Annotated in this window: 123 protein-coding genes, 1 tRNA gene and 1 pseudogene; 97 read left to right on the forward strand and 28 right to left on the reverse strand. The window is 70.8% G+C overall.

All coding sequences use genetic code 11. From position 1 onward, the window contains the following. Positions 1-208 precede the first annotated feature (208 nt). The 25 genes from ACFSC0_RS14250 to ACFSC0_RS14370 all read left to right on the forward strand — a co-directional run bounded on the left by ACFSC0_RS14250 (position 209) and on the right by ACFSC0_RS14370 (position 15,297). On the forward strand, positions 209-2,251 hold the full coding sequence (locus ACFSC0_RS14250) for a DUF3857 domain-containing transglutaminase family protein (protein ID WP_377280709.1): 2,043 nt from the start codon (positions 209-211) through the stop codon (positions 2,249-2,251). Between the two features lie 90 nt (positions 2,252-2,341). After that, entirely contained in the window at positions 2,342-3,175 is an 834-nt protein-coding gene (locus tag ACFSC0_RS14255) for a GIN domain-containing protein (protein WP_377280710.1), read from the forward strand. A gap of 472 nt (positions 3,176-3,647) precedes the next feature. Then, the gene (gene rpsJ, locus ACFSC0_RS14260; RefSeq protein ID WP_012521787.1) at positions 3,648-3,956 is read left to right on the forward strand and encodes a 30S ribosomal protein S10; all 309 of its coding nucleotides are present in this window, start codon (positions 3,648-3,650) and stop codon (positions 3,954-3,956) included. 12 nt (positions 3,957-3,968) lie between these two features. Next, complete coding sequence (rplC, locus tag ACFSC0_RS14265) at positions 3,969-4,739, forward strand: 50S ribosomal protein L3 (RefSeq protein WP_377280711.1); 771 nt, start codon at positions 3,969-3,971, stop codon at positions 4,737-4,739. Further along, the gene (gene rplD, locus ACFSC0_RS14270) at positions 4,736-5,374 is read left to right on the forward strand and encodes a 50S ribosomal protein L4 (protein WP_377280712.1); all 639 of its coding nucleotides are present in this window, start codon (positions 4,736-4,738) and stop codon (positions 5,372-5,374) included. Before rplC ends, rplD begins: the two co-directional genes overlap by 4 nt. Further along, on the forward strand, positions 5,374-5,673 hold the full coding sequence (locus ACFSC0_RS14275) for a 50S ribosomal protein L23 (protein WP_329634367.1): 300 nt from the start codon (positions 5,374-5,376) through the stop codon (positions 5,671-5,673). The genes rplD and ACFSC0_RS14275 overlap by 1 nt, the downstream gene beginning before the upstream one ends. 4 nt (positions 5,674-5,677) lie before the next feature. Continuing rightward, a complete protein-coding gene (rplB, locus tag ACFSC0_RS14280) occupies positions 5,678-6,514 on the forward strand; it encodes a 50S ribosomal protein L2 (RefSeq protein WP_377280713.1) in 837 nt (278 codons plus the stop codon). Continuing rightward, the gene (gene rpsS, locus ACFSC0_RS14285) at positions 6,514-6,792 is read left to right on the forward strand and encodes a 30S ribosomal protein S19 (RefSeq protein WP_377280714.1); all 279 of its coding nucleotides are present in this window, start codon (positions 6,514-6,516) and stop codon (positions 6,790-6,792) included. Before rplB ends, rpsS begins: the two co-directional genes overlap by 1 nt. Before the next feature lie 4 nt (positions 6,793-6,796). Beyond that, positions 6,797-7,177, forward strand: coding sequence for a 50S ribosomal protein L22 (gene rplV / locus ACFSC0_RS14290; RefSeq protein WP_377280715.1), 381 nt, complete (start codon positions 6,797-6,799; stop codon positions 7,175-7,177). After that, the gene (gene rpsC, locus ACFSC0_RS14295) at positions 7,177-7,935 is read left to right on the forward strand and encodes a 30S ribosomal protein S3 (RefSeq protein ID WP_377280716.1); all 759 of its coding nucleotides are present in this window, start codon (positions 7,177-7,179) and stop codon (positions 7,933-7,935) included. The genes rplV and rpsC overlap by 1 nt, the downstream gene beginning before the upstream one ends. A gap of 11 nt (positions 7,936-7,946) precedes the next feature. Next, the gene (gene rplP, locus ACFSC0_RS14300) at positions 7,947-8,378 is read left to right on the forward strand and encodes a 50S ribosomal protein L16 (protein ID WP_377280717.1); all 432 of its coding nucleotides are present in this window, start codon (positions 7,947-7,949) and stop codon (positions 8,376-8,378) included. Beyond that, on the forward strand, positions 8,378-8,572 hold the full coding sequence (gene rpmC / locus ACFSC0_RS14305) for a 50S ribosomal protein L29 (RefSeq protein ID WP_377280718.1): 195 nt from the start codon (positions 8,378-8,380) through the stop codon (positions 8,570-8,572). Before rplP ends, rpmC begins: the two co-directional genes overlap by 1 nt. 13 nt (positions 8,573-8,585) lie before the next feature. Further along, on the forward strand, positions 8,586-8,834 hold the full coding sequence (rpsQ, locus tag ACFSC0_RS14310) for a 30S ribosomal protein S17 (RefSeq protein WP_377280719.1): 249 nt from the start codon (positions 8,586-8,588) through the stop codon (positions 8,832-8,834). Positions 8,835-8,848: 14 nt separating this feature from the next. After that, positions 8,849-9,217 carry a 50S ribosomal protein L14 gene (rplN, locus tag ACFSC0_RS14315; RefSeq protein ID WP_320356027.1) on the forward strand — a complete coding sequence of 123 codons (369 nt, stop codon included), beginning with the start codon at positions 8,849-8,851 and terminating at the stop codon, positions 9,215-9,217. Between the two features lie 2 nt (positions 9,218-9,219). Beyond that, positions 9,220-9,534, forward strand: coding sequence for a 50S ribosomal protein L24 (rplX, locus tag ACFSC0_RS14320; RefSeq protein WP_377280720.1), 315 nt, complete (start codon positions 9,220-9,222; stop codon positions 9,532-9,534). Further along, positions 9,527-10,084, forward strand: coding sequence for a 50S ribosomal protein L5 (rplE, locus tag ACFSC0_RS14325; protein WP_377280721.1), 558 nt, complete (start codon positions 9,527-9,529; stop codon positions 10,082-10,084). Before rplX ends, rplE begins: the two co-directional genes overlap by 8 nt. Positions 10,085-10,103: 19 nt before the next feature. Further along, a complete protein-coding gene (gene rpsN, locus ACFSC0_RS14330; RefSeq protein WP_377280722.1) occupies positions 10,104-10,409 on the forward strand; it encodes a 30S ribosomal protein S14 in 306 nt (101 codons plus the stop codon). 10 nt (positions 10,410-10,419) lie between these two features. Next, positions 10,420-10,815 (forward strand): 30S ribosomal protein S8, encoded by a 396-nt coding sequence (gene rpsH / locus ACFSC0_RS14335; protein WP_377280723.1) that lies wholly within the window; start codon positions 10,420-10,422, stop codon positions 10,813-10,815. 1 nt (position 10,816) lies between these two features. Then, positions 10,817-11,350: a 50S ribosomal protein L6 gene (gene rplF / locus ACFSC0_RS14340; protein ID WP_377280724.1), complete on the forward strand. Its 534-nt coding sequence runs from the start codon at positions 10,817-10,819 to the stop codon at positions 11,348-11,350. Positions 11,351-11,353: 3 nt separating this feature from the next. Further along, positions 11,354-11,707, forward strand: a complete 354-nt coding sequence (gene rplR, locus ACFSC0_RS14345; RefSeq protein WP_377280725.1) for a 50S ribosomal protein L18 — start codon at positions 11,354-11,356, stop codon at positions 11,705-11,707. Between the two features lie 10 nt (positions 11,708-11,717). Then, positions 11,718-12,329, forward strand: coding sequence for a 30S ribosomal protein S5 (gene rpsE / locus ACFSC0_RS14350; RefSeq protein ID WP_377280726.1), 612 nt, complete (start codon positions 11,718-11,720; stop codon positions 12,327-12,329). Positions 12,330-12,335: 6 nt separating this feature from the next. Then, positions 12,336-12,512, forward strand: a complete 177-nt coding sequence (rpmD, locus tag ACFSC0_RS14355) for a 50S ribosomal protein L30 (RefSeq protein ID WP_377280727.1) — start codon at positions 12,336-12,338, stop codon at positions 12,510-12,512. A 184-nt stretch (positions 12,513-12,696) separates the two neighbouring features. Continuing rightward, positions 12,697-13,182, forward strand: a complete 486-nt coding sequence (gene rplO / locus ACFSC0_RS14360; protein WP_377280728.1) for a 50S ribosomal protein L15 — start codon at positions 12,697-12,699, stop codon at positions 13,180-13,182. Positions 13,183-13,322: 140 nt separating this feature from the next. Further along, the gene (secY, locus tag ACFSC0_RS14365; RefSeq protein ID WP_377280729.1) at positions 13,323-14,672 is read left to right on the forward strand and encodes a preprotein translocase subunit SecY; all 1,350 of its coding nucleotides are present in this window, start codon (positions 13,323-13,325) and stop codon (positions 14,670-14,672) included. 52 nt (positions 14,673-14,724) lie between these two features. Next, positions 14,725-15,297 carry an adenylate kinase gene (locus ACFSC0_RS14370; RefSeq protein WP_377280730.1) on the forward strand — a complete coding sequence of 191 codons (573 nt, stop codon included), beginning with the start codon at positions 14,725-14,727 and terminating at the stop codon, positions 15,295-15,297. Positions 15,298-15,506: 209 nt separating this feature from the next. Here ACFSC0_RS14370 and ACFSC0_RS14375 read toward each other — a convergent pair whose 3' ends face one another. Then, positions 15,507-16,730, reverse strand: coding sequence for a calcium-binding protein (locus ACFSC0_RS14375; RefSeq protein WP_377280731.1), 1,224 nt, complete (start codon positions 16,728-16,730; stop codon positions 15,507-15,509). 278 nt (positions 16,731-17,008) lie between these two features. Between ACFSC0_RS14375 and rpsM the strand changes: the two genes are divergently transcribed. The 21 genes from rpsM (at position 17,009) to ACFSC0_RS14480 (ending at position 32,327) form a co-directional block, all read left to right on the forward strand. Next, positions 17,009-17,377, forward strand: a complete 369-nt coding sequence (gene rpsM / locus ACFSC0_RS14380; protein ID WP_377280732.1) for a 30S ribosomal protein S13 — start codon at positions 17,009-17,011, stop codon at positions 17,375-17,377. 19 nt (positions 17,378-17,396) lie between these two features. After that, positions 17,397-17,786, forward strand: a complete 390-nt coding sequence (rpsK, locus tag ACFSC0_RS14385) for a 30S ribosomal protein S11 (RefSeq protein ID WP_332043479.1) — start codon at positions 17,397-17,399, stop codon at positions 17,784-17,786. A 79-nt stretch (positions 17,787-17,865) separates the two neighbouring features. After that, positions 17,866-18,882, forward strand: a complete 1,017-nt coding sequence (locus ACFSC0_RS14390) for a DNA-directed RNA polymerase subunit alpha (RefSeq protein ID WP_377280733.1) — start codon at positions 17,866-17,868, stop codon at positions 18,880-18,882. Positions 18,883-19,059: 177 nt separating this feature from the next. Further along, positions 19,060-19,476: a 50S ribosomal protein L17 gene (gene rplQ / locus ACFSC0_RS14395; protein WP_377280734.1), complete on the forward strand. Its 417-nt coding sequence runs from the start codon at positions 19,060-19,062 to the stop codon at positions 19,474-19,476. A gap of 120 nt (positions 19,477-19,596) precedes the next feature. After that, positions 19,597-20,814 (forward strand): alkaline phosphatase family protein, encoded by a 1,218-nt coding sequence (locus ACFSC0_RS14400; protein WP_377280735.1) that lies wholly within the window; start codon positions 19,597-19,599, stop codon positions 20,812-20,814. Positions 20,815-20,914: 100 nt separating this feature from the next. Further along, positions 20,915-21,415, forward strand: a complete 501-nt coding sequence (locus ACFSC0_RS14405; protein ID WP_377280736.1) for a VOC family protein — start codon at positions 20,915-20,917, stop codon at positions 21,413-21,415. Between the two features lie 5 nt (positions 21,416-21,420). Beyond that, positions 21,421-21,882, forward strand: coding sequence for a VOC family protein (locus ACFSC0_RS14410; RefSeq protein ID WP_377280737.1), 462 nt, complete (start codon positions 21,421-21,423; stop codon positions 21,880-21,882). 3 nt (positions 21,883-21,885) lie between these two features. Continuing rightward, a complete protein-coding gene (locus tag ACFSC0_RS14415; protein ID WP_377280738.1) occupies positions 21,886-22,266 on the forward strand; it encodes a cupin domain-containing protein in 381 nt (126 codons plus the stop codon). Next, the gene (locus ACFSC0_RS14420) at positions 22,266-22,604 is read left to right on the forward strand and encodes an ArsR/SmtB family transcription factor (protein WP_377280739.1); all 339 of its coding nucleotides are present in this window, start codon (positions 22,266-22,268) and stop codon (positions 22,602-22,604) included. Before ACFSC0_RS14415 ends, ACFSC0_RS14420 begins: the two co-directional genes overlap by 1 nt. Further along, complete coding sequence (locus tag ACFSC0_RS14425; RefSeq protein ID WP_377280740.1) at positions 22,601-23,068, forward strand: SRPBCC family protein; 468 nt, start codon at positions 22,601-22,603, stop codon at positions 23,066-23,068. The genes ACFSC0_RS14420 and ACFSC0_RS14425 overlap by 4 nt, the downstream gene beginning before the upstream one ends. 122 nt (positions 23,069-23,190) lie before the next feature. Beyond that, positions 23,191-24,453, forward strand: a complete 1,263-nt coding sequence (locus ACFSC0_RS14430; protein WP_377280741.1) for a TCR/Tet family MFS transporter — start codon at positions 23,191-23,193, stop codon at positions 24,451-24,453. Further along, positions 24,450-25,064 (forward strand): glutathione S-transferase family protein, encoded by a 615-nt coding sequence (locus ACFSC0_RS14435; RefSeq protein WP_377280742.1) that lies wholly within the window; start codon positions 24,450-24,452, stop codon positions 25,062-25,064. The genes ACFSC0_RS14430 and ACFSC0_RS14435 overlap by 4 nt, the downstream gene beginning before the upstream one ends. 100 nt (positions 25,065-25,164) lie before the next feature. Continuing rightward, positions 25,165-25,524: an argininosuccinate lyase gene (locus tag ACFSC0_RS14440; protein ID WP_377280743.1), complete on the forward strand. Its 360-nt coding sequence runs from the start codon at positions 25,165-25,167 to the stop codon at positions 25,522-25,524. A gap of 63 nt (positions 25,525-25,587) precedes the next feature. Continuing rightward, a complete protein-coding gene (locus tag ACFSC0_RS14445) occupies positions 25,588-25,839 on the forward strand; it encodes a hypothetical protein (RefSeq protein WP_377355191.1) in 252 nt (83 codons plus the stop codon). 148 nt (positions 25,840-25,987) lie between these two features. After that, complete coding sequence (locus ACFSC0_RS14450; RefSeq protein ID WP_377280745.1) at positions 25,988-27,394, forward strand: Do family serine endopeptidase; 1,407 nt, start codon at positions 25,988-25,990, stop codon at positions 27,392-27,394. 19 nt (positions 27,395-27,413) lie between these two features. Further along, the gene (locus ACFSC0_RS14455; RefSeq protein ID WP_377280746.1) at positions 27,414-28,721 is read left to right on the forward strand and encodes a replication-associated recombination protein A; all 1,308 of its coding nucleotides are present in this window, start codon (positions 27,414-27,416) and stop codon (positions 28,719-28,721) included. Between the two features lie 20 nt (positions 28,722-28,741). After that, positions 28,742-29,503, forward strand: a complete 762-nt coding sequence (locus tag ACFSC0_RS14460; RefSeq protein ID WP_377355192.1) for an RluA family pseudouridine synthase — start codon at positions 28,742-28,744, stop codon at positions 29,501-29,503. A 48-nt stretch (positions 29,504-29,551) separates the two neighbouring features. Then, complete coding sequence (locus ACFSC0_RS14465) at positions 29,552-30,040, forward strand: CC0125/CC1285 family lipoprotein (protein ID WP_377355193.1); 489 nt, start codon at positions 29,552-29,554, stop codon at positions 30,038-30,040. A 180-nt stretch (positions 30,041-30,220) separates the two neighbouring features. Further along, entirely contained in the window at positions 30,221-30,604 is a 384-nt protein-coding gene (crcB, locus tag ACFSC0_RS14470; protein ID WP_377280749.1) for a fluoride efflux transporter CrcB, read from the forward strand. Further along, the gene (locus ACFSC0_RS14475; RefSeq protein WP_377280750.1) at positions 30,601-31,584 is read left to right on the forward strand and encodes an RluA family pseudouridine synthase; all 984 of its coding nucleotides are present in this window, start codon (positions 30,601-30,603) and stop codon (positions 31,582-31,584) included. Before crcB ends, ACFSC0_RS14475 begins: the two co-directional genes overlap by 4 nt. A gap of 8 nt (positions 31,585-31,592) precedes the next feature. After that, positions 31,593-32,327 carry an ATP12 family chaperone protein gene (locus ACFSC0_RS14480; protein ID WP_377280751.1) on the forward strand — a complete coding sequence of 245 codons (735 nt, stop codon included), beginning with the start codon at positions 31,593-31,595 and terminating at the stop codon, positions 32,325-32,327. A gap of 39 nt (positions 32,328-32,366) precedes the next feature. Here ACFSC0_RS14480 and ACFSC0_RS14485 read toward each other — a convergent pair whose 3' ends face one another. Further along, entirely contained in the window at positions 32,367-33,311 is a 945-nt protein-coding gene (locus ACFSC0_RS14485) for a retroviral-like aspartic protease family protein (RefSeq protein ID WP_377280752.1), read from the reverse strand. A gap of 161 nt (positions 33,312-33,472) precedes the next feature. Here ACFSC0_RS14485 and ACFSC0_RS14490 point away from each other — a divergent pair, with 161 nt between their 5' ends. Further along, entirely contained in the window at positions 33,473-35,005 is a 1,533-nt protein-coding gene (locus ACFSC0_RS14490; protein WP_377280929.1) for an acyl-CoA carboxylase subunit beta, read from the forward strand. Positions 35,006-35,261: 256 nt separating this feature from the next. Further along, positions 35,262-36,803 carry a BON domain-containing protein gene (locus tag ACFSC0_RS14495; protein ID WP_377280753.1) on the forward strand — a complete coding sequence of 514 codons (1,542 nt, stop codon included), beginning with the start codon at positions 35,262-35,264 and terminating at the stop codon, positions 36,801-36,803. Positions 36,804-36,921: 118 nt separating this feature from the next. Here the strand turns inward: ACFSC0_RS14495 and ACFSC0_RS14500 are convergent, their stop codons facing one another. After that, on the reverse strand, positions 36,922-37,719 hold the full coding sequence (locus ACFSC0_RS14500) for a phytanoyl-CoA dioxygenase family protein (RefSeq protein WP_377280754.1): 798 nt from the start codon (positions 37,717-37,719) through the stop codon (positions 36,922-36,924). 110 nt (positions 37,720-37,829) lie between these two features. Here ACFSC0_RS14500 and ACFSC0_RS14505 point away from each other — a divergent pair, with 110 nt between their 5' ends. After that, entirely contained in the window at positions 37,830-38,627 is a 798-nt protein-coding gene (locus tag ACFSC0_RS14505) for an aminoglycoside phosphotransferase family protein (RefSeq protein WP_377280755.1), read from the forward strand. Between the two features lie 135 nt (positions 38,628-38,762). On the opposite strand, the gene msrB is transcribed toward ACFSC0_RS14505, so the two are convergent. Beyond that, positions 38,763-39,251, reverse strand: a complete 489-nt coding sequence (gene msrB, locus ACFSC0_RS14510) for a peptide-methionine (R)-S-oxide reductase MsrB (RefSeq protein WP_377280756.1) — start codon at positions 39,249-39,251, stop codon at positions 38,763-38,765. A gap of 57 nt (positions 39,252-39,308) precedes the next feature. Between msrB and ACFSC0_RS14515 the strand changes: the two genes are divergently transcribed. From ACFSC0_RS14515 to ACFSC0_RS14530, 4 genes are read left to right on the forward strand one after another with little or no spacing between them, the layout of a single operon-like run. Then, positions 39,309-39,629, forward strand: coding sequence for a YbjQ family protein (locus tag ACFSC0_RS14515; RefSeq protein ID WP_377280757.1), 321 nt, complete (start codon positions 39,309-39,311; stop codon positions 39,627-39,629). A gap of 10 nt (positions 39,630-39,639) precedes the next feature. Next, positions 39,640-41,622 (forward strand): acetyl-CoA carboxylase biotin carboxylase subunit, encoded by a 1,983-nt coding sequence (locus ACFSC0_RS14520; protein WP_377280758.1) that lies wholly within the window; start codon positions 39,640-39,642, stop codon positions 41,620-41,622. Positions 41,623-41,627: 5 nt separating this feature from the next. Beyond that, positions 41,628-41,861 (forward strand): hypothetical protein, encoded by a 234-nt coding sequence (locus ACFSC0_RS14525; RefSeq protein WP_377355194.1) that lies wholly within the window; start codon positions 41,628-41,630, stop codon positions 41,859-41,861. 16 nt (positions 41,862-41,877) lie between these two features. Beyond that, positions 41,878-42,270 (forward strand): DUF805 domain-containing protein, encoded by a 393-nt coding sequence (locus ACFSC0_RS14530; protein WP_377280760.1) that lies wholly within the window; start codon positions 41,878-41,880, stop codon positions 42,268-42,270. A 114-nt stretch (positions 42,271-42,384) separates the two neighbouring features. Here ACFSC0_RS14530 and ACFSC0_RS14535 read toward each other — a convergent pair whose 3' ends face one another. From ACFSC0_RS14535 to lipB, 3 genes are all read right to left on the reverse strand, one after another. Next, the gene (locus ACFSC0_RS14535) at positions 42,385-42,990 is read right to left on the reverse strand and encodes a hemerythrin domain-containing protein (protein ID WP_377280761.1); all 606 of its coding nucleotides are present in this window, start codon (positions 42,988-42,990) and stop codon (positions 42,385-42,387) included. Between the two features lie 13 nt (positions 42,991-43,003). Beyond that, positions 43,004-44,263, reverse strand: a complete 1,260-nt coding sequence (locus tag ACFSC0_RS14540; protein WP_377280762.1) for a hypothetical protein — start codon at positions 44,261-44,263, stop codon at positions 43,004-43,006. A gap of 80 nt (positions 44,264-44,343) precedes the next feature. Then, the gene (lipB, locus tag ACFSC0_RS14545; RefSeq protein WP_377280763.1) at positions 44,344-45,069 is read right to left on the reverse strand and encodes a lipoyl(octanoyl) transferase LipB; all 726 of its coding nucleotides are present in this window, start codon (positions 45,067-45,069) and stop codon (positions 44,344-44,346) included. Between the two features lie 68 nt (positions 45,070-45,137). On the opposite strand from lipB, the gene ACFSC0_RS14550 reads away from it, so the two are divergent. From ACFSC0_RS14550 to ACFSC0_RS14580, 7 genes are all read left to right on the forward strand, one after another. Next, positions 45,138-45,389, forward strand: a complete 252-nt coding sequence (locus tag ACFSC0_RS14550; protein ID WP_377280764.1) for a FliM/FliN family flagellar motor switch protein — start codon at positions 45,138-45,140, stop codon at positions 45,387-45,389. 445 nt (positions 45,390-45,834) lie between these two features. Continuing rightward, positions 45,835-45,919 (forward strand) — tRNA-Leu (locus tag ACFSC0_RS14555). A gap of 60 nt (positions 45,920-45,979) precedes the next feature. Then, positions 45,980-47,443: a magnesium transporter gene (mgtE, locus tag ACFSC0_RS14560; RefSeq protein WP_377280765.1), complete on the forward strand. Its 1,464-nt coding sequence runs from the start codon at positions 45,980-45,982 to the stop codon at positions 47,441-47,443. Between the two features lie 68 nt (positions 47,444-47,511). Continuing rightward, a complete protein-coding gene (locus ACFSC0_RS14565) occupies positions 47,512-48,690 on the forward strand; it encodes a lysozyme (RefSeq protein ID WP_377280766.1) in 1,179 nt (392 codons plus the stop codon). A gap of 53 nt (positions 48,691-48,743) precedes the next feature. Continuing rightward, positions 48,744-49,910, forward strand: coding sequence for an isovaleryl-CoA dehydrogenase (locus tag ACFSC0_RS14570; protein WP_377280767.1), 1,167 nt, complete (start codon positions 48,744-48,746; stop codon positions 49,908-49,910). Beyond that, a complete protein-coding gene (locus tag ACFSC0_RS14575) occupies positions 49,907-50,329 on the forward strand; it encodes a DUF3574 domain-containing protein (RefSeq protein WP_377280768.1) in 423 nt (140 codons plus the stop codon). Before ACFSC0_RS14570 ends, ACFSC0_RS14575 begins: the two co-directional genes overlap by 4 nt. 75 nt (positions 50,330-50,404) lie before the next feature. Then, complete coding sequence (locus ACFSC0_RS14580; RefSeq protein WP_377280769.1) at positions 50,405-50,608, forward strand: hypothetical protein; 204 nt, start codon at positions 50,405-50,407, stop codon at positions 50,606-50,608. A 130-nt stretch (positions 50,609-50,738) separates the two neighbouring features. On the opposite strand, the gene ACFSC0_RS14585 is transcribed toward ACFSC0_RS14580, so the two are convergent. Both ACFSC0_RS14585 and ACFSC0_RS14590 read right to left on the reverse strand, forming a co-directional pair. Then, positions 50,739-51,170 carry a hypothetical protein gene (locus tag ACFSC0_RS14585; RefSeq protein WP_377280770.1) on the reverse strand — a complete coding sequence of 144 codons (432 nt, stop codon included), beginning with the start codon at positions 51,168-51,170 and terminating at the stop codon, positions 50,739-50,741. Positions 51,171-51,268: 98 nt separating this feature from the next. Further along, positions 51,269-52,672 (reverse strand): S8 family serine peptidase, encoded by a 1,404-nt coding sequence (locus ACFSC0_RS14590; protein WP_377280771.1) that lies wholly within the window; start codon positions 52,670-52,672, stop codon positions 51,269-51,271. An 83-nt stretch (positions 52,673-52,755) separates the two neighbouring features. Here ACFSC0_RS14590 and ACFSC0_RS14595 point away from each other — a divergent pair, with 83 nt between their 5' ends. Together ACFSC0_RS14595 and ACFSC0_RS14600 are read left to right on the forward strand one after the other, a co-directional pair. Further along, complete coding sequence (locus ACFSC0_RS14595) at positions 52,756-53,256, forward strand: RNA polymerase sigma factor (protein WP_377280772.1); 501 nt, start codon at positions 52,756-52,758, stop codon at positions 53,254-53,256. Continuing rightward, positions 53,253-53,996 carry an anti-sigma factor family protein gene (locus ACFSC0_RS14600; protein WP_377280773.1) on the forward strand — a complete coding sequence of 248 codons (744 nt, stop codon included), beginning with the start codon at positions 53,253-53,255 and terminating at the stop codon, positions 53,994-53,996. Before ACFSC0_RS14595 ends, ACFSC0_RS14600 begins: the two co-directional genes overlap by 4 nt. Positions 53,997-54,000: 4 nt before the next feature. On the opposite strand, the gene ACFSC0_RS14605 is transcribed toward ACFSC0_RS14600, so the two are convergent. Beyond that, positions 54,001-54,285, reverse strand: coding sequence for a hypothetical protein (locus ACFSC0_RS14605; protein WP_377280774.1), 285 nt, complete (start codon positions 54,283-54,285; stop codon positions 54,001-54,003). Between the two features lie 105 nt (positions 54,286-54,390). On the opposite strand from ACFSC0_RS14605, the gene ACFSC0_RS14610 reads away from it, so the two are divergent. Continuing rightward, complete coding sequence (locus ACFSC0_RS14610; protein WP_377280775.1) at positions 54,391-54,882, forward strand: DUF2231 domain-containing protein; 492 nt, start codon at positions 54,391-54,393, stop codon at positions 54,880-54,882. A 496-nt stretch (positions 54,883-55,378) separates the two neighbouring features. Here the strand turns inward: ACFSC0_RS14610 and ACFSC0_RS14615 are convergent, their stop codons facing one another. Beyond that, positions 55,379-57,121, reverse strand: coding sequence for a patatin-like phospholipase family protein (locus ACFSC0_RS14615; protein ID WP_377280930.1), 1,743 nt, complete (start codon positions 57,119-57,121; stop codon positions 55,379-55,381). 101 nt (positions 57,122-57,222) lie between these two features. On the opposite strand from ACFSC0_RS14615, the gene ACFSC0_RS14620 reads away from it, so the two are divergent. From ACFSC0_RS14620 to ACFSC0_RS14635, 4 genes are read left to right on the forward strand one after another with little or no spacing between them, the layout of a single operon-like run. Further along, positions 57,223-58,830 (forward strand): carboxyl transferase domain-containing protein, encoded by a 1,608-nt coding sequence (locus ACFSC0_RS14620; RefSeq protein ID WP_377280776.1) that lies wholly within the window; start codon positions 57,223-57,225, stop codon positions 58,828-58,830. A gap of 53 nt (positions 58,831-58,883) precedes the next feature. Then, the gene (locus tag ACFSC0_RS14625) at positions 58,884-59,726 is read left to right on the forward strand and encodes an enoyl-CoA hydratase-related protein (protein WP_377280777.1); all 843 of its coding nucleotides are present in this window, start codon (positions 58,884-58,886) and stop codon (positions 59,724-59,726) included. Then, positions 59,723-61,615: an ATP-binding protein gene (locus ACFSC0_RS14630; RefSeq protein ID WP_377280778.1), complete on the forward strand. Its 1,893-nt coding sequence runs from the start codon at positions 59,723-59,725 to the stop codon at positions 61,613-61,615. The genes ACFSC0_RS14625 and ACFSC0_RS14630 overlap by 4 nt, the downstream gene beginning before the upstream one ends. A gap of 10 nt (positions 61,616-61,625) precedes the next feature. Then, positions 61,626-62,036 carry a DUF1489 family protein gene (locus ACFSC0_RS14635; protein ID WP_377280779.1) on the forward strand — a complete coding sequence of 137 codons (411 nt, stop codon included), beginning with the start codon at positions 61,626-61,628 and terminating at the stop codon, positions 62,034-62,036. A gap of 130 nt (positions 62,037-62,166) precedes the next feature. On the opposite strand, the gene panC is transcribed toward ACFSC0_RS14635, so the two are convergent. Continuing rightward, positions 62,167-63,021 (reverse strand): pantoate--beta-alanine ligase, encoded by an 855-nt coding sequence (panC, locus tag ACFSC0_RS14640; RefSeq protein WP_377280780.1) that lies wholly within the window; start codon positions 63,019-63,021, stop codon positions 62,167-62,169. Positions 63,022-63,168: 147 nt separating this feature from the next. Between panC and ACFSC0_RS14645 the strand changes: the two genes are divergently transcribed. Together ACFSC0_RS14645 and ACFSC0_RS14650 are read left to right on the forward strand one after the other, a co-directional pair. After that, positions 63,169-64,002, forward strand: a complete 834-nt coding sequence (locus tag ACFSC0_RS14645) for a division plane positioning ATPase MipZ (protein ID WP_377280781.1) — start codon at positions 63,169-63,171, stop codon at positions 64,000-64,002. Further along, complete coding sequence (locus ACFSC0_RS14650; RefSeq protein ID WP_377280782.1) at positions 63,999-64,424, forward strand: J domain-containing protein; 426 nt, start codon at positions 63,999-64,001, stop codon at positions 64,422-64,424. Before ACFSC0_RS14645 ends, ACFSC0_RS14650 begins: the two co-directional genes overlap by 4 nt. A gap of 124 nt (positions 64,425-64,548) precedes the next feature. On the opposite strand, the gene ACFSC0_RS14655 is transcribed toward ACFSC0_RS14650, so the two are convergent. Further along, complete coding sequence (locus tag ACFSC0_RS14655) at positions 64,549-65,832, reverse strand: D-alanyl-D-alanine carboxypeptidase (protein WP_377280783.1); 1,284 nt, start codon at positions 65,830-65,832, stop codon at positions 64,549-64,551. Positions 65,833-66,141: 309 nt separating this feature from the next. On the opposite strand from ACFSC0_RS14655, the gene phaP reads away from it, so the two are divergent. From phaP to ACFSC0_RS14675, 4 genes are all read left to right on the forward strand, one after another. Then, the gene (phaP, locus tag ACFSC0_RS14660) at positions 66,142-66,576 is read left to right on the forward strand and encodes a TIGR01841 family phasin (RefSeq protein WP_377280784.1); all 435 of its coding nucleotides are present in this window, start codon (positions 66,142-66,144) and stop codon (positions 66,574-66,576) included. A gap of 132 nt (positions 66,577-66,708) precedes the next feature. Further along, on the forward strand, positions 66,709-67,170 hold the full coding sequence (locus ACFSC0_RS14665; RefSeq protein WP_377280785.1) for a RidA family protein: 462 nt from the start codon (positions 66,709-66,711) through the stop codon (positions 67,168-67,170). After that, the gene (locus ACFSC0_RS14670; RefSeq protein ID WP_377280786.1) at positions 67,167-67,913 is read left to right on the forward strand and encodes a glycerophosphodiester phosphodiesterase; all 747 of its coding nucleotides are present in this window, start codon (positions 67,167-67,169) and stop codon (positions 67,911-67,913) included. Before ACFSC0_RS14665 ends, ACFSC0_RS14670 begins: the two co-directional genes overlap by 4 nt. Then, positions 67,910-69,079 (forward strand): GNAT family N-acetyltransferase, encoded by a 1,170-nt coding sequence (locus ACFSC0_RS14675; protein WP_377280787.1) that lies wholly within the window; start codon positions 67,910-67,912, stop codon positions 69,077-69,079. Before ACFSC0_RS14670 ends, ACFSC0_RS14675 begins: the two co-directional genes overlap by 4 nt. Positions 69,080-69,203: 124 nt before the next feature. On the opposite strand, the gene ACFSC0_RS14680 is transcribed toward ACFSC0_RS14675, so the two are convergent. After that, positions 69,204-69,779, reverse strand: coding sequence for a DUF4287 domain-containing protein (locus ACFSC0_RS14680; protein WP_377280788.1), 576 nt, complete (start codon positions 69,777-69,779; stop codon positions 69,204-69,206). Positions 69,780-69,838: 59 nt separating this feature from the next. On the opposite strand from ACFSC0_RS14680, the gene ACFSC0_RS14685 reads away from it, so the two are divergent. Further along, on the forward strand, positions 69,839-70,276 hold the full coding sequence (locus ACFSC0_RS14685) for an HIT family protein (protein WP_377280789.1): 438 nt from the start codon (positions 69,839-69,841) through the stop codon (positions 70,274-70,276). On the opposite strand, the gene ACFSC0_RS14690 is transcribed toward ACFSC0_RS14685, so the two are convergent. Further along, positions 70,273-70,593 (reverse strand): DMT family transporter, encoded by a 321-nt coding sequence (locus tag ACFSC0_RS14690; protein WP_377280790.1) that lies wholly within the window; start codon positions 70,591-70,593, stop codon positions 70,273-70,275. The two genes, ACFSC0_RS14685 and ACFSC0_RS14690, sit on opposite strands and share 4 nt — an antisense overlap. Before the next feature lie 118 nt (positions 70,594-70,711). On the opposite strand from ACFSC0_RS14690, the gene ACFSC0_RS14695 reads away from it, so the two are divergent. After that, positions 70,712-71,143, forward strand: coding sequence for an SAM-dependent methyltransferase (locus tag ACFSC0_RS14695; protein WP_377280791.1), 432 nt, complete (start codon positions 70,712-70,714; stop codon positions 71,141-71,143). Between the two features lie 4 nt (positions 71,144-71,147). Here the strand turns inward: ACFSC0_RS14695 and ACFSC0_RS14700 are convergent, their stop codons facing one another. Then, entirely contained in the window at positions 71,148-71,771 is a 624-nt protein-coding gene (locus ACFSC0_RS14700; RefSeq protein WP_377280792.1) for an NUDIX hydrolase, read from the reverse strand. Next, entirely contained in the window at positions 71,768-72,379 is a 612-nt protein-coding gene (locus tag ACFSC0_RS14705) for a TetR/AcrR family transcriptional regulator (protein WP_377280793.1), read from the reverse strand. The genes ACFSC0_RS14700 and ACFSC0_RS14705 overlap by 4 nt, the downstream gene beginning before the upstream one ends. An 89-nt stretch (positions 72,380-72,468) precedes the next feature. Between ACFSC0_RS14705 and ACFSC0_RS14710 the strand changes: the two genes are divergently transcribed. Together ACFSC0_RS14710 and ACFSC0_RS14715 are read left to right on the forward strand one after the other, a co-directional pair. Beyond that, a complete protein-coding gene (locus ACFSC0_RS14710) occupies positions 72,469-73,554 on the forward strand; it encodes an efflux RND transporter periplasmic adaptor subunit (RefSeq protein ID WP_377280794.1) in 1,086 nt (361 codons plus the stop codon). Then, entirely contained in the window at positions 73,551-76,634 is a 3,084-nt protein-coding gene (locus ACFSC0_RS14715; RefSeq protein ID WP_377280795.1) for an efflux RND transporter permease subunit, read from the forward strand. The genes ACFSC0_RS14710 and ACFSC0_RS14715 overlap by 4 nt, the downstream gene beginning before the upstream one ends. Positions 76,635-76,638: 4 nt before the next feature. On the opposite strand, the gene ACFSC0_RS14720 is transcribed toward ACFSC0_RS14715, so the two are convergent. Together ACFSC0_RS14720 and ACFSC0_RS14725 are read right to left on the reverse strand one after the other, a co-directional pair. Then, positions 76,639-77,886 (reverse strand): mechanosensitive ion channel family protein, encoded by a 1,248-nt coding sequence (locus ACFSC0_RS14720; protein ID WP_377280796.1) that lies wholly within the window; start codon positions 77,884-77,886, stop codon positions 76,639-76,641. A 134-nt stretch (positions 77,887-78,020) separates the two neighbouring features. Next, the gene (locus ACFSC0_RS14725) at positions 78,021-78,512 is read right to left on the reverse strand and encodes a MarR family winged helix-turn-helix transcriptional regulator (RefSeq protein WP_377280797.1); all 492 of its coding nucleotides are present in this window, start codon (positions 78,510-78,512) and stop codon (positions 78,021-78,023) included. A gap of 232 nt (positions 78,513-78,744) precedes the next feature. Here ACFSC0_RS14725 and ectA point away from each other — a divergent pair, with 232 nt between their 5' ends. The 8 genes from ectA (at position 78,745) to ACFSC0_RS14765 (ending at position 86,406) form a co-directional block, all read left to right on the forward strand. After that, complete coding sequence (gene ectA, locus ACFSC0_RS14730; RefSeq protein WP_377280798.1) at positions 78,745-79,296, forward strand: diaminobutyrate acetyltransferase; 552 nt, start codon at positions 78,745-78,747, stop codon at positions 79,294-79,296. A 22-nt stretch (positions 79,297-79,318) separates the two neighbouring features. Next, entirely contained in the window at positions 79,319-80,632 is a 1,314-nt protein-coding gene (gene ectB, locus ACFSC0_RS14735; RefSeq protein WP_377280799.1) for a diaminobutyrate--2-oxoglutarate transaminase, read from the forward strand. A gap of 15 nt (positions 80,633-80,647) precedes the next feature. After that, a complete protein-coding gene (locus tag ACFSC0_RS14740) occupies positions 80,648-81,040 on the forward strand; it encodes an ectoine synthase (protein ID WP_377280800.1) in 393 nt (130 codons plus the stop codon). Positions 81,041-81,055: 15 nt separating this feature from the next. Next, positions 81,056-81,979 carry an ectoine hydroxylase gene (thpD, locus tag ACFSC0_RS14745; protein WP_377280801.1) on the forward strand — a complete coding sequence of 308 codons (924 nt, stop codon included), beginning with the start codon at positions 81,056-81,058 and terminating at the stop codon, positions 81,977-81,979. Further along, positions 81,979-83,424: an aspartate kinase gene (locus ACFSC0_RS14750; RefSeq protein WP_377280802.1), complete on the forward strand. Its 1,446-nt coding sequence runs from the start codon at positions 81,979-81,981 to the stop codon at positions 83,422-83,424. Before thpD ends, ACFSC0_RS14750 begins: the two co-directional genes overlap by 1 nt. Then, positions 83,421-84,791 (forward strand): MFS transporter, encoded by a 1,371-nt coding sequence (locus ACFSC0_RS14755; RefSeq protein ID WP_377280803.1) that lies wholly within the window; start codon positions 83,421-83,423, stop codon positions 84,789-84,791. The genes ACFSC0_RS14750 and ACFSC0_RS14755 overlap by 4 nt, the downstream gene beginning before the upstream one ends. Before the next feature lie 420 nt (positions 84,792-85,211). Continuing rightward, on the forward strand, positions 85,212-86,093 hold the full coding sequence (locus ACFSC0_RS14760; protein ID WP_377280804.1) for an alpha/beta hydrolase: 882 nt from the start codon (positions 85,212-85,214) through the stop codon (positions 86,091-86,093). After that, complete coding sequence (locus ACFSC0_RS14765; RefSeq protein ID WP_377355196.1) at positions 86,086-86,406, forward strand: hypothetical protein; 321 nt, start codon at positions 86,086-86,088, stop codon at positions 86,404-86,406. Before ACFSC0_RS14760 ends, ACFSC0_RS14765 begins: the two co-directional genes overlap by 8 nt. 176 nt (positions 86,407-86,582) lie before the next feature. Here ACFSC0_RS14765 and clpA read toward each other — a convergent pair. From clpA to ACFSC0_RS14785, 4 genes and pseudogenes are all read right to left on the reverse strand, one after another. After that, a pseudogene (clpA, locus tag ACFSC0_RS14770) lies at positions 86,583-88,888 on the reverse strand (ATP-dependent Clp protease ATP-binding subunit ClpA); the annotation flags it as partial. Between the two features lie 9 nt (positions 88,889-88,897). After that, a complete protein-coding gene (clpS, locus tag ACFSC0_RS14775) occupies positions 88,898-89,227 on the reverse strand; it encodes an ATP-dependent Clp protease adapter ClpS (RefSeq protein ID WP_320358402.1) in 330 nt (109 codons plus the stop codon). A gap of 163 nt (positions 89,228-89,390) precedes the next feature. Then, positions 89,391-90,662 (reverse strand): DNA polymerase IV, encoded by a 1,272-nt coding sequence (locus ACFSC0_RS14780; RefSeq protein ID WP_377280931.1) that lies wholly within the window; start codon positions 90,660-90,662, stop codon positions 89,391-89,393. Further along, positions 90,659-91,552, reverse strand: coding sequence for an ROK family protein (locus tag ACFSC0_RS14785; protein ID WP_377280806.1), 894 nt, complete (start codon positions 91,550-91,552; stop codon positions 90,659-90,661). The genes ACFSC0_RS14780 and ACFSC0_RS14785 overlap by 4 nt, the downstream gene beginning before the upstream one ends. A 112-nt stretch (positions 91,553-91,664) precedes the next feature. On the opposite strand from ACFSC0_RS14785, the gene ACFSC0_RS14790 reads away from it, so the two are divergent. Further along, a complete protein-coding gene (locus ACFSC0_RS14790) occupies positions 91,665-92,264 on the forward strand; it encodes a glutathione S-transferase family protein (protein WP_377280807.1) in 600 nt (199 codons plus the stop codon). A 99-nt stretch (positions 92,265-92,363) separates the two neighbouring features. Here the strand turns inward: ACFSC0_RS14790 and ACFSC0_RS14795 are convergent, their stop codons facing one another. Continuing rightward, positions 92,364-92,930, reverse strand: coding sequence for a hypothetical protein (locus ACFSC0_RS14795; RefSeq protein ID WP_377280808.1), 567 nt, complete (start codon positions 92,928-92,930; stop codon positions 92,364-92,366). Between the two features lie 211 nt (positions 92,931-93,141). On the opposite strand from ACFSC0_RS14795, the gene ACFSC0_RS14800 reads away from it, so the two are divergent. Together ACFSC0_RS14800 and ACFSC0_RS14805 are read left to right on the forward strand one after the other, a co-directional pair. After that, a complete protein-coding gene (locus ACFSC0_RS14800) occupies positions 93,142-93,507 on the forward strand; it encodes a response regulator (RefSeq protein ID WP_320358393.1) in 366 nt (121 codons plus the stop codon). 4 nt (positions 93,508-93,511) lie between these two features. After that, positions 93,512-94,876 carry a PleD family two-component system response regulator gene (locus ACFSC0_RS14805; protein WP_377280809.1) on the forward strand — a complete coding sequence of 455 codons (1,365 nt, stop codon included), beginning with the start codon at positions 93,512-93,514 and terminating at the stop codon, positions 94,874-94,876. A gap of 96 nt (positions 94,877-94,972) precedes the next feature. Here ACFSC0_RS14805 and rpmG read toward each other — a convergent pair whose 3' ends face one another. After that, positions 94,973-95,140, reverse strand: a complete 168-nt coding sequence (gene rpmG, locus ACFSC0_RS14810) for a 50S ribosomal protein L33 (RefSeq protein WP_377280810.1) — start codon at positions 95,138-95,140, stop codon at positions 94,973-94,975. A 182-nt stretch (positions 95,141-95,322) separates the two neighbouring features. On the opposite strand from rpmG, the gene ACFSC0_RS14815 reads away from it, so the two are divergent. From ACFSC0_RS14815 to ACFSC0_RS14825, 3 genes are all read left to right on the forward strand, one after another. Further along, positions 95,323-95,931, forward strand: a complete 609-nt coding sequence (locus ACFSC0_RS14815; protein WP_377280811.1) for a helix-turn-helix domain-containing protein — start codon at positions 95,323-95,325, stop codon at positions 95,929-95,931. Next, positions 95,922-96,755, forward strand: a complete 834-nt coding sequence (locus ACFSC0_RS14820; RefSeq protein WP_377280812.1) for an SRPBCC family protein — start codon at positions 95,922-95,924, stop codon at positions 96,753-96,755. Before ACFSC0_RS14815 ends, ACFSC0_RS14820 begins: the two co-directional genes overlap by 10 nt. A gap of 70 nt (positions 96,756-96,825) precedes the next feature. Next, positions 96,826-97,368: a methylated-DNA--[protein]-cysteine S-methyltransferase gene (locus tag ACFSC0_RS14825; RefSeq protein ID WP_377280813.1), complete on the forward strand. Its 543-nt coding sequence runs from the start codon at positions 96,826-96,828 to the stop codon at positions 97,366-97,368. Here ACFSC0_RS14825 and ACFSC0_RS14830 read toward each other — a convergent pair. Beyond that, on the reverse strand, positions 97,365-97,709 hold the full coding sequence (locus tag ACFSC0_RS14830; protein WP_377280814.1) for a winged helix-turn-helix transcriptional regulator: 345 nt from the start codon (positions 97,707-97,709) through the stop codon (positions 97,365-97,367). The two genes, ACFSC0_RS14825 and ACFSC0_RS14830, sit on opposite strands and share 4 nt — an antisense overlap. Positions 97,710-97,848: 139 nt before the next feature. Between ACFSC0_RS14830 and ACFSC0_RS14835 the strand changes: the two genes are divergently transcribed. Together ACFSC0_RS14835 and ACFSC0_RS14840 are read left to right on the forward strand one after the other, a co-directional pair. Further along, a complete protein-coding gene (locus ACFSC0_RS14835; RefSeq protein ID WP_377280815.1) occupies positions 97,849-98,754 on the forward strand; it encodes an NAD(P)-dependent oxidoreductase in 906 nt (301 codons plus the stop codon). Beyond that, positions 98,747-99,151 carry a GFA family protein gene (locus tag ACFSC0_RS14840; protein ID WP_377280816.1) on the forward strand — a complete coding sequence of 135 codons (405 nt, stop codon included), beginning with the start codon at positions 98,747-98,749 and terminating at the stop codon, positions 99,149-99,151. The genes ACFSC0_RS14835 and ACFSC0_RS14840 overlap by 8 nt, the downstream gene beginning before the upstream one ends. A gap of 26 nt (positions 99,152-99,177) precedes the next feature. On the opposite strand, the gene ACFSC0_RS14845 is transcribed toward ACFSC0_RS14840, so the two are convergent. Then, a complete protein-coding gene (locus tag ACFSC0_RS14845) occupies positions 99,178-99,888 on the reverse strand; it encodes an NUDIX hydrolase (protein WP_377280817.1) in 711 nt (236 codons plus the stop codon). A gap of 158 nt (positions 99,889-100,046) precedes the next feature. On the opposite strand from ACFSC0_RS14845, the gene ACFSC0_RS14850 reads away from it, so the two are divergent. Then, on the forward strand, positions 100,047-102,149 hold the full coding sequence (locus tag ACFSC0_RS14850; RefSeq protein WP_377280818.1) for a TonB-dependent receptor family protein: 2,103 nt from the start codon (positions 100,047-100,049) through the stop codon (positions 102,147-102,149). 27 nt (positions 102,150-102,176) lie between these two features. Here the strand turns inward: ACFSC0_RS14850 and rnr are convergent, their stop codons facing one another. Next, on the reverse strand, positions 102,177-104,444 hold the full coding sequence (gene rnr, locus ACFSC0_RS14855; RefSeq protein WP_377280819.1) for a ribonuclease R: 2,268 nt from the start codon (positions 104,442-104,444) through the stop codon (positions 102,177-102,179). A gap of 109 nt (positions 104,445-104,553) precedes the next feature. Between rnr and ACFSC0_RS14860 the strand changes: the two genes are divergently transcribed. From ACFSC0_RS14860 to ACFSC0_RS14870, 3 genes are all read left to right on the forward strand, one after another. Further along, complete coding sequence (locus tag ACFSC0_RS14860) at positions 104,554-105,438, forward strand: AraC family transcriptional regulator (protein WP_377280820.1); 885 nt, start codon at positions 104,554-104,556, stop codon at positions 105,436-105,438. Positions 105,439-105,511: 73 nt separating this feature from the next. Next, positions 105,512-105,898, forward strand: coding sequence for an NADH dehydrogenase ubiquinone Fe-S protein 4 (locus ACFSC0_RS14865; RefSeq protein ID WP_377280821.1), 387 nt, complete (start codon positions 105,512-105,514; stop codon positions 105,896-105,898). Between the two features lie 188 nt (positions 105,899-106,086). Next, a complete protein-coding gene (locus tag ACFSC0_RS14870; RefSeq protein ID WP_377280822.1) occupies positions 106,087-106,608 on the forward strand; it encodes an Hsp20/alpha crystallin family protein in 522 nt (173 codons plus the stop codon). Positions 106,609-106,683: the final 75 nt, after the last annotated feature.

Below are 106,683 nucleotides of genomic sequence, written 5' to 3' on the forward strand. Positions count from 1 at the left end.
GCACGGTCGGCGCGGGCGTCGTCTCGAAGATCATCGAATAGCCCACAGCGTCAGCTGAGAGCTGGAAGGGCCGCCGGAGCGATCCGGCGGCCTTTTTCTTCGTCCCGGCCTCCCGCCGCTTCGCAGGGGGAGTGGGGGCGAGCCGGCGCGGGATTTTCCTCGCCGCGATCCCGGGCGCCGTGCTTCCATGCGGGCGGAGGGGGCGCCGGTGTACGACGAGAGAGCAGGGACGGGGACCGCCCCGCAGCAGGTCGCGTACGGCCCTGCGCCGGATTGGATCGACGCCCCGGCCTTCGTTCCGCGGGGCCGGCCCGCCGAGCACGACGCCCACGAGGGCCGCTGGCATCTGTTCGCCGACGCCCAGTTCCGCCTAGATCCGGAGCTCTGCCAGTACTTCCGCCGCGTCTCGCAGGTGGTGAGCCCCGACGGGCTGCACGAGGCGGCGCAGCTCGACGTCAGTTTCGATCCGGGGTTCGAACGGCTCCGGATCCACCATGTGCGGGTGATCCGCGACGGCGTCGTCCGCGAGGTGGACCCGACGGCGGGGCTGGAGGTCTTCCGGCGCGAGCCGAACCTGGAGCGGGCGGTCTACGACGGCCGGCTGACCGCCCATTACGTCGTGCCCGACGTGCGGGTCGGCGACATCGTGGACACCGCCTACAGCATCGAGGGCGGCCATCCCACGCTGCGCGGCCGGTTCGGCGCCGAGTTCAGCTTCAACTGGTCCTGCTGGGTCGGCGAGACGCGCGTGCGCCTGCTCGCCTCGCCGGCGCGGCCGATCACCTGGAAGACGTTCAACGCCCCGCCCCCGGTCGAGGAGCGGCGGCTCGAAGACGGCCTCGTGGAACGGGTCTGGCGCAGCCGCGACACCGGGCCCGCGCCCTGGGAGCCGGACGTCCCGCCCTGGATCCGCCGTTTCGACACCGTGCTGCTGTCGGACGTACAGAGCTGGTCCGAGGCGGCCGACCTGTTCCGCGGCGCCTACGGGACCGACGAGCCGCCGCCCGAGGACCTGGCCGCCGAAATCGACAGGTTGGCGGCCGAGCATCCGGACCCAGCCGACCAGGCGGTCGCCGCGCTGCGGCTCGTGCAGTCGGGCCTGCGCTACCAGTCCGTCTCCATCGGCGAGGGGGGCTATGCGCCGCGTCCCGTCAGCCAGATCTGGGCGCGCCGGACCGGCGACTGCAAGGACGCCTCCCGGCTGCTCGTGGCGATGCTGCGCCGCCTGGGCCTGGAGGCCGACCCGGCTCTGGTGAACACCTGGCGCGGCCAGGCCCTCGCCGACGAGCCGCCCTCGGCGACCGCCTTCGACCACTGCCTCGTGCGGCTGAAGCTGGGCGGGCGCGTCTACTGGCTCGACCCGACCCGGTTCCCGCAGGGCGGCCGGCTGGAGGTGCTGCACCAGCCGCGCTTCGGCTGGGCGCTGCCCCTCGTCCCCGCCGCCGAGCTCGAGGCCATGGGCGAGGAGCCCGTGCGGAAGGTCGTCGAGATGCAGGAGGTCTTCACCATCGGCGCCGGTCCGGGCGACCCGGCGGACCTGAGAATCGAGACCACCTACCGGAGCTGGCGCGCCGACGAGATGCGCCGGCGGGTGAGCGGCGGCCGCGCGGCCCTGAGCCGCGACTTCCTCGGCTATTACCGGAGGATGTTCGGCGAGGCCCAGGAGGCGGCGCCGCTGGAGGCCGAGGACGACCTGGCCAACAACGAGCTGCGCACCCGTGAACGCTACCGGCTCGACCGGCCGTTCGAGGTGCGGGACGGCGGGGAGACGCTGCGATTCCTGACGCCGGACGACCTGTTCGCCACCGTGCTGGCGCCCGCCCGCACGGCCGCCCGGCGCTGGCCGGTGCATCTGGGCCCTCCGCGCAAGCACTCGTGCATCACCGACATCGTCCTGCCGCGCGAGATGCCGTTCGAGACCTGGGACCGCGTCTTCGAGATGGAGGGCCTCGTCGCGCGCTCGCGCCTGGAGGTGCTCGACGGGCCAGCGATGGCCGCGCGGCTGACCCGCAGCGTCGAGATCACCCGCCCGGTGATCCCCGCGGAGGAGGCCGAGCGCTATTTCGCCCTGAGAGAGGCGGCCATCGAGTACGCCGGAGTGATGGTCCCACTGACGACCAAGGGCGGCCGGTTCGTCCGTGCAGACGGCTCCGACGACAGCGGCTCGAACATCGCACGCTGGATCTTCATCGCATTGGTCATGGCCTTCATCGGGGCGATGTTCCGGCTCGCCGGGGCGGTGGCCCCATAGATGACCCCGGCGTCATGACCTCGAATTAAGCTGTGGCGGGGCAGGGGGTCGGATAGCTTCAGCTGGACATCCAGGTCGGAGACACAGCCCATGCGCCGCCTCATCGTCAGCTTCGCCGCCTTGGCGGCCACGGCCGCCGCGACGGGCGCCCAGGCCGCTTCGGTGGAGATCCGGGACGCGGTCGCGCGGGTGGTGGTCTCGCCGGAGTCGCGGGCCGACGTGGTCGTCGAGGTGCTGACCCGCAACGGCCGGCTGCCCCTGGAGGTGCGCCAGGCCGGCGACCGGGTGGTGGTCGACGGCGGCCTGTCGCGCCGCATCATGAACTGCTCCAGCCGGGGCGGACGCACCCGCGTGCACGTGCGCGGGGTCGGCGAGGTCGCCTACGCCGACATGCCGCAGATCCTGATCCGCACGCCGCGCCAAGTTGAGGTCGCCGCCGACGGGGCGGTGTTCGGCGAGGTCGGGCGGGCGGCCAGCGTGGACCTCTCCAACGCCGGTTGCGGCGACTGGCTGCTGGCCAACGTCGCGGGCCGGATGTCGATCCGCCAGGTGGGCTCGGGCGACACCCGGGCCGGGGCGGCGGGGGAGGCGGACCTGCAGGTCGCCGGCTCCGGGGACATCGTCACCCGGGCGATCGACGGGCGGCTGGCGATCAAGGTCGCCGGCAGCGGCGATGTGCTGGTCGAGCGGGTCACCGGCCCGATGACCGTGCAGGTGGCCGGCTCGGGCGACGTGAAGGTGCTGAGCGGCCAGGCGAGCGCCATGGACGTGACCATCGCCGGCTCCGGCGACGTGGACTTCGGCGGCGATGCGGCGAGCCTCTCGGCCAAGGTGATGGGCTCGGGCGACGTCCGGGCCCGGGCGGTGCGCGGCCAGGTGACCAAGACGGTGATGGGCTCCGGCGACGTGATCGTCGGGCGGTGACTTCCTCTCCCCCGAGGCGAAGCCCGAGGGGAGAGGATTAAGGAGAGGGGTGGAGCGGCCTCGCCGCGAGCTCCGCGGAAGGCCAATGGCCCGGCGCGGCTGGGCGCGCGAATGGCGCGACCATCCGGTGGAGCGGAGACATCGGCGTCGCCCCTCTCCTCAATCCTCCTTCCTCGCCCTTCGGGTCGGGGGGAGGAGGTTGAGCCCCGCTTGACGGCGGCCGAGTCAGAGGGTAATGACGCGCCTCCTGTTGGACCGGCTGTGCGCCCGACGGCGCAGACGCGGTTCGCGGAACGACCTGAGACTAGAGTATAAAAGCTAGCGTTTCGGGGTGGGCCCTCGCACATCGCGCGGGCTCAAGTCGTTTGTGCGGACTTCGCGTATCGGGCGCTCACAAGGCGTTCGGGCCGGTCTTTGAAATGGTCAAGATCACGCGGGCGGACCGCCGTCTGTAGGGAAACGAAAGAGCGATATGGATCGTCAGAACATCCGCATCAGGCTCAAGGCCTTCGATCACCGCGTGCTGGACCATTCCACCCGCGAGATCGTGAACACGGCCAAGCGCACTGGCGCGACCGTCCGGGGGCCGATCCCCCTGCCGACGCGGATCGAAAAATTCACCGTCAACCGTTCGCCGCACATCGACAAGAAGTCGCGCGAGCAGTTCGAAATCCGCACGCACAAGCGCGTGCTCGACATCGTCGATCCCACCCCGCAGACCGTCGACGCTCTGATGAAGCTCGACCTGTCCGCCGGCGTGGACGTCGAGATCAAGCTCTAAGGGGACCCGTCGATGCGTACCGGCGTGATCGCCAAGAAACTGGGCATGGCGCGCTTCTTCGACGAAGCCGGCGTCCACGTGCCCGTGACCGTGCTGTCGCTCGACGGCTGCCAGGTCGTCGGCCAGCGCACCGCTGACAAGGACGGCTATGTGGCCCTCCAGCTCGGCGCGGGCGCCAAGAAGGCCAAGAACACCTCCAAGGCCATGCGCGGCCACTTCGCCAAGGCGGAAGTGGAGCCCAAGCGGACCCTGGCCGAGTTCCGGGTGTCCGAGGACAACCTCATCGACGTGGGCGCGGAGCTTACCGCCGACCACTTCGTGCCGGGTCAGAAGATCGACGTCACCGGCACCACGGTGGGTAAGGGCTTCGCCGGCGCCATCAAGCGCTGGAACTTCGGCGGCCTTCGCGCCACCCACGGCGTCTCGGTCTCTCACCGTTCCCACGGCTCCACCGGCCAGCGGCAGGACCCTGGCAAGGTGTTCAAGAACAAGAAGATGGCCGGCCACCTCGGCCAGGAAACCGTCACCACCCTCAACCTCACCGTCTGGCGCGTCGATCCCGAGCGCAACCTCATCCTGGTGAAGGGCGCCGTCCCCGGCTCCGAGGGCTCCTACGTCAAGATCCGCGACGCCGTGAAGGCCGCCCTGCCGGCCGACGCTCCCAAGCCGGGCGCGTTCCGCAAGGCCGGCGGCGCTGCGCAACAACAAGCCGCTGCTGAAGAGCCGGCGGTGACCGAAGCCGCCCCCGAGGCGCCCGCGGCCGGAGGCGAAGAGCAGCAATGAAACTCGACGTCATCAAACTCGACGGCGGCAAGGGCGGCTCGATCGACCTGCCCGACGACATCTTCGGCATCGAAGAGATCCGCGGCGACATCCTGCAGCGCTGCGTCACCTGGCAGCTGGCCAAGCGCCGCGCCGGCACGCACAAGATCCAGGTCCGCAACGAGGTCTCTCGTACGGGCAAGAAGATGTACCGCCAGAAGGGCACCGGCGGCGCCCGCCACGGCTCGCGCCGGGCGGCCCAGTTCGTCGGCGGCGCCAAGGCCCACGGCCCGGTCGTGCGCAGCCATGCGTTCGACCTGCCCAAGAAGGTCCGCGCCCTGGCCCTGAAGCACGCGCTGTCCTCGAAGGCCAAGGCCGGTTCGCTGGTCGTGCTGGACCAGGCCGTGCTGCCGGAAGCCAAGACCGCCGCGCTGCGCGAAAGCTTCGGCAAGCTGGGGCTGACCAACGCCCTGGTGATCGGCGGCGCCCAACTGGACACCAACTTCCAGCTGGCGGCCCGCAACATCCCCAACGTGGACGTCCTGCCGAGCGCCGGCCTGAACGTCTATGACGTCCTGCGCCGGCAGACGCTGGTCCTGACCAAGGACGCGGTGGAAGCCATCCAGGCGCGGTTCGCTTCGAAGGAGGCCGCGTGATGGCCGAGCCCACCGCCCGCCACTACGACACCATCCTCTCGCCGGTGATCACCGAAAAGGCGACCCTGCTCTCGGAGCAGAACAAGGTCGTCTTCCGGGTCGCCGAGGATGCGTCCAAGGACGAGATCGCCGCCGCGGTCGAAGCGCTGTTCAAGGTCAATGTGACCAAGGTCAACACCCTCAACGTGAAGGGCAAGACCAAGCGCTTCCGCGGCCGTATCGGGCGTCGTTCGGACGTCAAGAAAGCCATCGTGACGCTGGCCGAAGGCCAGTCGATCGACATCACCACGGGGCTCTAGTTCGATGGCCTTGAAGACCTTCAATCCGACCTCGCCCGGCCGTCGTCAGCTGGTCCTGGTCGACAAGCGCGAGCTCCACAAGGGCAAGCCGGAAAAGTCCCTCGTCGAGGGCCTGACCAAGTCGGGCGGGCGGGGCGGCAACGGCCGCGTGGCCGTCCGCTTCCGCGGCGGCGGCGCCAAGCGCCTCTACCGCGTCATCGACTTCAAGCGCCGCAAGTTCGACGTCCCCGCGACGGTCGAGCGCCTGGAGTACGACCCCAACCGTTCGGCCTTCATCGCCCTGGTGAAGTACCAGGACGGCGAGCTGGCCTACATCTTGGCCCCGCAGCGCCTGCGGGCCGGCGACCAGATCCTGGCCGCCGAGAAGACCGACGTGAAGCCCGGCAACGCCATGCCGCTGCGCTCCATGCCGATCGGCACCATCATCCACAACGTGGAGATGAAGCCGATGAAGGGCGGCCAGATCGCCCGCGCCGCCGGCGGCTACGCCCAGCTGGTCGGCCGCGACGCCGGCTACGCCCAGATCCGCCTGAACTCGGGCGAGCTGCGCATGGTGCCGGACGGCTGCATGGCCACGGTCGGCGCGGTGTCGAACCCGGACCACATGAACGAGGTCCTGGGCAAGGCCGGCCGCTCGCGCCACAAGGGCCGCCGCCCGCACGTCCGCGGCGTGGCCATGAACCCGATCGACCACCCGCATGGCGGCGGTGAAGGCCGCACCTCGGGCGGCCGTCACCCGGTCACCCCCTGGGGCAAGCCCACCAAGGGCCGCAAGACCCGCACCAACAAGGCGACGCAGAAGTTCATCCTGCGTTCGCGCCACGCCAGGAAGTCCCGCTAATGACGCGCTCTGTCTGGAAAGGTCCGTTCGTCGACGGCTACCTGCTCAAGAAGGCCGAAACCGCTCAGGCTTCGGGCCGCAAGGACGTGATCAAGACCTGGTCGCGCCGCTCGACCATCATGCCCCAGTTCGTGGGCCTGACCTTCGGCGTCCACAACGGCCACAAGCATGTGCCCGTGCTGATCAGCGAAGACATGGTCGGCATGAAGCTCGGCGAGTTCGCCCCGACCCGGTACTTCCCCGGCCACGCGGCCGACAAGAAGGCCAAGAGGAAGTAGCCCGATGTCGAAGCCCAAGACCCAACGCCGGATCGGTCAGGCCGAAGCGATGGCCAAGGTGCGCACCCTGCGCACCAGCCCGCGCAAGCTCAACCTGGTGGCCGCCTCGATCCGCGGCCTGAAGGTGCAGCGCGCCCTCAACGAGCTGGAGTTCAGCCACAAGCGCATCGCCCGCGATGTGCGCAAGGCGCTCTACTCGGCGATCTCCAACGCCGAGAACAACCACAACCTCGACATCGACTCCCTGGTCGTGGCCGAGGCTTTCGTGGGCAAGAACCTGGTGATGAAGCGTTTCGCGGCGAGAGCCCGCGGCCGCGCGTCCCGCATCGAGAAGCCGTTCAGCGAGATCACGATCGTGGTCCGCGAGCTGGGTGAGGCCGCCTGATGGGTCAGAAAGTCAATCCGATCGGTCTGCGCCTCGGCGTCAACCGCACCTGGGACAGCCGCTGGTTCGCCGACGGCCAGGACTACGGGCGGCTGCTGCACGAGGACATCAAGGTCCGCCGCGAGCTGAAGAAGCGCCTCTACCAGGCCGGCGTGTCGCGGATCATCATCGAGCGTCCGCACAAGAAGTGCCGCATCACCATCTATGCCGCGCGCCCTGGCGTGATCATCGGCAAGAAGGGTGCGGACATCGACAAGCTGCGCCGCGACCTGTCGGTCCTGACCGACGGCGAAGTGCACCTGAACATCGTCGAGATCCGCAAGCCGGAGACCGACGCCCAGCTGGTGGCCGAGAACATCGCCCAGCAGCTCGAGCGCCGGGTCGCCTTCCGCCGGGCCATGAAGCGCGCCATGCAGAGCGCCATGCGCCTGGGCGCCAAGGGCGTGCGGATCAACGTTTCCGGCCGTCTGGGCGGCGCCGAGATCGCGCGGATGGAGTGGTATCGCGAAGGCCGCGTGCCGCTGCACACCCTGCGCGCCGACGTCGACTACGGCTTCACCGAGGCCAAGACGACCTACGGCGTCATCGGCGTGAAGGTGTGGGTCTTCAAGGGCGAAGTGCTCGAGCACGACCCGATGGCCCAGGACAAGCGGCTGGCCGGCGAGTCCGGTCCGGCAGGTGAGGGCGGCGGCCGCGAGCGCGGCGACCGTCCCGATCGCGGCCCGCGCCGCGACCGGCGTCAGAACGCCGAGGCGTAAGGTAACGAGCCATGCTTCAGCCGAAGAAGACCAAGTACCGCAAGCAGTTCAAGGGCCGCATCCACGGGATGACGAAGGGCGGCGCGACGCTGAACTTCGGCTCCTACGGGCTGAAGTCCGTCGAGCCTGAGCGGATCACCGCCCGCCAGATCGAGGCCGCCCGCCGGGCCATCACCCGCCAGATGAAGCGTCAGGGCCGGGTGTGGATCCGGATCTTCCCGGACGTGCCGGTGACCGACAAGCCGGCGGAAGTGCGGATGGGCAAGGGCAAGGGCTCGGTCGAGTACTGGGCCGCCCGCGTCGCCCCGGGCCGCATCATGTTCGAAATCGACGGCGTGTCCGACGAGGTCGCCCGCGAGGCGCTGCGCCTGGGCGCGGCCAAGCTGCCGGTGAAGACCCGCATCGTGACCCGCATCGACGCTGCGGCGACGGAGCACGCGTGATGAAGATCGACGAAGTCCGGGGCATGACGCCCGACCAGCTGACCGAGGCCCTCGTGAACCTGAAGAAGGAGCAGTTCAACCTGCGCTTCCAACAGGCGACGGGCCAGGTCGAGAAGACCCACCGGTTCGACGAGGTCCGCAAGGACATCGCCCGGATCAAGACCGTCCTGCGCACCAAGCAGGCGACGGCCTAAGGAGACCTGACGGATGCCCAAGCGAATTCTCGAAGGCGTTGTCGTCTCCGACAAGGGCGACAAGACCGTGGTTGTGAAGGTCGAGCGGACCTTCCTGCACCCGCTGCTGAAGAAGACCGTGCGCCGGTCCAAGAAGTACCACGCGCACGACGAGGCCAACGCCTACAAGACCGGCGAGCTGGCCCGCATCGTTGAGTGCGCGCCGCGCTCGAAGCTCAAGACCTGGGAAGTGCTGCCTAAGGGCGGCGCCCAGGAAGCCTAAGGAGGGGACGTCTCATGATCCAGATGCAGACCAACCTCGATGTGGCTGACAACTCCGGCGCGCGCCGGGTGATGTGCATCAAGGTGCTGGGCGGGGCCAAGCGGCGCTACGCCGGCGTCGGCGACAAGATCGTCGTGTCGGTGAAGGAAGCCATCCCGCGCGGCCGCGTGAAGAAGGGTGACGTGCTGCAGGCGATCGTCGTGCGCACCTCCTCGCCCATCAAGCGCAAGGACGGCTCGCTGATCCGCTTCGATAAGAACGCGGCCGTCATCGTCAACAAGCAGAGCGAGCCGATCGGCACGCGGATCTTCGGCCCGGTTCCCCGCGAACTGCGCGCCAAGAACCACATGAAGATCATCTCTCTGGCGCCTGAGGTTCTGTAGAGATGGCCGCGAAGATCAAGAAGGGCGACCGGGTGGTCGTCCTCACCGGCAAGGACAAGGGCAAGACCGGCTCTGTCCTGAAGGTGTTCCCGAAAGAGCAGCGCGTGCTGGTCGAGGGCCTCAACATGGTCCAGCGCCACACGCGTCCGTCGCAAGGCGATCCCCAGGGCGGGATCAAGAACAAGGAAGCGCCGCTGCACGTCTCGAACGTCGCCGTCGCCGATTCCAAGGGCAAGCCGACCCGCGTCGGCTTCCGCGAGGAGGGCGGCAAGAAGGTGCGTTTCGCCAAGACGACCGGCGAGGTGATCAATGGCTGAGCAAGCTTACGAGCCCCGGCTGAAGTCCGAATACCGCGAGCGGATCCGCGCGCGGATGAAGGAGCAGTTCGGCTACACCAACGAGATGCAGATCCCCAAGTTGGACAAGATCGTCATCAACATGGGGGTGGGCGAGGCCGTCGCGGACTCCAAGAAGATCCAGTCGGCGCTGGCTGACCTGGCGCGCATCGCCGGCCAGAAGCCGGTGGCGACCAAGGCCCGCAAGTCGGTCGCCAACTTCAAGCTGCGCGAGGGCATGGCCATCGGCGCGAAGGTCACGCTTCGCAAAGACCGCATGTACGAGTTCCTCGACCGGCTGATCACCATCGCCCTGCCGCGGGTGAAGGACTTCCGGGGCCTGAAGCCGACCTCGTTCGACGGCCGCGGCAACTACGCCATGGGTCTGAAGGAGCACATCGTGTTCCCGGAGATCAACTACGACCAGATCGACCAGATCTGGGGCATGGACATCGTCGTCACCACCACCGCGAAGACCGACGAGGAAGCGCGCGCGCTCCTCAAGGAATTCCAGTTCCCGTTCAACGCGTAAGGGCGGGAGAGGACAAGCAATGGCCAAGAAGAGCGCCGTCAACCGCAACGAGATGGTCAAGAAGCTCGCCAAGCAGTACGCCGCCAAGCGCGCGTCGCTGAAGGCGATCGCCAACGACGAGAGCCTGCCGCTCGAGGACCGTTTCGAAGCCCGCCTGAAGCTGGCCGAGCTGCCCCGCAACTCGGCTCCGAACCGCATCCGCAACCGGTGTGAAGTCACCGGCCGGCCGCGCGCCTATTACCGCAAGCTCAAGATGAGCCGGATCACGCTGCGGGACCTCGGGTCCCACGGCCAGATCCCCGGCCTCGTCAAGTCGAGCTGGTAGGGAGGGTCTCATGGTCAACGACCCCATCGGCGACATGATCGCCCGCATCAAGAACGCCGCCACCCGTGGCCGCGCCAAGGTCTCCACCCCCGCTTCGAAGATGCGGGCCCGGGTCCTCGACGTGCTGCTGGAGGAGGGCTACATCCGCGGCTACCACCTCGTCGAGAAGCCGGGCGCGTTCCCGGAATTCGAGATCGAGCTGAAGTACTTCGACAACCAGCCGGTGATCGTCGAGATCAGCCGCGTGTCGAAGCCGGGCCGCCGGGTCTATTCGTCGATCAGCGACCTGAAGCCGGTGAAGAACGGCCTCGGGATCTCGATCCTGTCGACGCCCAAGGGCGTCATGTCCGACACCGCCGCCCGCGAAGCCAACGTCGGCGGCGAAGTTCTCTGCCGGGTCTACTAAGATGTCGCGGATCGGAAAGAAGCCGGTGGCCATCCCCTCTGGGGTGACGGTCACCATCGACGGCCAGACCGTCACGGTGAAGGGGCCCAAGGGCCAGCTCGCCTGGACGCTCGCCGAAGAGATCGAGCCGCGCCTGGAAGGCTCGGAGCTCACCCTGGCCAAGCGCAACGAGACCACCCGGGCGCAAGCCATGTGGGGCCTCTCGCGCACCCTGGTGAACAACATGGTCGTGGGCGTCACCACCGGCTACGAGCGTTCGCTCGAGCTGGTCGGCGTCGGCTACCGGGCCGCGATGAAGGGCAACGCGCTCTCCATGCAGCTCGGTTTCTCGCACGAGGTAGACATCAAGCCGCCGGCGGGGATCACCTTCGCCACGCCCAAGCAGACCGAGATCAAGATCAGCGGGATCGACAAGCAGGCGGTCGGCGAGATCGCCGCCCAGATCCGCCGTATCCGTCCGCCGGAGCCCTACAAGGGCAAGGGCGTGCGCTACGCCGGCGAGAAGGTCCGCCGCAAGGAAGGCAAGAAGAAGTAGGCCATGTCGCTCTCTGCTCGTGATTCCACCCAGCGGCGCGCTCAGCGCAACCGGACCCGCCTGCGCAAGCTGGCGAACGGCCGTCTGCGCCTGTCGGTGTTCCGCTCGTCCAAGAACATCTACGCCCAGATCATCGACGATGAGCGCGGCGTGACCGTCGCGGCCGCTTCCTCGCTCGAAGGCGAGCAGAAGAAGGGTTCGGACAAGGACGCCGCCGCCAAGGTCGGCGCCCTGGTCGCCCAGCGCGCCATCGAGAAGGGCGTCAAGGACGTCGTCTTCGACCGTGGCGGCTATCTCTATCACGGCCGGGTCAAGGCCCTGGCCGACGCCGCGCGCGAAGCCGGCCTGAATTTCTGAGGAACCCAAGATGGCTCGTGGAAGCGAACAAGGCGGCGGCCGCGATCGTCGCGATCGGCGGGGCGGTCCCCAGCAGGACGACCGCGCCGATTCCGACATCGTCGAGAAGCTGGTTCACATCAACCGCGTCGCGGCGACCGTGAAGGGCGGCCGGCGCTTCTCGTTCGCCGCCCTGATGGTGGTGGGCGACCAGAAGGGCCGCGTCGGCTTCGGCCATGGCAAGGCGCGTGAAGTGCCGGAAGCCATCCGCAAGGCGACCGAGGAAGCCAAGAAGTCGATGATCCGCGTGCCGCTGCGCGAGAGCCGCACCCTGCACCACGACGGCGCCGGCCGTTGGGGCGCGGGCAAGGTGATGGTCCGCGCCGCCGCCCCCGGCACCGGCGTGATCGCCGGCGGCCCGATGCGCGCCGTGCTCGAAACGCTGGGCGTGCAGGACGTCGTGGGCAAGTCGATCGGCTCGTCCAACCCCTACAACATGGTGCGCGCGACCTTCGAGGCGCTGAAGGCCCAGTCTTCGCCCCGCCAGGTCGCCGCCAAGCGCGGCAAGAAGGTGGCTGACGTGGTCGGCCGCCGGTCCGACGCGGCCTCCGGGACCGCGGCCGCCGCCGACGCCGAAGGATAAGCTTCGATGGCTCAGATCAAAGTCCGTCAGACCGGCAGCCCGATCCGCCGCAAGAGTGACCAGCGCGCCACCCTGGTCGGCCTGGGCCTGAACCGCGTCGGCCGTGTCTCGACCCTGGAAGACACTCCCGCGGTGCGCGGGATGATCGCCAAGGTCCGGCACATGGTCGAAGTGATCGACTAGGCCTGATGCTCCCCCCCTAGGGGGAGCTCCCGGCGAAGCCGGGTGAGGGGGGCTTCATCCACCGACCCGGTGGGCCCGAACCCCCTCCACCGCTTCGCGGTCCCCCTCCCCCTGTGGGGGAGGATCCTTTCAAAGCCGAGTCGGGGCCGTCGGTCCCGGCGACAGATCTCCAAGGAGAGGCGAGATGACCAAGCTGAACGAACTGGCCCCGCGTGAGGGCTCCACCAAGGGCCGCATGCGCGTCGGCCGCGGCCCGGGCTCGGGCAAGGGCAAGACCTCCGGCCGCGGCGTGAAGGGCCAGAAGTCCCGGACCGGCGTCGCCATCGCCGGGTTCGAGGGCGGCCAGATGCCGCTGCACATGCGCATGCCCAAGCGCGGCTTCAACAACCCGTTCGCCAAGGACTTCGCCGAGGTGAACCTGTGGCGCATCGAGCAGGCGATCGCCGCCGGCAAGCTCGACGCCAAGGCGCCGATCGACGCCGAGGCCCTGGTCAAGGCCGGCGTGCTGCGCCGGGCCAAGGACGGCGTGAAGCTGCTCGGCAAGGGCGAGCTGAAGTCCAAGCTGAACCTGACCGTCTATTCCGCCTCCGCCTCGGCCCGCCGGGCCGTGGAGGCCGCCGGCGGCCAGCTGACCGTGACCCGTCCGGAGCCGGCCGCTCAGGAAGGCTGATCGCTCTGCGCCATCCCGCTCGCCGGGACCCCGTGTCGCGCACAAGACCCTGGGTCCCGGCGACGGCCGATGCTACGGCCGGGGTGACGAACGCCAGAGCGGCGCCTATGTGTGAGCACGCACCAGTCGTGGGGATCTAAATGGCTTCGGCCGCCGAACAGCTCGCAGCCAACATGAACATCGGCGCCTTCGCCAAGGCGACCGAGCTTCACAAGCGCATCTGGTTCACCCTGGGGGCGCTGATCGTCTATCGGATCGGCACCTTCATCCCGATCCCGGGCATCGACCCGGCCGCCTTCGCCCAGGCCTTCGAAGGCCAGAGCCAGGGCATCCTGGGCATGTTCAACATGTTCTCGGGCGGCGCCGTCGAGCGGATGGCCATCTTCGCCCTGAACGTGATGCCCTACATCTCGGCGTCGATCATCGTCCAGCTGCTGGGCACCATCTATCCGCCCTGGGAGAAGCTCAGGAAGGAAGGCGGCGAGGCGGGGCGCAAGACGCTCAACCAGTACACCCGCTACCTGACGGTCATCCTGGCCATTTTCCAGTCGTTCGGGATCGCCACGGCGCTGGCCTCGCAACCGGGCCTGGTCACCAGCTCGGGGCCTTTCTTCATCATCTCGACGGTCGTCACCCTGACCGGCGGGACCATGTTCCTGATGTGGCTGGGCGAGCAGGTGACGAGCCGCGGCGTCGGCAACGGCGTCAGCCTGATCATCTTCGCCGGCATCGTCGCCGGCCTGCCCGGCGGCATCCTGCGGCTGTTCAACCTGGGCGCCACCGGCGGCATCCCGACGATTGCGGTGCTGCTGATCGCCGCCATCGCGGTGGGCGTCGTCGTGGCCATCGTGTTCATGGAACGCTCGCAGCGCCGGCTGCTGGTCCAGTACCCCAAGCGCCAGCAGGGGAACCGGATGTTCGGCGGCGAGACCTCGTTCCTGCCGCTGAAGATCAACACCGCGGGCGTCATCCCGCCGATCTTCGCCTCCAGCCTGCTGCTGCTGCCGACGACGGTGATGGGCTTCCTGGCCACCGCCGACCTGCCGAGCTGGGCCCAGTGGCTGCCCACCGTGGTGGCCCAGCTGTCCCACGGCCAGCCGCTGTTCATGGTCTTCTACGGCGCCCTGATCGTCTTCTTCTGCTTCTTCTACACCTCGGTCGTGTTCAATCCGGAGGACACGGCGGAGAACCTTCGCAAGTACGGCGGCTTCCTGCCGGGCATCCGCCCCGGCAAGCGGACGGCCGAGTACCTGGACTTCGTGCTCACCCGCCTGACGGTGATCGGCGCGGCCTACATCACGGCCGTCTGCCTGCTGCCCGAGGCGCTGATCAGCTTCTACAACGTGCCCTTCTACCTGGGCGGGACGTCGATCCTGATCGTGGTCAGCGTGACGATGGACACCGTCACCCAGATCCAGTCGCACCTTTTGGCGCACCAGTACGAGGGCCTCATCAAACGGTCCAAGCTGCGCGGCTCGCGCCGAACCTAAGAAGCGTAAGCGCCGGGCCGAGGAGGGTCCGGCCGGGGGAGGGGTCCTTCAGATGAACTTGATCCTCTTTGGCCCGCCGGCGGCGGGCAAGGGAACGCAGGCCAAGCGGCTGGTCGACGGCCGCGGCATGGTCCAGCTCTCCACCGGCGACATGCTGCGCGCGGCGATCGCCTCGAAGTCCGAGCTCGGCCAGAAGGTGGAGGGCATCCTCCAGCGCGGCGAGCTGGTCAGCGACGAAATCGTCGTCGCCCTGATCGAGGAGCGGCTGCCGGAGACGGAAGCCGCCGCCGGGGCCATCTTCGACGGCTTTCCCCGCACCGTGGCCCAGGCCCAGGCGCTGGACGCCATGCTGGCCGGCCGCGGCAAGCAGATCGACCTGGTCATCCGGCTGAAGGTGGACGATGCGGAGCTGATGAAGCGCATCGCAGGCCGGTTCGCCGAGAGCGGCCGCCCGGACGACAACCCCGAGAGCTTCAAGGTCCGCCTCGACGCCTACAACTCCCAGACCGCGCCGCTGCTGCCCTACTACCGGGACCAGGGCAAGCTGGTGGAGGTCGACGGCATGGCGTCCGTCGAGGAGGTCGCGGCCCAGATCGACAAGGCGCTGGGCGCCGCGGTCAGCTGAGCCGAAGGCGGGGCAGGGTGACAGGTAGGGCTTTGCCCAACCCGTCACCGATGTGCGCCGGCGACTGGTTGCGTCGGCCAGGCGCTACCTGTCACCCACCGCTTCCGAATGGTGGCCGGCTTGAAGCCGGCCATGACGAACGCGGTTGGGCGAGGGCAGCGCCTGGGTCCCGGATCGGCAGTGCGCGCCGTCCGGGATGACGGCGAAGGTCACGAGATCACGAAGTCGCCCGCGCTGAGCTGCCCGGGCGCGATGCCCACGAAGGTGATGGTCGCCCCCTGGAAGTAGGTGAGGGTGGTGTTCCCGCCGGCGTAGACCGCGGTGGCCATCAGGCTCTGGAAGTCCAGCGGATCCGAGACCGTGATGTAGACCTGGTCCTGGCCGCGCTGGAAATTCAGGATCCGGTCGTTCCCGTCGAAGTCCTGCAGGTGGAAATCGTCGGCCCCGCCGCCGCCGCGCAGGGTGTCGTCGCCGCGGCCGCCGAAGATGACGTCGTCGCCGCCGCCGCCCTCGATGCTGTCGTTCCCGTCGCCGCCGGCGATGAAGTCCTCTCCGATCCCGCCGTTCAGGGTGTCGCGTCCGCCGTTGCCTTCCAGCAGGTCGCCGCCGTCGCCCCCGGTGACGATGTCGTCGCCGGCCCCGGCGATGACGATATCGTCGTCACGGCCGGCGTTGATGGTGTCGTTGCCGAGGCCGCCCTTGATCAGGTCCTGGCCTTCTCCGCCGTCGATCTTGTCGTTCCCCCATCCGCCGAACAGGTGGTCGGCGTCGTCGGCCCCCTTGATGGTGTCGTTGCCGGTCCCGCCCCAGGCCCAGCCGTCCTCGCCGTTGCGGACGGTCAGCTTGTCGTCGCCGCCGAGGCCGTAGAGGAAGTTCCAGTCCTCGCCGCCCTTGAGGTTGTCGGCGCCGGCTCCGCCGACCTGGACGTCGACCTTCACGTTCTCGGGCATCCAGACGCCGTAGGCCTCGGCCATGGCGTTGTCGTCGTCATCGAAGCGGATGTAGCGGTCGCCGACAGTGATGCCGGCGCCGTCCTCGTTCTGGTAAAGCCAGAAGTGGAGCTGCGCCAACGGGTCGCGCAGGTTGTTCGGCAGCGCGATCAGGAACGACGTGTTCTCCGGATCGGTATGGACGAACAGATTGTCTTCGGTCAGCCCGAACAGGGGCGGGCCCATCCGCGGCATCTGCAGGAAAAGCGAGAGCCCGCCTTCTTCGAGGGGAATCTCCGTCGCGGTCAGCGGCGGTTGGGGATAGCTGTTGCTCAGCGTCTCGTAGGCCGCGCCTGAGAAGACGAGCTCGCCGGTGATCGGGGCGCCCTCGGTAAATCCGAACGCCGCCGCTCCGTACTCAGCGCCGCTGAGATCGCCGCCGCTGAGTTGGTGGACGCCTTCGACGCCGCCGTAGAAGACGTAACGTGTGGGAACTGACGCCATGCCGACACTCCTTCTGAGCTCGAGGTTGGGTACAGACCGGGGCGTCAAACCTCAAAATGGGCCGAAAGTTGCCCCATTGAGGCGAAAGTTTGTCGGCTCGTTCGCCCGGGACTTGCGAAGCGGCCGGGCCGTCACGATTTGGGGCATTCCGCATTGACTGAGGCGCTTCGATCCCTATAAGGGAGCGCTTCCGCGAAAGGGCGCGAAGGACGTGCCGGCCCGGTTTGCAAGGGCCGGGGCGCCGTTCGCGCTTTTGGCGTGACCAGGAGATTACCCGCGTGGCCCGCATCGCAGGCGTCAACATTCCCACGAACAAGCGCGTCATCATCGCGCTTCAGTACATCCATGGCATCGGCGCGGCGAAGGCCCGCGAGATCGTCAGCAAGGTCGGCATCGAAGATGCCCGGCGCGTCAATCAGCTGACGGATCAGGAGGTGCTCCAGATCCGTGAGGCTATCGACCGTGACTACACGGTCGAAGGCGACCTGCGTCGCGAGACGGCGGTCAACATCAAGCGGCTGATGGACCTGGCCTGCTACCGCGGCCTGCGCCACCGGAAAGGCCTGCCGGTCCGCGGCCAGCGCACGCATACGAACGCCCGCACCCGCAAGGGTCCGGCCAAGCCGATCGCCGGCAAGAAGAAGTAAGCAAAGAGAGCCCTAGCCGATGGCCAAGGAACCGGCGCGCGTCAAACGTCGCGAGCGCAAGAACATCACCTCGGGCGTGGCGCATGTGAACGCCTCGTTCAACAACACGATGATCACCATCACCGACGCCCAGGGGAACACCATCTCCTGGTCCAGCGCCGGCATGATGGGCTTCAAGGGTTCGCGCAAATCGACGCCCTACGCCGCCCAGATGGCCGCCGAGGACGCGGGCCGCAAGGCCGCCGAGCACGGCGTGCGGACGCTGGAAGTGAACGTCTCCGGTCCCGGTTCGGGCCGTGAAAGCGCGCTTCGGGCCCTGCAGGCGGTCGGGATGACCATCACCACCATTCGTGACGTGACCCCGATTCCGCATAACGGCTGCCGGCCGCCCAAGCGCCGGCGCGTCTGAGTACGAACTAACGGCACTTCCCTACGCCGGACAGCAACCTCGCCGTCCGGCGACACGGCGTTTCAAGGGACCCCCATCCGTGATCGAAAGAAACTGGAACGAGCTCATCCGTCCCGAGAAGCCGCAGATCGAGCTCGGCGCCGACGCCTCCCGCAAGGCGCGCCTGGTGGCCGAGCCTCTCGAACGCGGCTTCGGCGTGACGCTGGGCAACAGCCTGCGCCGCGTGCTGCTGTCCTCGCTGCAGGGCGCGGCCGTGACCGCCGTCCAGATCGACGGCGTGGTCCACGAGTTCTCCTCGCTGGAAGGCGTGCGTGAGGACGTCGTCGACATCGTCCTGAACATCAAGCAACTGGCCGTCCGGATGCACTCCGAAGGGCCGAAGCGCATGACCCTGCGGGCCAACGGCCCGGGCGCGGTGACCGCCGGCCAGATCGAAGTCCCCGGCGACATCGAGATCCTGAACCCCGACCACGTGCTCTGCACGCTCGACGAGGGCGCCCAGGTGCGCATGGAGTTCACGGTCCAGAACGGCAAGGGCTACGTCCCGGCCGAGATGAATCGCCCCGAAGACGCCCCGATCGGCCTGATCGCCGTTGACGCCCTCTACTCGCCGGTCAAGCGCGTCGCCTACCGCGTCGAGCCGACCCGCCAGGGCCAGAGCCTCGACTACGACAAGCTGATCATGGAGGTGGAGACCAACGGCGCGGTCACGCCCGTCGACGCGGTGGCCTACGCCGCCCGCATCCTCCAGGACCAGCTGCAGATCTTCATCACCTTCGAAGAGCCGAAGAAGAAGGTCGAGAGCGAGGCCAAGCCCGAGCTGCCGTTCAACCCGGCGCTGCTGAAGAAGGTCGACGAGCTGGAGCTGTCGGTCCGTTCGGCCAACTGCCTGAAGAACGACAACATCGTCTACATCGGCGACCTGATCCAGAAGACCGAGGCGGAGATGCTCCGCACCCCGAACTTCGGGCGCAAGTCGCTGAACGAGATCAAGGAAGTCCTCGCCGGGATGGGCCTGCACCTGGGCATGGACGTGCCCAACTGGCCGCCCGAGAACATCGACGACCTGGCCAAGAAGTTCGAAGACCAGATGTAAGGCGTTTCGCGCCGACTCCGGGCCGCCTCGGCGGCCTGGGCCCGACGAGGCCGCGACCGCGGCGGAGGGCTCCAGCGCTTCGTGTTGACCCGGCCGGGAGCGCGCCGGGATTGTTCAGGCAGACGTCCGCCAAAGGATCGGCGGCGTCCAGTGGGCACGCCGCCCAGGAGATACGAGATGCGTCACGGTAAAGCCCACCGCAAACTGGGCCGCACGACCGCCCACCGGACCGCCATGTTCGCCAACATGGCCGCCAGCCTGATCAAGCACGAGCAGATCGTGACCACCCTGCCGAAGGCGAAGGAGCTGCGCCCCTTCGTCGAGAAGCTGGTGACCCTGGCCAAGAGGGGCGACCTGCACGCCCGCCGTCAGGCCATCAGCCACGTCCGCGACGTGGACCAGGTCGGCAAGCTGTTCGCCACCATCGGTCCGCGCTACGCCGGCCGCAACGGCGGCTACATCCGGGTGCTGAAGGCCGGCTACCGCTACGGCGACAACGCCCCGATGGCGGTGATCGAATTCGTCGACCGCGACCCGGCCGCCAAGGGCCAGGACTCGGGCCCGACCCAGGAGCGCGTGTTCGCCGAGGACTAAGGCGCGCCGCCTCTACGAGATATCGAAAGCCCCGGAGCCAAGCTCCGGGGCTTTTTCATTCCGCTCGGCTTCCACCTCCCGCCGCTTCGCGGGGGAGGTAGAGGAGGGTTAGGGTTGCTCATGGCCAATCCCCTCGCTCGCCTCCTTGCGCTGACGCTCGCCCTGCTGCTCTCCGCCTGCGCCACGACGCCGGCCCGCGAGCCTCGCGCCCCGGTCATCCTCATCTCCATCGACGGCTTCCGGCCCGACTACCTGGAGCGGGGGGCCACGCCGACGCTGCAGCGGTTGGCGGGGGAGGGGGCGAGCGCGGTCATGCGGCCGTCGTTTCCGTCCAACACCTTCCCCAACCACTACACGCTGGTCACCGGCCTCAGGCCCGACCAGCACGGGATCGTCGACAACACCATGACCGACCCGCAGATCCCCGGCGTGCGGTTCGCCATGTCGAACAAGGCGGCGGTGACGGACGCGCGCTGGTGGGACGGCGGGGTTCCGATCTGGGTCAGCGCCGAGCGGGGCGGGGTGCGCTCGGGCACGATGTTCTGGCCGGGCTCGGAGGCGGCGATCCGGGGCGTGCGGCCGAGCTACTGGCGTCCCTTCGACCAGAAGGTGTCGGCCAACGACCGGGTGGACCAGGTGCTGGCCTGGCTGGACGAGCCGGCGGACCGCTGGCCGAGGTTCCTGACGCTCTACTTCGACGAGGTGGACACCGCCGGTCACATGGTCGGGCCCGACTCGCCGCTAATGGCCAAGTCGCTGGCCAGCACCGATGCGGCGATCGCCCGTTTGCTGGAGGGGCTGAAGGGGCGGGGCGTGGACGCCAACCTGGTGATCGTCGCCGACCACGGCATGGCGCCGATCTCGCCGCAGCGGGTCGTGTGGCTGGAGGATGTACTGCCGGCCGGGGCGGCCGAGGCGGTCACCACCGGATCGAGCGCCGGCCTCGTTCCGACGCCCGGTCGCGAGGCGGAGGCGGAGAGGGCGCTGCTGGCGGCGCATCCGAACATGACCTGCTGGCGCAAGGGCGAGATCCCCGCCGCGCTGGCCTATGGGCGCCATCGGCGCGTTCCGCCGATCTTCTGCCTGGCCCGAACGGGCTGGCTGATCATGAGCCGCAGCCGGGCGGGCGCGATCGGTTCGGGCGCGCACGGGTACGATCCGGCCGACCCGCTGATGGCGGCGCTGTTCATCGCCCACGGTCCGGACATCCGGCCGGGGCGTCTGGAGAGCTTCGACAACGTGGAGGTCTACGGCCTGGTGATGGACCTGCTTGGGCTGACGCCGGAGCCCGGGACGGCGCCGGCGGCCGTGGCGCTACGCGCTGCGGCCGGCGACTAGCGTCTCCGCCCACAACGGCAGGGGGAGAGCGTCGTTATCCGGCCTTGCAGATACTTGCGTAATTCGGTAAATATTGCGCCAGAACGAAAGGAGCGTCGATATGGCCGAAACAGCGACCCCTGTCGAGTTCAAGTCGCCGCTGACGCCGACCGCCTTCTACCGCGATCCCAAGGCGGCGCTCGAGTGGCTGGAGCGGGCCTTCGGATTCGAGGTCAGCCTGCTGCTCACCGACGCGGACGGGAACATCGCCCACGCCGAGATGGCCTACCGCGGCGCCAACATCGGCGTGGCCGGGGAGTGGACGGTCGGCCGGACCGATGTCCCGGCCCGGGCCATGTCGCCCAGCAGCATCGGCGACGTCATCACCCAGTTCGTGTGGGTGGAGGTCGACGGCGACATCGACGCCCACTGCGCCCGCGCCAAGGCCGCCGGCGCGCGGATCATCGAGGAGCCGAAGGACCAGTTCTACGGCGCACGAACCTATCGCGCCCTCGACCCGGAGGGGCACGTCTGGAACTTCCGCCAGGAGGTTCGGCGGGTCTCCCTCGAGGAGATGGAGGCGGCCACCGGCCTGAAGTTCCAGAACACCGGAAGGAGCTGAGCGTCATGGCTGAGGACCAGGAACGCCCGCCGGTGTCGACCAGCGTCTGCTATCGCGACCCGATCGCCGCGCTCAAGTGGCTGGAGAGCGCCTTCGGCTTCGAGCCGCGGATCGTCGTGCTCGCCCCGGACGAGACGCTGGTGCACGCCGAGCTCGGCTACCACGAGGGGGTCATCGGGGTCGGAAGCGTCTGGTCGCCCAACCACGCCTCTCCGGCGGACCTCGGCGGCAAGAACACCCAGTCGGTGCACATCCAGCTTCGTGAGGACGTGGACGCCCACTATGCGCGGGCCAAGGCCGCCGGCGCCGAGATCCTGATGGCGCCGGCCGACCAGACCTATGGCGACCGCAACTACGTCGCCCGCGACCCGGAGGGCCATGTCTGGTCGTTCGGCCAGACCAAGAAGCGCTACGACCGCGAGGAGTTCGACCGCACCTACGGCACGACGACCCGGGATCGGATCTGAGCGATGCCCGCCTTCGACCTGGAGACCACCTACCTGAGCCTCGACGGCCGCGGCGGCGTCGCGGTCCACCCGGTGGACGCGGACTTCTGGCGGACGATCGACGCCAATCCCGCGCTGAAGGAGAACCTCGTCGGCGTCTACGCCGGCGACGCCGATTGGACGAGCTGGGAGATGCACCCGGCCGGCGACGAGGTGCTGGTGCTGCTCGAGGGGCGGATGAGCATGCTGTTCGAGCATCCGGACGGACGCCAGGACCGGCACGAGATGCGGGCGGGCTCGACCCTGGTCGTGCCGGCCGGCGTCTGGCATCGGGCGCTGGTTCCGGAGCCGACGCGGCTGCTGGCCATCACCTACGGCGCCGGCACCCGGCACAGGCCGGCGTGATGGCGCAGGCGCACACCGCAGCCGTCGACCGGACGCTCTCGGCCCTGGCTGATCCGCACCGGCGCCGGGTGGTCGAGCTGCTGCGCGAACGGCCCCGGCCGGCCGGCGAGCTGGCGCGGGAAGTGGGCCTAGCCCCGCCCGCCATGAGCCGCCACCTGCGCACGCTGCGCGAAAGCGGCCTGGTGGAGGAGAGCCACCCCGAGTTCGACGCCCGCGTGCGCGTCTACGCCCTGAGGCCCGAGCCCATGGTCCACCTGATACGCTGGCTCGAGGAGACCGAGCGGATGTGGAGCGAGCAGCTCCTGGCGTTCAAGCGGCACGTCGAAGGCGACGCATGACCTCCAAGGTCTATGTGGCCCTGCGGGTGCGCGCCACGCCCGAGCGCGCCTTCCAGGTGTTCGTCGAGGAGATCGGCTCCTGGTGGCGGGCGAGCCCGCTGTTCCAGACGACGCCGCGGGCCCCGGGCGAGCTGGCCTTCGAGCCGGGGGAGGGCGGGCGCCTCACCGAGACGCTGGCGGGCGGCAAGGTGTTCGAGATCGGCCGCATCACCGCCTGGGAGCCGCCGCGGCGGCTGCAGTTCACCTGGCGCCAGGCCAACTTCCCCCTCGACCTGCACACCGAGGTGGAGGTCCGCTTCGAGGCCGTCGGCGAGGAGACGCGGGTCAGCGTCGAGCACCGGGGCTACCATCAGGTGCCCGCCGAGAGCGCCGCCCGCCACCGCTTCCCCGACGCGGTGCTGCTGGCCCGGCTGGGGGACTATTGGCGCGCTCAGCTCGCGTCTTTGAGGACCGCAGTCGCCTGAGGCTTGCTAGAGTTCGTGTTTTGTTCCAGAGTGGCCGGGAGGGAGCCTGATGCACGTTTTCGGACTGGTCCGGGGCCGCTGTCGCGTGGGACATTCGGATCGCGCGGCCAGGGAGGAGCGTCATGGCTGAGCAGACCGCCGCCGCCCCGCCTGCGCGCCGGGCCGCCTTCGGCTTCATCTTCGCCGTCGCGCTGATCAACTCGATCTCGTTCGGGCTGATGATCCCGATCCTGCCGAACCTGGTGAAGAGCTTCACCGGGGGCGACACGGCCGCAGCCTCCGAGTGGAACGTGGTGTTCGCCGTCACCTGGGGGCTGCTGCAGTTCTTCTTCGCCCCGTTCCTGGGGGTGCTGTCGGACCGGGTGGGCCGCCGGCCGGTGCTGCTGGTTTCGCTGTTCGGTCTGGCGATCGACTTCCTGGTGATGGCCCTGGCGCCCAACCTGATGTGGCTGTGGATCGGCCGCTTCATCAACGGCCTGACCGCCGCCTCCATGCCCACCGCCAACGCCTATGTCGCCGACGTGACGCCGCCGGCCGAACGGGCCAAGGCGTTCGGCTGGATCGGCTCGGCGATGAGCTTCGGCTTCGTCGGCGGGCCGGCGATCGGCGGCTGGCTGGGCGACATCGACCTTCGGCTGCCGTTCTACGTCGCGGCGGCGCTGACGTCGCTGAACTGGCTCTACGGCCTCCTGATCCTTCCGGAGTCGCATCCGCCCGAGAAGCGGCTGAAGAAGTTCGACTGGAGCCGCGCCAACCCGCTGGGCTCGCTCAGGCTGCTGCGCTCGCACCACGAGCTGGTGAGCCTGGCCGCCATCTGGTTCCTCTACCAGCTGGCCCACATGGTCTACCCGGCCATCTTCGTCCTCTACATGGGCCATCGCTACGGCTGGTCGCCGGCCCTGATCGGCCTTTCGATGATGGTTTCGGGCGTGCTCGGGGTGCTGGTGCAGAGCTTCCTGGTCGGGCCCACCGTTCAGCGGCTGGGCGAGCGCGGAGCGCTGCTGCTGGGCGCCGCCGCCGGCGCGACCGGCATGGCCATCTACGGCTGGGCGCCCGCCCCCTGGGCCTATTTCGCCGCCATGCCGTTCGCCGCCCTGATGGCGCTGGTGATCCCGGGGCTGCAGGGGATGATGACCCGCCGTGTGGGCCCGCACGAGCAGGGCCAGCTGCAGGGCGCCAACCAGGGCCTGACCGGCATCGCCGCGCTGGCGGGGCCGATCCTGTTCGGCCTGACCTTCGCCTGGTCGCTGCGCAACGAGGCCGTGCTGCAGGCGCCGGGCCTGGCCATCTACATCGCCGCCGGCCTGATGGTGCTGGCGTTCGTCATCGCGCTGCGGACCGCCAAGGCGCCGCGGCCGGAGCTTTCCAAGGAGGCAGTCGGATGAGCGAAGAGATCGTCTTCTACCACAATCCGCAGTCCCGGGCCGCGATGGTCCACTTCATGCTGGAGGAGTGCGGAGCCGATTACCGGGTCGTGCCCATCGATTTCAGCAAGGGCGAGCACAAGGCGCCGGAGTTCCTGAAGCTCAACCCCATGGGCAAGCTGCCGACCATCGTCCACCGCGGAACGGTGGTGACCGAGACGCCGGCTATCATCGCCTACCTGGCGGACATCTTCCCGCAGGCGGGCCTGGCCCCGCCGATCGGCGATCCGGCGCGGGGGACCTACTACCGCTGGCTGTTCTTCGGCGGCAGCTGCTTCGAGCCGGCGATCCTCGACACCGCGACCAAGCGGCCCGCGCCGGACCCCGGCATGGCCGGCTACGGCAGCTACCAGGACGTGCTGACGGCGCTGAAGACGGCGCTCACTCCCGGGCCATGGTTGCTGGGCGAGCGCTACAGCGCCGCCGACGTCTATGTCGGCTCCGAGCTCAACTGGGCGATGATGTTCGGCGCACCGGGCCTGAAGGGCGAGAAGGTCTTCGACGACTACGTCGCCCGGCTGACCGCGCGGGAGGCCTACAAGAAGGTCTCGGGCGAGGCGGCGCCGGCCTGAGGCCTGCGAACACGACGCGGTTCGGCGACCCCGCCTACGCGCCGCATGGACGGCGGCCTGCGGCCAAGCTAGTCCTGCGGCGAGCTGGAGGGGGATTCCAATGCTTCGTCACTTCGCCGCCGCGATGGCGGCCGCGCTCGTGCTCGCCGGTCCGGCGCTCGCGGGCGATCAGGACTTCACGCTGATCAACAACACCGGCCACGTCGTCAATGAGGTCTACGTCTCGCCCTCGGCGGTGGACGACTGGGAGGAGGACGTGCTCGGCCAGGACGTGCTGGCCGACGGCGCGCGCACCGCGATCCGCTTCGACCGGGACACCGAGGCCTGCCTTTGGGACCTGCGGGTGGTCTACACAGGCGGCGAGACGGCCGACTGGGGCGGCCTGAACCTGTGCGAGATCTCGGTCATCGCCATCGAGTACGACGCGCGCACCGGCGAGACCACCGCCCAGTATGAGTAACGGGCGGGGCGGGCGAGCTGGGCTTTAAGAGCCTCTTCACCGACGCACGATTCAACTCGGGCCATGAAGCCCGCCCGTAACAGTCCCGCGTTCGACCATGGCGCCGCGTTGCGCGTCCCCCCGGCCCACGACTCCCGCAGCTGGGGCAAGCTGTGGCAGTGGCTGGGCGAGGACGGCCAGGCCCTGGACGAGCCGGGGACGGTGCGCGTGGCGACGCCCGACGGCTGGACCGTCGCGCTTCCAGGCGACTGGATCGTGCTGTCGGTCAGCGGCCGCTTCCATGTCGCCCACACGCGCCGGACGCTGGACGCCTGAGCCGCCACTTGCGCGGCCGGCGCAACGACCCGATCTAGACCGGAGCGGAGCTGAAGCCCGAAGCGCGCGCGCCTCGTTCAGCTCGCCTTCATGGCGCCCGAAATATCGAGACAGTTCCGCCCGCTAGATCGGCATCCTAGGAGACCTTATGCGCGCGCGACGTGTCCTGATCCCGCTTCTCGCCGCCGCCGCCGCGACCGCGCCGGCCGCTGGCTTCGCCCAGGCCGACATGGCCGCGCCGACCCGCTCGGTTCCGACCAGCGCGGCGGCCCTGAAGGCGAGCTTCGCCCCCGTCGTGCAGAAGGCCGCCCCGGCGGTGGTCAACATCTCGGCCAAGCGGCTGGTGCGCCAGACGGACCCGTTCTGGGAGCTGTTCGGGCTGGGCGCGCCGCGCGGGCGGATCGAAGGCTCGCTGGGCTCCGGCGTCATCGTCCGCGCCGACGGCGTGGTGGTGACCAACAACCACGTCGTCCAGGGCGGTCAGGAGATCACCGTCGCCCTGGCCGACCGGCGCGAGTTCCCGGCCCGCATCCTGCTGGCCGATCCGCGCACCGACCTGGCCGTGCTGAAGATCGACACCGGGGGCCAGCGGCTGCCGACGCTGGCCATCGACGACACCGGCGATGCGCAAGTGGGCGACCTGGTGCTGGCCATCGGCAACCCGTTCGGGGTCGGCCAGACGGTGACCAACGGCATCATCTCGGCCCTGAACCGCACCGCCGACCCGACCGGCGACGCCGGGTCGGCCTACATCCAGACCGACGCGGCGATCAATCCGGGCAACTCGGGCGGGGCGCTGGTCGACATGGACGGCGACCTGATCGGCATCAACAGCTTCATCCTCTCGCGCTCGGGCACCTCGTCGGGCGTCGGCTTCGCGGTGCCGGCGGTGATGATCCGCCGGGTCGTGGAGACCGCCGTCGGCGGCGGACGGGCCGTGGTGCGCCCCTGGCTGGGGGCGCGGACCCAGCCGATCACCGCCGAGATCGCCCGCACCCTGGGCCTGGCGACCCCGCAGGGGGCGCTGATCACCGACCTGTGGAGCGGCGGCCCGGCCGACCGGGCGGGCCTGGAGCAGGGCGACGTCGTGGTCTCGGTGGACGGCTCTCCCGTGGTCGACCCCGCGGCCCTGAACTACGCCATCGGCGCCCGCCGGCCGGGCGAGACCCTGACCCTCGGCGTCCTCGGCGCCGACGGCGCCCGGCGCGAGGTGCGGCTGAGGGCCGATGCGCCGCCGGCCACGCCCGCCCGCGACGAGCGCACCCTGACCGGCCGCAACCCGTTCGACGGGATGACGGTGGTCAACCTCTCGCCGGCCGTGGCCGACGAGCTGGGCGTCGACCCCTTCTCGGGCCCCGGCGTGCTGGTCACCGCGATCCGCGGGGGCCTGTCCCGCAATACCGGCATCCGCCCGGGCGACTTCATCCGGGCGGTGAACGGGCGGCCGATCGGCAGCGTCCGCGACCTGGCCGCCGCCGCCGCCTCCGGCGCGCGGGTCTGGGAAGTGGTGGTGCGCCGGGGCGGGCAGGAGGCGACGCTCTCCTTCCGCCTCTGAGGCTGATAGCTTAGGGCCCATGGCCGACCTTTTCGAAGCCGCGGGCCTGACGCCGCACGCTCCGTCCCCGCTCGCCGATCGGCTGCGGCCGACGACGCTCGACGAGGTCGTGGGCCAGGACCACCTGCTGGGGCCGGAGGGGCCGATCCGGCGGATGGCGGACGCCCGGCGCCTCGCCTCGATGATCCTCTGGGGCCCGCCGGGCACGGGCAAGACCACCATCGCCCGGCTGCTCGCCAAGGCGGCCGGCTACGAGTTCCAGCAGCTGTCGGCGGTGTTCTCCGGCGTCGCGGACCTCAAGAAGGCCTTCGAGGCCGCCCGGGCGCGCCGCGCCGCCGGCCAGTCCACCCTGCTGTTCGTCGACGAGATCCACCGCTTCAACCGCGCCCAGCAGGACGGCTTCCTGCCGTTCGTGGAGGAGGGGGTGGTCACCCTGGTGGGGGCGACGACCGAGAACCCCTCGTTCGAGCTGAACGGGGCGCTGCTCTCCCGCTGCCAGGTGTTCGTGCTGAAGCGCCTGGACGAGGCGGCGCTGGAGAGCCTGCTCGCCAAGGCCGAGGCCTTCGAGAACCGGCCGCTGCCGCTGGAGCCGGAGGCTCGCGGCGCGCTGGTCGCCCTGGCGGACGGCGACGGCCGCTATCTGCTGACGCTGGCCGAGACCCTGTTCAACATCGGCTCGGACCGGGCGCTGAGCACCAAGGAGCTGGGCCAGGTGCTGCAGAAGCGCAGCCCGGCCTACGACAAGGACCGCGAGGAGCACTACAACCTCGTCAGCGCGCTGCATAAGTCGATCCGCGGCTCGGACCCGGACGCGGCGCTCTACTGGCTGGCGCGCATGCTGGCCGGCGGCGAGGACCCGCTGTTCATCGCAAGGCGGCTGATCCGGGCGGCGGCCGAGGACATCGGCGAGGCCGACCCCATGTCGCTGGTGCTCGCCAACGCCGCCAAGGACACCTACGACTTCCTGGGCTCGCCCGAGGGCGAGATCGCCCTGGCCCAGGTGGTGGTGCATCTAGCGGCCGCGCCCAAGTCCAACGCCGTCTACACCGCCTTCAAGGCGGCCCAGGCGGCGGCCCGCGAGACCGGCTCGCTGATGCCGCCCAAGCACATCCTGAACGCGCCCACCCGGATGATGAAGGACCTCGGCTACGGCAAGGGCTACGCCTACGACCACGACGCCGAGGAAGGCTTCTCCGGCCAGGACTACTTCCCCGAGGAGATGGAGCGGCGGGTCTTCTACAAGCCGCGCGGGGAGGGGGTCGAGGCCCGCATCAAGGACCGCCTCGACCGCTGGGCGGCGATGCGGAAAGAGCGAGGCGGGCGGTGAGTCCGCGCCCGCCCCGAAAGGTGCGCGCCATCGACCGGCCCATCGAGCTCTCGGAGGCGGAGATCGCCTTCGTGCGCGGGCTGGTGATCTACGAGGACGCCGAGGTGCTGGCGCTGAACAAGCCGGCGGGGCTGTCGAGCCAGGGCGGGCGGGCGCAGGTCCATACGCTGGACGAGATGCTCTGGGCCTTCGCCAGGCCCGGGAAGGCGCGGCCCAGGCTGATCCACCGGCTGGACCGGGACACCTCAGGGGTGATCCTGACGGCCAGGACCCAGCCGGCGGCGGGCTTCCTCGGCAAGGCGATGATGGCCCGCCGGTTCCGCAAGACCTACCAGGCGGTGGTCGCGCCGGGCGTGCCGGAGCCTCGGGCCGGGACCATCGAGGTCCCGCTGCGGCGGGAGATGCTCGGCCGCGAGGCCTACATGCGGGTCTGCGCGCCCGACCATCCCGACGCCGAGACCGCCAAGACCCGCTACCGCACGCTGGCGGGCGGCCCCGAGGCGGCGCTGGTGGAGCTCTCGCCGGAGACGGGCCGGATGCACCAGCTTCGGGTCCACCTGGCGCACCTGGGACGGCCGATCGCCGGAGACGCCCGCTACGGCGGGGCGTTGACGCTCGGCGGCGAGGCCGTGCCGCGGCTGATGCTGCATGCCGCGGCGCTGGAGTTCCCGCACCCGGCCGGCGGGACGAAGCGGATCGAAGCGCCGGTCCCGGTTGACATGGCCGCCTTGCTGGAGCGGCTGGGCCTGGCGGGGAACGGCGGCGAGCAGCTGGCCGTTTGATCAGCTAAGATGCGGAAGCCCAACGGCTTTCGCCGTGGAGTTCATGCGATGGCCCGCCTCGTCGTCCCCGCCCTGGCCGCCCTGACGCTGGCGGCCTGCGCCACGGCCCCCACGGTCTACCAGCCGGCCCTCGGCCCGGCGGCCGTCGGCTATTCGGAGTACCGGATCGAGCCCGGCCGCTACCGGATCACCTTCCGCGGCGGACCCGGCGCGCCGGTGCAGCAGGTGGCCGACTACGCCCTGCTGCGCGCCGCCGACCTGGCCCTCGCCGAAGGCTACGACTGGTTCCGTGTGGCGGACCGCATCGTCCAGCAGGAGGGCTACGGCAGCGGCCCCCGGGTGTCGGTGGGAGCCGGCGGCGCCGACTTCGGCCGCCGCTCCAGCGTCGGCGTCGGCGTCGGCACCAGCTTCAACCTCGGCGGCGGCCCGGCGTTCTCGCAGACGCTGGAAGTGGTGATGGGCAAGGGCCCGCCGCCCCGCACCGCCGACGTCTACGACGCCCGGGCCATCCGCGACGCCATCGGCGCGCGGGCGTAGCGCCCCCTCCGTCTCGTCGCTTCGCGCCGATCCACCTCCCCCGTCCTCTCCGGGACGGGGGAGGAGCTGATGCGTACAGATCCTCCCCCGCAGCGCAGACTGCGGGGGAGGGGGACCGCCGGGGGCGGTGGAGGGGGCGCAGCGTTTGCCCTTGAGCGAGCGCCCGGCCATAAGGGCGGCATGGAAAAACTCCTGCTGGTGGGGCTCGGCGGCGGCGCGGGCGCTGTGCTGCGCTACCTGACCGGCGTGGCGGCGCACAGGGTGCTGGGCGGCGGCTGGCCCTGGGGCACCTTGGCGGTGAACGTGATCGGGGGCCTGGCCATGGGCCTGCTCGTCGACGTGCTGGCGCTGCGCGGCGGGGAGGGGCAGGAGAGACTTCGGCTGCTGCTGGGCGTCGGCCTGCTGGGCGGCTTCACCACCTTCTCGGCCTTCTCGCTGGAGCTTGGGTTGATGCTGCGGCGGCAGGAGATGGGGCAGGCGGCGATCTACGCCGCGGCCTCGGTCGTTCTATCGGTGGCCGCGCTGTTCGCCGGCATGGCGCTGGCCCGGAGGATTTTCGCTTGAGAGAGGTGCGCACCATTCCCGTGGCGCCCGGCGAGGACGGCGTGCGGCTGGACCGCTGGTTCCGCCGCCGCTGGCCGCACCTGACCCACGTGCAGCTGAACAAGCTGATCCGCTCGGGCCAGGTGCGGGTGGACGGCGGACGGGCCAAGCCGGACACCCGGCTGGAGGCGGGCAACCAGATCCGCGTGCCGCCGCTGCCGGATGCGCCGCCGAAGGGCGAGCGGGAGGGGCTCTCCGACCGCGACGTGGCCTTCGCCCGCTCCCTGGTGCTCTACGAGGACGAGGAGGTGCTGGTCCTCAACAAGCCCTCGGGCCTGGCGGTGCAGGGCGGCACCAAGACCACCCGGCACGTCGACCGGCTGCTGACCGCCTGGGGCGAGGGGCTGGAGCGGCCGAGGCTGGTCCACCGGCTGGACCGGGACACCTCCGGCGTGCTGGTGCTCGGCAAGAGCCCGGGCGCGGCGGCCAAGCTCTCCGGCGCGTTCGCCCGCCGCCGTGCGCAGAAGACCTACTGGGCGCTGGTGGCCGGCTTCCCCAAGCCGGGCGAGGGCATCCTGGAGCTGCCGCTGGTCAAGACCGGCGTCGGCGACCGCGAGCTGGTCCGCCCGGCCGATCCCAAGGAGTTCGGCGCCGAGCCGGCGGAGACCGAGTTCGTGACCATCTCCCGGGCCGGCAACAGGGTCGCCTGGATGGCGCTGCGGCCGCACACCGGCCGGACGCACCAGCTGCGGGCCCACATGCTGGCCATGGGCCACCCGATCCTGGGCGATCCGAAATATGGGAACGAGGCCTCGGCGGAACTCTCCGAGGGGCTGAAGCTGCAGCTGCACGCCCGCCGGCTGACCCTGCCGCACCCCTCGCGCGGGACGCTGATCCTGGAGGCGCCGCTGTCTCCCGAGATGAAGGCCGGCTTCGCGCGTTTCGGGTTCGACGAGCACGAGGCCGATCCGGAGCCGTTCGGGCCGCAACGCCGGCGCTGAGAGGGACGATGCCAGTTCAACGCGGATTCCACGAGCCGGCGGACAAACCCCGGCGCTTCTACAAGGCCGTCTCTGTGGAGCCGTCGCCGGACGGCTTCGAGGTGCGGCTCGACGCGCGCACCGTGCGCACGCCCAAAGGGGCCAAGCTGGCCCTGCCGACGCGGGCCCTGGCCGACCAGGTGGCGGAGGAATGGGCCGCCCAGGGCGAGACGATCGAGGTCGCCACCATGCACGTCATGCGGCTGGCCAACACCGCCCTCGAGGCGATCCCTGCGGCGCGGTCGGAGACCGCCGAGCAGGTGGCCCAGTACGCCGGCTCCGACCTGCTCTGCTACTTCGCCGAGGGGCCCGGCGCCCTGGTCGAGCGGCAGGCGGCCGGCTGGGGACCGATCCTCGACTGGGCCGAAGCCGAGCTGGGCCTGAGGTTCGTGCGGGTCTCGGGGATCATCCACCAGGACCAGCCGCAGGCGACGCTGGAAACGGTCAAGGCGCTCGCTCTGTCGCTCGACGACTTCCGGCTGGCCGGCCTGGCGTTCGGCTCGGCCCTGTTCGGCTCGACGCTGCTGGCGATCGCGGTGCTGAAGGGACGGCTGAGCGGCGAGGCGGCCTTCGACCTCTCGCGCGTCGACGAGGCCTTCCAGGAGGAGAAGTGGGGGATCGACGCCGAAGCGGCCGAGCGCACCGAGCGCCTGCGGGCCGAGGCGGCTATGCTCGAGCGGTGGTTCCGGGCGCTGGAGGGGTAAGCGCTCCCCCCTTTCCCGTGAACGGGAAAGGAATGAGGGCTAGGTCTTCATCTCGATCGCGTCGAAGCGGACGTTGGAGCGGCCGAAGTCGAGGGCGACGGCGTCGAACTGGCGCAGGATGTCCATGCCCAGGATGAGCGCCGGCGAGCGCTCCAGCTCCCAGAGCCGGAACACGTGGCTGTCGGCGTAGACCACCGGGACGGCGCCCATCTGCAGCCCGCCCAGTCGGACCCAGGGCAGGAAGCCCGCTTCGCCTTCGAACCGCTCGCCGGCGACGGAGATCAGCCCCACCGGCGCGCCCGGCTTGAAGGTCTTGTCCTTGCGCCGGGCGAGCTCGCGCAGGGCGAAGTTGCCGAGCGAGACCTCCGAGCCCGAGTCGACGATGGCGCTGATCCGCTCGCCGGACAGATCGGCGTCGACGATGGTCAGCTGGCCGGACTTTCGCCTGGCCGGCACGATGACGCTCTTCTCGGAGGGCTTGTCGGCCTTGGAGCGGGTGATCTCCAGCTTGTCCTCCGCAAAGCCCAGAACCAGCCGCTGGCCCTTCAGCCAGTCGACGCCGAGGACGCCGTCGGCCTTCAGGCCGGTGACCGGCAGGACGGGGGCGCGGACGCGTCGGTGGGTGCGCGCGCCGACCTGCAGCCGGTCGACCAGCACGCTCTGGCGCCGGCGCGAGCCGGCCACGGTGTTGACCTTGACCAGCGGCCCCGGAGGCAGGCCGAGCTGTTCGGCCAGGGCGGTGGCGATGCAGGAGATGTTGGCGCCGGTGTCGACCAGGAACTGGAACGGGCCCTGGCCGTCCACGAAGATCGGCGCTGTGACCTGCAGGGCGGGCGTGTCGAGGGTCGGGACCGAGGTGTCCTCGTGGACCTCGTCGGCGGAAGGCGCCGAGGGGGCGGCCTGGGCGCGGACCAGCGAGGGCGCGAAGGCGGCCGCAGCCGCCAGCAGCCCGATCGCCTCTCGCCTGTTCGCCCGCCCGGGCATGGCGTTTCCCCACGCTCCTTTCACGGACGATACGCCCATCCGGATAACGCCGCAATTTGAGATCGATCGGGTTCCGTGGCGGGAACTTGTCACAAGTCCTTGCGCCATCTACGCCTTCTCTCACGTCGGGGAGCGTGAGCGCGTAGGGAAGGAAGGCCTTGGTGAAGCACATCCTGGAGGAGCTCGAGCGGCGCAGGGACGTGGCGCGGCTGGGCGGGGGCGCGCGGCGCATCGAGAACCAGCACGCCAAGGGCAAGCTGACCGCCCGCGAGCGGCTGGACCTCCTCCTCGACGAGGGCAGCTTCGAAGAGTTCGACATGTTCGTCGAGCACCGGGCCACCGACTTCGGCATGGCCGACCAGCGCATCCCGGGGGACGGGGTGATCACCGGCTGGGGCACCATCAACGGCCGGACGGTGTTCGTCTTCTCCAAGGATTTCACGGTCTTCGGCGGCTCTCTTTCGAGCGCGCATGCGCAGAAGATCGTCAAGGTCCAGCGCCAGGCGATGAAGGTGGGCGCGCCGATCATCGGCCTGTTCGACGCCGGCGGGGCGCGCATCCAGGAGGGGGTCGATTCGCTGGCCGGCTACGCCGACATCTTCCTGGAGAACACCCTGGCCTCGGGCGTCATCCCGCAGATCAGCGTGATCATGGGCCCCTGCGCCGGGGGCGACGTCTATTCGCCGGCCATCACCGACTTCATCTTCATGGTGAAGGACACGAGCTACATGTACGTGACCGGCCCGGACGTGGTGCGCACGGTCACCCACGAGGACGTCAGCCACGAGGAGCTCGGCGGCTACCGGGTGCACGCGCTGAAGAGCGGCGTCGCCGACGGGGCTTTCGAGAACGACCTGGAGGCGCTGACCCAGGTGCGCCGGCTGGTGGACTTCCTGCCGCTTTCGAACCGCGAGAAGCCGCCGGTCCGCCAGAGCTTCGACGAGCCGGAGCGGGTGGAGGCGAGCCTCGACACCCTGGTGCCGGCCAACCCCAACAAGCCCTACGACATGAAGGAGCTGATCCTGAAGGTCGTGGACGAGGCCGACTTCTTCGAGATCAGCCCCGACTACGCCAAGAACATCGTCGTCGGCTTCGCGCGGATGGACGGCGCGCCGGTGGGCATCGTCGCCAACCAGCCGCAGGTGCTGGCGGGGGTGCTGGACATCGACGCCTCGCGCAAGGCGGCCCGCTTCGTGCGCTTCTGCGACGCCTTCGAGATCCCCATCGTCACCTTCGTGGACGTGCCCGGCTTCATGCCCGGCACCCGCCAGGAGCAGGGCGGCCTGATCCGCCACGGCGCCAAGCTGCTGTTCGCCTACGCCGAGGCGACGGTGCCCAAGGTGACGGTGATCACCCGCAAGGCCTACGGCGGCGCCTACGATGTGATGAGCTCCAAGCACATCCGCGGCGACGTGAACTACGCCTGGCCGACCGCCGAGATCGCGGTGATGGGTCCGAAAGGGGCGGTGGAGATCATCTTCCGCTCCGAGATCGGCGACCCCGACGCCATCGCCGCCCGCGAGGCCGAGTACAAGGCCCACTTCGCCAACCCGTTCGTCGCCGCCCAGCGCGGCTATATCGACGACGTGATCATGCCCCACTCGACGCGCCGCCGGATCGTCAGGGCGCTGAAGCACCTGAAGGGCAAGGTGCTCGAGAACCCCTGGAAGAAGCACGACAACATTCCGTTGTGATCCCTTCCTCCCTTGCGAAGCGGGGGAGGGGGCGAGCCCGCGCTGAACATTGGGGTGGGCATCGGAGCGGTCCACTGCGCCGCGCCCGTGGCCTGCCCTCTCCACCATGCGCTCTTCGCTGCGCTCGGCGCATGGTCGTCCTCTCCCATGAATGGGAGAGGAAGGAACGCCCCGGAACAACCTCCGCCATCCCCTTGTTACGCCGGCAGGGCGATCCCCCGCCCACGGTTTTCAACGAACAAGGGAGACCCTCGTCATGGCCGACAGGTGGACTGACGAACGCGACCGCGACTGGCGCGACCGGGATTGGCAGCGCTCGGAGCGGTTCGGGCGCGGACGGGACCGCGACCAGGACTATGGACAGCAGGGCTTCGAAGGCGGCCGCGAACGTGAGGGCCGCACCTTCGATCCGCGCGGCGGATACGACGACGACCGCGGCTACGACATGGACCGCACCTACGGCGGCGGCGCCGAGGACCGCGGCTATGGCGAAGGCGGCTTCGGCGGCCGGGGCTACGCCGGCGGCGCCCAGGGCGGCGGCTACGGCGAAGGGCGCGACTGGAACGAGGAGCGCTACGGCGGCCGCTATCAGAGCGGATTCCAGGGCGGGGGTTACGAAGGCGGCGGCTACCGCGGCGGCCGCAGCTGGGAAGGCCAGCGGCGCGGCGGCCAGGACGAGGACCAGCGGCGCGAGACCGCCGCGCGGTTCGCAGGCCCCGACCGCGACCGGGTGTTCGGCGAGCGCGAGACCGGGGCCAGCTACCGGCCCGGCGCGACGGGCTCGCAGGGCGCGGGCTATGGCGCGACGTCGGGGCGTGAGCGGGGCGGGGGACGCTACGACACCTACGGCAGCCAGACCGAGGGCTACGGCCCGACCGGCTATGGCGGCCGGCGCGAGTACGGCCACGGCGGCGAGCACTTCGGCCAGCCGTACGGCGACGAGGAGCGCCGGCGCCCGCAGGACTACCGCGCCGGCGGCCGCTTCTACGGCGACGACGCCCGCGAGCCGATCTACCGCGAGGAGTACGGCCAGGGCGGGCGCGAATATGGCGCGGTGCCGGCCGGCTACGATTCGCCCCGCTGGCAGGGCGGCTACGGCGGCGGCTCGCAAGCCTGGCGCGGCCGCGACCGCGACGACCACAACCCGCCCAACGTCCGCGAAGGCCGCGGCGAGGGCGGGCGCAGCTGGTGGGACCGGGCGAAGAACCAGGTCGCCTCCTTCTTCGGCGACGAGGACGCCGAGCGCCGCAGCCAGTGGGACCGCCAGACCCAGGGCGCCGGCGCCCAGGGGCACCGTGGGCGCGGCCCCAAGGGCTACAAGCGCTCCGACGAGCGGATCAGCGAGGAGGTCCACCAACGGCTGACGGACGATCCCTGGGTCGACGCCACCCACATCAACGTGGAGGTGAAGGACTGCGAGGTGACCCTGTCCGGCACGGTCTCCGACCGCGAGGAGCGGCGCCGGGCCGAACGCTGCGTCGAGGACATCTGGGGCGTGAACCACGTGCAGAACAACCTGCGCGTCCAGCAGTCCCAGGGGACCGGCGGCGACAACCCGCGCGAAGGCGCCGGCTCGATGATGGGGCGCGGCTCGTCCGACACCTCCAGCACCAACCCGGTCACCGGGACCGGCCACGGGTTCGGCGACAACATGCTGGCGGCGGGCGATCCCGCCGCGGCGGGCGCCGCCTCGCTCACCGACGCCGGCAACACCGGTCAGGCCGGCCAGAGCGGCACGACGACCGCCGGCTCGACGACCACGTCCACCGGCGCGCCGTCGACCCGGGACCGCAAGTAGATCGCAGGCGCCCTCCCCGGGGCCGGGGAGGGCGTCGCGGAAGGAGGCTCTGCGCCCGCTCCTCGGGCGTCGGCGCAGCGCCTCACCGAGCCCTCTCCCACCGGGAGAGGGCTTTTCTTCAGTAGGCGAACGCCCGGTAGCTCTCTTCGCGCTTCACCGCCTCGGCCAGGTTCTCGAACACCGGGTTGAAGCGCAGCCAGCGCTTCGCCCGCTCGGGCATGCGCGCCAGGGTGTCGGCGGGCACGCGGATCTGCACCTCGGGCCGGAACAGCCAGCGGCGGGAATAGCCGATCACCACCATCGGCCGGGGCGTCGCCGTCCGGTTGGGCGTGCCGCGGTGGATGTGCCGCACGTCGCGGATCAGCACGTCGCCGCGCCTCATGAACACCTTCTGCAGCGGCGCCTCGCCGGCCTCGATGCGGCGCATGCCCTCGGCCTTGGGCGTCATGTGGGTGCCGGCGGCGAACTCCATCGGGCCGTTCTCCTCGGTGACGTCGACCAGCGGGAAGTTGACCGCCAGCTGGTAGGGCGGGGTTTCGGCGCCGCTCTCGGGGAACAGCAGCTGGGTGTCGCGGTGCAGGTCCTGGTAGTCGGAGCCCAGCAGCGGCGTGTCGGTGGCCAGCTGGCACATGACGCCGTCCGCGCCCACCAGCTCCTCGACCACCGACATGACGACGTCGTTGTCGACGATCTGCGGGTCGGCCCACAGGTCGGTGAAGGGCAGGGTGACGTAGTGGCGGTTGGCGCCGCGATTGGGGTCGTCCCCCTCGCGCTCGATGGCGTCGAGCAGCAGGGGCTGGAAGGCCTCGTTCCAGGCGTCGATGACGCTGACGGGGAAGAGGCCGCGGATGATGGTGCAGCTCGTCTCGCGCACCTCGTCGGCGCGCGCCTTGGCTTCGGCGGTGGTGAGTTTCATGGCAGGCGTATCCCGGCTTGGCGGAGACGACGATAACGCCGGTGTTCCAGCCAAGCTTGGACGGCGGATGGTCGCAGGACGCCGTCCCGGCGGGTGGGGAGGAGGGGATGATGCACCGGTTCGAGCCATGGCTCGCGAAGTGGGGCCTGACGGCCGACGGCGCGCCCTTCGAGTCGCTGGCCGGCGCGCTGCTGCCGGTGCGGCGGGGGGACGCGCCGGCGATGCTGAAGCTGGCCGAGGCCGAGGAGGAACGCCGCGGGGCGGCGCTGCTCGCCTGGTATGGCGGCGAGGGGGCGGTGCGGGTGCTGGAGCGCGAGGCCGAGGCGCTGCTGATGGAGCGGGCGGTGGGGACGCGCGCGTTGGCCGAGATGGCCCGAAGCGGCGAGGACGATGAGGCCACGCGCATCCTCTGCAAGGTCGCGGGCGAGTTGCACGAGCCGCGGGACGCCGATCCGCCGGAGAGCCTCATCCCGCTGCCCCTCTGGTTCCGCGAGCTGGCGGTGGCCGCCAACCGCCATGGCGGCCCCTACGCCCTGGCCGCGTCGATCGCCGAGGAGCTGCTCGAGGCGCCGCAGGACATCGTCGTGCTGCACGGCGACATCCATCACCGCAACGTGCTGCACGACGCGACCCGCGGCTGGCTGGCGATCGATCCGAAGGGCGTGATCGGCGAGCGCGGCTACGACCACGCCAACATGCTCTGCAACCCGGATGTGGAGACGGCGACCGCGCCGGGGCGGCTGGTCCGGCAGCTGGAGGTGATCTGCGACGCGGCGGGCCTGGAGCGCGAGCGGCAGCTGATGTGGACGGTGGCCTACTGCGGCCTGTCGGCCAGCTGGACGCTCAGCGACGGGAACGATCCGTGGCGGGCGCTGAGGATACTGGAGATCGCGGCGGAGGAGCTTTGACCTCTCCCCCTGCCAAGCGGGGGGAGAGGGTAGGGTGAGGGGGGCGTCTGGGCGGGCGACAACCTTGGCGGATGACCCCCGCCGCCGGGCCTCCCTCACCCAACCCTCTCCCTCCGCAGGCGGAGGGAGAGGCCTTTAGGCGCTCACCTTCGCCGCGTTGTCGCCGCGGCCCAGCGGGTCGCGGAGCGGCTGGCCGTTCGGGACGAACTCCAGCGAGACCGAGTTGATGCAGTAGCGCAGGCGGGTCGGGGGCGGGCCGTCGGGGAAGACGTGGCCCTGGTGGGAATCGCAGCGGGCGCAGCGGGTCTCGATGCGGACCATGCCGTAGCTGACGTCGCGCACGCCGATCACGTGGGCCTCGTCGATAGGCGCGAAGAAGCTGGGCCAGCCGGTGCCGCTCTCGAACTTGGTCCGGGCCTGGAACAGCGGCAGGCCGCAGAGGCGGCAGCAGTAGACGCCGTCCTCCTTGTTATCGAGGAGACCGCCGCAGAACGGCGCCTCGGTGCCGTGGTGGAGGAGGACGTCGGCCTCCTCGGGCGAAAGGTCGGCTTCGAGGCGCTTGCGTTCCTCCGCGGAAGGCGGCGACAGGTCGAAACCGGAGGGGGAGACCGCTGGCGTGCTCATGCCCGTCAATCTAAGGTCCCGCCCACCACGGACCAAGGCCGGAGGACGCTTTAGACCATGCTGACGTCGACGACGCCGGGAATACCCGGCCGCGAGGTGGCCGAGACCCTCGGCGTGGTGTCCGGCGAGGCGATCATCGGCGCCCACATTTTCCGCGACTTCTTCGCCGGCATCACCAACATCATCGGCGGCCGCGCCGGCGGCTACGAGAAGGCCCTGCGCCAGGCCCGCGACATCGCCCTGCAGGAGATGTGCGACGAGGCCGCCGGCCGCGGCGCCACCGCGGTGATCGGCATCGACCTGGATTACGAAAGCCTCGGCGCCGACAACGGCATGCTGATGGTCACCGCCGCGGGCACGGCGGTCCGGCTGCGTTAGGCGAGGGGACGTGTTCGGTAAGATCCTCATCGCCAACCGGGGCGAGATCGCGGTCCGGATCATCAAGACCTGCCGCCGGATGGGCATTTCCACGGTGGTCGTCTACTCCGAAGCCGACGCCGACAGCCTGGCCGTCGAGTTGGCCGACGAGGCCGTGTTCATCGGCCCGCCGCCGGCGGCCCAGTCCTACCTCGTCATGGACAAGATCGTGGACGCCTGCCGCCAGACCGGCGCCGAGGCGGTCCACCCGGGCTTTGGCTTCCTCTCGGAGAACCCGGCCTTCGCCAAGCGGTTGGCGGAGGAGGGGATCGTCTTCATCGGGCCCAACCCCGAGGCCATCGCCGCCATGGGCGACAAGATCGCCTCCAAGCGCGCGGCCCAGGCGGCCGGCGTCTCCACCGTGCCGGGGCATGTCGGCGAGATCGCGGACGTGGCAGAAGCGGTGCGGATCAGCCGCGACATCGGCTATCCGGTGATGATCAAGGCCTCGGCCGGCGGGGGCGGCAAGGGCATCCGCGTCGCCCGCTCCGACCAGGACGTGGAGGAGGGCTTCCCCGCCGTGCGCGCGGAAGCCGCCGCCAGCTTCGGCGACGACCGCATCTTCATCGAGAAGTTCATCGAAAGCCCGCGCCACATCGAGGTGCAGGTGCTGGGCGACAAGCACGGCAATATCGTCCACCTGTTCGAGCGCGAGTGCTCCATCCAGCGGCGCAACCAGAAGGTCGTCGAGGAGGCGCCAAGCCCGCTGCTGGACGCGGCGACCCGCGAGGCAATGGGCGCCCAGGCGATCGCCCTGGCCCGGGCCGTCGGCTACGACTCGGCCGGCACCGTCGAGTTCGTGGCGGGGCAGGATCGCAGCTTCTTCTTCCTGGAGATGAACACCCGCCTGCAGGTGGAGCATCCGGTGACGGAGCTGATCACCGGGATCGACCTCGTCGAGCAGATGATCCGGGTGGCGGCGGGCGAGAAGCTGGGCTTCACCCAGGCCGACCTGAAGATCGACGGCTGGGCCATCGAGAGCCGCATCTACGCCGAGGACCCGTACCGCGGATTCCTGCCCTCGATCGGGCGGCTGGTGCGCTACGACCCGCCGGCCGAGGGCGAGCAGGGCGCAGGCCTGGTGCGCAACGACGCCGGGGTGCGGGAGGGCGACGAGATCTCGATGTTCTACGACCCGATGATCTCCAAACTCGCCGCCTGGGGGCCGGACCGGATCACCGCCGTGGACACCATGGCCGCGGCCCTGGAGGACTTCCACATCGAGGGGCCGGGCCACAACCTGCCCTTCCTTTCGGCGGTCATGGACGAGCAGCGGTTCCGCGAGGGGCGGCTGTCCACCAGCTACATCGCCGACGTCTTCCCGGAGGGCTTCCACGGCGTCGCGCCGACGGACGCCGACCGCGACATCGTCACGGCCGCGGCCTGCGCCATGCACCTGATCCTCGTCTCGCGGGCCAACGCCGGGCGGCGGCCGCGGGAGGACTGGGTGGTGCTAGCCGGTGAGGCCCGCCGGCCGGTGCGCCTGTCCTGGCCGGGCGATACCTTGCAGGTGGAGCTCACCGAGGAGGGACGGGCCCTGCTCCTGACCGACATCGCCTGGCGTCCGGGCCAGCCGGTGTTCCGCGGCGCGCTGGGCGGCCGCGGCTTCGCATTGCAGGTGCGTCCGGCGGCGGAAGGCTTTACCATTCGCCGGCGGGCCTGCAGCCTTCACGTGCTGGTGCTGACGCCGCGATCGGCCGAGCTGCACGAGAAGCTGCCGCCCAAGAAGGCGGCCGACACCTCCAAGCTGGTGGTCTCGCCGATGCCGGGGCTCGTCGTCTCGGTGGACGTGGCGCCCGGGCAGGAGGTGAAGGCCGGCGAGCAGTTGGCCATCGTCGAGGCGATGAAGATGCAGAACATCATCCGCGCCGAGCGGGACGGGGTGGTGAAGACCGTCGGGCCCAGGCCCGGCGACAGCGTCTCGGCCGACGAAGTGCTAGTGGAGTTTGCGTGAGCGACATGGCCCGGAAGCCCAACGGCCACGACCATCGACCCGAAGTCGTCGACCTGCGCCGCTACCGGCAGGCCGCGGCCAAGCGCAAGCCGCAGGCGGCCCCGCCGCCGCCGCCGAACCGCGGCCGCCGCCCGGGCCAGCGCGAGCCCTTCCTCGGTCCGCGCAAGAACGCCGGCGTGATCCTGCTGATCGTGCTGGCGGTGATGCTGGCGCTGTGGCTGCTGCCGGCGCTGCTGTAGCGGGGCGGGAGGGGCCATGAACTGGGCCGAGCTCTTCTTCAGCGCCGGGGGCCGGGCCTCGCGCGGGCCGTCGCTGATCGCGGCGGCGGTGCTGGTGACGCTGGCGGCGCTCTACGAGGCGGCCATGGGGCCGACGCTGCACTGGATCACCGGCTGGTTCGTCTATCCGGCGCTGATCTATTCCGGGGCCTGCGTGCTCTCCAAGCGGCTGCACGACCGCGGCCGCTCCGGCTGGTGGGCGGTGCTGGTGCTGCTGGCGGTGGTGGCGGTGTGGCCCAGGCCCGAGAGCTTCTTCGACTTCCTGTTCGTGCTGGTGCTGCTCTGGGCGCTCGTCGAGCTCGGCGTCATGGGCGGCGAGCCGGGGACCAACCGGTATGGCCCGAACCCGCTGCGGCTGGCGGCGGCTTAGCCCATGACCTCTCCCCGCGCAGCGGGGAGAGGGTAGGGTGAGGGGCCGCTGACTCACCGGGAGCGAAGGCGCCGGGCCTCCCTCTCCCTCCGCAAGCGGAGGGAAAGGTCTAGTTCAGTGCAGCGTCCGCGCCGGCATCGGGCCCGTGGCGGTGAGCTCCTGGAGGAGCTCGGTGCGGCGGGCGGCGAGGCGTTCGCCCAACTCGTAGAGGTCGAGGTCGGTCTGGCGGACCTTGGGGAAGAAGTCCGACTCCTCCTCGGCCACGTGGGCCTGGATGGCGGCCGAGAGGGTGAGGACCAGGTCCTCCTCCTCGGAGCTGGCCGCGCCCGCCTCGACGATGCGGTCGATGAGCTCCTTGGCCTCGTCGTGCTCGCGCTCGGCCTCGTCCACCAAGCCCTTGTCGGCGAAGGCCTTGCGGGCGGCGGGATAGAGGATCTCTTCCTCCGCCTGCATGTGGGCGACGAGGGCGGTGCAGATGCGCACCGCCCAGGCCTCCTTGTACGAAGGGTCGGTCTCGAACCGGTAGGCGTCGAACCAGCCCATCACCACCCGGTGGTCCTCCTCCAGGAGGCGGGTGACGTCGGGGGCGACCTTCTGGCCGGCCTTGGCGTACTCGGTCGGGGTCGTGGGGTCGCCGCGCATGCGGTTCATCATGTCCTTGGCGGGGGACTTCAGGTCCCCGGACATGTGGCTCATCGCGGCCTTGAGGCGCTCGAACATCGGATCGCCTCCCTTACGCCTGCAGGCCAGGATGCTGGTCGGAGTAGCCGCGGGTGCGGCCGTCGCCGCCCTGGCGGAGACCTTCGACCGGGTTGTCGCCCTCGGTCTCCAGGCGGTAGTCGCGCCCGTTGGCCTGGCGGTTCATCTCGATGACCTGTTCGCTGGGCGTACCCCCCTGGTTCACCCGGCTGTTGTAGGCGAAGTAGCGGTCCTCCTGGCCCAGGCTGCCGACCGGCACGAAGTCGCTCTCCTTGGAGGTCAGGTGGACCTGGGCGTCGAGGATGCCGCGGACCCACTGCTTGTTCTCCTCGAACGTCAGCACGTGATCGAGCGACTTGGGCAGCAGGGCCTCGGGATCGCGCCGCTCCACTTCGCGCATCAGCTCGGCGGCGATGTGCAGATGCTCGATCTCCATGGCCAGATGGGTCTCGTAGACCTGCTTCACGCGCGGATCCGGCTCGGTCTGCATGAACGAGTAGTAGATCCAGCACTCGTTGAGCTCGTGGAACAGGAGGTTCTCGATCCACGTCGCCGACGGGTCGAGGATGCTCTCGTAGTGGCTGACGTGCTGTTCCTCGATCATGCCGATCTCGGCGTAGAGGCCCCGGGCCAGCGGCTCGATGAACCGGTTCCCGATGGTCATGTAGTAGTTCATCGTCTGCTGCTCGGCGGACATCACCGTCAGCGCGTTGAGGATCGACTGCGGGTCGGAGGCGACCGCGGTCATCGGTCGGCGGATCTCGTCGAACGGGTGGCGGTGCTCGAAGATGGTCGGCCGCCCGGGGGTGATCTCGGTCAGCTCGCCGACGATCCAGTTGGCGTGCTTGCCCTCCATCAGCTCGTAGAGGTTCGAGTACCGGTAGAGGTGGTCGAAGTCCTCGAGCACTCCGAACTCGTAGACCTGGCGCAGGTAGGGATCGGTCTCGTGGCGGGCGATCCAGGCGGTGAGGTCGACGGCCACCTGTTCATAGCCGATGGTGACCTCCAGCGTGGTCTCCTCGCCGGGGATCAGCCAGTTGATCGCCTTCTGCTGCTGGGCCTCGACGCGGCGGACCATGGCCAGCCGCCGCTTGATGTCGGGGTCGAGGGTGTGACGGGCCATGTTGTGCGAGAACATGACGGCCTCGACCTCGATGCCGTTGGCGACGATCCCGCGGCAGCGGCTGAAGGGGTGGACGTCCTCCTTGCGGTAGGGCGTGACATTGAGTTCCGACCAGTTGCGCAGCTGGCGGTCGAGCGGGATTCCCCGCTCCTGCAGGGGGTTGAAGGACATGACGGCTCCGATGAAACGACGTCCTGTCCAACCGGCCGCCGGAAATTCGTGTTCCAGGCGAGCGGCCGATACCCTCAAAATTATATGGGCGGCTGGGATTCCACAGTCGGGCCAAACACTTCTGTGAAGCTGGCCCGCAGCGCCGCGTCGGCCTCGTCGAGGGTCACCGGCAGGCCGAGGTCCACCAGGCTGGTGACCCCGTGTTCGGTGACGCCGCAGGGGACGATCCCGGAGAAGTGGGCGAGGTCCGGCTCCACATTCAGCGCGACGCCGTGGAACGAGACCCACCGGCGCAGCTTGACCCCGATGGCGGCGATCTTGTCCTCGCGCGGCGGCGCGCTGGGCGTGCGGCGCTCGACCCAGACTCCGACCCGGCCGTCGCGAATCTGGCCCTCGACGTTGAACCGGGCCAGGGCGCCGATCAGCCAGGCTTCGAGGGCCGCGACGAAGGCGCGCACGTCCTTCTTCCGCGCCCCCAGGTCCAGCATCACATAGGCCACCCGCTGCCCCGGGCCGTGGTAGGTGAACTGGCCGCCGCGGCCGGTCTGGAAGACCGGGAAGCGGTCGGGGTCGATCAGGTCGGAGGGCTTGGCCGAGACGCCGGCGGTGTAGAGCGGCGGGTGCTCCAGCAGCCAGACGCATTCGCCGGCCCGGCCCTCGGCGATGGCCGCGGCGCGGGCCTCCATCGCCTGGACGGCGGCGGGGTAGGGGACCTGCCCTGGCGAGACCGCCCAGCCGGCCGGGCGGCCGTCGGCGCGCGCGAACGGGGGCGCGGTCAGGCCGGGGTTTAACGAGCGGTCAAGCATGTTGTCGGCAATGTGGCCCCTCGAAGCGGCGGCTCCAAGGTCGCCGCCAGTTCCAGGGTGAAGTTCGCGTGAGCCAGGTCAACGCCGTCAACGTCGAGATCTCCGTCCTCCTGGGGCGCTCGACCCTGCCGATGCAGCAGCTGCTGCGCATGGGCCGGGGCGCGGTGATTCCGCTGGACGCCAAGGTCACCGAGGAAGTCTGGATCCTGGCCAACAACCACCCGGTGGCCCGCGGCGAGATCCAGATCAGCGACGACAAGATCTCCATCGCCGTCACCCGCGCCGCCGACGTCTACGACTACATGGCCGGCGGCGGCTAGCGTCCGGCTCTGCTCCAGGCCCCGAAGGGGCATTTGGACACAAAGACCACAAAGGGCACGAAGACCACGAAGGGTTCAGCGTGAGCTCCTCGCGCAGGGTGCGCGTGGAAGCGCATGCGGGTCGCACTGCCCGGGCGCCTTCGTGTCCTTCGTGGTCTTTGTGTCCTTCGTGTTGAGAAGGGCGGCGCTGACGCGCTCAGGTCCCGCCCGAGTCCTCTTTCCAGAACCGCCAAGACCGCCAAGACCGCGAAGGCGATGAGTTGCCGGGTTCAGTCGGCGACGACGCGGTCGACTGGTCGTGGCCTTCGGCCACCGCGACGTCTTGGCGGTCTTGGCGGTCTTGGCGTTCAGAACTCACCGACAGGCGGGGCTTGGCGCGCTTGGTCGCGTCGCAGTCCTCTTCCCAAAGCGTCGGCGGTTTGCTAACCCCCGCGCCTCACCACGAGCGGTCGTGGCGGAATTGGTAGACGCGCAGCGTTGAGGTCGCTGTGGGGCAACCCGTGGAAGTTCGAGTCTTCTCGACCGCACCAGGTGAAATGGAATCAGCGCACACCAGAGGTGTCATCGGTCGTTAGGCGAGGGGGGTCCGCATGAGCCGTGAAACGGACGACCCGAAAACGCCTGCGACGGTCACCGACGAGCTGAAGAGCACGCTCGCCGCCGCCCTGGTCGAGGACGAGGACGAAGACCTCGAGGACCTGGCGCTGGGCGAGGACTACGCCCTGACCCCCGAGTTCGTGGCCATGGTGGTGGACGCCGCCGACCGGGCCGACGCCGAGCGGCTGCGCGAGCTGCTGGACGCCCTGCACCCGGCCGACGTCGCTGACCTGATGGGCTTCCTCTCGCCCGACTACCGCGAGGCGGTGCTGGCCCACGTGGACCCCGAGGCGCTGGCCGAGATCATCTCCGAGCTGGACACCGAGATCCGCGAGGACGTGCTGGACGCGGTCGCCCCGGCGACGCTCGCCAAGGCCCTCGAGGAGCTGGATTCCGACGACGCGGCCGACGTCGTGGACGACCTGGAGGCCGACAAGCGGGCCCAGGTGCTGGCGGCCATGCCGGAGGTGGAGCGGGTCGCCATCGAGACCTCGCTGGCCTACGAGGACGAGACCGCCGGCCGCCTGATGCAGCGCGAGGTGGTCGCCGCCCCGCAGTTCTGGACCGTCGGCCAGACGATCGACCACGTCCGCAAGGACGGCGACGAGCTGCCCGAACTGTTCTTCGACATCTATGTGGTCGACCCGAGCTTCAAGCCGGTCGGCGCGGTGCCGGTCAGCCTGCTGCTGCGCACCAAGCGCGATACGCCGCTGGCCCAGATCATGGAGCCGGTGACCGAGATCGCCGTCGACCTCGACCAGGAAGAGGTCGCCTACATCTTCGACAAGTACCACCTGATCAGCGCGCCGGTGGTCGAACCGGGCGGGCGCCTCGTCGGCCAGATCACCGTCGACGACATCGTCGGCGTCATCCACGAAGAGAGCGAGGAGGACATCCTGGCCCTGGCCGGCGTGTCCGACGCGGGCCGCAACGCCGACGTCATGGACATGATCAAGTCGCGCCTGCCGTGGCTGCTGATCAACACCCTGACCGCCGCCCTGGCGGTGAGCGTCATCAAGGCCTTCGAGGACGAGATCGAGAAGGTCGTCACCCTGGCGGTGCTGATGCCCATCGTCGCCTCGCTCGGCGGCAATGCGGGCACGCAGAGCCTGGCCGTCGCTGTGCGCGCGCTGGCCAGCCGCGAGCTCTCGGCGGTCAACGCCCTGCGGACCATCGGCAGGGAGATGTGGGTGGGCCTGATGAACGGGACGGCGCTGGCGCTGATCACCGGCCTGGCCGTCTATCTGCTGTTCCTCGACCTGCGGCTGGCGATCGCCTTCGGCATCGCCTTGATCATCAACCTGTTCGTGGCGGCCCTGGCGGGCGTGCTGGCGCCCTTGATGCTCGACCGCATGGGGCGCGACCCGGCCGTCTCGTCGTCCGTATTCGTGACCTTCGTCACCGATTTCACCGGATTCTTCGCCTTCCTGGGCCTGGCTGCGCTGATCCTGCTGTGATCGGCAGCTATCTTGCCTGACAGGGCCAGGCGCTCCACGCGTCTGTGTCATTCTGGGTCAGGAAGGCCATGAAACCGCGTCACCAGGTCTCGAGAGCCGCGATCGAACTGATCAAGCGGTTCGAGGGCTTCCGCGAAAAGGCGGCCCAGCTGCCCGACGGGCGCTGGACGCTGGGCTACGGCCACACGCTCACCGCACGGGACGGCGCCTGGGTCTCCGAACGGGACGCCGAGGCCCTCCTGATGTACGACCTGATCGGCGTCGCCCAGACGGTCAACGACCAGGTCTTCACGCCGCTCAACCAGAACCAGTTCGACGCGCTCTGCGCCTTCGCCTTCAACATCGGCCTGCCGGCGTTCAAGTCCTCGGCGGTGCTGATGCTGATCAACGAGGGCCAGCTGCTGCAGGCCGCCTGCGCCATGGAGCTGTGGCGCAAGGCCGACTTCGAGGGGGAGCGGATCGTGGTCGACGCCCTGGTCCGCCGCCGGGCCGCCGAGAAGGCGCTGTTCCTGACGCCGCCGGAGGGGTTCGTGCCCGCGCCGACCCCGATGCTGGCGCCGCACGTGGACGCCGACGGCCTGGGCCTGGTGCCCGCCGAGGCCCCGGCCGTGATCCGCGCCTCGCTGGACGGCGAGACGGCCAGCCTGACCCGTGAGCCGAGCCCGCCGGAGCCGGCCGAGACGGAGGCCGCCCCGGAAGTGATGGCCGCCGCGCTCGCCCAGCGCCTGGCCCGGATCTTCCCGGACAAGGCGTCCGAGATGGCCTTTCCGGCCGAGGCCGAACCGTCGCTGCCGGCGCCGGAGCCCGTCGTCGAACCCGAGGCCGAGCCGGCGGAGGTGGTCCAGCCGTCCGTCGAAGCCGAGGCGGCCGCGGAGGAGAATGGGAACGGCATGAAGGCCTTCGTGCTCAGCCCGCCCGCCGTCGGCGAGGCCGAGCCCGAGCCGGAGCCGGAAGTCGAAGCGCCGGCCGCGGAGCCCGCCGCAGCGCCGGAAACGCTCAAGGCGACCTCCGCCTGGCGCGGCAAGGTCCTGGGCCTGAGCGCCCTGGCGGCGCTCGGCGCCGTGCTGTTCGGGGCCAGCGTCTACTGGATGTTCGACGGCGGCCCGTCGCCGGCCGGCGCCCCGTCGACGATCGTCATCGGCTGGGTGATCGGAACCGCGGCGGTTCTGCTGGTCGGCGGGGCGGCCTATGTGCTGCTGGACCTGCTCGGCCGCGGCGACGAGGCGCTGGACGCGCTGGAGGACTGAGGCCCGCCACCGCGGGGCGCCCATCGGCGGCGGCTCATGCTAACCCTTCGCGCATGATCCCCAATCACGGCCCGTCACTGGAATTCGGCCTGGGCGAGACCGCCGACGCCCTGCGCGAGACCACCGCCCGTTTCGCCGCCGACGAGATCGCCCCGCTGGCCGCGCAGATCGACCGCGACAACGCCTTCCCGCGCGAGCTCTGGCCCAAGATGGGCGCCCTGGGCCTGCACGGGATCACCGTCGAGGAGGCGTACGGCGGCGCCGGCCTCGGTTACCTGGAGCACGTGGTGGCGATGGAGGAGGTCTCCCGGGCCTCGGCGTCCATCGGCCTGTCCTACGGCGCCCACTCGAACCTGTGCGTGAACCAGATCCGCCGCTGGGGCTCGGACGAGCAGAAGCGGCGCTATCTGCCGAGGCTGATCAGCGGCGAGCATGTCGGCGCCCTGGCGATGAGCGAGGCGGGCGCCGGCTCGGACGTGGTCTCCATGAAGCTGCGGGCCGAGCGGGTCGGCGACCGCTACGTCCTGAACGGGACCAAGTTCTGGATCACCAACGGTCCGCACGCCGACGTGCTGGTGGTCTACGCCAAGACCGAGCCGGAGGCGGCCAGCCGCGGCGTCACCGCCTTCCTGATCGAGAAGGATTTCAAGGGCTTCTCCTGCGCCCAGAAGCTGGACAAGCTCGGCATGCGCGGCTCGGACACCGGCGAACTGGTGTTCGAGGACTGCGAGGTGCCGGAGGAGAACGTCCTTGGGCAGACGGGCGGCGGCGTCGGCGTGCTGATGAGCGGGCTCGACTACGAGCGGGCGGTGCTGGCGGCCGGGCCGCTGGGCATCATGCAGGCCTGCCTCGACGTGGTGCTGCCCTACGTGCGCGAGCGCAAGCAGTTCGGCCAGCCGATCGGCTCGTTCCAGCTGATGCAGGCCAAGGTGGCCGACATGTACGTCGCCCTGAACTCGGCCCGGGCCTACGTCTACGCCGTCGCGAAGGCCTGCGATGCGGGAATGACCACGCGGTTCGACGCGGCGGGCGCCATCCTGATGGCCTCGGAGAATGCGGTGAAATGCGCGCTGGAGGCCGTCCAGGCGCTGGGCGGGGCGGGCTACACGAAGGACTATCCCGTCGAGCGCTTGCTTCGCGACGCCAAGCTCTATGACATTGGAGCCGGCACCAACGAGATCCGGCGCTATCTCATCGGACGGGAGCTGATCGGGGCATGACGCGGGCTGGGGCCCTTCTGGCGGCGTTGGCGCTCGCAGGCTGCGCGACCTCGTCGCACGAGCCGCCGCCGCCGGCGCCCTGCCCGGCCGGCGAGGAGCCCCTGCGCACGGCCCAGCTGTTCTTCGGCCCCAACATCGCCGGCCAGCCGGGCATCAGCGAAACCGCCTTCACCAGCTTCGTCGAGGAGGAGCTGACGCCGAGGTTCCCGCAGGGCCTGACGGTGCTGGACGGCGGGCGGCAGTGGCAGGGCTCGGAGAACGCGCTCATCCGCCAGGCGGCCAAGGTGGTGGTCATCGTGCTGCCGCGGAAGGGCTCCGACAAGCTGCTGGACGAGGTGCGGGCGCGGTACAAGAGCCGGTTCCAGCAGGAGTCCGTGCTGCTTATCGTCCAGGACTCCTGCCTGGAGGTGGAGTCCTAAGTCGGGCGCCCGACTCGGAACCGGCTTGGCCGGGGGCCGTTCCTAGCCGGACGTACCCCTGAGGAGACCTTCACCATGCGAACCGCCATCAAGCTTCTCCCCGTCGCGGCTCTGGGCCTGGCCCTTGCCGCCTGCGGCACCACCGTCACCGAACGCGCCGCCACCGGCGCCCTGGGCGGGGCCGTCGTCGGCGGGGCGGTGAGCGGCGATGTGGAAGGCGCGGCCGTGGGCGCCGCCATCGGCGGCGTGGCCGGCGCAGCGACCGCCGACCGCGACTAGTCCGAACGGACCTCCGAACAGCGAAAGGCCGCCGGGGTCGCCCGGCGGCCTTTCTTCTGTCGATCCCTCGGCCGGGGCTCTCGCGGACGAGCCTCTCCATGCCCGGCCTGGGGACGCAGCTCCGTGGGGCTCAGCGGTTGCGGAGCGAGCCCTTCGCGGATCCTTCGGCCGAGGCGGAGGCCTCGATGTCCCGAGCCTCGGCTTTGGCGGAGGCGTCGGCCTCGGCGTCGAACGCGGCGGAGAGGCCGCCGATCGGATCGACGTCAACGCGCCGCGCCTGCTCGGCGCCCCCGGCCGCCTCTGCCGAAGCCCGTCCGGCCCGCTTGCGCGCCTCGCCGCGGGTTTGCGAGGTCGTCGCCCCTAGGTCGCGGGTCAGCCGGCCCGGGCCTTCGAGGGTCCCGCCGAGGCGCCCGTGGCCGGCGATCTCGCCGGTCAGCCCGCCGACAGCGCCGCCCAGGCCGCCGCTCCCTCCGAGCGCGCCGCCCAGAAGCTGGGCTTGCGCCCCGCCGGCCAGGCCAAGGGCGCCGATCGCGGCGAGGGCGATGACAGGGATCCTACGCATTCGAACTCTCCTGATGGACCGAGGCGCTCCAGTCGTCGCCTCTCGTCAGGTCCAACGAGCCGTCCGGCCGGTTTCATCCCGGCCCGCGTGAAAAAGGCTCAGTCGCCGCGGATCGCGGGCCCGCGCGCCGCTACGGCGGCCGGGGCGGTGCGGCGGTCGGCGGCCACCAGCCCTGCGCCGAAGGTGCGGTCGCGGCCCTTGGGCCCCAGGTCGGCGGCGAGGCGGGAGAGGCCGCTCACGGCGCGGGCGGCCGCAGCCGGGTCCGGCTCTCCGAGCCGCCTGGCGAGCTCGCCGGCGACCAGAGGCGCGGCGAAGGAGGTCCCCCGCACGGGCGCGAAGCCGCCGGACGGGTGGGCGGCGGCCATGTCGGCGCCCGGCGCGGCGAAGTCCACGTGCTCGCCGCGTCCGGCCTCGAGCAGCGCCCGGCCGCGCCCGTCCACCCCGGTCACGGCGACGACGCCGGGGTAGGCGGCCGGGTACAGGGGCGGGGCGGCGGGGCCGTCGTTGCCGACCGCCGCCACCAGCAGGTGGCCGCGGGCGCTCAGCCCCTGCACGGCCGCCTCGAGCACCCGGTTCGGCGGGCCGACGAGGCTGACGTTGATCACCGGCGTGCGCATCTCGGCGAGCCAGGCCAGGGCCCGCACCAGGATGGCGGCGGACCCGCCGGTCGGACCGGAACCGTAGACGTCGGCCACGTAGAGCTCGGCGCCCGGCGCAGCGCCCCGGAAGGCGCCGGACCGCCCGGCGAGGAGCGAGGCCACGGCGGTGCCGTGCGGCTGGACCGTCAGGCCGCCGGGCGCGAAGCCGCGCTGGACGATCCGTCCCGAGGCCAGGGCCGGGTGGCGCGCGGCGACGCCGGTGTCCACCAGCCCGATCCGCACCGCGCCCCGCCGCCTCGGCGCGGGCCGCCCGGTCCCGCCGCCCGGCGCGGCGGCCTGGCCGGCGTCGGCGTAGAGGTGGTCGAACTCGTAGGTTCCCGCCGGATCGAGCTGCCGCAGCCGCTGGACGGCCTCGCGGGCGGACAGGCCCGAAGGCGGGCGCAGCACGATCAATTGGACGCCGATGGCGGCGAGGTCCGCCCGCTCGACGACCTCGAAGCCGGTCTGCCGGGCGGCGGCGAGCGCATCCTCGGTCGGCGCGAGCGCGAGGACGCGGCCGGAGACCACCGGCGCGCCCGCCTCGTCCTGCTCGAGCACCTGCGGGTGGGCGCGGAGCAACTCCTCCAGGCGCAGCCGCCGCAGTTGCGCAGGAACGGCCTCCAGCGTCTCGCCCACGGCGCCCGCGAGCGGGGGGACGGTCTCGCGCACGAGGCTCTCGGGCGCGGCAAGCGGCGGCGTGCGCGGCGTGCGCGCCCGGGGCGGCGACGGCCGCGGCAGGTCCGTGGTCGGCAGCCCCACGCCGGGCAGGCCGGGCAGGCCGCCGCCCCCGATCAGCTGCGCGCTCGCCGGCTGGGCGGCCAACGCGAGGGCGGCGGCGAGGGCTGCGATGGGGCTTCGGATCATGCGTGGTCTTTCCGGCGCCTCATTGTCCGGGTTCAGGGATGAAACGGTCGGGACCGGACGTTTCATCCAAAAGAGGCGAGGAGTTGAACGCATTCCAGCGGGAAATGGTCGAGCTGTTGCCGCGCCTGCGCCGGCTGGCGCGGGCGATCGCGCGCGAGCCGGCGGACGCGGACGATCTGGTCCAGCTGACGGTGGAGCGGGCGCTCTCGCGGGCGGAGCAATGGACGCCGGGGACGCGGCTGGATTCGTGGATGTTCCGGATCATGAAGAACGCCTGGATCGACGAGGCGCGGGCGCGCGGGCGGCGAGGGCAGGTGATGGCCCCGGAGGAGGAGGGCCTCTCGGTGGGCGACGCCGGGGCCGAGGTCGCCGAGATCCGGCTGCAGGCGGCCGAGGTGCGGCGCGAGATGGCCCGCCTGCCGGACGAACAGCGGCTGGCCATCGCCCTGGTGCTGGTGGAGGGCCTCTCCTACCGGGAGGCGGCCGACATTCTGGAGGTGCCGATGGGCACCCTGACGAGCCGGTTGGTGCGGGGCCGGACGGCGTTGATGGCCCGGCTCGGACGGCGGGAGGACGCGGCGTGAGCGGACTGAAGGACCAGGCCCTGATGGCCTATGTGGATGGCGAGCTGGACGAGACCCAGCGGCAGGCGCTCGAAGCCTCCATCGCCGGCGACCCGCAACTGGCGCGGGAAGTGGAGCGGCAGCGGGCGCTGCGGGCCGGCGTGCAGGGCGCCTTCGCCGGGGTGCTGGACGAGCCCGTGCCGGACCGGCTGACGGCGCTGATCGCAGGCGAGGCGGCCGACGAGGCGCCGCTGGTGCTGCGGCCGCAGTTCGGCGCGCGCAAGCCTAAGACCCGCAGCTTCCGTGCGGCGCACTGGGCGGCGATGGCGGCGAGTCTCGTGCTCGGCGCCGGGATCGGGCTCGCGGCAGGCTTCGGTCCCGGCCTGCTCGATCCGGCCCCGATCGCCACCGAGGGCGGGCGGATGGTGGCGCGCGGCGCCCTGGCCGATGCGCTCGACGGCCAGCTCGCCGCCGATGCGGCCGGCGAGGTGCAGGTCGGGCTCAGCTTCCGCGCCCAGGATGGCGCCTACTGCCGCACCTTCGTCATGGCCGGCGCGCAGGTCGCCGGGCTGGGGTGTCGCCAGGGCGAGGGCTGGACGGTTCGCGCGACGGCCGACGCGCCGGCCGGGCAGGGCGACTATCGCACCGCCGCCTCGGCGACGCCGGCGCCGATCCTGGCGGCCGTGGAGGGCCTGATCGCCGGCGAGCCGCTGGACGCGTCCCAGGAGGCGGCGGCGCGGGCGCGCGGCTGGCGGGAGTAGGGCGTCAGTCCAGTGACCGGGCGCCGGCGTAGCGGGCCTGGGCGGCGCGGCAGTCGCCGGTCTCCTTGGCGCGCCATGCGTCGCGCTCGGCTGCGCGGCCGGCGTCCTCGTAGGCGATGGCGACCAGCCGGGCCTTGACGCACAGATCGAGGGGATCGCCGCGCGTGCGGGCGACCTCGTAGGCGCCTACGGCGTCGGAGATGCGCGTGTCGTTCAGCGCCTGCTCGTAGCGCTGGCCGGTCCCGCAGGCGGACAGCGCCAGGGCGGCGATCACCAGCGCCGATCTCACCCGTGAGGCCCTCCCGCGAACGCGATCCGAGGTTTGCGAGTTTAGCTGAGGGATTCTGGTGGTCTAGCGACCGGTCGCGACCGGCGCTCAGATGAGAGACGCCTGATGAACGAGCACAATCCCCGCAGTACGGCCAAGGTCGCGGGGCATCCGCTGCACCCGATGATCGTGCCGTTCCCGATCGCCTTCCTGGTGTCGGCCCTGGCCACCGACATCGGCTACCTCAACACCGGCAGCGACGGCTGGGCGACGGCGTCCATGTGGATGCTGGGCGCCGGCATCTCGATGGCGCTGCTGGCGGCGGTCCTCGGCCTGACCGACTTCCTCGGCGACCGGAAGATCCGGATGCACCGGGCGGCCTGGCTGCACATGGTCGGCAATGTGATCGCCGTCGCGGTGGCGGCGGTGAACTTCTACCTGCGGGCCACGGGCGATGCGGCCGCGGCCATCGCCCCGGCCGGCGTGACGCTCTCGGCCGCCGTGGTGCTGATCCTGCTGTTCACCGGCTGGATGGGCTGGGAGCTGGTCTACCGCCACCGCACCGGGGTCTCCGAGGAGCCGGACATGGCGAGCGCGCGCGTCGAGACGCGGCGCTAGCCAGGCGAAGCGCGCTACACCGCGGCTATTACCTCCCCCGCGAAGCGGCGGGAGGGGGACCAGTCGCCGAGCGGAGCGAAGAGCGACTGGTGGAGGGGGCGGGCCACCAGCGCCACGCGTCGAACATTGCAAAGTGGAGCTGTCCACAGCGCTTCGCCTGTGGCCTGCCCCCTCCACCCCCCGCTCTCCAGCCGGCGTTCGCCGGCTTCGGCGGGCGGTCCCCCTCCCGCTGCTGCGCGGGGGAGGTAGAGAAATGCGAAAGGCCGCCCCATCGCTGGGGCGGCCTTTCCATAGTCGGACCGCAGCGCGGCTCCGGACCTATTCACCGAACCGGTGGTTAGGCGCGGACCTCGATGACGGAGGCCCAGGTCACGGTTTCCGGACTACGGATGAAACTATGAGACACTGGATCACCTCCTTTCAGTAAGTTGCTGGAGAGGCCAATATGGGGGCCTATCCCCCGACTCGCAATCGGAGCCGTTTGAAAGGCTCGTGATCAGCCGCCGGCGCGGGCCTTGAGGCGGGCGCGGCGTGGCGTCTCGGGCGCCGAGAGGCTGGGGCGGCGGCGCAGGTCGGTGACCGGCGCCTTGAGGCCGTCGAGGGCGGCGAGGGTGGCCTCGTAGCCGGCCCGGACGGCGGGCTCGTAGGCCTCCCAGTCGCGGATCTCCACGCCCTGGAGGTTGGGCATGACCAGCACGTCGGTCGCCTCGCGGGCGGCGGCGTGGTCGCGGCCTGTGGAGACGGTGGCCGCCCGCATCAGCAGCGAGACGATCGGCGGTCCCTTGCGCCACTGGCCGGACAGCAGCCAGCGCCACACCGAACTCGGCCGGGCGACGTCTTCGGCGGTGATGCTGCGCCCGCGGGTGACGTCCACGCCGACGATGGGGCCCAGCTGCAGGGCCTTCATGACGTCGGTCGGGAAGTTCTTCAGCACCGCCCCGTCCACCAGCACGTCGTCGTCGTCGGTGGACGGCGGCAGCACGCCGGGCAGGGCGATGGAGGCCCTGAGCGCCTGCACCAGCGAGCCGTGGCGGTGCAGATGGTAGGCGCCGGTCGTCAGGTTGGAGGAGACGCAGAAGAAGGGCAGCCACAGGTCGGCGATGTCGACGTCGCCGAAATGCTCCTCCAGCCGCTCGACCACCTTCTGGCCGCGGGTCATGGCCAGCAGCGGGAAGGCGATGTCGTCCAGCGGGCTGGAGGTCACGAAGGCCTTGCGGATCCGCTCGTCGAGCTCGACGTCGTCCCAGCCCATGGCCAGGCCCGCGGCGACGATGGCGCCCATCGAGACGCCGCCGACGAAGTCGATGGGGACCTTGCGCTCGCGCAGGGCCCGCACAGCGCCCACGTGGGCGTAGGCCCGGGCGCCGCCGCCGGACAGGACCAGCCCCACCGACTGGCCGGTGATCACCCGGGCCAGCCGGGCGGCGTCGGCGCGGTTCTCCCGGCGCATGTGGAAGACCCGGGCCGGGCGCACGGCGCTGGTCCAGACCTCCGAGCCGTGCGGGCGCCGTGCCCGGGACGGCTGCATCAGGATCAGGTCGACGAGCTGCTGGGCCTCCAGGGCGCTGGAGGCGGCGAGGGGGTGCTGGCTGGCGGGCGGCGGGCGGTCGCCGCGGCCGACGCGGAACAGCCGGTCCACCTGGCGCGAGACCACCTGGCGCCAGCCCAGGTCGCCGGCCTCGGCGACGTAGAGGACGAAGTCGTGGGCGTGCTCCACCTGCGAGAACCACTCGGTGGGGGCGCGGGCGGCCTCGGAGCCGATCACGTCGACGAGGTAGCCGAGCTTGCTGACCTCCCGGGCGATCTGGTCGACGATGGGCCGCAGGGACAGCGGCTCGCTGGCCGGGATGAAGCCGAACACCGAAGGCTCGCCGGCGGTCCCGCGTTCGGGTCCGGCGCGGGTGCGGGCCAGCATCAGCCGGGCCAGTTCGGTGATCACCGCCGGCTCTTCCTCGGCGGCCTCCAGGAAGACCTCGCGCGGCAGGGCGAAGATCTCCGAATCGCGCAGGGCGACGACCCGGGCGGTGTGGGCGGTGTCGCCGATCAGGGCCATCTCGCCGGCCGGCTCGCCGGGACGGATCACGCCGAGGAATTCGGGCTCGGCGCCCTCCTCGTGGCGGAAAGCCCCCAGGCGACCGGCCCGCACGACGTAGAGGTGGTCCGCCGGCTCGTCCCTGTCGAACAGCACCGAACCGCCCGGCAGGGAGAACCAGGTCGCCTCGCTGCGCCACGGCTCCATCTCGAACAGCCGAGCCAGGGCGCTGTCGTTGGGAAGGTCCGGCAGGTAGATCACAACGCGGCAAACTAGCGTGCGGCCCTGCGCCCGGCTATGCCTGAGCCATGCCGCGTCTCGCCACAGCCCTCGATCCCCACGGCGAGGTCTTCAAGTCCAACGAAGCCGTCAACCGGGCGCTCGTCGCACAGCTGCGCGAGCGCACGGCCCAGGCGGCGCTGGGCGGGCCGGAGGCTTCGCGCCAGCGCCACGCCGCACGCGGCAAGCTGTTGCCGCGCGAGCGGGTGATGCGCCTGATCGACCCCGGCTCGCCGTTCCTGGAGATCGGCGCCCTGACAGCCTACGGCCTCTACGACGGCGAGGCGCCGGCCGCCGGGCTGATCGCCGGGATCGGCCGGATCGCCGGGCGCGAGACGATGATCCTGGCCAACGACGCGACGGTGAAGGGCGGCGTCTACTTCCCGATGACGGTGAAGAAGCACCTGCGGGCCCAGGAGATCGCCCTGCAGAACCGGCTGCCCTGCGTCTACCTGGTGGATTCCGGCGGGGCCAACCTGCCGCACCAGGCCGAGGTGTTCCCGGACCGCGACCACTTCGGGCGCATCTTCTTCAACCAGGCGCAGATGAGCGCGGCGGGCATCGCCCAGATCGCCTGCGTGATGGGCTCGTGCACGGCCGGCGGCGCCTACGTCCCGGCGATGAGCGACGAGACGGTCATTGTCCGGGGGCAGGGGACCATCTTCCTGGGCGGGCCGCCGCTGGTGAAGGCGGCCACCGGCGAGGTGATCAGCGCCGAGGAGTTGGGCGGCGCCGACACCCACGGCCGCCGCTCCGGCGTGGTCGACCACGTGGCGGCCGACGACGAGCACGCGCTGACGATCGTCCGGTCCATCGTCGCGGGCCTGAACACCACCAAGCAGGTGGACCTGACGCTGGCCGAGCCCCGGCCGCCGGCCTACGACCCGGAAGAGCTCTACGGCGTGATCCCCACGGACGTTCGGGCCCCCTACGACGTGCGCGAGGTGATCGCCCGCATCGTCGACGGCTCGGAGTTCGACGAATTCAAGGCGCTCTACGGGACCACCCTGGTCTGCGGCTTCGCGCGGATCTGGGGCTACCCGGTGGCGATCCTGGCCAACAACGGCGTGCTGTTCTCGGAGAGCGCCCTCAAGGGGGCGCACTTCATCGAGCTCGCCTGCCAGCGGCGGATCCCGCTCGTCTTCCTGCAGAACATCTCCGGCTTCATGGTCGGCGGGAAGTACGAGGCCGGCGGCATCGCCAAGGACGGGGCCAAGCTGGTCACCGCCGTCGCCTGCGCCGCCGTGCCGAAGTTCACCGTGCTGATCGGCGGCTCGTTCGGGGCCGGCAACTACGGCATGTGCGGGCGGGCCTATTCGCCGAGGTTCCTGTGGACCTGGCCCAACAGCCGCATCTCGGTGATGGGCGGCGAGCAGGCCGCGAGCGTCCTGGCCACCGTCCGCCGCGACGGCCTGGAAGCGCGCGGCGAGACCTGGCCGGCCGAAGAGGAAGAGGCCTTCAAGGCCCCGATCCGCGAGCGCTACGAGGCGGAGGGCGATCCCTACTTCGCCACCGCCCGCCTGTGGGACGACGGGATCATCGATCCGGCCCAGACGCGCGACGTGCTGGGCCTGTCCATCTCCGCGGCGCTGAACGCGCCGGTCCCGGAGACGAAGTTCGGCGTTTTCCGGATGTGATCGCCTGCGCCGCAGGGTGTAAGGCGTAACAGACGTAACAAGAGGGGCCTGGCATGGCGAACGAGATCACCTCGAAATTCGTGCAGGGCGTCGACTCCGGCCCGCCGGGGCTGGTGGAGATGGAAGACACCGCCGAGGGCGTGGTGGTTGTGACCCTCAACCGGCCGGAGCGGAAGAACGCCTTCAACGCCGAGCTGATCGCCGCCATGGCCGAGGCGTTCGAGACGCTGCGGGTCGCCGAGCACGTGCGCGTGGTCTTCCTGCGCGGCGCGGGCGGGACCTTCAGCGCCGGGGCGGACCTGGACTGGATGCGCGAGGCGGCCGACCGCAACGAGGCCGACAACCGCGACGACGCCCTGCAGATGGCCAAGATGCTCAAGGCGCTGTGGGACATCCCGGCCCTGACCTGCGCCCTGATCGAGGGCGGCGCGTTCGGCGGCGGCGCGGGCCTGGCGGCGACCTGCGACCTGGCGATCGCCACCGAGGACGCCAAGTTCAGCTTCTCCGAGGTGCGGCTCGGGCTCGTGCCGGCGACCATCAGCCCCTACGTCGTGCAGGCCATCGGGCCGCGGCACGCGCGGGCCCTGTTCGCCACGGGCCTGGTGTTCAACGCCCGCTACGCCCGCGAAATCGGCCTGATCACCGAGGCGGTCGCCGACGTGCAGGAGCTGGACGCGGCCATGGAGCGGGTGGCCGACCAGATCATGGCCTGCGCGCCCGGCGCAGTGGCCGATTCCAAGCGGCTGGTCGCCGACGTCCTGGGCCACGCCATCGACAACCGGCTGCTGGACATGACCGCCCGCCGCATCGCCGCCGCCCGGGTGGGCGAGGAAGGGCAGGAGGGGGTGCGGGCCTTCCTGGAGCGGCGCAAGCCGTCCTGGGCGGCCGGCGAATGATCCGGCGGCTGCTGGTCGCCAACCGGGGGGAGATCGCGCGCCGCATCTTCCGCACCGCGCGGCGGATGGGGATCGGCACGGTGGCGGTCTGCTCCGAGGCGGATGTGGGCGCGCCGCACGCGCTGGAGGCGGACCGCGCGATCCTGATCGGCCCGGCGCCGGTGCGCGAGAGTTACCTCCTCACGGAACGCATCCTGGCTGCGGCCAAGGCGGCCGAGGCGGACGCGGTGCATCCCGGGTACGGCTTCCTCTCCGAGAACGCCGAGTTCGCCGAGCAGGTGATCGCCGCGGGGCTGACGTGGGTCGGCCCGCCGCCGTCCGCCATCCGGGCCATGGGCCTGAAGGACGCGGCCAAGACGCTGATGGCGCAGGCCGGCGTGCCGGTGACGCCGGGCTACCTGGGCGAGGACCAGAGCCCCGAGCGGCTGGCCAGCGAGGCCGCGGCGATCGGCTATCCGGTGCTGATCAAGGCGGTGGCCGGCGGCGGCGGCAAGGGCATGCGCAAGGTCGACCGGGCGGAGGACTTCGCCGCGGCCCTGGCGGCCGCAAAGCGCGAGGCGGCCGGGGCGTTCGGCGATGAGCGGGTGCTGCTGGAGACCTACGTCTCGCGCCCTCGGCACATCGAGGTGCAGGTGTTCGGCGACAGCCACGGCAACATCGTCCACCTGTTCGAGCGCGACTGCTCGCTGCAGCGCCGGCACCAGAAGGTGATCGAGGAGGCTCCCGCGCCCGGATTGCACGAGGCCACGCGCGAGGCCATCTGCGCCGCCGCCGTCCGCGCCGCCCAGGCGGTGGGCTACGTCGGCGCGGGGACGGTGGAGTTCATCGCCGACGCCTCGGCCGGGCTCACCGCCGAGCGCATCTGGTTCATGGAGATGAACACCCGGCTGCAGGTGGAGCATCCGGTCACCGAAGCGATCACCGGGCTGGACCTGGTGGAATGGCAGCTGCGCGTCGCCGCCGGCGAGCCGCTGCCGCTGCGGCAGGGGGAGATCGCCATGAGCGGCCATGCGGTCGAGGCGCGGCTCTACGCCGAGACGCCGGCGAGCGGCTTCCTGCCGGCCACCGGCCCGATCGAGCACCTGCGCTGGCCGACGAGCGTGCGGGTCGATGCGGGCGTTGAGGAGGGCGGGGCGGTGACGCCCTACTACGATCCGATGGTCGCCAAGCTGATCGCCCACGAGGCGACGCGCGAGGCGGCGCTGGCGGCGCTGGGCGAGGCCTGCGACGAGCTGGAGATCTGGCCGCTGAAGACCAACGCCTGCTTCCTCGCCCGCTGCCTCGAGGAGCCGGACTTCATCGCCGGCGACGTGGACACCGGCTTCATCGAGCGGCGCCTGGAGGCGCTGACCGCACGGCCCGATCCGTCGCCCTCGGCGCTGTCGGCGGCCGCCGAGGCGGCGCTGCTGGAGTCCGAGGACTTCGACCCCGAGCCCGCCTCGCCCTGGCGCGAGCTGGTCGGCTTCCGCCTGAACGCCGCGCCGGAGCGCAGCGTGCGCCTCTACCTCGGCGAGGCCGGCCACGCCGCGCCCCTGCACGTGGAGAGCGCTTCGCCCCGCAGCGTGCTGCTGACCGAGGACGGCGAGGTGGTGGTGTTCGAAAGCGGCGAGGCCTTCGCCTTCACCACCCGACCCCCGCCGCCCCTGGGCGGAGAAGCCGGCGGGGGCGACGCCACCGTCCGCGCGCCGATGCCCGGCAAGGTCGCCGCCATCCCCGTCGCAGAAGGCGAGGCGGTGAGCCGCGGCCAGTCCCTGGTCACCCTCGAGGCCATGAAGATGGAGCACGCGCTCGCCGCGCCCTTCGACGGGGAGGTGGAGGCGGTGCTGGTGAAGGCCGGCGACCAGGTGAGCGAAGGCGCCGCACTTCTCAGGCTGAAGGCGCCGGCGTAGAGGCGAGGTCATGCCGGTCCACATGATCAAGCTCTGCGTGGGCGCGAACACCATCGAGGACCTGCTCGAATGGCGCAAAAGCCATGCCGCGCCGGGCGAGCCGTGGATCCTGCGCACGCGGATGACGCCGAAGCGGGCGCCCGAGATGATCGACGGCGGCTCGGTCTATCGGGTGTTCAAGGGCGTCATCCTCTGCCGCCAGAGGATCGTCGACATCCGCACCGTCGGCGAGGGCGTGACCGCCCGCTGCGAGGTGGTGCTGGACGAAGAGGTGGTGCGCGTCGCCCCAACCCCGCGGCGGGCCTTCCAGGGCTGGCGCTACCTGGAGCCCAACGACGCCCCGCCGGACCTGGCCGAAGCCGGCGCCGAGGAGATCCCGCCGGAACTCGCCCGCGAGCTGCGGCTGCTCGGGGCGTGGTGAGCAAGCGCGCCTCCCGCAGGGTTCGGCCCACGGCAGATGCGTTTGGTGACAGGTAGCGCCTGGGGCGCAACCAGTCACCGAGCAGCGCCTTGCGGTTACGGGTTGGGCGAAGCCCTGCCTGTCACCCCGCTCAGACCCCCAGGTTGTCGATGAGGCGGGTCTTGCCGAGGAAGGCGGCGGCGAGGATGCGCTTGTCGCGGGACGAGCCTTCCTCGAGCCGGGCCAGGGTCTCGGCGTCGCGGACTTCGAAATAGTCGATGGGGGCGAAGCCGGCGCGTTCCAGCGCGGCGCGGCCGGTGGCCTCCACGCGCTCGATGGAGTCGCCCTCGCGCAGGCGGCGGGCGGCCTCGGCCAGGGCCTGGTGCAGGCGGGGCGCGATCTGGCGTTCTTCCTGCGAGAGGTAGGCGTTGCGGGAGGAGAGGGCGAGGCCGTCCTCGGCTCTAGCGGTGGGGGCGCCGACGATCTCCACCGGCAGGTCCAGGTCGCGGACCAGCCGGCGGATGACCTGGAGCTGCTGGTAGTCCTTCTCGCCGAAGACGGCCACGTCGGGCGCGGCCTGGATCAGCAGCTTGGAGACCACCGTGGCGACGCCGGCGAAATGGCCGGGGCGGGCGGCGCCGTCCAGGGGCTCGGACACGCCCGAAACCGTGACGGTGGTGGAGAAGCCGGGCGCGTACATCTCCTCGACCCCCGGCGCGAACAGCAGGTCGCAGTCGGCCCCGGCCAGCAGCTCGGCGTCGCGGGTCTCGGTGCGTGGATAGCGGGCGAAGTCCTCGTTGGGCCCGAACTGGGTCGGATTGACGAACACCGAGGCGACCACGTGGTCGGCGTGGCGGCGGGCCAGGGCGACCAGCGACAGGTGCCCTTCGTGCAGGGCGCCCATGGTGGGAACCAGGGCCACCTTCTGGCCGGCGCGCTTCCAGCCGGAGACGACGGCGCGCAAATCCTTGACGGTGCGGACGGTCGGGAGCGGGGGGCTCGGCATGGATCCGGCTTATGGCCGAGGCCGGGCGCAGCGTCCATGGGCCGCGGGCGGCGAAGCGCCCGTTGACGCTGGCCCCGGAAGGGAGTCTCGTCCCGGCTCAGACTCGGACTACAGCAACGCCCAAGGGGTCGGGGGATCGAACGCGCCATGTCACAGGCCAAGGTCATCGTCGTCGGCAACGAGAAGGGCGGCGCGGGCAAATCGACCATCGCCATTCACCTGGCGACGGCGCTGCTGCACGGGGGCGTGCGGCTGGGCGTCCTGGACCTCGATTTGCGCCAGCAGTCGATGGCCCACTTCTTCGCCAACCGGGCCGCCTGGCTGAAGGCGAACGGCAAGGACGCGCCGATGCCGGTGGCCATGCCGCTGGGCGGCGACGGGCCCAAGCTCGCCAAGCTGTCCGACGAACAGGCCGTCGCCCGCCTGACCGAAGCCTTCGAGGCCGCCGCCGCCGAGGCCGACGTGGTGCTGATCGACACCCCCGGTGGCGACACCGCCACCTCGCGCACGGCCCACGGCCTGGCGGACCTGATCGTCACGCCGATGAACGACAGCTTCGTCGACTTCGACATGCTGGGCGTGGTCGATCCCGTGAGCCTCGAGGTGAAGCGGCCGAGCCTCTATTCCGAGACGGTGTGGAACAGCCGCAAGATGCGGGCGGCCAGCCAGGGCCGGTCGATCGACTGGGTGGTGCTGCGCAACCGCCTGGCGCCCACCGAGGCGCGCAACCGCAAGCGGGTGGACGAGCGGGTGCAGGCGCTGGCCAAGCGGATCGGCTTCCGCGTCGGGCCCGGCCTGCGCGATCGGGTCATCTACCGCGAGCTCTTTCCCTTCGGCCTGACCATCGCCGACCTTTCCACCGACATCCGGCCGATCCCCGTCTCGCTGCAGCACGTCGCCGCCCGCCAGGAGCTGCGCAGCCTGTCCAGCTTCCTGGGCCTCTCCGAGCTGACCGGCGGGCGGCTGCTGGCCGCCGAGTGAGCTACCTCGCCATCGGGGCGGCGGCGCTGGCCCTGATCCTGTGGCTGAGCCGCGGCCGGCCGATTCTCAAGCGCGCCGAGTGGCGCATCGCCGCCGCCGCCATCGCGCTCGCCGCCTTCGCCGGCGCCGCCTACGTCGGCGTGCGCGGCGGCTGGGGCTCGGCCATCGTGCTGGTGGTGGTGGGTTTGTGGCTGCTCGTCTCGGCCCGGCGCACGGGCCTGGGCCCCGGGACCGCGGCCAAGGGCGGGCAGATGAGCGCGGCCGAGGCCCGCTCCATCCTCGGCGTCGGCCCCGAGGCGACGCCCGCCGAGATCCTCGCCGCCCACAAGCGCCTGATGACCATGGCCCACCCCGACAAGGGCGGCACCAGCGGCCTCGCGGCCCAGCTGAACGCGGCGCGGGATCGGCTGCTGAGGAAGTAGGGGTGTGGCCCTACCTCCCGCCGCTGCGCGGGGGAGGTCGGCGCCGCGCTTTGCCGACAAAGAAAAACCCCCGCCGAAGCGGGGGTGAAGCGGGTGTGGACCCAACTCTACGCGACGGACTGAACTAGCTCGGCTTGATGACCAGGCAGGGCTGCTTCTTGGCCTGCAGCTCGCGGCAGGCGGCTTTGGCGTTGGCCTCGGTCAGACCGGTGAACTGGGCGCGGTAGCGGCCGCCGCCGGCCGTCGTGATCCCGTTGGCGGCGGTGAACGGCGCGCCGTAGCGCTTCTTCACGTGGGCGAGTTGCTCCTGCGCGTCGGACTTCTTCTTGAAGGCGCCGACCTGGACCGTCCACTTGCCTTTGGCGGAGCTGGTCTTCGGCTCGTCCTTCTTCTTCGCGGGCTTGGCGGCCGCCGCCTTGGGCTGCGGCGTCGCCGAGGCGAGCACGATCTTCAGGCCGTCCTGGTCGGTGTCGCCCTGTTCCACCGACGGGCGGGTGAGGGGGCCGGAGGGCTCCGGCTCGAACAGGTTCTGGGCGACGGTGATCTGCTCGCCGAGCGCACGGCGGCGCAGCACCGAGAAGCCGGTCAGCATCAGGTCTTCGGCGTTGTTGTCCCGCGCCGCGCCGGAGGGGCCGCCGAGGACGATGGTGATCAGCCGGCGGCCGTCCTGCACGCCCGAGACGGCGATGTTGTAGCCGGACGCGTTGGTGAAGCCGGTCTTGATGCCGTCCACGCCCGGGACCCGGCCGAGCAGGCGGTTGTGCGAGCGGATGTTCTGGCCGCGGAACTCGAACGAGCGGGTGGAGAACAGCTTGTAGTACTGCGGGTAGTCGCGCATCACCGCGCGCGACAGGATGGCCAGGTCGCGGGCGGTGGTCAGCTGACGGCTGTCCGGCAGGCCCGAGGCGTTGGCGAAGTGGGTGTTGTCCATCCCCAGTTCCTTCGCCCGCAGGGTCATCAGCGCGGCGAAGCGGGACTCGGTGCCGCCGATGTGCTCGGCCAGGGCGACGGCGATGTCGTTGGCGGACTTGGTGGCCAGCGCCTTCATGGCGTCGTCGACGCTGATCGAATCGCCGGGGCGCAGGCCCAGCTTGGTCGGCGACTGGGCGGCGGCGCGCGGCGAGATCACCACCCGGTCGTCCAGCTTCAGCTTGCCCGCGGCCAGCTGCTCCATGACCAGATAAAGCGTCATGACCTTGGTGATCGAGGCGGGATAGCGGGGGCTGTCCGCCCGCTTCGCGTAGAGGACCTCGCCGGTCTTCGCGTCCACCACGATGGCCGCGTACTTGGGGGTCTGGGTCCAGCCGCTCGGCGCGGCCTGTGCGGGTGCCGGGAGGGTCGTTCCACTCAGCGCGACCGAGAGCGCGAGGCCAACGGAAAGCAACAGGCGGCGGGCGGGCTGGGTCATGCGCTTCGTCCGTCGAATCAACTGGTTAAGGGCTCTGACGCCCGCGAAGCCTGTAGCATGACCGATCGTGGTTTATGGGGGGTTAAACAGTCGCGTTACTGGTCCGATTTGTCGCAGTCCAGCCTGGAACTGTTTCGGGGGCGCCGCAAGCGCGAAGCTTACGCGAGGGCAGGTGGCATTGTGCAGTGCACAAAAACCCCTTGACTGCTGCACTGCAGCATGAGATTACACCGGTATGGCGAACGTATCTCGCCTCGAACCCATCACTGCGGCTCCCCCCGCCGCCCGACGAACCCGGAGCTAGACCTTATGGCCGCCGCCGAGACCATCAATTCGACTGTCGAGAAGTTCACCGCCGCTGGCAACCAGGCGTTCAAGGACGCCATGGAGAAGACGCTGGCCGCGATCAACGAAGCCAGCGCCTATTCGCGCCAGAACCTCGAGGCCGTGATCGCCTCGGCGACCGCCGCCGCGAAGGGCGCCGAAGCGCTCAACGCCCAGGCCGCCGCCTTCGCCAAGACCTCGGTCGAGAACCAGGTCGCCGCCGCCAAGTCGCTGGCTTCGGCCAAGAGCGTGCAGGAAGTGGTCGAACTGCAGACCACCTTCGCCCGCACCGCCCTCGAGACCTACCTCGCCGAGCTGAACCGCTGGGGCGAGACCGTCACCGCCTCGGTGAAGGATTCGGTCCAGCCGCTGAACGAGCGCGTGACCGCCACGGTCGAGCGCATCCAGGCGGCCCGCTAAGGCGGCCGACGAGCTCTCTCAGTCGCGCACCCTCCCTCTCCAGTCGCGCGAATGACCCGAAGGCCCGGACCGGCGACGGTCCGGGCCTTTTCTCGTTTTGAGCCGGCCGCAGGCTGCTGCTAGCTTGCCGCCATGTCGCAGGTGGAACAGCGTCTCGCCGCCCTCGGGCTGGAACTGCCCAATCCCGTCGCCCCGGTCGCCAACTATGTGCCGTTCGTGCGCATCGGCGAGCTGGTGCACATCTCAGGACAGGTGTCGGTGGACGCCTCAGGCGGGGTGCGCGGCACGGTCGGCGCCGACGTCGACATGGATACGGCGGTGAAGGCCGCCCAGCTGTGCGGCCTCAACCTGATCGCCCAGATGCGCGCGGCCTGCGAGGGGGACCTGGACCGGGTGGTCCGGGTGGTGAAACTCGGCGGGTTCGTGCAGGCCGCCCAGGACTTTTCCGCCATCCCTCAGGTGGTGAACGGCGCCTCCGACCTGATGGTCGAGGCGTTCGGCGACCTGGGCCGGCACGCGCGTTCGGCCGTGGGCGTCTACCGGCTGCCGATGGGCTTCGCCGTCGAGGTCGATGCGGTGGTGGCGGTGAGGTGAAGGCCAGGTTCGGCGAGGCCTGGGAGCTGCTCTTCCACCCGCCGGTGGCCCACCGCGGGCTGTGGTCCAAGGACGGCCCGCCGGAGAACTCCCTGGGCGCCTTCCAGGCCGCCTGCGCCGCCGGCTACGGCATCGAGCTCGACGTCCAGCTGTCGGCCGACGGCGAGGCGATGGTCTTCCACGACGAGGACCTGCAGCGGATGTGCGGCGTGCCCGGCCGGATCGGCGACCGCACCGCGGCGGAGCTTTCCGAGCTGAAGCTGGCCGGGACGGATGAGAGGATCCCGACCCTGGTGGAGGCCATGGCGGTGATCGGCCGCCGGGCCATGGTGCACGTGGAGCTGAAGACGCCCTACGGCGCCGTCGGTCCGCTGGAGCAGCGGGTGCACGACATCCTCATCGACCACAACGGCCCGGTCTGCGTGATCGGCTTCAATCCCTATTCCCACGCCTGGTTCGCGGACCGGCACCCGACTTTCCTGCGCGGCCTGGACAGCTACAGCTACAATCGTGCGCCGCACCTCAGCGAGGGCCAGCGCCAGGCCTTCGCCCGGCTGGAGCACGTGGAGATCGCCCGCCCGCACTTCCTGGCGCTGGGGATCGACATGCTGCCCTGCGCCCGCGCCGACGCCCTGCGCGAGAAGGGGATGCCGGTGGTGGCCTGGACGGTCCGAGATCCGTCGCAATGGTCGGCCATCAAGGACCATTGCGACAACCTCATCTTCGAGGGCTTTCACCCGTGAAGCTGAAGCCGGCGGTTCGGGTCTGCCGCCGCATTTCCGAGATCGGCAAGACGGGGTGGGACGCCTGCGCGGCGAACCCGGCCTACCTGGGCAACCCCTTCGTGCTCTACGACTTCCTGGACGCACTGGAGTCGGCGAACTGCGCCGTCGAGCGCACCGGGTGGGGGCCGCAGCACCTGGCGGTCGAGGACGAGGCGGGCGAGGTCGCGGCGGTGATGCCGCTCTACCTGAAGTCGCACAGCCAGGGGGAATACATCTTCGACCACGCCTGGGCCGACGCCTACGAGCGGGCGGGCGGGCGCTACTACCCCAAGCTGCTGTCGGCGGCGCCGTTCACGCCGGCCACGGGGCCGCGCCTGCTGGTGCGGCCGGACGTCGATGCCGACGAGGCGCGCAGCTACCTGGTCGGCGGGGCGCTGAGCCTGTGCGAGCGCTATGGGACCTCGTCCTTCCACGTGAACTTCCCGACGGAGGACGAGTGGCGGTGGATGGGGGCCCAGGGCATGGCCCTGCGCCAGGGCCAGCAGTACCACTGGAACAACGCCGGCTACGCGGACTTCGAGGGGTTCCTGGGCGCGCTGTCGTCGGGCCGGCGCAAGACCATCCGGCGCGAGCGGCGCGAGGCGCAGGCGGGGCTGGAGATCGCCTGCCTGACCGGCAAGGACCTGACCGAGGATCACTGGGACGCCTTCTTCGCCTTCTACATGGACACCGGCTCGCGCAAGTGGGGCCGGCCCTACCTGACGCGGGCCTTTTTCTCCGAGCTCGGCGAGCGGATGGCCGACCGGGTGCTGCTGGTGATGGCGAGGCGCGGCGGCCAGTGGATCGCCGGGGCGCTCAACCTGATCGGCGATGAGGCGCTCTACGGCCGCAACTGGGGCTGCATCGAGGACGTGCCCTTCCTGCACTTCGAGCTTTGCTACTACCAGGCCATCGAGTGGGCGATCGGCCGGGGCCTGAAGCGGGTGGAGGCCGGCGCCCAGGGCCAGCACAAGATCGCCCGCGGCTACCTGCCCACCCCCGTCTACTCGGCCCACTACATCGCCGACCCGGCCCTGCGCGGGCCCGTCGAGCGGTTCGTCGAGCAGGAGCGGTCGATGCTCCAGGGCGAGATGGAGTGGCTGAGCGAGGAGTATTCGCCGTTCCGGCAGGCGGCTGGTTCCTAGACCTCTCCCCGCGCCGCGGGGAGAGGGTAGGGTGAGGGGCCGCTGACTCGACGCAGGCGGAGGCGCCGGGCCTCCCTCTCCCAACCCTTTCCCTCCGCAGGCGGAGGGAAAGGTCTTAAGGCTCCTACGACCCCTCCCACGCCCGTCGCAGAAGCTCGCGCAGGCCTTCGTCCACCTCCGTCGAACTGGAGAGCTCCAGCCGCGCCTTCAGCCGCTCCGACCAGCCGTCGTTCTTCGGGCCCGAGAGCCGCGGGTCGGCGTCCGGGGTGAGCGCCAGGCCCAGCGCCGCCTTGCCGCCCTTCAGCGGGCGGAGGGCGGCGAAGGCGACGTTGCGGGAGAAGACGGTGAAGCCCTTGCGCTGGCCGACCACGACGCCGTCCAGGGCGCTCGCGGCCCGCTCCACGGCCTCCAGGATCGCGGTCGAGGCCGGATCGGTCCACAGCTTGGCCCGCAGGGCCTCCGGCTGGTCCCAGCGGTCCTCGGACGGGAAGGCCTGGGAGAGGACGTAGGACGCCCGGTTGACGCCCAGCCCGTGGTGTTCCTTGAGCCACTTCTGGCGCGCCTTGGGCTTCGTCTCCGGGCAGGTGCGGGCGATGGCGACCCACTCGTCGATGGTCTTGCCGGTGTCGCGCTCCAGGCTCGCCTGCACCGAGGCGAACCACTTCTGCTGGCGTTCGGTGAGCCCGGATTCTGCCGCCACGTTCCACCCGCCGGAGCGATTTGCTACGACAGCCCTCCACCAGATCGCGGAGCTGTCGGATGAGCTTGGACGGGACCTACGACGAGGGCAACATCTTCGCCAAGATCCTGCGCGGCGAGATGCCGTCGGCCAAGGTGTTCGAGGACGACCACGTCTTCGCCTTCATGGACGTCTTCCCGCAGTCCAAGGGCCACACCTTGGTGATCCCCAAGCACTCGCGGGCCCGCAACCTGCTGGAGGAGGAGCCGCAGGTGCTCTCCCATCTGATCCTGGGCGTGCAGCGGGTGGCGCGGGCGGTGCGGGCGGCGCTGCAGCCGGACGGCATCGTCATCACCCAGTTCAACGGCGCCCCGGCCGGCCAGACCGTCTACCACCTGCACATCCACATCATCCCGCGCTGGGAAGGCGTGCCGATGGGCCGCCACGCCTCGGGCGGCATGGCCGATCCCAAGGAGCTGGCGGCCCTGGCCGAGCAGATCGCGGCGAAGATCAGCTAGCTCGGGCTGGCGAGCTTCATCAGCACCAGCCCGCTGACGATCAGCACCGCGGCGAGGACCCGCATCGGGCTGAGCGACTCGCCCAGCACCGCCACGCCGACGACAAAGGCGCCGACCGCGCCGATGCCGGTCCAGACGGTGTAGGCGGTGCCGAGCGGCAGCGCCTTCATTGAATAGGAAAGCAGCGCGAAGCTGGCGAACATCGTCGCGAAGGTGATGATGGTGGGCGTCACGCGCGTGAAGCCGTCGGACTGCTTCATGAAGAAGGCCCAGACGACTTCCAGCAGGCCGGCGAAGAAGAGGGATATCCAGGCCACGGCAGGCCCTCCTTGTGACAAAGGGCCGGGCCGTCCCGGACTTCTGCCCTCGGGGAGAGGGGGAGGACGTGGCCTCGCGGCGGGTCAGATAGGCAAGACGGACGCAGGAGGCAACCGGATGAGCGACGAGCTGTCGCCGCGACTGAGGGCGATCGTCGAGGCGCTGCCGCTGCGCCCGGGGATGCGGGTGCTGGAGATCGGCTGCGGGCCAGGGGCGGCGGCGCGAGAGGTCGCCCGGCGCATCGGCGGCGGCCATGTGCTGGCCATCGACCGCTCCGCCAAGGCCATCGCCCAGGCCCGCGCCGGCTGCGCGGCGGAGATCGCCGCCGGCCGGCTCAGCGTCCGCCAGTCCGCCGTGGAGAGCTTCGAGCTCGCGCCGGGCGAAGCGCCCTACGACCTCGCCTTTGCGGTGCGCGTCGGCGCCCTGGACGGCCGCCACCCGCAGCTCGAGGCGCAGGCGCTGGCGCGGATCGCGGCGGCGCTGCGGCCGGACGGGCGGCTCTACATCGACGGCGGCGATCCGCTGAAGGAGATCCCGCTGCCCCGCTGAGGCTTCAGCGCCAGGCGAAGACCGGCTGCTCCAGGTCGGCGACGCGGGTGATGCGGCCGGCGACCAGTTCGCGCAGCTGGTAGACGAGGGCGGCGGTAGGGGCGTGGATGTACTGCTCGCCGATGTAGACGCGGATGACCGGCTTGGGGCTCTCCGGGATGGTTTCGAAGGCGATGGCGTCCTCGCGCCCGATCTGGTCGAGGCGAATGCAGTGGACGGAGGCCACCTCGTGCGGGTTCGGCCTCAGGGCGCTGACGTCGTCCAGCCAGGCGACGACCGGCGAGATCGCGTAGCCCGAGCGGGTCGGGTAGTCGTCGAGCACGCCCAGGATGTTCTCCGGCGGCAGAGTCAGGCCGAGCTCCTCCTCCAGCTCGCGCAGGGCCGCTTCCTCCAGCGTCTCGCCGGGATCGCAGCGGCCGCCGGGTAGGGCCCACTGGCCGGCGTGGGCGCGCAGCTCGGCCGAGCGACGCGTCAGCAGGAAGGCGGCCTCGCCCGAGCCGTCGTCGGCCTCCACCAGGGTGATGGCCACGGCCGCCCGCTTCAGGTCCTCGCCCTCGTAGGCGATGCGGGGGAAGGTGCGGCAGCGCTCGCCCAGGCGGCGGCGGAAGGCGTCGTCGAAGCGGGTCATGAACGCAGGGCCGCCCGCGCCAGCATCCGCACGTGGGACTGGATCAGCGGCTCGCGGTCGACCCACGGGAACTGCGGCCGCGCGATCAGCAGCGACACCAGCCCGTGCATCCCCGCCCACAGCGACTGGGCTAGCCGCTCGGGATCGTCGGTGGCGGTCAGGCCTTCCTCGTGCATCCGGACGATGGCGCGGCGCAGGACGTCGAACGCGCCCTCGCCGGGCTTCTTGGCCACCTGAGCGCCCTCCGGCGGCGGCGGCCCCTCGATCATGAAGGCGACGCGGTAGGCGTCAGGGTTCTCCAGGCCGAAATCCACATAGGTGCGGAAGGCGGCGGCGAGGCCCTCTTCCGTGTAGGCGAAGTGGGGGCCGGTCAGCCGCCGCTCCAGCTCGGCGAAGGCGCGGGCGGAGAGCTCGGCGGCGATGTGGTCCTTGGACGGGAAGTAGGCGTAGAGGGTCGGCTGGGAGATGCCCACGGCCTCGGCGATCTGGCGCGTGGAGACCCCGTGCACGCCGCGCTCGCCGAAGAGCCGCAGGGAGGCGGCGAGGATCTCCTCGCGGCGCTCGAAGCCGGAGCCTTTCGGCTTTCGCGGGGACGGGGACGGGGGCATCGGGACCTAACTTCCAGCCTTCGCGGCGCTTGACAATCGACCATTACCGATCACTGATAGACTATCAGTGATAGATTGGTGGCGTCGACGTGGCCAGAGCGGCGGTTTCGATCCTTTCGGCGATGGTGATGGCGGGGGTGCTCGCCGGGTGCGGAAGAGAGGCGGCGGCGCCCGAGGCGGCCCAGCCCATCGCCGTCCAGGCGGTTCGCGTGTCGGCGGCTCGGCCGACGGCCGAGCTCCAGGCCAGCGGCCGCATCGCGCGGCGCCGGGAGATGGAGCTGTCGTTCCGGGTGGCCGGGGTGATGACCGGGCTTTCCGTCGACGCCGGCGACCGCATCGCCGCCGGCCAGGTGCTGGCCAGCCTCGATCCCACCGGGCTTGCGGCCGCCGAGCAGCGGGCGAGCGCGGAGCTGGAGCGCGCCCGGCGCGACTACGCCCGCGACCAGGCGCTGTTCGAGAAGGGTTTCGTCAGCCGGCAGCGGCTGGACGACCGGGCCAGCGCCGTGAAGGCCGCCGAGGCCGGCCACAGCGCCGCCGCCTTCGACCGCCGCTGGACGCGGCTGGTCTCGCCGGTGTCCGGCGTGGTGCTCGAGCGCGTGCGTCAGAGCGGCGAGGTGGTCCAGCCGGGCCAGACGGTGCTGCGGGTCGCCGACGAGGCGAGCCCGCTGGTCGTCCGCGTGCCGGCGCCGGACCGTGAGGCGGGGCGCATCCGCCTGGGCGCCGCGGCCCGGGTGAGGATCGACGAGGCCACGCCCGCGCTCTCCGGCCGGGTCTCCCGCATCGGCGAGGCCGCCGACATGCGCACCGGTGCGGTGGAGATCGAAGTCGAGCTGCCGGCCGCCCCGGAGCTTCGCAGCGGCCAGATCGCCACCGTGTTCATCGCAACCGAGACCCCGGCCGCGGCCCAGCCCGCGGCGATGGCCCGGCTGCCCGCCGAGGCGATCCTGGAGGCCCAGGGCCGGCAGGCGGCGGTGCTGGTGGTCGACCCCGCCGGTTCGACGGCGCGCCGGCGGACGGTGACCTTCGGCGGCTTCGACGGCGACGATGCGCTGGTCCTGGGCCTGCCCGACGGGGCGCAGGTGATCACGGTCGGCGCGGGCTTCGTCTCCGACGGCGAGAAGGTGAGGGTGGTCGACCCGGCGCGCCTGTCGCCCCAGCGGACGGCCGCGCGGTGAGGTTCGATATCGCCGCCTTCTCGGTCCGCAACTGGCAGTTCACGCTGGTCGCCTTCGCCCTGCTGGCGATGCTGGGCCTGAACGCCCTGGCCACGACGCCCAGGTCCGAAGACCCGCACTTCCCGATGCCGATCATGGTCGTGCGGGCGGTGCTGCCCGGCGCCGAGCCGGCCGAACTCGAGCAGCTCGTCGCCGATCCCATCGAGGACGCGCTCTCCGGCCTCGACGACGTGGACGAGATCGGCTCGACCAGCCTGGATGGCGCGGCCGTCGTGCAGGTCGCCTTCACCTGGGACGTCGACCCCCAGCGCAAGTACGACGAGGTGGTCCGCGAGGTGAACGCCCTGCGCGGGACCCTGCCTCAGGGGCTCACGCAGCTGGAGGTGCGCCGTGCGCGGACCACCGAGGTCGCGGTGGTGCAGGTCGCGCTGGTCAGCGAGACCCTGCCCATGCGCCGGCTGGAGAAGCTGGCCGACCGGCTGCGCGAGCGGCTCGACCGCGTGCCGGGCGTGCGCCAGACCGAATACTGGGGCGCGACGCCGTCGGAGCTGCGGGTCGCGCTCGACCTCGGCCGGCTGGCCGAGCTGCAGCTGCCGCCGACCGCCGTCGCCGACGCCCTGCGCGCGGCGGGCGCGGAGGCGCCGGTCGGCGCGGTCCATGCCGGCGAGCGGCGGTTCAACGTCAAGACCGGCGGGGCCTTCCGCGACCCGTCCGAGGTGGCCGAGACGCCGGTGCGCGAGGTGAACGGGCAGGTCGTGCGGGTGCGCGACGTGGCCGAGGTCGGCTGGGCCGAGACCGAGGCCCAGCACCTGACCCGCTTCAACGGCCGCCGGGCGGTGTTCGTCACCGTCCAGCAGAAGGACGGCGCCGACGTCGCCAGGATAACCCGCGGCGTCGATGCGGCCCTCGCCGAGTTCGAGAAGACCCTGCCGGGCGGGGTGAAGCTGGAGCGCGGCTTCAGGCAGGCGGACAACGTCGAGCACCGGCTGGGGCGGCTGTTCCGCGACTTCGGCCTGGCGCTGGGGCTGGTGCTGATCACCCTGCTGCCGCTGGGCCTCAGGGCCGGCGGGGTGGTGATGATGTCGATCCCGCTGTCGCTGCTGATCGGCCTCGCCCTCGTCCAGCTGCTCGGCTTCACGGTGAACCAGCTGACCATCGCCGGTTTCGTGCTGGCGCTCGGCCTCCTGGTCGACGACTCCATCGTGGTCACCGAGAACATCGCCCGGCACCTGCGGATGGGGATGGAGCGCACCCAGGCCGCCATCGCCGCGACGGGCCAGATCTCGCTGGCCGTGCTCGGCTGCACGGCGACGCTGATGCTGGCCTTCGTGCCGCTGCTGGCCCTGCCAGGCGGTTCGGGCGCCTACATCCGCTCGCTGCCGGTGACGGTGCTGTGCACGGTGGGCGCCTCGCTGATCGTCTCGCTGACCATCATCCCGTTCCTGGCCAGCCGCATGCTCTCGCGCCACGAGGACCCGGAGGGCAACCGGATCCTGCGGGCGGTGAACGGGGCCATCCATCGCTTCTACGCCCCCGTGCTGCACCGGGGGCTGGCGCGGCCGTGGCTGACCCTGGCGATCATCGGGGCGATCTGCGCGACGACCGTCCCGCTGCTCGGCGCCATCGGCTCCAGCCTGTTCCCGCCGGCCGAGACGCCGCAGTTCCTGGTCCGCGTGGAGACGCCCCAGGGCAGCTCGCTGGCCCGCACCGACCAGGCGCTGCGGTTCGTGGACGAGCGGCTGCGGCGCGAGCCGGAGGTCGCCTGGACGGCGGCCAACCTCGGCCGCGGCAATCCGCAGATCTTCTACAACCAGAACCAGCGCCAGCCGCAGCCGAGCTACGCCGAGGTGTTCGTCTCTCTGAAGGCCTGGGAGCCGGGCCGGTCCGAGCGGGTGCTCGACGCCCTGCGGGCCGACTTCGCCGGCTACCCGGGCGCGCGGATCAGCGTCGAGACCTTCGAGAACGGCCCGCCGGTCGAGGCGCCGATCGCCGTGCGGATCTCCGGCGAGAACATGCAGGCGCTGAAGGCGCTGGCGGCCGAGGCCGAGCGGGTGCTGAAGGCCACCCCCGGCACGCGCGACGTGAACAACCCCCTGAGCGTCGACCGCACCGATCTCGACCTCGGCCTCGACGAGGGCAAGGCCGCGGCGCTGGGCGTGCCGGCCGGGGCCGCCCGTCGGGTGGCGCGGCTGGCGCTGTCGGGCGAAGAGACGGCCCGCTTCCGCGACCCCGACGGCGACGACTATCCGGTGCGCGTGCGCCTGCCGATGGACGGGCGCAACGAGCTGGCGGCGCTGTCGGCCGTCTACCTGCCGACCCCGTCCGGCGCCGCCGTGCCGATGGGCGCGGTGGCCGAGCCCAGCTTCCAGTCGAGCCCCGCCCGGATCACCCGCTTCCAGCGCGAGCGGACGGTGACCGTCACCAGCCAGGTGCGGACCGGCTACCTGACCTCGGACGTCACGGCCCAGGCGCAGGCGCGGCTCGCCAAGGAGCTGGCGGTCCCGCCCGGCTACCGCACCTCCTACGGCGGGCAGGCCGAGGCCCAGTCGGAGAGCTTCGCCGGCCTGGGCGCGGCGGTGCTGATCGCCATCTTCGGCATCCTGGCCGTGCTGGTGCTGGAGTTCGGCCGGTTCCGGACCGCGCTGGTGGTGGCCGGCGTCATTCCGCTCGGACTGTTCGGGGCCGTGGCGGCGCTGTTCCTGACCGGCAACTCGCTCTCGTTCACGGCCACCATCGGGCTGATCGCCCTCATCGGCATCGAGATCAAGAACTCCATCCTGCTGGTGGATTTCACCGAGCAGCTGCGCCGCCAGGGCGTCGCGTTGCGCGAAGCCATCGAGCGGGCAGGGGAGGTGCGCTTCCTGCCAGTGCTGCTGACCTCGGTCACCGCCATCGGCGGCCTGACGCCGCTGGCCCTGGAGGGCTCGGGCCTCTACTCCCCGCTGGCCATTGCGATCATCGGCGGTCTGGTGACCTCGACGCTGCTCTCGCGGGTGGCGACGCCGGTGACCTACTGGCTGCTCAGCCGGGGCGACAAGGCGCCGGCCGCCGTCGGGGCGGCGATGGCGCAGGCGGCCTGAGGGCCTAGGCCGGCTCGGCGGGCGCCCGGCCGGAGACGAGCTGGCGCATGTCCATCCCGCTCGGCTCCTGGAACACGCGCAGGCCGAACTGCGGCAGGATCGCCAGCAGGTGATCGAAGATGTCGGCCTGGATCAGCTCGTACTCCGCCCAGGCGGTGGTGCTGGTGAAGCAGTAGATCTCCAGCGGCAGGCCGTGCGGCGTCGGCGCCATCTGGCGCACCAGGAGGGTCATCTCCTGCGAGATCCGCGGATTGGCCCGCAGATAGGCTTCCACATAGGCGCGGAAGGTGCCGATGTTGGTGACCCGGCGCGCGTTCACCGGATCGCGCCCGCTGGCGATCAGCTCGGCGTTCCAGGCCTCGAGCTCCTGCCGCTTGCGCTCCAGATAGTCGTCGATGAGCGCGAAGCGGCGCAGCCTGGCGCGCTCCTCGTCGGTCAGGAACCGCACGCTGGTCTGGTCGATCATCAGCGAGCGTTTGATCCGCCGCCCGCCGGACTCGAACATTCCGCGCCAGTTCTTGAACGACTCGCTGATCAGCCGGTGCGTCGGGATGGTGGTGATGGTCTTGTCCCAGTTCTGGACCTTCACGGTGTGCAGGGCGATGTCGACCACGTCGCCGTCGGCGTTCAGCTGGGGCATCTCGATCCAGTCGCCGACCCGGATCATGTCGTTGGAGGTGAGCTGGACCGAGGCGACCAGCGACAGGATGGTGTCCTTGAACACCAGCATCAGCACGGCGGCCATCGCGCCCAGGCCCGAGAGCAGCAGCAGCGGCGAGCGCTCCATCAGCGCCGCGGCGATCAGGATCAGGCTGCCCCCGTAGAGGATGATCTTGGCGACCTGCAGGTAGCCCTTGATCGGGCGCGAGCGGGACTCCGGCCGCCGCTGGTAGAGCTCGTTGACCAGGTTGAGGGCCGCGCTGATCGCCAGCACCAGGGTCAGCACGATGAAGGCGCTGCAGACGTTGCGGGTCACCGTCACCACGTCCGGCGGCAGGTGCGGGACGAGCTGCACCCCGCGGGAGATGACGATCGCCGGCACCACGTTGGCCAGCCGCCGCACGATGGGGTCGGCGCCCGCCGCGTCGACCGCCAGCGACAGGCCGTCGAACCCGCGCAGGAACAGCCGCAGGATCACCTGCTTGACGATCAGGTTGGCCAGGGCGGCGGCGGCGGCCAGAACGGCCAGGCCGATCAGCGCCTGCAGCCAGGGGCTGTCCGGAAAGAGCGTGGCGAGGTCGTCGAGCGGCATGGGTCTCCGGCAGGTCCCGCGGCGGGCGCGGACCACGATCGGGCGCGCGACCGCGGGGCGGTGGCGCTCGGGTTTCGGGTTGCAGGGGCCTTGGCCTTATGGACGAAGCCGCCGGCCGGGGCAAATCGGGCCGGTCAGGCCGGTCCGTCGCCGGACCGCCTCAGAGAGCCGACGTCGATGATCGGCGAGGCGTCGATGCCGTTGGCGTCCAGCAGCGCCGCCACCCGTTCCAGGGCCGCGACCATCGCCGCCTGCTCCCAGCTCTCCAGTTCCTCGAAGCGCGCGGCGAAGCGGTTCTGCAGCACGTCCGGCGTGGTGACCAGGACGCGGCGTCCTTCGTCCGTCAGGGCGACCGCAACCCGGCGACGGTCTTCGGCGCTGCGGCGGCGCACCACCAGGCCCTTGTCCTCCAGCTTGTCCAGCAGGGCGGTGACCGTGGCCTGGCTGAGCCGCGCGGCCTCGGCCAGGGCGCCGGCGCTGAGCTCGCCGTCTCGGTCGATCAGCTGCAGGACCACCATCTGGGACGGCGTCAGCCCGGCGACCTTGGACAGGTCGCGGGCCGCGAACTCGGCCGCGCGCACGATCCGCCGAATCGCGATGAGGGCGCTGGTGACCCGTTGCTCCATGACCGATGTCCCGGACGGCGAAAGGCCGACTTCTTCCGTAGGAATCGCGGCGAGGCAAGCGGCGGCTCGGAGGCCTTATCAAATTAGTTTGAACAGTGAAAAGATTGGCCGGATTTCCGCCGTTATTCCCACTGTAAACCAAAGCTGAGCCTGTCAACCCATCATTGAAAGTGGGCGCTTTTCCGGCGGCCCAAGGTTGACCTATTTCGATCAGCGAACGAAATATCGGCCAATGGATACCGCTGAGCTAAAGCGAGCGTCCGGGGGCCTTGGACAGAAAACGACAGCTGGCCAGATCACCCTGGGCGCGCCGACGCCCGAGGACGGACCTGCGGTTCACGCGCTGATCAGCGCCTGTCCGCCGCTCGACCAGAACTCCGCCTACTGCAATGCCCTGCAGTGCACCCACTTCGCCGCCACCTGCGTGCTGGCCCGGCGGGACGGCGCGCCGGTCGGATGGGTCTCGGCCTATCTGCGGCCGGACTCGCCGGAGACGCTGTTCGTCTGGCAGGTCGCCGTCGCGCCTGAGGCGCGGGGCGCGGGCCTGGGGCTTCGCATGCTCGACGCGCTGCTGGCGCGCGAGGCCTGCCGGGGCGTGCGCCGGCTGGAGACCACCATCACCGGCAGCAATGCGCCCTCCTGGGCGCTGTTCCGCCGCCTCGCCGAGGGCCGCGGCGCGCCGATGCGGCATCGGCCCTGGCTGATGGAGGGCGCGCACCTGCCGCCTTCCGCGCCCACCGAGCACCTCGTCGCCATCGGCCCGTTCCCGGCCACGCCGTCCTGAATTTCAGAAGAGAAGAGGCCACATGTTTGACGCCGAAGTCACCGCGCGCGCGCCGCGCCGCTTCGCCACCTTCGAGCGGCTCGAATCCCGCGTCCGCTCCTACTCCCGAAGCTTCCCCACCGTGTTCGACCGCGCGGCCGGCGCCTGGCTCTACGACGCCGAGGGGCGGCAGTACCTGGACTTCCTGAGCGGCTGCTCGACCCTGAACTACGGCCACAACCATCCGGCCCTGAAGCAGCGGCTGATGGACTACGTGATGCAGGACGGGGTGGCCCACAGCCTCGACATGCACACCCGCGCCAAGGCCGAGTTCCTGGAGGCGTTCGAGAGCGTGATCCTGCGGCCGCGCGGCCTGAAGTACCGCGCGCAGTTCACCGGTCCGACCGGCGCCAATGCGGTCGAGGCGGCGCTCAAGCTGGCCCGCAAGCTGACCGGCCGCTCGAACGTCATCGCCTTCACCAACGGCTTCCACGGGGTGACCCTCGGGGCGCTGGCCGCGACCGGCAACGGCCATCACCGCGGCGCCGCCGGCCTGCCCGCCCAGGGCGTCACCCGGGCGGCCTACGACGGCTACTACGGCCCCGGCGTCGACACCGCCGGGCAGCTCGACCAGCTGCTCTCGGACCCCTCCGGCGGCATCGATCCGCCGGCGGCCATCATCCTGGAGACGGTGCAGGGCGAGGGCGGCCTCAACGTCGCCTCGGCGGCCTGGCTGCAGGCGATCGAGAAGATCGCCCGCAAGCACGGGGCGCTGCTGATCGTCGACGACATCCAGGCCGGCTGCGGCCGGGCCGGCGGCTTCTTCAGCTTCGAGGGCATGGGGATCTCCCCGGACATCGTGACGATGGCCAAGTCGCTGTCGGGGCTGGGCCTGCCGATGGCCCTGACGCTGATCAAGCCCGAGCTCGACGCCTGGGCCCCGGGCGAGCACAACGGCACGTTCCGCGGCAACTGCCACGCCTTCGTCACCGCCAAGGCGGCGATCGACACCTTCTGGCGCGACGAGAGCTTCGCGGCGGACGTCGCGCGCAAGGGCGAGGTGCTGCAGGCGGCGCTGGTCGACATCGCCGGCCGCCATTCCGAGACGGTGGTCAGCGTGAAGGGCCGCGGGATGATGCGCGGCCTCGACGTCGGCTCCGGCGAAACCGCCTTGCGGATCGTCCGCGCCGCCTTCGAGCGGGGCCTCGTCATCGAGACCAGCGGCGCCCACGACCAGATCGTGAAGGTGCTGGCCCCGCTCACCATCGCCGACGCCGACCTGCAGCGCGGCCTGCAGATCCTGGCCGCCGCCGTCGCCGAGGCGACCGGCCGCGCCGACCTGGACTCGGCCGCCTAAGGAGACCTATCGACCATGATCATCCGCGACCTCGCCGAAGCGAACGGGACTCGCCGCCGTGTGGTGTCGAAGGGCTGGGAAAGCACCCGGCTGCTGCTGAAGGACGACGCCATGGGCTTCTCCTTCCACATCACCACCATCTACGCCGGCGCCGAGCTGCCGATGCACTACAAGAACCACCTGGAGGCGGTCTATTGCATCTCCGGGGAGGGCTCGATCGAGGACCTGGCCACCGGCGCCAGGCACGAGATCCGGCCGGGCGTCCTCTACGCCCTCGACCAGCATGACAGGCACATCCTGCGCGGCCGCACCGAGATGGTGATGGCCTGCGTCTTCAACCCTCCGGTCACCGGCCGGGAGGTGCACGACGAGACCGGCGCCTACCCGCTCGAAGCCGAGCCGGTCTGAGCAGGAGCACCCGACATGATCGACGACATCTACCCGTCCCGGGTGGCGGGCGAGCCCGCATGGCTGCCCCGCAAGGACCCGGTGATCCACACCCCCTGGCGCTTCGACGCGCCGCTCACCGAAGGCCAGTGCGAGCGCTACGAGCAGGACGGCTTCCTGGTCATCGAGGGCCTGTTCGAGCCCGAGGAGATCGCGGTCCTGCAGCGCGAGTTGGAGGCGATGCGGCGCATCCCCGCCTCGCTGGACGAGAACACCCTCATCGCCGAGCCGAACTCGGGGACGCTGCGGTCGATCTTCGCGATCCACGAGCAGAACGCGTTGTTCCGGCGGCTGGCCGCCGACGAGCGGCTGGTGTCCATCGTCCGCCACATCCTGGGGGACGAGGTCTACATCCACCAGTCGCGGCTGAACTACAAAGACGGCTTCGACGGCAAGGAGTTCTACTGGCACTCCGACTTCGAGACCTGGCACGTGGAAGACGGCATGCCGCGCATGCGCGCCCTCTCGATCTCCGTGCAGCTGGCCGACAACCACGCGGTCAACGGGCCGCTGATGCTGATGCCGGGCTCGCACCGCACCTACGTCGCCTGCGTCGGCGAGACGCCGGAGGACCACTACAAGCAGTCGCTGCGCAGGCAGGAGTACGGCGTGCCCGATCGCGACAGCCTGACCCGGCTGGCCGAGGCGGGTGGCATCGTCGCGCCCACCGGCGCGGCTGGCTCGGTGGTGCTGTTCGACTGCAACACAATGCACGGCTCGAACGGCAACATCACGCCCTATCCGCGGGCCAACGCCTTCCTGGTCTACAATGCGATGTCCAACCGGCTGGTGGAGCCGTTCGGCGGCCGCGCGCCGCGGCCGCCGTTCGTCGCCGCCCGCGACGTCGCCGAGCCGCTGAAGCCGGTCGGCGGCGGCCTCGTCGAGACGAGGGCTGCGTGATGGCGGGGCACAGCGTCGAGAAGATCGGCGGCACGTCGATCAGCGACACCGAGGCGGTGCTGCAGAACGTGCTGATCGGGCCGCGCGAGGGCGAGGCTCTCTACCGGCGCATCTTTGTCGTCTCGGCCTACGCCGGAATGACCGACCGCCTGCTGGACCACAAGAAGACCGGCGAGCCGGGCGTCTACGCTTTGTTCGCCGCCGCCTCGGCCGGCGAAGGCGGCCGGGCCTGGCGGGCGGCGCTGGACCAGGCGGCCGCGGCCGCGCGGGCGATCAACGCCGAACGGTTCGAGGACGACGAGGACCGGGCCGCGGCGGACTTCTTCATCGAGCGCCGGATCTGCCGCGCCAGGTCCTGCCTGGCCGATCTGCAGCGCCTGTGCGCCCACGGCCACTTCCGGCTGGACGGGCAGCTGGGCGCCGTCCGCGAGATGCTGGCCTCGATCGGCGAAGCCCACAGCGCCCACAACCTGGCGCTCCAGCTGCGGCGGCGCGGCGTCAACGCCCGAATGGTCGACCTGACCGGCTGGGACGAGCAGGCCGCGCTGAGCCTGGACGAGACCATCTCCGCCGCCTTCGAGGACATCGATCTGGCCCGCGAGCTGCCGATCGTGACCGGCTACGCCAAGAGCCATCCGGGCCTGATCGCCGAGTACGGCCGCGGCTACACCGAGGTGGTGTTCAGCCGCATCGCGGCCCTCACCGGGGCGCGGGAGGCGATCATCCACAAGGAGTTCCACCTCTCCAGCGCCGACCCGAAGCTGGTGGGCGCCGACGCGGTGCGGAAGATTGGCCGGACCAACTACGACGTCGCCGACCAGCTGGCGAACCTGGGCATGGAGGCGATCCACCCGCGGGCCGCCGCGGGCCTGCGCCACGCCGGCATCCCGCTGTGCGTGCGCAACACCTTCGAGCCGAGCGACAAGGGGACCACCATCTGGTCCGACTTCGTCTCCGAGACCCCGCGCGTGGAGATCATCGCCGGGGCGACGGGCGTCACCGCCCTGGAGCTGTTCGAGCAGGATATGGTCGGGGTGAAGGGCTACGACGCCGGCGCCCTGGCGGTGCTGACCCGGCACACCGTGCGGATCCTCTCCAAGGCCTCCAACGCCAACACCATCACCCACTACCTCGACGCCAACCCGAAGCAGATCAAGCGGGTGATCGCCGACCTGGAGCTGCAGTTCCCCAACGCGACGGTGGCCACCCGGCCGGTGGCCCTGGTCTGCGTGATCGGCAGCGATCTGAACGTCCCCGGACTGACGGCCGAGGCCGCCCGGGCGCTGACCGAGGCGGGGGTGGAGATCCTGGGCATGCAGCAGCTGACCCGCCGGGTTGACCTGCAGTTCGTGGTCGACGAGCAGGACTACCAGGCCGCCGTTCGGGCGCTGCATGCGCGCCTGGTGGCGCCGGCCGACGGCGGTTCGCTGAAGACCGCGGCATGAGCGGCGGGCCCGCAGGGGAGGGGACCCCGAAAGAATATCCCGGCCTTCGACGCGCCGTCGCCGCCTCGGCGATCGGCAACGCCACGGAATGGTTCGACTACGGCATCTACGCCTACGGCCTGACCTACATCTCCGCGGCGCTGTTTCCCGGCGACACCCAGGAGGCGACGCTGTTCGCCCTGGCGACCTTCGCCATTTCCTTCCTGATCCGGCCGCTGGGCGGGCTGTTCTGGGGCCCGCTCGGGGACCGGCTGGGGCGCAAGCAGGTGCTCGCCATGACCATCCTGCTGATGGCCGGCGCGACCTTCCTGGTGGGGCTGGTCCCGTCCTACGAGACGGCCGGCTTCTGGGCGCCGCTGCTGCTGGTGATCCTGCGCATGGTGCAGGGGTTCTCGACGGGCGGCGAATACGGCGGCGCCGCCACCTTCATGGCCGAATACGCCCCGGACGCGCGGCGCGGATTCTTCGGCAGCTTCCTGGAGGTCGGGACCCTGGCCGGCTTCTCGCTCGGCGCGCTGCTGATGCTGGGCGCCTCGCTGCTGCTGGGCGACCAGGCGATGCAGGAGGGCGGCTGGCGGCTGCCCTTCCTGATCGCCGCGCCGCTGGGGCTTGTCGGGCTCTACCTGCGCTCCAAGATCGCCGACACCCCGGTGTTCCGCGAGATGGAGGCCTCCGAGGCCAAGGCCACGGCCCACGCCGGCAGCCTGAAGGAGCTGGCCGCCAACCACTGGCCGGCGCTGCTGACCATGGGCGGGCTGGTCATCGCGCTGAATGTCGTGAACTACACCCTGCTCAGCTACATGCCGACCTACCTCGAACGGCGGCTCGGCCTCTCCACCCAGGAGGCGCTGATCGTGCCGATCATCGGCATGCTGTTCATGATGGTGCTGCTGCCGTTTGCGGGGGCGCTATCCGATCGGGTTGGGCGCAAGCCGCTGTGGTGGTTCTCGCTCGTCGGCCTGTTCGTGCTGGCGATCCCGGTCTACCACCTGATGGGCGCGGGGCTGGCCGGCGCCATCCTCGGCTTCGCCGCGCTGGGCCTGCTCTATGCGCCGCAGCTGGCGACCATCTCGGCGACCTTCCCGGCGATGTTCCCGACCCATGTGCGGTTCGCCGGCTTCGCCATCGCCTACAACGTCGCCACCTCGGTGTTCGGCGGCACCGCCCCGGCGCTGAACTCCTGGCTGATCGGCCGGACCGGCGATGCGGTGGTGCCCGCCTACTACATGATGGGCGCCTGCGTCGTCGGGATGGTCGCGCTCTGCTTCATGGCCGAGACGGCGGGGCGGTCCCTTCGGGAGCCCCAGATTGGGGCCTCGAAACCCCTCCGGCCACGCTTGCTTCAGGAGCCTGCGGGACCATCTTAAGGACCCGCTCGATGCGACCTGCTGGCGCTTTTCGGTCCGCCTGATCAACGGACCCTCCCAGCCGCCGCGCGAGCGAACCAGGACGGCGTGCAGCGGCTTAGGAACCGCCTTGTCCCTCCCAAGGGATGCCGCCTGTCCTGGACCCTCGGGGCGCCCGACGCCTCGCCGCCCCGCCGAGGCGGGGCCGGCTGTCGCCCCCCGTTTTGTGGCCCCGTTGAGCGCGGTCGCTACGCGATCTGGCGCAGGATCACCGCGGTTCGGCGTCGAACTCGAACTGCCGGGGCTTCGGACCTGGGCCGTACGCCGGTTTCCGTTCCTGATATTCTACATAGACCGCGACGAGCACATCGACGTCTGGCGCGTCCTGCACGGCGGCCGGGAGAACCCTGAACTGATGCGCGGGCCGGAGATCTGAGCACGATGAGCTCGAGCGTTCTGGAGAATCCGCCTCCCGCCTCGGAGGCTTTCGAGCGCGCCAGCCTGGCGAGCACGCGCAGGTATCGCCTGCGCAGCGAGGCGATCGGCGAGACCTACCAGATCGATGTGGCGCTGCCGGCGACCCAGGCCCCCGCAGGGCGGCCGATGCCGGTGGTCTATCTCACCGACGCCAACACCATCTTCGGCATCGCCGCCCAGGCGCTGCGCTTCCTGCAGCAGGGCGACGGGGCTGCGCCCGCGCTGCTGGTGGGGATCGGCTACTGCCTGGACGGCGTGGAGCGGCCCAGAAACGCCTACGGCGCGTTGCGCACGCGCGACCTCACCCCCAGCCTCGACGAGGGCTTCCTGGCGCGGATCCTGGAGGCCCAGGAGGGCGGCCGGTTCCCGGTCGAGGTCCGGCCCGCCGGCGGGGCGGACGATTTCCTGGCCTTCCTCGTCGACCAGGTGCGCCCGTTCATCGCCGAACGCTACGACGTCGATGCGCACGACCAGACGCTCGTCGGCAGCTCGCTCGGCGGGCTCTTCAGCCTCCACGCCCTGCTGACCCGACCCGGCGCCTTCCGCCGCCACGGCGCGCTCAGTCCCTCGCTGTGGTGGCGTGACGGGGAGCTCTTCGCCCTCGAGGCCGAGGTGGCGAGGACCGCCGCCGACCTGCCGGTGGACCTCTTCATGTCCGTGGGCGGGAAAGAGACGGATCCCCGGTGGGACATGGTGCAGGGGATGAAGCGCTTCGCCGCGACCCTGGAAGGGCGCCGCTACCCCGGCCTGCGGCTCACGACCCACGTCTTCGAAGGCGAGACGCACACCTCGGTGATCCCGGCGGCGCTCAGCCGGGGCCTGCGGACGTTGCTTGGCGGTGCCTGACGTGAGGTGGCCCGAGGGCTGGACGCCCGTCGATGACGCCGCAGAAGCCGAGCGCCTGCAGGCGGAGTTGGCCCGCGAGGTCCCAAGGCGGCATCTGCTGGACGGGGAGAGGGTGACGCCGTTCGCCCGGGCGGAGGGCGCGGACGACGTTCTGTTCGCATGGCCCGACGGGCGGGTGGCCCAGGTGCATCTGACCTGGGCGGTCGAGACGGACCCGGCGTTTCCCGCGACGCAGATTTACGCCGATCTGGAGGACTGGCTCCGAAGGGGCGCCGGGACGAGCCCGGCGATGACGCGGGGAGGGGAGCGGTGACTGGTTGGGGCGCGAAACGGCCCTACCTGTCACCCTGCGCGGTCGACGGGAGAGGTAGCGCCTGCGGCGCAACCCGTCACCGAGGCTCGCCAACGAAAACGCCCGCCCGGGTTTCCCAGGGCGGGCGTGTGTCGTTCCGGGGCGCTGGCCGCTACTCGACCGGCTCGGCCTCGGCGGCGCCTTCGGCCGGGTTCTCGATGACCGGGGCCCCCGGCTCGCGGGGCGGGGACTCGGCTTCGATCTCGAACGCCAGCTTGCCGTCGGCGAGGACCACCTTGACGTGGCCGCCCTTGACCAGCCGGCCGAACAGGATCTCGTCGGCCAGCGGCTTCTTGATGTTCTCCTGGATGACCCGGGCCAGCGGCCGGGCGCCGTAGAGCTCGTCGAAGCCGTTCTTGGCCAGCCAGTCGGCCGCCTCGTCGGAGGTCTCGATGGTGACGTGCCGGTCCGCCAGCTGGGCTTCCAGCTGCATGACGAACTTCTGCACCACCTGGCGGATGATCTCCGGAGTCAGCGGGCGGAAGCCGACCACGGCGTCGAGGCGGTTGCGGAACTCCGGCGTGAAGGTGCGCTTGAGCGCCTCTTCCACTTCGTCGTCCTGCTTGCCGCGGCCGAAGCCGATGGCGTTCTTCTGCGCGTCCGATGCGCCGGCGTTGGTGGTCATGATCAGGACCACGTTCCGGAAGTCGATCTTCTTGCCGTTGGAGTCGGTCAGCTGACCGTGGTCCATGACCTGCAGGAGGATGTTGTAGACGTCCGGGTGGGCCTTCTCGATCTCGTCGAGCAGCACGACCGCGTGCGGGTGCTGGTCGACCGCGTCGGTCAAGAGGCCGCCCTGGTCGAAGCCGACGTAGCCCGGAGGGGCGCCGATCAGGCGGCTGACCGTGTGCCGCTCCATGTATTCCGACATGTCGAAGCGCAGGAGCTCGATGCCGAGCGTCGAGGCCAGCTGCCGGGCGGTCTCCGTCTTGCCGGTGCCGGTCGGGCCCGAGAAGAGGTAGCTGCCGATCGGCTTGTTGGCGTCGCGCAGGCCGGCCCGGGCCATCTTCATGGCCGCCGACAGCTGCTCGATGGCCTCGTCCTGGCCGTAGACGGCGCGCTTCAGGTCGACCTCGAGCTGCTTCAGCGCCTCGGTGTCGGACTTGGAGACCGACTTCGGCGGGATGCGGGCGATCTTGGCGACGACGCTTTCGATCTCCTTCAGGCCGATGACCTTCTTGCGCCGGCCTTCGGGCACCAGCATCTGGCTCGCCCCGGCCTCGTCGATGATGTCGATCGCCTTGTCCGGCAGCTTACGGTCGGTGATGTACTTGGCCGACAGCTCCACCGCCGCCTTCAGGGCGTCGGAGGTGTAGCGGAGCTTGTGGAACTCCTCGTAGTAGGTCTTCAGCCCTTTGAGGATCTTGATCGTGTCTTCGATGGTCGGCTCGTTGACGTCGATCTTCTGGAACCGGCGCACCAGGGCGCGGTCCTTCTCGAAGTGCTGGCGGAATTCCTTGTAGGTCGTCGAGCCCATGCACCGCAGGGTGCCGGAGGCGAGGGCGGGCTTGAGCAGGTTGGAGGCGTCCATCGCCCCGCCGCTGGTCGCGCCGGCCCCGATCACCGTGTGGATCTCGTCGATGAACAGGATGGCGTCGGGGTGGTTCTCCAGCTCCTTGACGACCTGCTTGACCCGCTCTTCGAAGTCGCCGCGATAGCGGGTGCCGGCCAAGAGCGCGCCCATGTCGAGCGAGAAGATGGTCGAGCCCGACAGCACCGCCGGGACTTGCTTGTTGACGATCTTGCGCGCCAGGCCCTCGGCGATGGCGGTCTTGCCGACGCCCGGGTCGCCAACCAGCAGCGGGTTGTTCTTGGTCCGGCGGCAGAGGATCTGGATGCAGCGCTCCACCTCGCCGGCCCGCCCGATCAGCGGGTCGACCTTGCCCTGCTTGGCCTTCTCGTTGAGGTTGATGCAGTAGGCCTCGAGCGCCTCGCCGCCGGTCTTCACCGTCGGCTTCTCCTCGTCATCCGCGCCCTTGACGGACTTGGCTTCCGAGGCGCCCGCCTTCTTGGCGATGCCGTGGGCGATGTAGTTGACCGCGTCGTAGCGCGTCATGTCCTGCTCTTGCAGGAAGTAGGCGGCGTGGCTCTCGCGCTCGGAGAAGATCGCGACCAGCACATTCGCGCCGGTGACCTCCTCGCGGCCCGAGGACTGGACGTGGATGACCGCGCGCTGGATCACGCGCTGGAAGCTCGACGTGGGCTTGGCGTCCTCGCCGTCGTCCACGATCAGGCTGCGCAGCTCGTTGTCGACGTAGTTGGTGAGGGTGGTCCGAAGAGCATTCAGATCCACATCGCACGCGCGCATCACTCCGGCGGCGTCCTCATCGTCGATGAGGCTGAGCAGCAGGTGCTCTAGCGTGGCGTATTCGTGCTTACGCTGGTTCGCATAAGCCACGGCGCGGTGGAGCGATTCTTCGAGCGGGCGCGAGAATGAAGGCAAGCTAGGCCTCTAATCCTTTTCCATTGTGCACTGGAGCGGGTGTTGATGCCGCCGTGCGGTATCAACGACCTGCGCCACTTTTGTTTCCGCCACTTCGTAGGTGAACACGCCACACACCCCCACGCCGTGCTGATGCACGTGCAGCATGATCCGAGTCGCGTCTTCGCGCGATTTGTTGAAGAACTGCTCCAGGACGTAGACGACGAACTCCATGGGGGTGTAGTCGTCGTTCAGCAAAAGCACCCGATACATCGAGGGCTTCTGTGTCTTCGGCTTGGTCTGGGTAACCACCGATGACTTGACGCCGGTGGCCTGATCACCTTGCTTGCGCTCGGCCATCGAACAGGTCTCCTGACAGACGCTAACGCTAACCACGGTCCGCCTGTCGCTGATTAGATATGCCATCGAGGGCCGTTTGGAAGGGTCTAATCGTCGCGACGCGCCCGGCTAACGCGCAACCGCTCATTTTTGCTGCGCTCCACAGCGCAGCTCAGGCCATCACTCAATCTTGAGCCGCGTCCCTTGACCGCAGGCTGCGGCCCGAAATCACGGCGCCCGGCCCGAATCGCGCCCGAATCGCGTCCAGCGTCTTTTCTTCCGCCAGGGCCCTCTTCTCATCGCCGGCGAAGAAGTCGGCCTCCACCGCGTCCGCCTCGACGAGCTCGGCCAGGCCGATGCCGATCAGCCGGTAGCTTCGGCCCTTGGCCTCGCCGGCCAACAGCTCGCGGCCGATGGCGAACATGGTCTTCGCGGTCTGGGTCGGCACCGGCAGGGTGCGGCGGCGGGTGAGGATTTTGAAGTCGGCCGTCTTCAGCTTCAGCTGCACCACCCGGCCGGCGACGCCGCCGGCCCGGGCCTGGCGGGCGACGCGCTCGCAGAGCGGGGCGAGCTTCTCCTCCAGGTCGGCGAGGCTGCGCAGGTCCTCGAAGAAGGTGGTCTCCGCGCTGATCCCCTTGCGGCCCTCGTCGGGATTGACGGGTCGGGCGTCCCGGCCGTGGGCCAGCTGGTGCAGGCGAAGGCCGTGCGCGCCGAAGCGCGTCGCCAGCACCTTCACGTCCGCCCGGGCGATGTCGCCGACGGTGGTGAAGCCGGCCTGGGACAGCGAGCGGACCATGGCCGGCCCGACGCCGGGCAGGACGCCCACTGGCCGCGGCGCCAGGAAGGCTTGCGCCTCCTGGCCCCCGATCACCGAGAAGCCGCGCGGCTTGTCGAGGTCCGAGGCGATCTTGGCCAGGAACTTGTTGGCGGCCAGTCCGATGGACACCGTCAGCCCGGTCTCGGCCTCGATCCGGGCCTGCAGCCTGGCCAGGGTGACCGCCGGCGCAGATCCGTGCAGCCGCTCGGTGCCGGAGAGGTCGATCCAGGCCTCGTCCAGCGACAGCGGCTGAACCAACGGCGTGAGCTCGGCGATCATGGCCATGATCCGCCGGCTCTCGAACTTGTACTTGGCGAACTCCGGCCGGATGACGACCGCCTCCGGGCAGGCGCGCAGAGCCTGGAACATCGGCATCGCCGAGCGGACGCCCTTGATGCGGGCGATGTAGCAGCAGGTGGTGACGACGCCGCGCTTGCCGCCGCCGACGATCACCGGAACGTCGCGCAGTTCGGGCCGGTCGCGCTTTTCCACCGAGGCGTAGAAGGCGTCGCAGTCCATGTGGGCGATGGACAGGCGCTCCAGCTCCTCGTGGGCCACGATCCGCGGCGAGGCGCAGGCCGGGCAGCGGCGGGGGCGGTCCTGCCCGGTCCAGAAGCAGTCGCGGCAGAGGGCGTTCACGGCGAGGCCAGCGGCCACAGCCAGGCCGCCCCGCGCACGCCGGAGGAATCGCCGTGGGCCGCCTTGCGGACCGGGGTCTCGAAGACGTCGGAGAAGACATGCGGGGCGATCGCGCCGGGCAGGCGGTCGTAGAGCTCGTCGACGTTGGACATGCCGCCGCCGAGCACGATGACGTCGGGGTCGAGCACGTTGGCGATCATCGCCAGGCCGCGGGCGAGGCGGCCGACGTAGCGGTCCAGCGCCGCGGCCGGCGGCTGAAGGCCCTCGCGGGCGGCGGCGACGGCGGCCTCGGCCGAGGTGACGCGGGCGTCCTCGGCGAAGCCGGGGCCGGAGATCCAGACCTCCAGGCAGCCGCGGCGGCCGCACCAGCAGAGCGGGCCGGGATATTCCGAGGGCCGCGGCCAGGGCAGGGGCGCGTGGCCCCACTCGCCGGCGATCCCGTTGCGGCCCTCGACCAGCGCGCCGTCGACGGCGACGCCGGCGCCGCAGCCTGTGCCCAGGATGGCGGCGAACACGACGCGCGCGCCTTCGCCGGCGCCGTCCGCCGCCTCCGACAGCGCCAGGCAGTTGGCGTCGTTGGCCAGCCGCACGGGCCGGCCCAGCACCCGCTCAAGGTCGGCCTGGAACGGCTGGCCGTTCAGCTGGGTGGAGTTGGCGTTGCGGATCAGCCCGTCCTTCGGCGAGGGCGAGCCGGGCGTGCCGACGCCGACACGCTCGGCCCTGGCGCCGACCTGTCGCTCCGCCTCGGCGACCAGCTCGGCGACCGCCGCCAGCCCATCGCCGTAACGGCGCGGGGACGCGGCCCGGACGCGCGCCTGGACCTTGCCCTCGGCGTCCAGCGCCGCGGCCTCGATCTTGGTGCCGCCGAAGTCGACTCCGAAGCGGATCATGCGGCGAGCCTAGCAGAACGTCCGGCGAACGCGAGAAGGTGCACGATCGTGCGCTTTTCTGGTTCTCATCGGCGCCCCGGGCGGCTAAAGGGGAGACTCACGGGAGGTGCTCATGAAGATCTATCACGCGCCGCGCAGCCGTTCCCTGCGCGTCATCTGGGCGGCCGAGGAGCTGGGCGTCCCTTACGAGACCACCGCCGCCTCGTTCGCCCGGCCAGACCCGGAGTTCCTGGAGGCCAACCCGGCCGGGACTCTGCCGGCCATGGTCGACGGCGAGGTGGTGATGACCGAGTCGGTGGCCATCATGCAGTACCTGGGGACCAAGCACGGGCCGACGCCGCTGGTCGTGGAGCCGGGCGATGCGCGCTATCCCGACTACTTGCAGTTCCTGCTGTTCGGCGAGGCGAGCCTGGCGGCGCCGCTGAACGCCCTCGTCGGGACCAAGTTCATGGCTCCGGAGGACCAGAAGGACAACTTCACGGTCAAGGTCATCACCCGCAGCTTCCACCGCCGCCTGGCCCTGATCGAGCGGCAGCTGCAGCGCGGCGACTACATGGCCGGCGATGCGTTCACCCTGGCCGACATCTCGGTAGGCTACGCCCTCGGTCTGGCGGACATGCTCGAACTGGGCGAGCTGCCGGCGACCGTCGACGCCTACGGCAAGCGACTGACCTCGCGCCCCGCCTACCAGCGGGCGCTGGCGGTGGCCTGAAGACCCGTCGTCTTTCTGGCCGCAGCGAAGCCGGGACCCAGTTCACCCCGCCCGCGGTCTGGGGCCCGGATCGGGCTGGCGGCCGTCCGGGATGACGGCTCAGGAGATCGCCTTCTCCACCGCCGCCGCCAGCTCGGCCCAGTCGTCGATGCGCGGGTGCCGCTCCGGCGCGCTGGGGGCGAGGGGGCGAAGGCGCGGGTCGGCGACGTGCTGGAAGGTGGCGACCTGCGGCGCGCGCTCGGCGACCGAGTCGAGGTTGGGCAGCAGGTCGTCGATGAAGGCGGCCGGCGCGTCGGCCAGGCGCACGAGCTCGGCGGTCATCGGGCCTTTAGGGCCGCTCCCCAGCAGCAGCGGATAGTCGAGGCCGTGGCGGGCGAGCCACTGGGTGCGCGCCAGCCGCGCCTGGGCCGGCGCGTTGGTGAAGATCACCACCTGCGCTCGCCCGGACAGCGCCCGCAGGGCGTCCGCGCCGCCGTCCGCGGGCGTCATCTCTCCGCAGGCGGTCCCGAAGAAGTCGTCGAACAGCCGCCGGCCGTCCTCGACCGGCAGGTGCTGGTCCTCGCCCGGCCGGTAGATGTTCTGGAATAGCGCGAAGCGGTCCAGCCGGAACTCGAATCCCTGGGCGGTCACGAACCGCTCGAATCCTTCGATGAACAGGCCCAGCACCTCGTCGACGTCGACGATAACCAGCGGGCGGCCTCGGACGAGGCCCAGGTTCGCGGCCTCAGGCGTCGGATTTTCAACGGAATTCGGGATTTTCGCGGCTCCGGGCGGTATTTCGGGACTAACGTCGGCTTAAGGATATCCGTGAGATCAACGATGACGAGACCCGAGTCGGCCAATCGCGCCGGCGCCGCAGAGCATCGTCGAGACCCGGATGGCCAAGAAGGTCCTCATCGTCGAGGATAACGAGCTGAACATGAAGCTCTTTCATGATCTGCTCGACGCCCAGGGCTATGAGACCTTGCAGACTCGCGAGGGTCTCCAGGCTCTGGCGCTGGCGCGCGAGCACCGGCCCGACCTGATCCTGATGGATATTCAGCTCCCCGAGATCTCCGGCCTGGAAGTCACCAAGTGGCTGAAAGAGGACGAGGAGCTGGCCCACATCCCGGTGGTGGCGGTGACCGCCTTCGCCATGAAGGGCGACGAGGAGCGGATCCGCGAGGGCGGCTGCGAGGCCTACATCTCCAAGCCGATCTCGGTCACCCACTTCCTCGACACCATCAAACGGCTGCTGAGCTAGGCCGATGACCGCCCGCATCCTGGTCGTCGACGATATCGAGGCCAACGTCCGGCTCCTGGAAGCCAAGCTGGCGGCGGAATACTACGGCGTGCTGACCGCCCACGACGGACCCACAGCCCTGGCGATGGCGGCGGCGGAGAAGCCGGACATCATCCTCCTCGACGTCATGATGCCGGGGATGGACGGCTTCGAGGTCTGCCGCCGGCTCAAGGACGACGTCGCGACCCGGCACATCCCGGTGGTGCTGGTCACCGCGCTGGACGGCCGCTCGGATCGGATCAACGGCCTGGAGGCCGGGGCCGACGAGTTCCTGACCAAGCCTATCGACGACATGATGCTGTTCGCCCGGGTGCGCAGCCTCACGCGGCTGAAGATGGTCATCGACGAGCTGCGCGAGCGCGAGGCCTCGGGCCGGCGCATGGGCGTGATCGCCGGCGCGGCTTCCAGGGTCGGCGGCGCGGGCGGCCGGGTGCTGGTGGTCGACGACCAGCCGCGCCAGGCCCAGCGGATCGTCTCAGAACTGGCGGTCGAGCACCGGCCGGTGGTCGAGAGCGATCCCGAGAAGGCGCTGATGACCGCCAAGGGGCCGGTGGACCTGGTCATCGTCAACGCCGGGGCCAAGGGGTTCGACGGCCTGCGCTTCGCCGCGACCCTGCGCAGCGACGAGGCCACCCGCCACCTGCCGATCCTGGCCGTCGTGGACTTCGACGAGCGGCCGCGGCTGGTGAAGGCGCTGGAGATCGGGGTCAACGACCTGCTCTCAAAGCCCATCGACCCGCAGGAGCTGGCCGCCCGGGCGCGCACCCAGATCCGCCGCAAGCGCTACACCGACTATCTGCGGCACAACCTCGACCATTCGCTGGAGCTGGCGGTCACCGACCAGCTCACGGGGCTGCACAACCGCCGCTACATGGCCGGGCAGCTCGAGGCGCTGGTGCGCCGCGCCAACCACGGCGGCGAGCCGGTCGCGGCCCTGCTGATCGACATCGACCACTTCAAGAAGATCAACGACGGCTACGGCCATGACGTGGGCGACGAGGTGTTGCGCGAGTTCGCCGTGCGGCTGGCCTCCAACGTCCGCGCCGTCGACCTGCCGTGCCGCTACGGCGGCGAGGAGTTCGTGGTGGTGATGCCCGACACCCGGCTCACCGACGCCGAGCGGATCGCCGAGCGGATCCGCACACACGTGGCCGGCGCCCCGTTCCGCACCAGCGGCGACAAGGACCTCCTGCAGGTCACCATCTCCATCGGTGTGGCGGCCGCCTCCGGCGCCGAGGACACCCCCGAGGCCCTGCTCAAGCGCGCCGACGAAGCGCTGTACGAGGCCAAGGCGTCGGGCCGCAACCGGGTGATCGCCCGGGCGGCCTAGCCCTCTCAACACCGCTCATCCCGGCGGAAGCGAACCCCCAAAGCAAAACGCCCGGCGCGGGGCCGGGCGTTCGGTAGGTCGGCTCGGAAGCCTGACTTACTTGATCTTGCCTTCGCGGAACTCGACGTGCTTGCGCGCGATCGGGTCGTACTTCTTCAGCACGAGCTTTTCGGTCTTGGTCCGGGCGTTCTTCTTGGTCACGTAGAAGTAGCCGGTGTCCGCCGACGAGTTGAGGCGGATCTTGATGTTGGCCGGTTTCGCCATGGCGTCCTCGCGGGGCCGGCGCGAAACGGCCGGCGGGTGTTCGAAAGAGCCGCGGACAATACGAATCGCGGCCTCAAAGTCAATGAGCCCGGTGCAGCCGATCCCACGCAGCGCGGATATCGGCGGCCGGACGCCTGGCCGATGTCCTTGACAAAAAATCCTGTCAAAGAAAACATCGCGGAATGCTGGACCTGGACGTAATCGATGAGCCGTCGGCGGCGGCCGCTGCGCTGGACCCGATCAAGACGCGGCTGCTGGGCGAACTGGCGGAGCCGGCGTCGGCCGCGGCCCTGGCCCAGCGGGTCGGGCTGCCGCGGCAGAAGGTGAACTACCACCTGCGCGGGCTCGAGGCGCACGGCCTCGTCCGGGCTGCCGGCGAGCGCCGCTGGGGCGGCCTGACCGAGCGGCTGATGGTGGCGTCCGCGCGCAGCTATGTCGTTTCGCCATCGGCGCTCGGACCTATCGCCGCAGACCCGGCGAGGGCGCGCGACCAGCTCTCGGCCAGCTACATGATTGCGCTGGGAGCGCGGATCGTACGCGAGGTGGGCGAGCTGTGGCGCAAGGCGCGGGAGACCGACAAGCGGCTCGCCACCCTCTCCATCGACACTGAGATCCGCTTCCGCTCGGCAGCCGAGCGCGCCGACTTCACCCGCGAGCTGACCCAGGCGATCACCGGGCTGGCCGCGCGCTACCACCATCCCGAGGCGGCCGAGGGCCGAACGCACCGACTGATGCTGCTGGCCCATCCTGCGCCCGCCGATCCCGCCAAGGAGGAGCCGTCATGCCACTGAAGAAGGATCCGAGCGGCCGCCGCGCCGTGGAGATGGAGCTGGACCTGCCGGGCACGCCGGAGCAGGTGTGGCGGGCCATGGCCACCGGGCCGGGCTACACCGCCTGGTTCGTGCCGGCGCAGGTCGAGGAGCGCGTGGGCGGAGCGATCCGCTTCGACTTCGGTCCCGGCATGACGTCGGAAGGGCGCGTCACGGTCTGGGAGCCGCCGTTCCGGTTCGGCTACGAGGAGTTCGCCTGGAGCGGCGAGGCGCCGCCGCTCGCCACTGAGATCATCGTCGAAGCGCGCGCCGGCGGGACCTGCCTCGTCCGGATGGTCCACAGCCTGTTCACCGACCGCGACGACTGGGACGACGAGATCGCCGGCTTCGAAAGCGGCTGGCCCGGGTTCTTCGCGGTGCTGCGGATCTACATGGCCCATTTCGCGGGGCAGCCGGCCGTCGGCATCCGTCCCACCGGCCAGTTCGGCGAGGGCCTGGACGGGGCGTGGGCCGCGCTCGTCGATCGCCTGGGCCTGGGCGAGCCGCGATTGGGAGAGTCCTGCCGCGCCACGGCAGGCGGGGCGCCGCGGCTGGCGGGCGTCGTCGAAGAGCTGCACCGGACCGGCCACGATCGCGCGGTCACGCTCCGGCTCAGCGATCCGGCGCCGGGCGTGGCCCTGATCGGCGTCTATCCGTTCGGCGACCACATCAACGTGGCGGCCAGCCTCTACTTCTACGGCGAGCAGGCCCAGGCCGCCGCCGATCGGGAGGGGCCGGCCTGGGACGCGTGGATGGAGCGGCATTTCCCGGCCGTCGAGGCAGGCGCGACGGAGCCGGCGGCGTAAGACGCCCGTCGGAGACCAGGAGGGCCGTTTTCCGCCATCCTGGAACGGCCCCGGGTGGTAGGCTTGGCGCGTGCAGACCGCCTTCGCCATCTTCGACACAGCGCTCGGCCACGCCGCGGTGGTCTGGCGTGAGACCGGGATCGTCGGCGTGCACCTGCCGGAGCTGGAACCGGAACGGACCCGAGCGGGCGTGCTGCGCCGGTATCCCGAGGCCGCCCCGGCCGAGCCGCCGGCGGGCGTCGCCGCGGCGATCTTGGGCGTGCAGGCGCTGCTGCGCGGGGAGGCGGCGGACCTGACCGGGGTCGAGCTCGACCTTTCCGCCAGCCCGGCCTTCAACCGCCGGGTCTACGAGATCGCCCGCGCCATTCCGCCGGGCAGGACGCTGACCTACGGCGAGGTCGCCGAGCAGCTCGGCGATCCGCTGCTCGCCCGCGCCGTCGGCCAGGCGTTGGGCCAGAACCCCTGCGCCATCATCGTGCCCTGCCACCGGGTGCTGGCGGCGGGCGGCCGGACCGGCGGCTTCTCGGCGCGCGGCGGGGTGAAGACCAAGCTGAAGCTCCTGGAGATCGAAGGCGCCCTGGCGCCCGACACCCTGCCGCTGTTCGCCCGCTAGGCCGCCCGCGGCCCCTGCGCGGCCCGCCACGCCTCGTGCCGCTTGCCCCATTCGGACATGACGGTGACGGCCTCGTTCAGGCTCAGCCCGTGGTCGGTGACGGCGTACTCGACCCGCGGGGGGACCTCCTGGTGGTCGCGGCGGGCGACGATCCCGTCCGCCTCCATCTCCCGAAGCTGCTGGGCCAGCACCTTCTCGCTGACGCCGGGCAGGGCGCGGCGCAGGTCGGAGAAGCGTCGCGGCCCCAGGTGCACCTCCCAGAGGATCGCGGCCTTCCACTTTCCGCCGATGACGTTGAGGGCCGAAGCCAGGCCGCAGTCGTCGTGGGACAGCCGCCGCATGGGGCCTCCGAATAAAATGTGACGCTTACCTGCAGGTTCGTTCTTCCGGACCGCGCCCGCCACCCCACTCTACAGCCCAGCGCGCGCTCCCATCAAACCGGCCTCAGGATCCGGGGCCATCCAACACTTGGAGAGTCGAGTGAACCCGATCGTATGCGTGCTGGGCGCGGGCCGTATGGGCTCGTCCATCGTCAGAGCCCTTCTCCTGAGCGGCCACGCCGTCTGGGTGTGGAACCGCACGGCGGCGAAGACCGCGCCGCTGGCGGAGGCGGGCGCGAAGGTCGCCGAAACCGCGGCTGAGGCCGTGCGTGCGGCGGACCTCGTGATCGTCAATGTGCTCGACTACGACGTCAGCGATCGCATTCTCAGGACGCCCGCGGTCGTCGAGGCGCTAGCCGGCAAGACGCTGGTGCAGCTGACGTCCGGCTCTCCGCGCCTGGCGCGCGACCAGGAGGCATGGGCGAAGGTCCGGAGCGTGGCCTATCTGGACGGCGCCATCATGGCGACGCCGGACTTCATCGGCCGGCCGGAAGCGGCTCTGCTCTACGCCGGCTCCCGTTCGGCCTACGAGCGGTACGAGCCGACGCTGCGGCTTCTCGGCGCGGCCGGAGGGTACGTTGGCGAGGATGCCGGGCTCGCCAGCGCCCTCGACACCGCCCTGCTGACCCAGATGTGGGGCGCCCTGTTCGGGGCCTTGCAGGGCCTCGCCGTCGCGCAGGCCGAAGGCGTCGCGCCGTCCGCCTTCCTGGGCCATCTACGCGCCTTCAAGCCGGTGGTCGACGCGGCGGTGGTCGACGCGGTGGAGCGGGGCGGAGCCGGCCGGACCCGAGCTGACGAAGCGACGCTGGCGACGCTCGCCGCCCACTACAGCGCCTTCCAGCACCTGCTGGAGGTGACGAAGGTGCGGGGGATCGATCCTGCGCTGCCCGAGGCGCTCGACTCACTCTTCCGGAGGGCCGCCGCAGCGGGGCGGCTGGAGGACGACGACTTCGCCGCCCTGGCGCCGCTCGTGCTCGGGCGCGAGGAGGATCTGGCCGATGCGTGAGCCTTCACCGCGCCGCATCGCCGCCTGCGGGTGCGGTCAGCTGGAGGTGGCGGTGTCGGGCGAGCCCCGACGGGTCTACGCCTGCAGCTGCGCCGAGTGCCAGCGGGCCACCGGCTCGGCCTTCGCCTATCGGGCCGTCTTCCCTGAGGAGGCGGTGGCGGTCCTCAAGGGCGAGGGCCGGACCTGGCGGCGGGGCAGCGACGCGGGCCGTTGGGTGGAGCAGACCTTCTGTCCCGACTGCGGCGCGTTGCTGTTGATGCGCGGCGAGGGGCTGGCCGGCGCGGTCGCGGTCTCGGTGGGCTCGTTCGTCGATCCGGACTTCCCCGCGCCCGAGGCGATCCACCGGCCCGCCCGGCGCCATCGCTGGCTCGCCCTCGGCGTGCCGGAGGCGGGGTAGGCCCCGACGCGGGCGGGCGCCGCCCTCTAGAGGTGGGTGGTCGCCCAGCCGCGGCCCTTGAACCGCATGAACGGGGACGGGCGGTCGGGATCGGCCAGCCGCTCCACCGCCTCGCGGATCATCGTGCGGGTCACCGCCGGCAGGTTCAGCTGCAAGGCCTCGTCGAACTCGATCCAGGCGATCTCCTCGAGCTCGCCGCAGTCGGGCTTGCGCTCCAGGCTGACCAGGCGGTCGGCCTCGGCCAGCAGGAACCAGGTGTCGAACCGCTTGGCGACCATCGGCGGGGTCACCGCCCGGGCGATGACGTCCAGGGCGTCCAGGTCGGGGGCGACGCCCTCGGCCAGGAACTCGCGCCAGGGGCCGACGGCGGTGCGGGCCGGCACGGGCTTGGCCAGCAGCAGGCCGGCTTCCTCGAAGGTCTCGCGCACGGCGGCCATGGCCAGGGCGCGGCCCTTGTGCAGCGGCAGGTGGCGCGAGAACTTGGCGGCGACCTCCGACCTCAGGTCCGTGGCGTGCGGGGCGCGGTAGTCGCTGCGGTCGATGCGGCCGCCCGGGAACACCCACAGGTTCGGCATGAAGTCGTGGCCGCCGTGCCGCTTGCCCATCAGCACCTTCGGCTTGGGCCCGTCGCGGCGGACGATGATGATGGTGGCGGCGCTACGCGGGCGGACGGCTTTCGCGCCGGGGACCCGCGGCGGGCCCTCCGGCTTGCGGGTCAGGGTGGGGGCTTCGGACATCAAAACAACTGTATGACCCGCCGGCGGGCGGTGGGAAGCCGAAGTTGCTCAGGTGGAACCACGTTATTTGAGATTGACTTGCAGTCGCACCCCCTATAGTGCCGCTCCCGCTTTTGAGAAGCGATTGCACCGGGGTGGCCATGCGGCGGATTGGGTTGATGTTTGCCGCGGCGTCGGCCGGAGCGCTGTCGGCTGGAGCTGCGCGGGCCGACGACGCAGCGCTGTCGGAACTCGTCGTCATCGGGGAGAGGGGCGTCGCCGAGACGCCGGGCGCAGCGACGGTGCTGTCGCCGGCCGAGTACGAGCGGTCTCAGCCGCTTACCATAAACGACGTGCTTCGCCGGGTGCCGGGCATCTTCCCCCGCAGCGAGGAGGGTCTTGGCCTTCGCCCGAACATCGGCTTTCGCGGGCTGAACCCGACTCGGTCGAGCGAGGTGCTGCTGCTGGAAGACGGGGTTCCGCTCACCTACGCGCCGTATGGGGACAACGCGTCCTACTATCACCCACCGATCGAGCGGTTCTCCGGGGTCGAGGTGCTGAAGGGCTCGGGCCAGATCGTCTTCGGCCCCCATACCGTGGGCGGCGTGGTGAACTACCTGACGCCTCGCCCGCCGGCGGAGGCGCAAGGCCGGCTGATCGTTCGGGCTGGCGAGCGCGACACCCAGGAAGTGGTGCTGCAGGCCGGCGACACCTTCGGCCCCCTGGGGCTGTTCGGCGGCTTCGCCGCGCGGCACAGCGCCGGCGTCCGGGCCAATCACGACCTGAACTACGCGGACCTGTTCCTGAAGGCGGTCTACACGCTGAGCCCGGACCAGGAACTGACCCTGAAGCTCACCAGCTACCACGAGGACAGCCGGGTCAGCTATTCGGGTCTGACCCAGGCGGAGTTCCTGGCCGATCCGCGCGGCAATCCCTTCAAGAACGACTCGTTCGAGCTGTGGCGCCATGGCGGCGCGCTGGCCCACGGCTGGCGGATCAGCGACCGGGCCCGGCTGACCACCGTCGCCTATGCGGCCACCTTCGAGCGCGACTGGTGGCGCCAGTCCTCCAATTCCGGGCAGCGGCCGAACGACGCCTCGGACCCGGCCTGTGGCGGGATGGCCAACGTCGACACCACCTGCGGCAACGAGGGCCGACTGCGGCAGTACTACATGTTCGGCCTGGAGAGCCGGCTGGACCTGTCGTGGGGCGGCGAGGCGTTCGCAGGCCAGCTCACCACTGGCGCGCGGGTGCATGCGGAGAACCAGGAGCGGTTCCAGTTCAACGGAGACCGGCCGAACTCGCGTACGCCGGGGACGGGGGTGAACGCCGGCGTCCGTGAACAGAACGTGCGGGAGGCGAGGGCCGTCTCCGCCTTCGTTCAGAACACCTTCGACTTCGGAGCCCTGGCGGTCACACCGGGCCTGCGCTTCGAAACGATCGAGTTCGACCGATCCAACAAGCTCACCGGACGTCGCGGCTCGGAAGACGTCAGCGAATGGATCCCGGGGCTCGGCGTGTCGTGGACCGTCGGTCCGGAGTGGACCCTGTTCGGCGGGGTGCACCGCGGGTTCTCGCCGCCGAGAGTGGAAGACGTGGTGACCGACGCCGGCGGTTCAGTGGAGCTCGACGCCGAGCGCAGCGTGAACTGGGAGCTCGGCATGCGCGGCGCTCCCGCCCCTGGCGTGCGGCTGGAGCTCACCGCTTTCCGCATGGAGTTCGAGAACCAGATCATCCCGGCCTCGCTGGCCGGCGGGGTCGGAGCGACCGTCACCAGCGCCGGCGAGACCCTGCACCAGGGCCTGGAGGGCGCGGTCAGCTTCTCCTCCAAGGAAGCCCTGGGGACGTCCATCGACTGGTATGCCGACGCGACCTTCACCTGGGTGGAGACGGCCGAGTTCCGCGGACGGCGGTTCTCCAGCATCAACAACACACGCCCGGTGACGGGCAACCGGCTTCCCTACGCGCCCGAGTGGGTCGGCCGGTTTGCGGCCGGGTTCGACACGGGCCAGATCCAGGCCGAACTGGAGGCCGTCTACACGGGCGAGATGTTCGCCGACGACCTGAACACGATCACGCCCAGCGCCAACGGCCAGCAGGGGCTGATCGCCGATGCGTGGCAATGGAACCTGGCGGCGGCCTGGCGGATCCCGAACACGCCGGTGAAGCTGATGGCCTCGGTCCGCAACCTCGCCGACGAGACATTCATCGTCGACCGCTCGCGGGGGATCCTGGTCAACGAGCCCCGCATGGCGCAGGTGGGCTTGCAACTCGACTTCTGATCGCGCGGCGGCGCCCGCCGGTGCGGATCATCCGCGGCGGCCGCCCCTCCGCTGGGGCCGGCCCTCGGCGCGCCGGCGGACGCCGAGCCTGGGCCGCGGAGCGGACTTGTCGGCGGCCATCGGCTCGCTCAGCATCTCGAACAGCAGCCCGCCGGTGATCGGCGTCGCCTCGCGCAGCTGCACCTCGACGCTCATGCCAAGGGGCCAGCGCTGGCCGGTGCGTTCGCCGACCAGGGCGTGGGCCCGGTCGTCGTGGATGAAGTACTCCCCGCCAAGGCTGGAGACCGGCACGAGGCCGTCGGCGCCGGTCTCGGCCAGCCGCACGAACAGGCCGAAGCGGGTGACGCCGGTGATCCGGCCCTGGAACTCGGCCCCGACGCGGTCGGAGAGGAAGGCGGCGACGTAGCGGTCGGTGGCGTCCCGCTCGGCGGCCATGGCCCGGCGCTCGGCGTAGGTGATCCGCTCGGCGGTGTCCTTGATCTGGGCGATGTCGCCGTCGGTGATGCCGTCCTGGCCGAGGCCCAGCGCGCGGATCAGCGCCCGGTGGACGATCAGGTCGGCGTAGCGCCGGATCGGCGAGGTGAAGTGGGCGTAGCGGTCGAGGTTGAGGCCGTAGTGGCCGATGTTCTCGGACGAATAGTGGGCCTGCATCTGGGTGCGCAGGACCACCTCGTTGACGATTTCCGCGTGCGGCCCGCCGCGGGTCTGCTCCAGCAGCCGGTTGAACCGCTCGGTGCGGGGCTGTTCGCCCTTGCTCCAGGCGATGCCGATGGTGCCGAGGAACTCGGCCAGCGACTGCAGCTTCTCCTGGCTGGGCGCATCGTGCACCCGGTAGATCAGCGGCGTCTTCTTGCCCTCCAGCGTCTCGGCGGCGCAGACGTTGGCCTGGATCATCATCTCCTCGATCAGCCGGTGGGCCTCGAGGGAGACGCGGGGGGTGATGGACTCCACCTCGCCCTCGGCGCTGATGACGATCTTCCGCTCCAGGCTCTCGATGGCCAGCGGCGAGCGCTTCTCGCGGCCGATCAGCATGGTCCGGTAGGCGGCCCACAGGGGCTTCAGGATCGGCTCCAGCAGGGGCGCGGTCCTGTCGTCCGGCCAGCCGTCGATGGCGGCCTGGGCCTGCTCGTAGGAGAGCTTGGCGGCCGAGCGCATCAGGCCGCGCACGAAGCGGTGCGAGCGCTTCTTGCCCGTCCTGTCGAACACCATCCGCACGGCCAGGCAGGCGCGGTTCTCGCCCTGGCGCAGGGAGCACAGGCCCGCCGACAGCCGCTCGGGCAGCATCGGCTCGACCCGGTCGGGGAAGTAGACGGAGTTGCCCTTCTCGCGCGCCTCGCGGTCCAGGGCCGAGCCGGAGCGGACGTAGGCGGCCACGTCGGCGATGGCCACCCAGACGATCCAGCCGCCCTCGTTCTTCGGGTCCTTGTCGGGCTCGGCGTAGACTGCGTCGTCGTGGTCGCGCGCGTCGGCCGGGTCGATGGTGATCAGCGGCACGTCCCGCAGGTCCTCGCGGCCGGCGAGGGTGGGGGCCTCCGCCGCCTCCGCCTCGGCCTGGGCCTCCGACGAGAAGCCGGTGGGGATGCCGTGGGTGTGGATGGCGATCAGCGAGGCCGCGCGGGGCTGGTCCTCACGGCCCACCACCTCCAAGAGCTTGCCGCGCTTGGGGCCGTAGCGGCTCTCGCCGCCGCTGACCTGGGCCAGCACCAGATCGCCGTCCTCGAGGTCCTCGACACCGGAGAGCACCAGGGTCTCCTTGGACTTGCGGTCCACCGGTTCGACCCGGACCTCGCGCCGCGACTTGCGGACCACGCCCAGCACCCTGTGGGCGCTCTGGCCGAGCCGCTTGATCATCCGGGCCTCGACCTCGCCGGTCTCCAGCCGCTCGAAGCGGACCAGCAGCCGGTCGCCCAGGCCCGGCGCGCCGGCCACCGCCTCGCGCCGGTCGGGGGCCAGCCGCACGAGCGGGGCGTCCTCGGCCTTGGTCAGCTTGACCAGCAGGTCGCCGTCCGGGTCGCGCTCGACCACGTCGGCGACGCCGACCGGGGGCAGGGCGCCCACTTCCGAGAAGCCGCGCCGCCCGCGCCGGCCGAGGACGCCGTCCTCCTCCAGCTGACGCATCAGCTCGCGCAGGGCCCGGCGGTCGGCGCCCTTCAGGCCGAACGCCTTGGCGATCTCGCTGCGGTTCGCCTCGCCGGTGTCGCGGATGAACTTGAGCAGCGTGTCGCGGTCGGGGAGGCCCTGCGGCGGGCGTTCGACGTCACGGCGGGCGGGCCGGGCGGCTTTGGGTCTGGCCATGGGTTCTAAGTAACGCGAAAACCGCGGCTGAGGCGCCGAAAAGCGGAGCCGGCGGGCTCGGGGCAAGACCGATCAAGACGCCGGCGGGCCGAGGCGGCATCCTGAAGCCATGGTCAAGGCGTCCACACCGAGGCAGGCGCTCGAGGCGGCGGCGCTGAGCGCCGAGGAGGCCAAGGCCGCGCTCGCCTTCATCGAGCAGCATCTGTTCCAGCCGCTGGACGTGAAGACCATCGCCGCCGCCTGCGGGGTCTCGCCGTTCCGGTTCTCCCGCCAGTTCGCCGCGCGCCAGGGCGAGAGCGTCATGGCCTTCGTGCGCGGCCGGCGGCTGGAGGCGGCGGCGCGGCGGCTGCTGACTGAGCCCGACGCGCGGCTGGTCGATCTGGCCTTCGACTGCGGCTTCGATTCGCAGGAGGCCTTCACCCGGGCCTTCGCCCGCGCCTTCGGGGCCGCCCCCGGCCGCTTCCGGCGGACCGGCGCGATCGAGACCCTCGCTAGGAGACGGAAGAAGCGCATGCAGCTGGACATTCGCGAGAGCGTCGAGGACCTGACGGCCCTCGCCCTGGCCGGGCTCTCGGCCCATTTCACGCCCGCCACGACGGTGGAGATGTCGGGCCTGTGGGCGCGCCTCGTGCCGCTGATGGGCTTTGCCGGCCAGCTCGGCGGCAGGCAGACCTACGGCGTCTGGACGCGCCGCCACCCGGCCGACGGGAGCTTCGACTTCCTGGCCGGCGTGCGGGTGGAGCCGGGATCCGCGCCGCCCGCCCCGCTCGAGGCGCTGACCCTGCCGGCGCGGCGCTACCTGGTGTTCAAGCAGATGCTGGTCGAGGGCGAGCTGCACCCGCAGATGCTGGCCGCCACCGAGGAGATCTGGTCCGAGCGGCTGCCGCGGTCCGGCCACAGGCTGGCGGATGCGCCGGACTTCCAGATCTACCCCGCCGACTTCAAGGTCGAACCCGGCGGCTGGGTCGCCCACTACCTGCCCATCGTCGAGTAGGCGAGGGGGCTTGAGCCGGGCCGCCGCGCGCCCAAATTCCTCAATGCTTTCAGTTGGAACCAGGGAGGCGAATATGCTCGGTCACAACCTCTCGCGCGCCCGGCCGACGCTGCCCGGGACCTCGTCGCCGGCCGACGGGCCCATGCCGCTGGCGCGCATCCGCCAGGAGACGCCGTCTGCGGCCCAATCGGCGCCGCAGGCCGGCGCCTGGGTGCTGGAGTTCGAGCCGGCGGCGCCCAGCACCATCGACCCGCTCACCGGCTGGACGGTGACGACGGACCCGTTCGCCCAGATCCGCCTGCGGTTTCCCGACATGCAGGGCGCCATCGCCTTCGCCGAGCGCAAGGGGTGGAGCTATGTGGTCAGCGAGCCCGGCGCGCGCCGGATGACGCCGAAGCGGCCGCCGGGCGCTGCGTACGTGCCGTGGGACCGGATCTGGCGCCGGGCGGCGGCGGCCTAGATCCACCTCTGCCCGGGGGGGCGAGGTTTGGCGCTCAACCTCTTGAAAACGTACAAGTCCATCCTAACTCAAACGCGTCGCCGGACCCCGGCGACGGTCGGGTCCGGGCCCAGTCCGGTCCGGCGCGCAGCGCCTCTCCGGACGGGCCGGTCCCGGCATCGGAATGTTCGTGAAGAGGAGGAATTGCGATGACTCTTGGCGACCTGGTTCCCTGGGGCCGCAAGGACCGCAGCCTTGCTCTGAGCAACCCTGAGCAGGGCATGTCCAGCTCCGGCGAGATCAGCCCGTTCCTGAGGCTGCACCAGGAGATGAACCGCCTGTTCGATGATGTCTTCCGCAGCTTCGAAGCGCCCAGCCTGTGGCGCGGCTCAGGCGGCTGGCCGCACGTCGAGGTCCAGGAGACCGACGACGCGTACCGCGTCACCGCCGAACTGCCCGGCATGGATGAGCGCGACGTGGAGATCACCTTCCACGACGGCATGCTGACCCTGCGGGGCGAGAAGAAGACCGAGCACGAGAACCGCGAGCGCACCGTCAGCGAGCGCTGGTACGGCCGCTTCGAGCGGAGCATCGCGCTGGGCGAGGTGGACGAGGCCAAGGCCGACGCCCGCTTCGACAAGGGCGTGCTCACCGTGACCCTGCCCAAGAGCCCCGACGCCAAGGACAGGGTGCGGCGCATCCCCATCAACGGGGCGGGAACCAAGCACTGACGCTCTCTCCTTGAGAGCATGACTCTGGCCCGGGACGGCGACGTCCCGGGCATTTCTTTATCTGTCCCGGGGCGG

Origin of the sequence: Phenylobacterium terrae (assembly GCF_042681205.1) — a bacterium.
In the GTDB taxonomy this organism is placed as follows: domain Bacteria; phylum Pseudomonadota; class Alphaproteobacteria; order Caulobacterales; family Caulobacteraceae; genus Phenylobacterium; species Phenylobacterium terrae.

Excerpts from the sequence above, each read along its gene's own strand:
- ACFSC0_RS14255 (WP_377280710.1), top strand. The coding sequence starts at position 2,342 with ATGCGCCGCCTCATCGTCAGCTTCGCCGCCTTGGCGGCCACGGCCGCC.
- rpsJ (WP_012521787.1), top strand. The coding sequence starts at position 3,648 with ATGGATCGTCAGAACATCCGCATCAGGCTCAAGGCCTTCGATCACCGC.
- rplC (WP_377280711.1), top strand. The coding sequence starts at position 3,969 with ATGCGTACCGGCGTGATCGCCAAGAAACTGGGCATGGCGCGCTTCTTC.
- rplD (WP_377280712.1), top strand. The coding sequence starts at position 4,736 with ATGAAACTCGACGTCATCAAACTCGACGGCGGCAAGGGCGGCTCGATC.
- ACFSC0_RS14275 (WP_329634367.1), top strand. The coding sequence starts at position 5,374 with ATGGCCGAGCCCACCGCCCGCCACTACGACACCATCCTCTCGCCGGTG.
- rplB (WP_377280713.1), top strand. The coding sequence starts at position 5,678 with ATGGCCTTGAAGACCTTCAATCCGACCTCGCCCGGCCGTCGTCAGCTG.
- rpsS (WP_377280714.1), top strand. The coding sequence starts at position 6,514 with ATGACGCGCTCTGTCTGGAAAGGTCCGTTCGTCGACGGCTACCTGCTC.
- rplV (WP_377280715.1), top strand. The coding sequence starts at position 6,797 with ATGTCGAAGCCCAAGACCCAACGCCGGATCGGTCAGGCCGAAGCGATG.
- rpsC (WP_377280716.1), top strand. The coding sequence starts at position 7,177 with ATGGGTCAGAAAGTCAATCCGATCGGTCTGCGCCTCGGCGTCAACCGC.
- rplP (WP_377280717.1), top strand. The coding sequence starts at position 7,947 with ATGCTTCAGCCGAAGAAGACCAAGTACCGCAAGCAGTTCAAGGGCCGC.
- rpmC (WP_377280718.1), top strand. The coding sequence starts at position 8,378 with ATGAAGATCGACGAAGTCCGGGGCATGACGCCCGACCAGCTGACCGAG.
- rpsQ (WP_377280719.1), top strand. The coding sequence starts at position 8,586 with ATGCCCAAGCGAATTCTCGAAGGCGTTGTCGTCTCCGACAAGGGCGAC.
- rplN (WP_320356027.1), top strand. The coding sequence starts at position 8,849 with ATGATCCAGATGCAGACCAACCTCGATGTGGCTGACAACTCCGGCGCG.
- rplX (WP_377280720.1), top strand. The coding sequence starts at position 9,220 with ATGGCCGCGAAGATCAAGAAGGGCGACCGGGTGGTCGTCCTCACCGGC.
- rplE (WP_377280721.1), top strand. The coding sequence starts at position 9,527 with ATGGCTGAGCAAGCTTACGAGCCCCGGCTGAAGTCCGAATACCGCGAG.
- rpsN (WP_377280722.1), top strand. The coding sequence starts at position 10,104 with ATGGCCAAGAAGAGCGCCGTCAACCGCAACGAGATGGTCAAGAAGCTC.
- rpsH (WP_377280723.1), top strand. The coding sequence starts at position 10,420 with ATGGTCAACGACCCCATCGGCGACATGATCGCCCGCATCAAGAACGCC.
- rplF (WP_377280724.1), top strand. The coding sequence starts at position 10,817 with ATGTCGCGGATCGGAAAGAAGCCGGTGGCCATCCCCTCTGGGGTGACG.
- rplR (WP_377280725.1), top strand. The coding sequence starts at position 11,354 with ATGTCGCTCTCTGCTCGTGATTCCACCCAGCGGCGCGCTCAGCGCAAC.
- rpsE (WP_377280726.1), top strand. The coding sequence starts at position 11,718 with ATGGCTCGTGGAAGCGAACAAGGCGGCGGCCGCGATCGTCGCGATCGG.
- rpmD (WP_377280727.1), top strand. The coding sequence starts at position 12,336 with ATGGCTCAGATCAAAGTCCGTCAGACCGGCAGCCCGATCCGCCGCAAG.
- rplO (WP_377280728.1), top strand. The coding sequence starts at position 12,697 with ATGACCAAGCTGAACGAACTGGCCCCGCGTGAGGGCTCCACCAAGGGC.
- secY (WP_377280729.1), top strand. The coding sequence starts at position 13,323 with ATGGCTTCGGCCGCCGAACAGCTCGCAGCCAACATGAACATCGGCGCC.
- ACFSC0_RS14370 (WP_377280730.1), top strand. The coding sequence starts at position 14,725 with ATGAACTTGATCCTCTTTGGCCCGCCGGCGGCGGGCAAGGGAACGCAG.
- ACFSC0_RS14375 (WP_377280731.1), bottom strand. The coding sequence starts at position 16,730 with ATGGCGTCAGTTCCCACACGTTACGTCTTCTACGGCGGCGTCGAAGGC.
- rpsK (WP_332043479.1), top strand. The coding sequence starts at position 17,397 with ATGGCCAAGGAACCGGCGCGCGTCAAACGTCGCGAGCGCAAGAACATC.
- rplQ (WP_377280734.1), top strand. The coding sequence starts at position 19,060 with ATGCGTCACGGTAAAGCCCACCGCAAACTGGGCCGCACGACCGCCCAC.
- ACFSC0_RS14400 (WP_377280735.1), top strand. The coding sequence starts at position 19,597 with ATGGCCAATCCCCTCGCTCGCCTCCTTGCGCTGACGCTCGCCCTGCTG.
- ACFSC0_RS14405 (WP_377280736.1), top strand. The coding sequence starts at position 20,915 with ATGGCCGAAACAGCGACCCCTGTCGAGTTCAAGTCGCCGCTGACGCCG.
- ACFSC0_RS14410 (WP_377280737.1), top strand. The coding sequence starts at position 21,421 with ATGGCTGAGGACCAGGAACGCCCGCCGGTGTCGACCAGCGTCTGCTAT.
- ACFSC0_RS14415 (WP_377280738.1), top strand. The coding sequence starts at position 21,886 with ATGCCCGCCTTCGACCTGGAGACCACCTACCTGAGCCTCGACGGCCGC.
- ACFSC0_RS14420 (WP_377280739.1), top strand. The coding sequence starts at position 22,266 with ATGGCGCAGGCGCACACCGCAGCCGTCGACCGGACGCTCTCGGCCCTG.
- ACFSC0_RS14425 (WP_377280740.1), top strand. The coding sequence starts at position 22,601 with ATGACCTCCAAGGTCTATGTGGCCCTGCGGGTGCGCGCCACGCCCGAG.
- ACFSC0_RS14430 (WP_377280741.1), top strand. The coding sequence starts at position 23,191 with ATGGCTGAGCAGACCGCCGCCGCCCCGCCTGCGCGCCGGGCCGCCTTC.
- ACFSC0_RS14435 (WP_377280742.1), top strand. The coding sequence starts at position 24,450 with ATGAGCGAAGAGATCGTCTTCTACCACAATCCGCAGTCCCGGGCCGCG.
- ACFSC0_RS14440 (WP_377280743.1), top strand. The coding sequence starts at position 25,165 with ATGCTTCGTCACTTCGCCGCCGCGATGGCGGCCGCGCTCGTGCTCGCC.
- ACFSC0_RS14445 (WP_377355191.1), top strand. The coding sequence starts at position 25,588 with ATGAAGCCCGCCCGTAACAGTCCCGCGTTCGACCATGGCGCCGCGTTG.
- ACFSC0_RS14450 (WP_377280745.1), top strand. The coding sequence starts at position 25,988 with ATGCGCGCGCGACGTGTCCTGATCCCGCTTCTCGCCGCCGCCGCCGCG.
- ACFSC0_RS14455 (WP_377280746.1), top strand. The coding sequence starts at position 27,414 with ATGGCCGACCTTTTCGAAGCCGCGGGCCTGACGCCGCACGCTCCGTCC.
- ACFSC0_RS14465 (WP_377355193.1), top strand. The coding sequence starts at position 29,552 with ATGGCCCGCCTCGTCGTCCCCGCCCTGGCCGCCCTGACGCTGGCGGCC.
- crcB (WP_377280749.1), top strand. The coding sequence starts at position 30,221 with ATGGAAAAACTCCTGCTGGTGGGGCTCGGCGGCGGCGCGGGCGCTGTG.
- ACFSC0_RS14480 (WP_377280751.1), top strand. The coding sequence starts at position 31,593 with ATGCCAGTTCAACGCGGATTCCACGAGCCGGCGGACAAACCCCGGCGC.
- ACFSC0_RS14485 (WP_377280752.1), bottom strand. The coding sequence starts at position 33,311 with ATGCCCGGGCGGGCGAACAGGCGAGAGGCGATCGGGCTGCTGGCGGCT.
- ACFSC0_RS14495 (WP_377280753.1), top strand. The coding sequence starts at position 35,262 with ATGGCCGACAGGTGGACTGACGAACGCGACCGCGACTGGCGCGACCGG.
- ACFSC0_RS14500 (WP_377280754.1), bottom strand. The coding sequence starts at position 37,719 with ATGAAACTCACCACCGCCGAAGCCAAGGCGCGCGCCGACGAGGTGCGC.
- ACFSC0_RS14505 (WP_377280755.1), top strand. The coding sequence starts at position 37,830 with ATGCACCGGTTCGAGCCATGGCTCGCGAAGTGGGGCCTGACGGCCGAC.
- msrB (WP_377280756.1), bottom strand. The coding sequence starts at position 39,251 with ATGAGCACGCCAGCGGTCTCCCCCTCCGGTTTCGACCTGTCGCCGCCT.
- ACFSC0_RS14515 (WP_377280757.1), top strand. The coding sequence starts at position 39,309 with ATGCTGACGTCGACGACGCCGGGAATACCCGGCCGCGAGGTGGCCGAG.
- ACFSC0_RS14525 (WP_377355194.1), top strand. The coding sequence starts at position 41,628 with ATGGCCCGGAAGCCCAACGGCCACGACCATCGACCCGAAGTCGTCGAC.
- ACFSC0_RS14530 (WP_377280760.1), top strand. The coding sequence starts at position 41,878 with ATGAACTGGGCCGAGCTCTTCTTCAGCGCCGGGGGCCGGGCCTCGCGC.
- ACFSC0_RS14535 (WP_377280761.1), bottom strand. The coding sequence starts at position 42,990 with ATGTTCGAGCGCCTCAAGGCCGCGATGAGCCACATGTCCGGGGACCTG.
- ACFSC0_RS14540 (WP_377280762.1), bottom strand. The coding sequence starts at position 44,263 with ATGTCCTTCAACCCCCTGCAGGAGCGGGGAATCCCGCTCGACCGCCAG.
- lipB (WP_377280763.1), bottom strand. The coding sequence starts at position 45,069 with ATGCTTGACCGCTCGTTAAACCCCGGCCTGACCGCGCCCCCGTTCGCG.
- mgtE (WP_377280765.1), top strand. The coding sequence starts at position 45,980 with ATGAGCCGTGAAACGGACGACCCGAAAACGCCTGCGACGGTCACCGAC.
- ACFSC0_RS14565 (WP_377280766.1), top strand. The coding sequence starts at position 47,512 with ATGAAACCGCGTCACCAGGTCTCGAGAGCCGCGATCGAACTGATCAAG.
- ACFSC0_RS14570 (WP_377280767.1), top strand. The coding sequence starts at position 48,744 with ATGATCCCCAATCACGGCCCGTCACTGGAATTCGGCCTGGGCGAGACC.
- ACFSC0_RS14575 (WP_377280768.1), top strand. The coding sequence starts at position 49,907 with ATGACGCGGGCTGGGGCCCTTCTGGCGGCGTTGGCGCTCGCAGGCTGC.
- ACFSC0_RS14580 (WP_377280769.1), top strand. The coding sequence starts at position 50,405 with ATGCGAACCGCCATCAAGCTTCTCCCCGTCGCGGCTCTGGGCCTGGCC.
- ACFSC0_RS14585 (WP_377280770.1), bottom strand. The coding sequence starts at position 51,170 with ATGCGTAGGATCCCTGTCATCGCCCTCGCCGCGATCGGCGCCCTTGGC.
- ACFSC0_RS14590 (WP_377280771.1), bottom strand. The coding sequence starts at position 52,672 with ATGATCCGAAGCCCCATCGCAGCCCTCGCCGCCGCCCTCGCGTTGGCC.
- ACFSC0_RS14610 (WP_377280775.1), top strand. The coding sequence starts at position 54,391 with ATGAACGAGCACAATCCCCGCAGTACGGCCAAGGTCGCGGGGCATCCG.
- ACFSC0_RS14615 (WP_377280930.1), bottom strand. The coding sequence starts at position 57,121 with ATGGAGCCGTGGCGCAGCGAGGCGACCTGGTTCTCCCTGCCGGGCGGT.
- ACFSC0_RS14620 (WP_377280776.1), top strand. The coding sequence starts at position 57,223 with ATGCCGCGTCTCGCCACAGCCCTCGATCCCCACGGCGAGGTCTTCAAG.
- ACFSC0_RS14625 (WP_377280777.1), top strand. The coding sequence starts at position 58,884 with ATGGCGAACGAGATCACCTCGAAATTCGTGCAGGGCGTCGACTCCGGC.
- ACFSC0_RS14630 (WP_377280778.1), top strand. The coding sequence starts at position 59,723 with ATGATCCGGCGGCTGCTGGTCGCCAACCGGGGGGAGATCGCGCGCCGC.
- ACFSC0_RS14635 (WP_377280779.1), top strand. The coding sequence starts at position 61,626 with ATGCCGGTCCACATGATCAAGCTCTGCGTGGGCGCGAACACCATCGAG.
- panC (WP_377280780.1), bottom strand. The coding sequence starts at position 63,021 with ATGCCGAGCCCCCCGCTCCCGACCGTCCGCACCGTCAAGGATTTGCGC.
- ACFSC0_RS14645 (WP_377280781.1), top strand. The coding sequence starts at position 63,169 with ATGTCACAGGCCAAGGTCATCGTCGTCGGCAACGAGAAGGGCGGCGCG.
- ACFSC0_RS14655 (WP_377280783.1), bottom strand. The coding sequence starts at position 65,832 with ATGACCCAGCCCGCCCGCCGCCTGTTGCTTTCCGTTGGCCTCGCGCTC.
- phaP (WP_377280784.1), top strand. The coding sequence starts at position 66,142 with ATGGCCGCCGCCGAGACCATCAATTCGACTGTCGAGAAGTTCACCGCC.
- ACFSC0_RS14665 (WP_377280785.1), top strand. The coding sequence starts at position 66,709 with ATGTCGCAGGTGGAACAGCGTCTCGCCGCCCTCGGGCTGGAACTGCCC.
- ACFSC0_RS14685 (WP_377280789.1), top strand. The coding sequence starts at position 69,839 with ATGAGCTTGGACGGGACCTACGACGAGGGCAACATCTTCGCCAAGATC.
- ACFSC0_RS14695 (WP_377280791.1), top strand. The coding sequence starts at position 70,712 with ATGAGCGACGAGCTGTCGCCGCGACTGAGGGCGATCGTCGAGGCGCTG.
- ACFSC0_RS14700 (WP_377280792.1), bottom strand. The coding sequence starts at position 71,771 with ATGACCCGCTTCGACGACGCCTTCCGCCGCCGCCTGGGCGAGCGCTGC.
- ACFSC0_RS14705 (WP_377280793.1), bottom strand. The coding sequence starts at position 72,379 with ATGCCCCCGTCCCCGTCCCCGCGAAAGCCGAAAGGCTCCGGCTTCGAG.
- ACFSC0_RS14720 (WP_377280796.1), bottom strand. The coding sequence starts at position 77,886 with ATGCCGCTCGACGACCTCGCCACGCTCTTTCCGGACAGCCCCTGGCTG.
- ACFSC0_RS14725 (WP_377280797.1), bottom strand. The coding sequence starts at position 78,512 with ATGGAGCAACGGGTCACCAGCGCCCTCATCGCGATTCGGCGGATCGTG.
- ectA (WP_377280798.1), top strand. The coding sequence starts at position 78,745 with ATGGATACCGCTGAGCTAAAGCGAGCGTCCGGGGGCCTTGGACAGAAA.
- ectB (WP_377280799.1), top strand. The coding sequence starts at position 79,319 with ATGTTTGACGCCGAAGTCACCGCGCGCGCGCCGCGCCGCTTCGCCACC.
- ACFSC0_RS14740 (WP_377280800.1), top strand. The coding sequence starts at position 80,648 with ATGATCATCCGCGACCTCGCCGAAGCGAACGGGACTCGCCGCCGTGTG.
- thpD (WP_377280801.1), top strand. The coding sequence starts at position 81,056 with ATGATCGACGACATCTACCCGTCCCGGGTGGCGGGCGAGCCCGCATGG.
- ACFSC0_RS14750 (WP_377280802.1), top strand. The coding sequence starts at position 81,979 with ATGGCGGGGCACAGCGTCGAGAAGATCGGCGGCACGTCGATCAGCGAC.
- ACFSC0_RS14755 (WP_377280803.1), top strand. The coding sequence starts at position 83,421 with ATGAGCGGCGGGCCCGCAGGGGAGGGGACCCCGAAAGAATATCCCGGC.
- ACFSC0_RS14760 (WP_377280804.1), top strand. The coding sequence starts at position 85,212 with ATGAGCTCGAGCGTTCTGGAGAATCCGCCTCCCGCCTCGGAGGCTTTC.
- clpS (WP_320358402.1), bottom strand. The coding sequence starts at position 89,227 with ATGGCCGAGCGCAAGCAAGGTGATCAGGCCACCGGCGTCAAGTCATCG.
- ACFSC0_RS14785 (WP_377280806.1), bottom strand. The coding sequence starts at position 91,552 with ATGATCCGCTTCGGAGTCGACTTCGGCGGCACCAAGATCGAGGCCGCG.
- ACFSC0_RS14790 (WP_377280807.1), top strand. The coding sequence starts at position 91,665 with ATGAAGATCTATCACGCGCCGCGCAGCCGTTCCCTGCGCGTCATCTGG.
- ACFSC0_RS14800 (WP_320358393.1), top strand. The coding sequence starts at position 93,142 with ATGGCCAAGAAGGTCCTCATCGTCGAGGATAACGAGCTGAACATGAAG.
- ACFSC0_RS14805 (WP_377280809.1), top strand. The coding sequence starts at position 93,512 with ATGACCGCCCGCATCCTGGTCGTCGACGATATCGAGGCCAACGTCCGG.
- rpmG (WP_377280810.1), bottom strand. The coding sequence starts at position 95,140 with ATGGCGAAACCGGCCAACATCAAGATCCGCCTCAACTCGTCGGCGGAC.
- ACFSC0_RS14815 (WP_377280811.1), top strand. The coding sequence starts at position 95,323 with ATGCTGGACCTGGACGTAATCGATGAGCCGTCGGCGGCGGCCGCTGCG.
- ACFSC0_RS14820 (WP_377280812.1), top strand. The coding sequence starts at position 95,922 with ATGCCACTGAAGAAGGATCCGAGCGGCCGCCGCGCCGTGGAGATGGAG.
- ACFSC0_RS14830 (WP_377280814.1), bottom strand. The coding sequence starts at position 97,709 with ATGCGGCGGCTGTCCCACGACGACTGCGGCCTGGCTTCGGCCCTCAAC.
- ACFSC0_RS14840 (WP_377280816.1), top strand. The coding sequence starts at position 98,747 with ATGCGTGAGCCTTCACCGCGCCGCATCGCCGCCTGCGGGTGCGGTCAG.
- ACFSC0_RS14845 (WP_377280817.1), bottom strand. The coding sequence starts at position 99,888 with ATGTCCGAAGCCCCCACCCTGACCCGCAAGCCGGAGGGCCCGCCGCGG.
- ACFSC0_RS14850 (WP_377280818.1), top strand. The coding sequence starts at position 100,047 with ATGTTTGCCGCGGCGTCGGCCGGAGCGCTGTCGGCTGGAGCTGCGCGG.
- rnr (WP_377280819.1), bottom strand. The coding sequence starts at position 104,444 with ATGGCCAGACCCAAAGCCGCCCGGCCCGCCCGCCGTGACGTCGAACGC.
- ACFSC0_RS14860 (WP_377280820.1), top strand. The coding sequence starts at position 104,554 with ATGGTCAAGGCGTCCACACCGAGGCAGGCGCTCGAGGCGGCGGCGCTG.
- ACFSC0_RS14865 (WP_377280821.1), top strand. The coding sequence starts at position 105,512 with ATGCTCGGTCACAACCTCTCGCGCGCCCGGCCGACGCTGCCCGGGACC.
- ACFSC0_RS14870 (WP_377280822.1), top strand. The coding sequence starts at position 106,087 with ATGACTCTTGGCGACCTGGTTCCCTGGGGCCGCAAGGACCGCAGCCTT.